Annotated in this window: 95 protein-coding genes and 16 pseudogenes (2 of these 111 cut by a window edge); 57 read left to right on the top strand and 54 right to left on the bottom strand. The window is 69.1% G+C overall.

Annotated elements, in window-relative coordinates; all coding sequences use genetic code 11:
• Nucleotides 1–164 carry the beginning of a hypothetical protein gene (locus ACIGXX_RS18580; protein ID WP_351172495.1) on the bottom strand. The gene continues 523 nt to the left of window position 1, outside the view, so 164 of the gene's 687 nt are visible here — the first part of the coding sequence; it begins with the start codon at nucleotides 162–164; its stop codon lies beyond the left edge, outside the window.
• Nucleotides 165–714: 550 nt separating this feature from the next.
• On the opposite strand from ACIGXX_RS18580, the gene ACIGXX_RS18575 reads away from it, so the two are divergent.
• Nucleotides 715–927, top strand: a complete 213-nt coding sequence (locus ACIGXX_RS18575; RefSeq protein ID WP_399976866.1) for a hypothetical protein — start codon at nucleotides 715–717, stop codon at nucleotides 925–927.
• 185 nt (nucleotides 928–1,112) lie between these two features.
• On the opposite strand, the gene ACIGXX_RS18570 is transcribed toward ACIGXX_RS18575, so the two are convergent.
• The gene (locus ACIGXX_RS18570; RefSeq protein WP_399976863.1) at nucleotides 1,113–1,508 is read right to left on the bottom strand and encodes a helix-turn-helix domain-containing protein; all 396 of its coding nucleotides are present in this window, start codon (nucleotides 1,506–1,508) and stop codon (nucleotides 1,113–1,115) included.
• A 718-nt stretch (nucleotides 1,509–2,226) separates the two neighbouring features.
• Between ACIGXX_RS18570 and ACIGXX_RS18565 the strand changes: the two genes are divergently transcribed.
• From ACIGXX_RS18565 to ACIGXX_RS18535, 7 genes are all read left to right on the top strand, one after another.
• Nucleotides 2,227–3,426 (top strand): ATP-binding protein, encoded by a 1,200-nt coding sequence (locus tag ACIGXX_RS18565; protein ID WP_383825636.1) that lies wholly within the window; start codon nucleotides 2,227–2,229, stop codon nucleotides 3,424–3,426.
• A complete protein-coding gene (locus ACIGXX_RS18560; RefSeq protein WP_160509868.1) occupies nucleotides 3,423–3,821 on the top strand; it encodes a roadblock/LC7 domain-containing protein in 399 nt (132 codons plus the stop codon). Before ACIGXX_RS18565 ends, ACIGXX_RS18560 begins: the two co-directional genes overlap by 4 nt.
• Entirely contained in the window at nucleotides 3,818–4,207 is a 390-nt protein-coding gene (locus tag ACIGXX_RS18555; RefSeq protein ID WP_351172502.1) for a DUF742 domain-containing protein, read from the top strand. Before ACIGXX_RS18560 ends, ACIGXX_RS18555 begins: the two co-directional genes overlap by 4 nt.
• Nucleotides 4,182–4,787, top strand: coding sequence for an ATP/GTP-binding protein (locus ACIGXX_RS18550; protein ID WP_351172505.1), 606 nt, complete (start codon nucleotides 4,182–4,184; stop codon nucleotides 4,785–4,787). The genes ACIGXX_RS18555 and ACIGXX_RS18550 overlap by 26 nt, the downstream gene beginning before the upstream one ends.
• Nucleotides 4,784–6,139, top strand: a complete 1,356-nt coding sequence (locus tag ACIGXX_RS18545) for a cytochrome P450 (RefSeq protein WP_383825631.1) — start codon at nucleotides 4,784–4,786, stop codon at nucleotides 6,137–6,139. Before ACIGXX_RS18550 ends, ACIGXX_RS18545 begins: the two co-directional genes overlap by 4 nt.
• Before the next feature lie 348 nt (nucleotides 6,140–6,487).
• Nucleotides 6,488–7,744: a tryptophan dimethylallyltransferase family protein gene (locus tag ACIGXX_RS18540; RefSeq protein WP_399976856.1), complete on the top strand. Its 1,257-nt coding sequence runs from the start codon at nucleotides 6,488–6,490 to the stop codon at nucleotides 7,742–7,744.
• The gene (locus ACIGXX_RS18535) at nucleotides 7,717–9,090 is read left to right on the top strand and encodes a tryptophanase (protein WP_351172514.1); all 1,374 of its coding nucleotides are present in this window, start codon (nucleotides 7,717–7,719) and stop codon (nucleotides 9,088–9,090) included. The genes ACIGXX_RS18540 and ACIGXX_RS18535 overlap by 28 nt, the downstream gene beginning before the upstream one ends.
• A gap of 109 nt (nucleotides 9,091–9,199) precedes the next feature.
• On the opposite strand, the gene ACIGXX_RS18530 is transcribed toward ACIGXX_RS18535, so the two are convergent.
• Nucleotides 9,200–9,733: a hypothetical protein gene (locus ACIGXX_RS18530; RefSeq protein WP_399976852.1), complete on the bottom strand. Its 534-nt coding sequence runs from the start codon at nucleotides 9,731–9,733 to the stop codon at nucleotides 9,200–9,202.
• A gap of 491 nt (nucleotides 9,734–10,224) precedes the next feature.
• Nucleotides 10,225–11,127: a LysR family transcriptional regulator gene (locus tag ACIGXX_RS18525; protein WP_399976849.1), complete on the bottom strand. Its 903-nt coding sequence runs from the start codon at nucleotides 11,125–11,127 to the stop codon at nucleotides 10,225–10,227.
• Between the two features lie 188 nt (nucleotides 11,128–11,315).
• On the opposite strand from ACIGXX_RS18525, the gene ACIGXX_RS18520 reads away from it, so the two are divergent.
• A complete protein-coding gene (locus ACIGXX_RS18520) occupies nucleotides 11,316–11,618 on the top strand; it encodes a DUF1330 domain-containing protein (RefSeq protein ID WP_351172568.1) in 303 nt (100 codons plus the stop codon).
• A 1,137-nt stretch (nucleotides 11,619–12,755) separates the two neighbouring features.
• Here the strand turns inward: ACIGXX_RS18520 and ACIGXX_RS18515 are convergent.
• Together ACIGXX_RS18515 and ACIGXX_RS18510 are read right to left on the bottom strand one after the other, a co-directional pair.
• Nucleotides 12,756–13,268, bottom strand: coding sequence for a hypothetical protein (locus ACIGXX_RS18515; protein ID WP_399976845.1), 513 nt, complete (start codon nucleotides 13,266–13,268; stop codon nucleotides 12,756–12,758).
• Nucleotides 13,269–13,657: 389 nt separating this feature from the next.
• Nucleotides 13,658–14,569 carry a LysR substrate-binding domain-containing protein gene (locus ACIGXX_RS18510; RefSeq protein WP_351172573.1) on the bottom strand — a complete coding sequence of 304 codons (912 nt, stop codon included), beginning with the start codon at nucleotides 14,567–14,569 and terminating at the stop codon, nucleotides 13,658–13,660.
• A gap of 181 nt (nucleotides 14,570–14,750) precedes the next feature.
• On the opposite strand from ACIGXX_RS18510, the gene ACIGXX_RS18505 reads away from it, so the two are divergent.
• From ACIGXX_RS18505 to ACIGXX_RS18485, 5 genes are all read left to right on the top strand, one after another.
• Nucleotides 14,751–15,383: an NADPH-dependent F420 reductase gene (locus ACIGXX_RS18505; RefSeq protein ID WP_399976841.1), complete on the top strand. Its 633-nt coding sequence runs from the start codon at nucleotides 14,751–14,753 to the stop codon at nucleotides 15,381–15,383.
• 90 nt (nucleotides 15,384–15,473) lie between these two features.
• Entirely contained in the window at nucleotides 15,474–16,409 is a 936-nt protein-coding gene (locus tag ACIGXX_RS18500) for an SDR family oxidoreductase (protein WP_399976838.1), read from the top strand.
• 703 nt (nucleotides 16,410–17,112) lie between these two features.
• On the top strand, nucleotides 17,113–17,565 hold the full coding sequence (locus tag ACIGXX_RS18495) for an SH3 domain-containing protein (RefSeq protein WP_351172582.1): 453 nt from the start codon (nucleotides 17,113–17,115) through the stop codon (nucleotides 17,563–17,565).
• 375 nt (nucleotides 17,566–17,940) lie between these two features.
• Entirely contained in the window at nucleotides 17,941–18,960 is a 1,020-nt protein-coding gene (locus tag ACIGXX_RS18490) for a teichoic acid biosynthesis protein C (protein ID WP_399976834.1), read from the top strand.
• A gap of 611 nt (nucleotides 18,961–19,571) precedes the next feature.
• Complete coding sequence (locus tag ACIGXX_RS18485; RefSeq protein WP_399976831.1) at nucleotides 19,572–20,621, top strand: transposase; 1,050 nt, start codon at nucleotides 19,572–19,574, stop codon at nucleotides 20,619–20,621.
• Nucleotides 20,622–20,656: 35 nt separating this feature from the next.
• On the opposite strand, the gene ACIGXX_RS18480 is transcribed toward ACIGXX_RS18485, so the two are convergent.
• Nucleotides 20,657–22,432 carry an alkyl sulfatase dimerization domain-containing protein gene (locus tag ACIGXX_RS18480; RefSeq protein ID WP_399976828.1) on the bottom strand — a complete coding sequence of 592 codons (1,776 nt, stop codon included), beginning with the start codon at nucleotides 22,430–22,432 and terminating at the stop codon, nucleotides 20,657–20,659.
• Between the two features lie 397 nt (nucleotides 22,433–22,829).
• On the opposite strand from ACIGXX_RS18480, the gene ACIGXX_RS18475 reads away from it, so the two are divergent.
• Nucleotides 22,830–23,588, top strand: coding sequence for a hypothetical protein (locus tag ACIGXX_RS18475; RefSeq protein ID WP_399976926.1), 759 nt, complete (start codon nucleotides 22,830–22,832; stop codon nucleotides 23,586–23,588).
• A gap of 120 nt (nucleotides 23,589–23,708) precedes the next feature.
• On the opposite strand, the gene ACIGXX_RS18470 is transcribed toward ACIGXX_RS18475, so the two are convergent.
• Nucleotides 23,709–24,236, bottom strand: coding sequence for a hypothetical protein (locus tag ACIGXX_RS18470; RefSeq protein WP_399976825.1), 528 nt, complete (start codon nucleotides 24,234–24,236; stop codon nucleotides 23,709–23,711).
• 659 nt (nucleotides 24,237–24,895) lie between these two features.
• Here ACIGXX_RS18470 and ACIGXX_RS18465 point away from each other — a divergent pair.
• From ACIGXX_RS18465 to ACIGXX_RS18455, 3 genes are all read left to right on the top strand, one after another.
• Nucleotides 24,896–25,276: a hypothetical protein gene (locus tag ACIGXX_RS18465; RefSeq protein WP_351172605.1), complete on the top strand. Its 381-nt coding sequence runs from the start codon at nucleotides 24,896–24,898 to the stop codon at nucleotides 25,274–25,276.
• 686 nt (nucleotides 25,277–25,962) lie between these two features.
• Nucleotides 25,963–26,154, top strand: coding sequence for a DUF4236 domain-containing protein (locus tag ACIGXX_RS18460; RefSeq protein ID WP_190086019.1), 192 nt, complete (start codon nucleotides 25,963–25,965; stop codon nucleotides 26,152–26,154).
• 551 nt (nucleotides 26,155–26,705) lie between these two features.
• Nucleotides 26,706–28,223, top strand: a complete 1,518-nt coding sequence (locus ACIGXX_RS18455; RefSeq protein ID WP_399976821.1) for an FG-GAP repeat protein — start codon at nucleotides 26,706–26,708, stop codon at nucleotides 28,221–28,223.
• A gap of 471 nt (nucleotides 28,224–28,694) precedes the next feature.
• Here ACIGXX_RS18455 and ACIGXX_RS18450 read toward each other — a convergent pair whose 3' ends face one another.
• Nucleotides 28,695–28,901 carry a DUF1737 domain-containing protein gene (locus tag ACIGXX_RS18450; protein ID WP_366465100.1) on the bottom strand — a complete coding sequence of 69 codons (207 nt, stop codon included), beginning with the start codon at nucleotides 28,899–28,901 and terminating at the stop codon, nucleotides 28,695–28,697.
• A 521-nt stretch (nucleotides 28,902–29,422) separates the two neighbouring features.
• On the opposite strand from ACIGXX_RS18450, the gene ACIGXX_RS18445 reads away from it, so the two are divergent.
• Nucleotides 29,423–29,866 carry a DUF6233 domain-containing protein gene (locus ACIGXX_RS18445; protein WP_399976818.1) on the top strand — a complete coding sequence of 148 codons (444 nt, stop codon included), beginning with the start codon at nucleotides 29,423–29,425 and terminating at the stop codon, nucleotides 29,864–29,866.
• Between the two features lie 255 nt (nucleotides 29,867–30,121).
• Here the strand turns inward: ACIGXX_RS18445 and ACIGXX_RS18440 are convergent.
• Nucleotides 30,122–30,196 (bottom strand): annotated as a pseudogene (locus tag ACIGXX_RS18440) (ATPase); the annotation flags it as partial.
• A gap of 74 nt (nucleotides 30,197–30,270) precedes the next feature.
• Here ACIGXX_RS18440 and ACIGXX_RS18435 point away from each other — a divergent pair.
• Nucleotides 30,271–30,474 (top strand): response regulator transcription factor, encoded by a 204-nt coding sequence (locus tag ACIGXX_RS18435; RefSeq protein WP_399976815.1) that lies wholly within the window; start codon nucleotides 30,271–30,273, stop codon nucleotides 30,472–30,474.
• Between the two features lie 44 nt (nucleotides 30,475–30,518).
• Here the strand turns inward: ACIGXX_RS18435 and ACIGXX_RS18430 are convergent, their stop codons facing one another.
• The 7 genes and pseudogenes from ACIGXX_RS18430 to ACIGXX_RS18400 all read right to left on the bottom strand — a co-directional run bounded on the left by ACIGXX_RS18430 (nucleotide 30,519) and on the right by ACIGXX_RS18400 (nucleotide 39,844).
• Nucleotides 30,519–31,526: a hypothetical protein gene (locus ACIGXX_RS18430; protein WP_399976812.1), complete on the bottom strand. Its 1,008-nt coding sequence runs from the start codon at nucleotides 31,524–31,526 to the stop codon at nucleotides 30,519–30,521.
• A complete protein-coding gene (locus ACIGXX_RS18425; protein WP_399976809.1) occupies nucleotides 31,523–33,163 on the bottom strand; it encodes a hypothetical protein in 1,641 nt (546 codons plus the stop codon). The genes ACIGXX_RS18430 and ACIGXX_RS18425 overlap by 4 nt, the downstream gene beginning before the upstream one ends.
• Nucleotides 33,163–36,192, bottom strand: a complete 3,030-nt coding sequence (locus tag ACIGXX_RS18420) for a hypothetical protein (protein WP_399976807.1) — start codon at nucleotides 36,190–36,192, stop codon at nucleotides 33,163–33,165. Before ACIGXX_RS18420 ends, ACIGXX_RS18425 begins: the two co-directional genes overlap by 1 nt.
• Before the next feature lie 357 nt (nucleotides 36,193–36,549).
• A pseudogene (locus tag ACIGXX_RS18415) lies at nucleotides 36,550–36,828 on the bottom strand (molybdopterin-dependent oxidoreductase); the annotation flags it as partial.
• A 307-nt stretch (nucleotides 36,829–37,135) separates the two neighbouring features.
• On the bottom strand, nucleotides 37,136–37,474 hold the full coding sequence (locus ACIGXX_RS18410; protein ID WP_399976804.1) for a hypothetical protein: 339 nt from the start codon (nucleotides 37,472–37,474) through the stop codon (nucleotides 37,136–37,138).
• Nucleotides 37,475–37,708: 234 nt separating this feature from the next.
• Nucleotides 37,709–38,608, bottom strand: coding sequence for an RNA polymerase sigma-70 factor (locus ACIGXX_RS18405; protein WP_399976801.1), 900 nt, complete (start codon nucleotides 38,606–38,608; stop codon nucleotides 37,709–37,711).
• A 33-nt stretch (nucleotides 38,609–38,641) separates the two neighbouring features.
• A complete protein-coding gene (locus ACIGXX_RS18400; RefSeq protein WP_399976798.1) occupies nucleotides 38,642–39,844 on the bottom strand; it encodes an NAD(P)/FAD-dependent oxidoreductase in 1,203 nt (400 codons plus the stop codon).
• Nucleotides 39,845–40,155: 311 nt separating this feature from the next.
• Between ACIGXX_RS18400 and ACIGXX_RS18395 the strand changes: the two genes are divergently transcribed.
• Both ACIGXX_RS18395 and ACIGXX_RS18390 read left to right on the top strand, forming a co-directional pair.
• Complete coding sequence (locus tag ACIGXX_RS18395) at nucleotides 40,156–41,643, top strand: M4 family metallopeptidase (RefSeq protein WP_399976795.1); 1,488 nt, start codon at nucleotides 40,156–40,158, stop codon at nucleotides 41,641–41,643.
• A gap of 86 nt (nucleotides 41,644–41,729) precedes the next feature.
• Complete coding sequence (locus ACIGXX_RS18390; RefSeq protein ID WP_399976792.1) at nucleotides 41,730–41,876, top strand: hypothetical protein; 147 nt, start codon at nucleotides 41,730–41,732, stop codon at nucleotides 41,874–41,876.
• A 110-nt stretch (nucleotides 41,877–41,986) separates the two neighbouring features.
• Here ACIGXX_RS18390 and ACIGXX_RS18385 read toward each other — a convergent pair.
• Nucleotides 41,987–42,085, bottom strand: a pseudogene (locus ACIGXX_RS18385) (fic family toxin-antitoxin system, toxin component); the annotation flags it as partial.
• A 244-nt stretch (nucleotides 42,086–42,329) separates the two neighbouring features.
• Between ACIGXX_RS18385 and ACIGXX_RS18380 the strand changes: the two are divergent.
• Nucleotides 42,330–43,784 carry a multicopper oxidase family protein gene (locus tag ACIGXX_RS18380; RefSeq protein ID WP_399976789.1) on the top strand — a complete coding sequence of 485 codons (1,455 nt, stop codon included), beginning with the start codon at nucleotides 42,330–42,332 and terminating at the stop codon, nucleotides 43,782–43,784.
• A 663-nt stretch (nucleotides 43,785–44,447) separates the two neighbouring features.
• Here the strand turns inward: ACIGXX_RS18380 and ACIGXX_RS18375 are convergent.
• The 4 genes and pseudogenes from ACIGXX_RS18375 to ACIGXX_RS18360 form a co-directional block, all read right to left on the bottom strand.
• On the bottom strand, nucleotides 44,448–45,359 hold the full coding sequence (locus ACIGXX_RS18375; protein ID WP_399976786.1) for a GNAT family N-acetyltransferase: 912 nt from the start codon (nucleotides 45,357–45,359) through the stop codon (nucleotides 44,448–44,450).
• 255 nt (nucleotides 45,360–45,614) lie between these two features.
• Nucleotides 45,615–46,153, bottom strand: a pseudogene (locus tag ACIGXX_RS18370) (GNAT family N-acetyltransferase).
• Nucleotides 46,150–46,728: pseudogene (locus tag ACIGXX_RS18365) on the bottom strand (hypothetical protein); the annotation flags it as partial. The pseudogenes ACIGXX_RS18370 and ACIGXX_RS18365, both read right to left, overlap by 4 nt.
• Before the next feature lie 60 nt (nucleotides 46,729–46,788).
• Complete coding sequence (locus tag ACIGXX_RS18360; RefSeq protein ID WP_399976783.1) at nucleotides 46,789–47,718, bottom strand: LysR family transcriptional regulator; 930 nt, start codon at nucleotides 47,716–47,718, stop codon at nucleotides 46,789–46,791.
• A gap of 114 nt (nucleotides 47,719–47,832) precedes the next feature.
• On the opposite strand from ACIGXX_RS18360, the gene ACIGXX_RS18355 reads away from it, so the two are divergent.
• Both ACIGXX_RS18355 and ACIGXX_RS18350 read left to right on the top strand, forming a co-directional pair.
• Nucleotides 47,833–48,360, top strand: coding sequence for a DapH/DapD/GlmU-related protein (locus tag ACIGXX_RS18355; protein WP_351173040.1), 528 nt, complete (start codon nucleotides 47,833–47,835; stop codon nucleotides 48,358–48,360).
• 89 nt (nucleotides 48,361–48,449) lie between these two features.
• Nucleotides 48,450–48,662: pseudogene (locus ACIGXX_RS18350) on the top strand (transposase); the annotation flags it as partial.
• Nucleotides 48,663–48,729: 67 nt separating this feature from the next.
• Here the strand turns inward: ACIGXX_RS18350 and ACIGXX_RS18345 are convergent.
• The 3 genes from ACIGXX_RS18345 to ACIGXX_RS18335 all read right to left on the bottom strand — a co-directional run bounded on the left by ACIGXX_RS18345 (nucleotide 48,730) and on the right by ACIGXX_RS18335 (nucleotide 50,994).
• Nucleotides 48,730–49,491, bottom strand: a complete 762-nt coding sequence (locus tag ACIGXX_RS18345) for a DUF6193 family natural product biosynthesis protein (protein ID WP_399976780.1) — start codon at nucleotides 49,489–49,491, stop codon at nucleotides 48,730–48,732.
• Nucleotides 49,492–49,824: 333 nt separating this feature from the next.
• Nucleotides 49,825–50,562, bottom strand: a complete 738-nt coding sequence (locus ACIGXX_RS18340) for a dienelactone hydrolase family protein (RefSeq protein ID WP_351172892.1) — start codon at nucleotides 50,560–50,562, stop codon at nucleotides 49,825–49,827.
• Between the two features lie 216 nt (nucleotides 50,563–50,778).
• Entirely contained in the window at nucleotides 50,779–50,994 is a 216-nt protein-coding gene (locus tag ACIGXX_RS18335) for a hypothetical protein (protein ID WP_399976776.1), read from the bottom strand.
• A gap of 241 nt (nucleotides 50,995–51,235) precedes the next feature.
• On the opposite strand from ACIGXX_RS18335, the gene ACIGXX_RS18330 reads away from it, so the two are divergent.
• The 4 genes and pseudogenes from ACIGXX_RS18330 (at nucleotide 51,236) to ACIGXX_RS18315 (ending at nucleotide 54,139) form a co-directional block, all read left to right on the top strand.
• Nucleotides 51,236–51,607 (top strand): hypothetical protein, encoded by a 372-nt coding sequence (locus ACIGXX_RS18330; RefSeq protein WP_351172898.1) that lies wholly within the window; start codon nucleotides 51,236–51,238, stop codon nucleotides 51,605–51,607.
• A gap of 389 nt (nucleotides 51,608–51,996) precedes the next feature.
• Nucleotides 51,997–52,863, top strand: a complete 867-nt coding sequence (locus tag ACIGXX_RS18325; RefSeq protein ID WP_399976772.1) for a GNAT family N-acetyltransferase — start codon at nucleotides 51,997–51,999, stop codon at nucleotides 52,861–52,863.
• Between the two features lie 102 nt (nucleotides 52,864–52,965).
• Nucleotides 52,966–53,229, top strand: a pseudogene (locus ACIGXX_RS18320) (transposase); the annotation flags it as partial.
• A gap of 310 nt (nucleotides 53,230–53,539) precedes the next feature.
• Nucleotides 53,540–54,139 carry a GPP34 family phosphoprotein gene (locus ACIGXX_RS18315; protein WP_361470278.1) on the top strand — a complete coding sequence of 200 codons (600 nt, stop codon included), beginning with the start codon at nucleotides 53,540–53,542 and terminating at the stop codon, nucleotides 54,137–54,139.
• Between the two features lie 444 nt (nucleotides 54,140–54,583).
• On the opposite strand, the gene ACIGXX_RS18310 is transcribed toward ACIGXX_RS18315, so the two are convergent.
• The 3 genes from ACIGXX_RS18310 to ACIGXX_RS18300 form a co-directional block, all read right to left on the bottom strand.
• A complete protein-coding gene (locus ACIGXX_RS18310) occupies nucleotides 54,584–56,080 on the bottom strand; it encodes a HEAT repeat domain-containing protein (RefSeq protein WP_399976768.1) in 1,497 nt (498 codons plus the stop codon).
• A 319-nt stretch (nucleotides 56,081–56,399) separates the two neighbouring features.
• Nucleotides 56,400–57,062: a response regulator transcription factor gene (locus ACIGXX_RS18305; protein ID WP_361470282.1), complete on the bottom strand. Its 663-nt coding sequence runs from the start codon at nucleotides 57,060–57,062 to the stop codon at nucleotides 56,400–56,402.
• Entirely contained in the window at nucleotides 57,037–58,209 is a 1,173-nt protein-coding gene (locus ACIGXX_RS18300; protein ID WP_361470284.1) for a histidine kinase, read from the bottom strand. The genes ACIGXX_RS18305 and ACIGXX_RS18300 overlap by 26 nt, the downstream gene beginning before the upstream one ends.
• A gap of 175 nt (nucleotides 58,210–58,384) precedes the next feature.
• Between ACIGXX_RS18300 and ACIGXX_RS18295 the strand changes: the two genes are divergently transcribed.
• Nucleotides 58,385–60,664, top strand: coding sequence for an MMPL family transporter (locus tag ACIGXX_RS18295; RefSeq protein WP_399976763.1), 2,280 nt, complete (start codon nucleotides 58,385–58,387; stop codon nucleotides 60,662–60,664).
• 39 nt (nucleotides 60,665–60,703) lie between these two features.
• Here ACIGXX_RS18295 and ACIGXX_RS18290 read toward each other — a convergent pair.
• Nucleotides 60,704–61,234, bottom strand: a pseudogene (locus ACIGXX_RS18290) (transposase); the annotation flags it as partial.
• Nucleotides 61,235–61,565: 331 nt separating this feature from the next.
• On the opposite strand from ACIGXX_RS18290, the gene ACIGXX_RS18285 reads away from it, so the two are divergent.
• Complete coding sequence (locus ACIGXX_RS18285; protein ID WP_351172919.1) at nucleotides 61,566–61,985, top strand: FKBP-type peptidyl-prolyl cis-trans isomerase; 420 nt, start codon at nucleotides 61,566–61,568, stop codon at nucleotides 61,983–61,985.
• Nucleotides 61,986–62,539: 554 nt separating this feature from the next.
• Nucleotides 62,540–63,277: a D-Ala-D-Ala carboxypeptidase family metallohydrolase gene (locus ACIGXX_RS18280; protein WP_351172925.1), complete on the top strand. Its 738-nt coding sequence runs from the start codon at nucleotides 62,540–62,542 to the stop codon at nucleotides 63,275–63,277.
• 339 nt (nucleotides 63,278–63,616) lie between these two features.
• On the opposite strand, the gene ACIGXX_RS18275 is transcribed toward ACIGXX_RS18280, so the two are convergent.
• Complete coding sequence (locus ACIGXX_RS18275) at nucleotides 63,617–64,501, bottom strand: haloalkane dehalogenase (RefSeq protein WP_351172928.1); 885 nt, start codon at nucleotides 64,499–64,501, stop codon at nucleotides 63,617–63,619.
• Between the two features lie 86 nt (nucleotides 64,502–64,587).
• Between ACIGXX_RS18275 and ACIGXX_RS18270 the strand changes: the two genes are divergently transcribed.
• Complete coding sequence (locus ACIGXX_RS18270) at nucleotides 64,588–65,070, top strand: MarR family winged helix-turn-helix transcriptional regulator (protein ID WP_399976758.1); 483 nt, start codon at nucleotides 64,588–64,590, stop codon at nucleotides 65,068–65,070.
• Nucleotides 65,071–65,183: 113 nt separating this feature from the next.
• The gene (locus tag ACIGXX_RS18265) at nucleotides 65,184–66,593 is read left to right on the top strand and encodes a tetratricopeptide repeat protein (RefSeq protein ID WP_399976755.1); all 1,410 of its coding nucleotides are present in this window, start codon (nucleotides 65,184–65,186) and stop codon (nucleotides 66,591–66,593) included.
• A 282-nt stretch (nucleotides 66,594–66,875) separates the two neighbouring features.
• Here ACIGXX_RS18265 and ACIGXX_RS18260 read toward each other — a convergent pair whose 3' ends face one another.
• Complete coding sequence (locus ACIGXX_RS18260; RefSeq protein WP_351172941.1) at nucleotides 66,876–67,286, bottom strand: hypothetical protein; 411 nt, start codon at nucleotides 67,284–67,286, stop codon at nucleotides 66,876–66,878.
• A 695-nt stretch (nucleotides 67,287–67,981) separates the two neighbouring features.
• On the opposite strand from ACIGXX_RS18260, the gene ACIGXX_RS18255 reads away from it, so the two are divergent.
• The 3 genes from ACIGXX_RS18255 to ACIGXX_RS18245 all read left to right on the top strand — a co-directional run bounded on the left by ACIGXX_RS18255 (nucleotide 67,982) and on the right by ACIGXX_RS18245 (nucleotide 69,908).
• Nucleotides 67,982–68,371 (top strand): ATP-binding protein, encoded by a 390-nt coding sequence (locus ACIGXX_RS18255; protein ID WP_399976752.1) that lies wholly within the window; start codon nucleotides 67,982–67,984, stop codon nucleotides 68,369–68,371.
• A gap of 155 nt (nucleotides 68,372–68,526) precedes the next feature.
• Nucleotides 68,527–69,393 carry a SigB/SigF/SigG family RNA polymerase sigma factor gene (locus tag ACIGXX_RS18250; RefSeq protein ID WP_383825668.1) on the top strand — a complete coding sequence of 289 codons (867 nt, stop codon included), beginning with the start codon at nucleotides 68,527–68,529 and terminating at the stop codon, nucleotides 69,391–69,393.
• A 110-nt stretch (nucleotides 69,394–69,503) separates the two neighbouring features.
• Complete coding sequence (locus ACIGXX_RS18245; RefSeq protein ID WP_351172950.1) at nucleotides 69,504–69,908, top strand: STAS domain-containing protein; 405 nt, start codon at nucleotides 69,504–69,506, stop codon at nucleotides 69,906–69,908.
• Between the two features lie 137 nt (nucleotides 69,909–70,045).
• Here ACIGXX_RS18245 and ACIGXX_RS18240 read toward each other — a convergent pair whose 3' ends face one another.
• Entirely contained in the window at nucleotides 70,046–70,615 is a 570-nt protein-coding gene (locus ACIGXX_RS18240; RefSeq protein ID WP_399976749.1) for an immunity 49 family protein, read from the bottom strand.
• A 2-nt stretch (nucleotides 70,616–70,617) separates the two neighbouring features.
• Here ACIGXX_RS18240 and ACIGXX_RS18235 point away from each other — a divergent pair.
• Nucleotides 70,618–70,782 (top strand): annotated as a pseudogene (locus ACIGXX_RS18235) (4-oxalocrotonate tautomerase); the annotation flags it as partial.
• Nucleotides 70,775–71,113: pseudogene (locus ACIGXX_RS18230) on the top strand (alcohol dehydrogenase catalytic domain-containing protein); the annotation flags it as partial. The pseudogenes ACIGXX_RS18235 and ACIGXX_RS18230, both read left to right, overlap by 8 nt.
• A gap of 213 nt (nucleotides 71,114–71,326) precedes the next feature.
• Here the strand turns inward: ACIGXX_RS18230 and ACIGXX_RS18225 are convergent.
• A pseudogene (locus ACIGXX_RS18225) lies at nucleotides 71,327–72,168 on the bottom strand (IS5 family transposase).
• Nucleotides 72,169–72,454: 286 nt separating this feature from the next.
• Between ACIGXX_RS18225 and ACIGXX_RS18220 the strand changes: the two are divergent.
• Nucleotides 72,455–73,090, top strand: a complete 636-nt coding sequence (locus tag ACIGXX_RS18220) for a DUF1877 family protein (RefSeq protein ID WP_399976746.1) — start codon at nucleotides 72,455–72,457, stop codon at nucleotides 73,088–73,090.
• A 321-nt stretch (nucleotides 73,091–73,411) separates the two neighbouring features.
• Nucleotides 73,412–73,723, top strand: coding sequence for a hypothetical protein (locus tag ACIGXX_RS18215; RefSeq protein WP_399976743.1), 312 nt, complete (start codon nucleotides 73,412–73,414; stop codon nucleotides 73,721–73,723).
• A gap of 17 nt (nucleotides 73,724–73,740) precedes the next feature.
• Here the strand turns inward: ACIGXX_RS18215 and ACIGXX_RS18210 are convergent, their stop codons facing one another.
• Nucleotides 73,741–74,013: a hypothetical protein gene (locus tag ACIGXX_RS18210; protein ID WP_399976740.1), complete on the bottom strand. Its 273-nt coding sequence runs from the start codon at nucleotides 74,011–74,013 to the stop codon at nucleotides 73,741–73,743.
• Between the two features lie 44 nt (nucleotides 74,014–74,057).
• Here ACIGXX_RS18210 and ACIGXX_RS18205 point away from each other — a divergent pair, with 44 nt between their 5' ends.
• Entirely contained in the window at nucleotides 74,058–74,444 is a 387-nt protein-coding gene (locus ACIGXX_RS18205; protein ID WP_399976737.1) for a hypothetical protein, read from the top strand.
• Here the strand turns inward: ACIGXX_RS18205 and ACIGXX_RS18200 are convergent.
• The 3 genes and pseudogenes from ACIGXX_RS18200 to tap all read right to left on the bottom strand — a co-directional run.
• Nucleotides 74,419–74,541 (bottom strand): annotated as a pseudogene (locus tag ACIGXX_RS18200) (XRE family transcriptional regulator); the annotation flags it as partial. The gene ACIGXX_RS18205 and the pseudogene ACIGXX_RS18200 overlap by 26 nt on opposite strands.
• A 3-nt stretch (nucleotides 74,542–74,544) precedes the next feature.
• Complete coding sequence (locus ACIGXX_RS18195; protein ID WP_399976734.1) at nucleotides 74,545–74,784, bottom strand: hypothetical protein; 240 nt, start codon at nucleotides 74,782–74,784, stop codon at nucleotides 74,545–74,547.
• 3 nt (nucleotides 74,785–74,787) lie between these two features.
• Nucleotides 74,788–76,347, bottom strand: a complete 1,560-nt coding sequence (gene tap / locus ACIGXX_RS18190) for a telomere-associated protein Tap (protein ID WP_399976731.1) — start codon at nucleotides 76,345–76,347, stop codon at nucleotides 74,788–74,790.
• Between the two features lie 40 nt (nucleotides 76,348–76,387).
• On the opposite strand from tap, the pseudogene ACIGXX_RS18185 reads away from it, so the two are divergent.
• Both ACIGXX_RS18185 and ACIGXX_RS18180 read left to right on the top strand, forming a co-directional pair.
• Nucleotides 76,388–76,549: pseudogene (locus ACIGXX_RS18185) on the top strand (hypothetical protein); the annotation flags it as partial.
• A 147-nt stretch (nucleotides 76,550–76,696) separates the two neighbouring features.
• Entirely contained in the window at nucleotides 76,697–77,323 is a 627-nt protein-coding gene (locus tag ACIGXX_RS18180) for a class I SAM-dependent DNA methyltransferase (RefSeq protein ID WP_399976728.1), read from the top strand.
• Between the two features lie 94 nt (nucleotides 77,324–77,417).
• On the opposite strand, the gene ACIGXX_RS18175 is transcribed toward ACIGXX_RS18180, so the two are convergent.
• The 3 genes from ACIGXX_RS18175 to ACIGXX_RS18165 all read right to left on the bottom strand — a co-directional run bounded on the left by ACIGXX_RS18175 (nucleotide 77,418) and on the right by ACIGXX_RS18165 (nucleotide 79,063).
• Complete coding sequence (locus ACIGXX_RS18175) at nucleotides 77,418–77,924, bottom strand: DUF6262 family protein (RefSeq protein WP_399976725.1); 507 nt, start codon at nucleotides 77,922–77,924, stop codon at nucleotides 77,418–77,420.
• A gap of 8 nt (nucleotides 77,925–77,932) precedes the next feature.
• Nucleotides 77,933–78,133, bottom strand: coding sequence for a hypothetical protein (locus ACIGXX_RS18170; RefSeq protein ID WP_399976722.1), 201 nt, complete (start codon nucleotides 78,131–78,133; stop codon nucleotides 77,933–77,935).
• Between the two features lie 195 nt (nucleotides 78,134–78,328).
• Nucleotides 78,329–79,063 carry a tyrosine-type recombinase/integrase gene (locus ACIGXX_RS18165; protein WP_399976921.1) on the bottom strand — a complete coding sequence of 245 codons (735 nt, stop codon included), beginning with the start codon at nucleotides 79,061–79,063 and terminating at the stop codon, nucleotides 78,329–78,331.
• Between the two features lie 873 nt (nucleotides 79,064–79,936).
• On the opposite strand from ACIGXX_RS18165, the pseudogene ACIGXX_RS18160 reads away from it, so the two are divergent.
• Together ACIGXX_RS18160 and ACIGXX_RS18155 are read left to right on the top strand one after the other, a co-directional pair.
• Nucleotides 79,937–80,968: pseudogene (locus ACIGXX_RS18160) on the top strand (DNA polymerase III subunit alpha); the annotation flags it as partial.
• A gap of 2 nt (nucleotides 80,969–80,970) precedes the next feature.
• Nucleotides 80,971–81,995 (top strand): annotated as a pseudogene (locus ACIGXX_RS18155) (DNA polymerase thumb domain-containing protein).
• A gap of 37 nt (nucleotides 81,996–82,032) precedes the next feature.
• Here the strand turns inward: ACIGXX_RS18155 and ACIGXX_RS18150 are convergent.
• Both ACIGXX_RS18150 and ACIGXX_RS18145 read right to left on the bottom strand, forming a co-directional pair.
• Complete coding sequence (locus ACIGXX_RS18150; protein WP_399976719.1) at nucleotides 82,033–82,302, bottom strand: hypothetical protein; 270 nt, start codon at nucleotides 82,300–82,302, stop codon at nucleotides 82,033–82,035.
• A gap of 220 nt (nucleotides 82,303–82,522) precedes the next feature.
• Entirely contained in the window at nucleotides 82,523–83,674 is a 1,152-nt protein-coding gene (locus ACIGXX_RS18145) for a HEAT repeat domain-containing protein (protein WP_399976716.1), read from the bottom strand.
• 443 nt (nucleotides 83,675–84,117) lie between these two features.
• Here ACIGXX_RS18145 and ACIGXX_RS18140 point away from each other — a divergent pair.
• A pseudogene (locus tag ACIGXX_RS18140) lies at nucleotides 84,118–85,568 on the top strand (NF041680 family putative transposase).
• On the opposite strand, the gene ACIGXX_RS18135 reads toward ACIGXX_RS18140, so the two are convergent.
• A complete protein-coding gene (locus ACIGXX_RS18135) occupies nucleotides 85,543–87,039 on the bottom strand; it encodes a M28 family peptidase (protein ID WP_399976713.1) in 1,497 nt (498 codons plus the stop codon). The pseudogene ACIGXX_RS18140 and the gene ACIGXX_RS18135 overlap by 26 nt on opposite strands.
• Before the next feature lie 426 nt (nucleotides 87,040–87,465).
• Here ACIGXX_RS18135 and ACIGXX_RS18130 point away from each other — a divergent pair, with 426 nt between their 5' ends.
• The gene (locus ACIGXX_RS18130; RefSeq protein WP_399976918.1) at nucleotides 87,466–88,593 is read left to right on the top strand and encodes an AI-2E family transporter; all 1,128 of its coding nucleotides are present in this window, start codon (nucleotides 87,466–87,468) and stop codon (nucleotides 88,591–88,593) included.
• 554 nt (nucleotides 88,594–89,147) lie between these two features.
• Here ACIGXX_RS18130 and ACIGXX_RS18125 read toward each other — a convergent pair.
• Entirely contained in the window at nucleotides 89,148–89,741 is a 594-nt protein-coding gene (locus tag ACIGXX_RS18125; protein ID WP_351172955.1) for a TetR/AcrR family transcriptional regulator, read from the bottom strand.
• Nucleotides 89,742–89,832: 91 nt separating this feature from the next.
• Here ACIGXX_RS18125 and ACIGXX_RS18120 point away from each other — a divergent pair, with 91 nt between their 5' ends.
• Complete coding sequence (locus tag ACIGXX_RS18120; RefSeq protein ID WP_399976710.1) at nucleotides 89,833–90,558, top strand: alpha/beta fold hydrolase; 726 nt, start codon at nucleotides 89,833–89,835, stop codon at nucleotides 90,556–90,558.
• 427 nt (nucleotides 90,559–90,985) lie between these two features.
• Here the strand turns inward: ACIGXX_RS18120 and ACIGXX_RS18115 are convergent, their stop codons facing one another.
• Both ACIGXX_RS18115 and ACIGXX_RS18110 read right to left on the bottom strand, forming a co-directional pair.
• A complete protein-coding gene (locus tag ACIGXX_RS18115) occupies nucleotides 90,986–91,342 on the bottom strand; it encodes a MerR family transcriptional regulator (RefSeq protein WP_351172961.1) in 357 nt (118 codons plus the stop codon).
• 182 nt (nucleotides 91,343–91,524) lie between these two features.
• The gene (locus tag ACIGXX_RS18110; protein ID WP_399976707.1) at nucleotides 91,525–91,677 is read right to left on the bottom strand and encodes a hypothetical protein; all 153 of its coding nucleotides are present in this window, start codon (nucleotides 91,675–91,677) and stop codon (nucleotides 91,525–91,527) included.
• A 123-nt stretch (nucleotides 91,678–91,800) separates the two neighbouring features.
• Here ACIGXX_RS18110 and ACIGXX_RS18105 point away from each other — a divergent pair, with 123 nt between their 5' ends.
• The 5 genes from ACIGXX_RS18105 to ACIGXX_RS18085 all read left to right on the top strand — a co-directional run bounded on the left by ACIGXX_RS18105 (nucleotide 91,801) and on the right by ACIGXX_RS18085 (nucleotide 96,162).
• Nucleotides 91,801–92,706 (top strand): NADP-dependent oxidoreductase, encoded by a 906-nt coding sequence (locus ACIGXX_RS18105; protein ID WP_351172967.1) that lies wholly within the window; start codon nucleotides 91,801–91,803, stop codon nucleotides 92,704–92,706.
• Nucleotides 92,707–93,167: 461 nt separating this feature from the next.
• A complete protein-coding gene (locus tag ACIGXX_RS18100; protein WP_399976704.1) occupies nucleotides 93,168–94,169 on the top strand; it encodes an ArsR/SmtB family transcription factor in 1,002 nt (333 codons plus the stop codon).
• A gap of 205 nt (nucleotides 94,170–94,374) precedes the next feature.
• Nucleotides 94,375–94,806 carry a hypothetical protein gene (locus tag ACIGXX_RS18095; RefSeq protein ID WP_351172973.1) on the top strand — a complete coding sequence of 144 codons (432 nt, stop codon included), beginning with the start codon at nucleotides 94,375–94,377 and terminating at the stop codon, nucleotides 94,804–94,806.
• Between the two features lie 334 nt (nucleotides 94,807–95,140).
• Nucleotides 95,141–95,542: a hypothetical protein gene (locus ACIGXX_RS18090; RefSeq protein ID WP_399976701.1), complete on the top strand. Its 402-nt coding sequence runs from the start codon at nucleotides 95,141–95,143 to the stop codon at nucleotides 95,540–95,542.
• A 116-nt stretch (nucleotides 95,543–95,658) separates the two neighbouring features.
• Nucleotides 95,659–96,162, top strand: a complete 504-nt coding sequence (locus ACIGXX_RS18085) for a hypothetical protein (protein WP_399976698.1) — start codon at nucleotides 95,659–95,661, stop codon at nucleotides 96,160–96,162.
• Between the two features lie 248 nt (nucleotides 96,163–96,410).
• On the opposite strand, the gene ACIGXX_RS18080 is transcribed toward ACIGXX_RS18085, so the two are convergent.
• On the bottom strand, nucleotides 96,411–97,358 hold the full coding sequence (locus tag ACIGXX_RS18080; RefSeq protein WP_351172982.1) for a LysR family transcriptional regulator: 948 nt from the start codon (nucleotides 97,356–97,358) through the stop codon (nucleotides 96,411–96,413).
• Nucleotides 97,359–97,457: 99 nt separating this feature from the next.
• Here ACIGXX_RS18080 and pcaD point away from each other — a divergent pair, with 99 nt between their 5' ends.
• Nucleotides 97,458–98,264 carry a 3-oxoadipate enol-lactonase gene (gene pcaD / locus ACIGXX_RS18075; RefSeq protein ID WP_399976695.1) on the top strand — a complete coding sequence of 269 codons (807 nt, stop codon included), beginning with the start codon at nucleotides 97,458–97,460 and terminating at the stop codon, nucleotides 98,262–98,264.
• A 193-nt stretch (nucleotides 98,265–98,457) separates the two neighbouring features.
• On the opposite strand, the gene ACIGXX_RS18070 is transcribed toward pcaD, so the two are convergent.
• The gene (locus tag ACIGXX_RS18070) at nucleotides 98,458–98,778 is read right to left on the bottom strand and encodes an L-rhamnose mutarotase (RefSeq protein ID WP_399976692.1); all 321 of its coding nucleotides are present in this window, start codon (nucleotides 98,776–98,778) and stop codon (nucleotides 98,458–98,460) included.
• A gap of 410 nt (nucleotides 98,779–99,188) precedes the next feature.
• Between ACIGXX_RS18070 and ACIGXX_RS18065 the strand changes: the two genes are divergently transcribed.
• Nucleotides 99,189–107,597 (top strand): type I polyketide synthase, encoded by an 8,409-nt coding sequence (locus ACIGXX_RS18065; RefSeq protein WP_399976915.1) that lies wholly within the window; start codon nucleotides 99,189–99,191, stop codon nucleotides 107,595–107,597.
• 244 nt (nucleotides 107,598–107,841) lie between these two features.
• On the opposite strand, the gene ACIGXX_RS18060 is transcribed toward ACIGXX_RS18065, so the two are convergent.
• Both ACIGXX_RS18060 and ACIGXX_RS18055 read right to left on the bottom strand, forming a co-directional pair.
• Nucleotides 107,842–108,447 carry a dihydrofolate reductase family protein gene (locus ACIGXX_RS18060; protein ID WP_399976690.1) on the bottom strand — a complete coding sequence of 202 codons (606 nt, stop codon included), beginning with the start codon at nucleotides 108,445–108,447 and terminating at the stop codon, nucleotides 107,842–107,844.
• 85 nt (nucleotides 108,448–108,532) lie between these two features.
• Entirely contained in the window at nucleotides 108,533–108,724 is a 192-nt protein-coding gene (locus tag ACIGXX_RS18055) for a hypothetical protein (protein WP_399976688.1), read from the bottom strand.
• Between the two features lie 157 nt (nucleotides 108,725–108,881).
• Between ACIGXX_RS18055 and ACIGXX_RS18050 the strand changes: the two genes are divergently transcribed.
• Nucleotides 108,882–109,445: a dihydrofolate reductase family protein gene (locus ACIGXX_RS18050; protein WP_351172994.1), complete on the top strand. Its 564-nt coding sequence runs from the start codon at nucleotides 108,882–108,884 to the stop codon at nucleotides 109,443–109,445.
• 193 nt (nucleotides 109,446–109,638) lie between these two features.
• Here ACIGXX_RS18050 and ACIGXX_RS18045 read toward each other — a convergent pair whose 3' ends face one another.
• The 4 genes from ACIGXX_RS18045 to ACIGXX_RS18030 form a co-directional block, all read right to left on the bottom strand.
• A complete protein-coding gene (locus ACIGXX_RS18045; RefSeq protein ID WP_383825505.1) occupies nucleotides 109,639–109,752 on the bottom strand; it encodes a transposase in 114 nt (37 codons plus the stop codon).
• A gap of 101 nt (nucleotides 109,753–109,853) precedes the next feature.
• Nucleotides 109,854–110,858 (bottom strand): NADP-dependent oxidoreductase, encoded by a 1,005-nt coding sequence (locus tag ACIGXX_RS18040; RefSeq protein WP_351172997.1) that lies wholly within the window; start codon nucleotides 110,856–110,858, stop codon nucleotides 109,854–109,856.
• Nucleotides 110,859–110,964: 106 nt separating this feature from the next.
• Nucleotides 110,965–112,020 (bottom strand): aldo/keto reductase, encoded by a 1,056-nt coding sequence (locus ACIGXX_RS18035; RefSeq protein ID WP_351172999.1) that lies wholly within the window; start codon nucleotides 112,018–112,020, stop codon nucleotides 110,965–110,967.
• A 56-nt stretch (nucleotides 112,021–112,076) separates the two neighbouring features.
• Nucleotides 112,077–112,375, bottom strand: partial view of an SDR family oxidoreductase gene (locus ACIGXX_RS18030; protein WP_383825502.1) — the final stretch only. 394 nt of this gene lie beyond the right edge of the window; only the last 299 of its 693 coding nucleotides appear in the window; the start codon falls outside the window, past its right edge; the stop codon is at nucleotides 112,077–112,079.

Genomic DNA, 112,375 nt, shown 5'->3' with positions numbered 1-112,375 from the left:
GGGATGCCGCCGGGCGGAAGTTCGCGCTCCACGTGCGCCAGGGCATGGGGCTGCACTCCCGGACCCGCGATGTGGACGGGATGCAGAGGCGGCACCAGGAGCCCGGTGGCTTGCGCGCTCCTGCGGGGTCGCGGGGTGTCGTACATGGTGAGACTGACGGTCATGCGCCCTGCTTCCCATCGGTGGTACGGCCGGGTGAAATCGGCGGCCTCCGGGCGGCGGCGTGAGCGGTGGTGTCCAGCGCCGCTGGATGCGGCCCGGGGCTCCGCTCAGCAGTCACGTCGCGCCTGGAATTTCAACAGGACTGTAGTTCATCCTCGGAGGACGCCTGACGTGGTAGAGCTGCGACCACCTCCCCTGCCGGCATGTGGCCTGCCCCCCTCGGCCGCAGTGACTTTGCCCGTCGTCAGCTTGAGCCCTCGCGGCCCGCAGACGGCTGAGGCGTCCCAGACAGCCTCATCCACCACATTCCGTCGGCATGATCGATCACGATCCGCCTGTCTGTCTGTCTGTCTGTCTGTCTGTCGATCAGCATCGAGGAATCGACAAGGCACGCCTGCGCCGTGGGTTCCCCCAGCGTGACGGCGGGGGTCTCAACGTCGTTGGACGTTGCGACCCCGAGCCAGGCCCCCGGAAGTGTCGTAACCGTCCCCGGTGCCACGCTGCACCGGGGACGGACCTGATCGAGCCCAACGCCAAGGCTGCCACCACCCAGTGCAAGAGATACTCGGGGCCAACCACACGCAGGACCGGGCGCAAGAAGGCAACGAGTACCCGTTCGCCTCCACCCGGAAAGCCTTCCGCCGGGCACGAACACGATTGATCGACAACGGTGACTTCGATTTCTGCTGGCGCCATCACACCGCGCGTGAGCACCAGCGTCTCTATCCGGCGCCCGATCAGCAGGAGTACGGTCTCACGGCTTGATCACACGCTCGGTTACGTCCCGGACTTGAACAACTACCGGTGCAGATCCGGGTCATGTGAGTGGGCGCCAGGGTTCCCAGCGCACACGCCGTGTCGGGGCAGTCCCGGGGCATCGCACCGCTTGACTGACCGCTCGCGCGGGTGACACGAACGCCCTTTACGGCATGGCGGGGAGCACCGACTCGCTACGAAGACCACGAACACTCTGTGACCTTTGAGATGTCTTCGGTCTGGCGATGCCACCACTGGGCGATGTCGTCTTCGCCCAGAGCGAGATGGTGGAGGTAGAGGCAGTAGGCCGCGGCAGGTTGGCCGGCGCCAGCATTCCGATGCGTGTAGAAGGGGCCGTCCCTCGGCAACGGGCTCGCCCCTGACCGTCTGGCAGCGCCGCGCAACGCCTCAATGCCCTGCTCGCGCCAGGCCCGCCGCCAGCCCTCCACCGAACGAAGGCTGACCCGCAACTCTTTGGAAATGACCGCGTTCTTTACACCCCGGCCAAACCCCTCCCCCGCGAGCATCCGTATCCGCTCCCGGGCAACCCGCTGGCCTGGCCCGAGCCCACCACCCTGCGCATACCGCATCACTGCGACATACCGCAGGGATCAAACACCGTCACCCTCCACGACAACCCACCGGAAAGATCAGTAAGAAAATTCGATATGCGGGGGTTGCTCCACAAAGAGGGCGAACCGCCCTCCGCCCTTGTCGGCCGTGCCTGATCCCGCTCCTCGGACAGTTCATCTGACGGCGCGGGTTCCGCAATCCGGATCCGCCGGCGGGCAGTAAATCCCAGGCCCACGAGGGCGTCAAGGTCGGCCAGGGCGTGGTGACTTGATGCCCCGATGCGCGAACGCCTGCGTCGACGCCTCGCCCTACCCCAGCCGCGGCCAAATTAGCCATCTTGCGCTGAGCGGACGCCTCCCGTCCGTGCTTCGCCTTGCCGGCCCGTGTTCCGGTGCGGGCATCCGGTCACAAGGTGAGGGCTCTCTGCGCTGCGGAAACTCGGACAGCGCACTGCTGGGCGACTCAGTGCGCGGTCGGCTGCTGTGAGTCTCCACGTCGCGCTCACATCTTCTCCACTGACCTAAGCATGGCTTTTTCGCCAACGTGGCCACGGCGTGGCGTACTTGACAAAGTGTCATGATCGTTTGGTGTTACGATCTCGGGCACATGCCACGTGGACTTCATCCTCGGCTTGGCTACAGCCAGGGGGCTCTCCGGGTGGTGAAGGCTGCCCACGTCGAGAGTCCGCATGGATAGATTCCGAGAGCTGGACTCCAGCCGCTCAAAGAGAGTCACATGACAATTTTGCAGGATCCGACGGTCTGGGCGCTTGCTGCCGGCGTCCCTGTCGCCACCATGGTGGTCGTTCGCCAGCGAAAAACGAGTGAGTCGTTGCGCCGTCAGAAGCGGGGACTCGAAAGCGATCTGACCGAACTGCAGGGCAGCCACGCTGACCTCCAATCCACCATCGCAGAGCTCCGCAGAGGCTATGACGAGGTGGTCCGACAGGCAAAGGAAGAGGCGGAGAACGCCACCAATACCGTACTGAAGTCTGCGATGCAGACCCTTCAGGGCCTCGCGGCGGAACAGCAGCGGGCCATCTCCGGGCTGCAGAAGAAGTACGGCGATTCGGCCGTGCTGCGAGATCTGCTGGACGTCGACCACATGAACTCGCAGTTCAACCGGCGTGCACAGTCCATTGCCGTGCTCTGCGGCGGGTGGCTCGGCCGACAGCGGGATGCGGCATCCATCTACGACGTGATCCGCGCAGCTCAGGGCCGTATCCGGCACTACCAGCGCATCGACATCGCCTCGCGGGTGGACATCGCGGTGACCAGCCGCGCCGTCGAGCCGGTCGCGCTGACGGTGGCCGAACTGCTCGACAACGCCACCAGCTATTCGGCGCCGTCCTCCATGGTCGACGTCGAAGTGCGGACGGTGCCCAAGGGCATGTGCATCGTGATCGACGATGCAGGCGTCGGGATGAGCGAGGAAGAGAAGACGGCCGCCACAGCTCTGCTGTCCAGTGGGTCCGCGGTGAGCGTCTCCGAACTCGGCAATCCTCCCGCGTTCGGTTTCGCGGTGATCGGTGCGCTGTGTGCGCGCTTCGGGTTCACGGTCACCATCGACAGCACTTCTCCCTACGGCGGCGTCCGAGCGGTGGTGATGGTGCCGAAGGAGTTGCTGACCGACATGCCGGAACCCGCGAGGCCCGCCACAACGCAAGGACCCAACGCGGGCACAGGGGAAAGCGGTTCGGCTCCCGCGACGACAGCGGGCGACCTGCCCCGGCGACAGAACAAGCGCCGCGCCATGGCACTCGTACCGGACAACCAGCCCGATGAAGCGACTGCGCCGCCGGCCCGGTCGGCGGAGGCACGGGTGGCGGCCATGGGCGCATTTCAGCGCGGCACTCTCAGCGGCCGAAGTGCGGGGGTACCGGCCGCCGAACGCGACACTCCTGCCGATACACACGAAGGATTCGATGCCCCGTGAGCGACGACCTGTCCTGGATGCTCGAGGACGCGCTGGCGATTCCCCATGCCCTGCACGCGGTCCTGATCTCTGCTGACGGCCTGCAGATGTCCCGCACCGCGGAGATCGGCCGGGACGACGCCGACAAGGTGGCCGCCGCCGTGAGCGGACTGCAGTCGCTCAGCCGGTCCGTCGGATTCTTCTGTGGTGACGACGGCACGACCTGGCGCCAGACGCTCATCGAGTTCGACGGTGGCTGGGTGTTCCTGAATGCCGCAGGAGGTGGCTCCTACCTCGCCGTGGCAGCGTCCGCCGAGGTCGACATGGGAGACATCACGTATCGGATGCAGCAACTGGTCAGCCGACTGGGCAAGGCCATGTCGACCGGCCGCCGCACCGACACGGTCACCTCATGACGGATCCGGACCGTCCCGAGCCCGAGCTCGTGTCCGAGGCCGGAGAATTAGTCCGGCCCTATGTCATCACCCGTGGGCGTGACCTGCTCGACGAGGGCGCGTTCGCCCTCATCACTCTCGTCACGTCATCCACCGACGATCAGCAGCGTCCCCAGCGGCTCTCGCCCGAGGAGCAGCAGATCCTGGAGATGTGCTCCAGCGGCTACCTCTCGGTCGCTGAGATCGCCGCTCACTCTCAGCTGCCTCTGGGTGTCGTCAAGGTGCTGCTCAGTTCCCTCGCCGAGGGGGGCTATCTGGTCACCCGTGCGCCGGTGCCCTCGGCTCGTCTCGCCAACAAGGCCTTGCTTCAGGAGGTGCTCGATGGTCTCAAGGCTCTCTCTGTCTGAGAACGCCTACGTGCGCGACGGTGCACAGCAGACTGCGGTGAAAATCCTGGTCGTCGGGCACTTCGCCGTCGGTAAGACCACTCTGATCGGCTCGCTCTCCGAGATCGCGCCGCTGTCCACCGAGGAGCAGATGACGAGCCTCTCGGAGAGAGTCGACGACCTCAAGGGAGTGCAGGGGAAGACCACGACTACGGTCGCCCTGGACTTCGGTCGCCTGACCCTCAGCGAGCGCATCGTGCTGTATCTGTTCGGGTCACCGGGCCAGCAGCGGTTCGTCAATCTGTGGGACGACATGGCCCGCGGAGCGCTGGGCGCCCTGGTCCTGGTGGACCCCGAGCGACTGGCCGACAGTTTCGAGGTCATGGATCTGGTCGAGAGCTACGGCCTCGACTTCGCCGTGGCCCTCAACCAGTTCGACGGCAGCGCGGTACACACCCCCGAAGCAGTCCGGGAGGCGCTCGACCTGCTGCCCGACACCCCGGTCGTCACCATCGACGCGCGCGACAAAGCGTCGTCCGTCAACGCCCTGATCACCATGGTCCGCTATCTGCAAGAGCGCGCCGCTCTGGAGCACGCATGACAACCCCTCCCGTACCTCCGCCCGGCTGCCCCGCACACGGCAGTGGGCAGCGCATATCCCTTGACACCCCGGAGTTCGCCGCCAACCCGCACGCGTACTACCGTTACATGCACCAGCTCGGCCCCACGGCGCCGGTCACCATCGCGCCCGGCGTGGAGGCGACCCTGGTGACCGACTACAACGCGGCTCTTGGGCTGTTGCAGGATCCCACTATCTTCCGCAAGGACGCGCGCCGCTGGCGTGCGCTGAACGAGGGCCTCATCCGCCCCGACAGCCCGGTCCTGCCGTTGCTGGCCTACCGGCCGAACTGCATGTTCACCGACGGCGCCGAGCACGTGCGACTGCGGCAGGCCATCACCGAGAGCTTCGCCCGCGTCAGCAACAGCCGGCTGAGCCACATCGTCAACCAGGCCGCCCAGTTCCTCATCAACCAGTTCAGCGCTCGCGGCAGTGCCGACCTTCTCAGGGATTACGCGCAACAGCTTCCCCTGTACGTCTTCAACGAACTCTTCGGCTGCCCGGCGGAGATCGGCGACCGGGTCCTGTTCGGCATCTCCGGCATGTTCGACGGCGTCAATGCCGAGCAGGCCAGCCAGGTCCTGCTCCAGGCGGTGGGCGAGCTGGTGGCACTCAAGCGCGTCCATCCCGGGAAGGACATCACGTCCTACCTGATGCAGCACCCGGCACAGCTGACCGACGAGGAACTGGCGCACACGCTGGTGCTGCTCCTCGGCGCGGGCGGCGAACCGGAAGGCAACCTCATCGGCAACGCCTTCTACACGATGCTGACCGTTGAGGAGTACGCGCGCAACGGGCAGTTCGACAAGGCCCTCGATGACACCCTGTGGCGCAACGCGCCCATGTCCAACTACGCGCCGCACTACCCGGTCTCCGACACGGACGTGGCCGGCGACAAGGTCCGCGCCGGTGAGCTGGTCCTGGTGTCCTTCGGTGCCGCCAATACGGCGCTCGCGGACCAGGGGGCCGACACCCGCGGTCACCTGGCCTGGAGCGCAGGCCCGCACGCCTGCCCGTCCAAGGAACCGGCCAGGCTCATCGCCCTGACCGGCTTGGAGGCTCTGTTCAACGCGCTGCCGGACGTTGAACTGGCGGTCCCCGCGGAGAGTCTCGCCTGGCGGCCCGGCCCCTTCAACCGAGCTCTGGCCAGCCTGCCCGTCCGCTTCGGTGCGGTCACCCCGCGCCCCGCGGCCGCGCCGGAGCCGACGGCCGCGTCCCCTGGCCACCAGGCGCACCCTCCCCTGGCGCCCACGCCCGCGCCCACGGAGCCACAGGCCGCCACCGGCAAGCCGGCGCGCTGGAGCAGCTTCGTGAGGTGGCTGACCGGCCAGTAGCCGATGCACCCCCTGTGATGCAGGCGACACGGGCAGTTGTTGTAGCCTGCATGAAAGATCAACTGCTGGGGTAGGACAGCGCGGAGTGTCTGGAGTGACACGAGATGAAGGAGAGGCAGTGAACCTCGCAACCTCCGCGCCCCGTTCCGCAGGCAACCGGCCGGGCCAGCGGCGCACCATATCCAGCAGCAGGAACTCGTCCGGGTACGACGACCCCGAAAAGGCGCAGGGCCGAATACCCGCGGCTTACGACGGATCGGCCCTGGTCTCCCGCCTCGTTGGCGCAGCACGTCCCCGTACCTCCGCGCCGTGCAGAGGCTTGTTGCGCCGTGCCGTGCGAGGAACGCGATGATGTCCCTGCCGGAGGCGGGCATACCGGCAGACGAACCCGGTCTGGCCACGCTCGGCGATCACGTGCTGGGTCAACTACAGCGCCTGGGCGCCACGGTGGGCCTGAGCGAGGCGGACACCGCGCTGTACGGGCAGGTCCTGCTCGACTCCCTCGCGGACTCCGTCCGGCGACCGTTGTCTCTGCCCCCGGCATCGCCCAGCTTCCTCTCCGACGACCACACCCCCGTCGAGTTCTCCCTGGCCTGCACGTCGGACGCCGCCCCGGCACTGCGGGTGCTCGTGGAGCCCGGATGGACCCACGCGGACATGGGAGACAGCGGCCGCGCCGGACTCGAGGCCATCCACGCGATGGCCGCCCGCTGGAACTTTTCCACCCATCAACTCGACGCCCTGCAGGACTTGTTCCTCCCCGCTGCGGCCGAGGGGCCGCTGTCACTGTGGTACGCGCTCGATCTGCGCGCGGGAGGGGTCCCCGGCGTCAAGGTCTATCTGAACCCCTCCGCCGCCGGACCCGAGCACGCTGCACACACCGTGCAAGAGGCGTTACGCCGACTTGGCTACGACAAGGCCTTCGCGCAGCTTCCCCCCGCGGCGGGCTATCCGTTCCTCGCACTGGACCTGGGCTCCTGGGAGTCACCTCGCGTCAAGGTCTACGTGCAGCACCCGCGTATGTCGGCCGACGACGCCTGCGCGCTCGGCCATGCCTCCGGGGTCGCAGCGGCAGACATCCGCCACTTCTTCCACGCGGCCGCCGGACCCCTCCCGCCATCCGGGCAGCAAGGGGACGGTACGCCGCGCCTGCTGCGGCGGTCAGCGCTCACCTGCCATTCCTTCACCGAAGGCGACAGCGACCCCAGCGGCTTCACGCTCCACATCCCCGTCCGTGACTACGTGCGCGACGACGAGGAGGCCCTCGACCGGGCAACCGCCCTGCTGACCCGGTTCGGCATGGACCCCACGGTCCTGCGCCGGAGCCTGCGCGCGCTCACACAGCGACAGCTCACCGACGGTGTGGGGCTGATCGCCTACCTCGCTCTCGTGTACGAGCGAAACCGGCAGCCCCGCATCACGGCCTATCTGTCCTCTGAGGCCTATCTGACCAGGGCGCCGACAGAGCAGTACGCGCAAGTCGGCCTGTTAGCTGCACAACGCACCCAGAGTGCTCTGAACTCCGGTCGCACGGCCGCCGGTCATGCCATCCCGCACACCGCACCAAAGGAAGTCTCGTGGAACCGTATCGCATCAAAGTTGTAGAACCGATCGCGTTCACCACCCGAGCGGAGCGCGAGGCCGCGCTGAAGCGGGTCGCCTACAACCCCTTCGATCTGCGTGCCGACGAGGTCACCATCGACCTGCTGAGCGACTCGGGGACCGGTGCCATCTCCGCGGACCAGCTCGCCGCGGGCATGCACGGCGACGAGTCCTACGCCGGCAGCCGCAGCTACTACCGGTGGCACGAGGTCGTCTCCGAACTCACCGGATATCCCCATATCCTGCCGACACACCAGGGCCGCGCCGCCGAGCGCATCCTGTTCTCCGCCCTGCTCAAGCCCGGCACGAGCGTGCTGTCCAACACCCATTTCGACACCACCCGCGCCAACGTCGAACTGACCGGCTGCCAGGCCTACGACTTGCCCTGCGCCGAGGCGAAGGACCTCGACAGCGATTACCCGTTCAAGGGCAACATCGACCTGATCGCCCTTGAGCAGGCGTTGGAGAACGCGCATCAAGCGCCCGTGGCGGCCGTGCTGATGACCATCACCAACAATGGTGGCGGTGGCCAGCCGGTCAGCATGGAGAACCTGTACCGGACCGCCGAACTGTGCCGCCGCCACGACGTCCCCCTGATCCTGGATGCCGCGCGTTTCGCGGAGAACGCCTGGCTGGTGATCCAGCGCGAGCCCGGCTATGCCAACCGCACCCCCCGGCAGGTCGCCGAGGAAGCCTTCCGCCTTGCGGACGGCTGCGTCATGAGCGCGAAGAAGGACGGCATCGTCCACATCGGCGGCTTCATCGGTCTCAAGGACCCTGAACTCGCCGAGAGGTGCGCGGGCCTGCTCATCGCCACCGAGGGCTTCACCACCTACGGCGGCCTGGCCGGCCGTGACCTCGACATGATGGCCCGCGGACTTGTGGAAGTCACCGAATCGGCCTACCTCGCCGAACGCGCCGACATAGCCGCCTACCTCGCCGCGCGCATCCGCGAGGCCGGAGTCGACATCGTGGAGCCGGCAGGCCTGCACGCCCTTTACGTCAACGCCGGGCGGCTGTTGCCCCACATCCCCCCGCACCAGTACCCGGGCACCGCACTGGTCTGTGAGCTCTACCTACGCGGAGGCATCCGCTCGGCGGAGCTGGGCAGCCTGTACCTCGGGGAAGAGGACGAACAAGGCAACTCCATCAAGACCGCACCTTATGAACTCGTGCGGCTGGCACTCCCCCGTCGGGTCTACACCCGCAGCCACTACGACCATGTCGCCGCCACCCTGGCCGACATAGCCAAGAACCCCGAATCGGTGCACGGCTACCGCATCGTGGGTCAGTCTCCGATCCTTCGCCATTTCAGCATCAAGCTGGAGCCCGTGCAGTCCGGCGGCTGATCTCTACTCGACACGTCCGTCGCGCAAGAGTGGGGCCGGCAGCGCCGGCTCCCACTTCTTGAGCTCGACTCTGTCGGGGATCTTGGAGTTTCCCGGTGCGGCAGCATGGTCAACGGGCATGCTCGGGACCCCTACCCATGGACCAGCAAGCTGTCCGAAGCCGCCCGGCTGCTGGATGAAGGTTGTGGGTGCCGAATATTACGTCGGTGCAGTTCAACACCAGCGGGCCGAAGTCGACCGTGCCGCTGAACGGCAGCGCGTAGCCCGCCTGCACCGAACCGCCGCCTTCCACGTAGATGAAGTCGCCCCGGTCCGGCACGGCGCCCGTCTCGTCGGAGCCGACCTTCATGCCGATGAACTTGGAGCCGGTCAGCGGCCAGTCCTCGTAGCGGACGACCTGACTGCCCTGGTAAACGGGTTTCAGGGGTGCGGTCGCGCCGAACGGGGTGGCGGTCACCCGCATCGCCCGCAGCTCGCGCAGCGCCGACGGTGCCGTGGCGTCGGCCCGCCGCCACGCGTCGAAGAGACCGTCGCGCAACCGGGGATCGAGCCCGGCCAGCAGGTGCGGGCCGAGGTCGGCGCCGGGCGCGAAGACCTGCGCGGGGTCGCGGGCCAGATGGCGGGCGTTGAGCGGCGGCCGCACGGGGGCCTTGCGCAGGGCGGGCAGCAGCGCGCCGAGCGCCGCGAGGGCCGGTTGGGCCGGTCCGGGGCCGCCGTCGCCCGGGTCCTCCTCGTGTTGCGGCGGTTCCAGCGCACGGGCCTGCTCGCTCCCGCCGGTCGAGTCCTTCCGCGAGCCGGGCGAACCAGTCCGCCACCTCTTGGTGACCGCGCGCCAGTTCCTGTGCCTCGTGGGACGCCGTTGACGGCGGGCGTTCCCGCCGGTTACCCGTGCTTGTCCGGTTCGGCGCCGGCGAAGGCGCGGTATCCGCCGAGGTCCCGGGCTGGGCGAGGACGTCGCCGCGGTGTACGGCTCGGACCGGCCCCGGGGCCATCATCGGATGCTGATCCGCCGGCGTAGCGAGGTCGTGTCGGACATGCAGCAAGGCCGCCGTCGTCATCACCGCGAAGTCCGCCGGGGGGCAAGGTCTTCGGCCTGGCCACCGCGGGCGCCCGTCTCGCCTGGCCTCTTGCGCGTCAGTCCGGCAGCCAGTTCAGCTCGTGCGCCAGGGTTTTGGCGGCGGCACGGATGCGGCGGTGCAGCGGCGACTGCTCGCGTGGCAGGACCAGGTGGATCGTCAGGCTGGGCGCGCCTCGCAGCGGTCGCCAGGTGAGACCGGCCGGTAGTGCCGTGGCCGCGGCTTCTCCGGCCGGGGCGAGGGTGACCCCGTCGCGCAGGTCGCGCTGAGACATGTCGAAAGAGACTGCGGGCGTGTGGAATCGGGGGCGTGGTCGGGTGTCTTGGAACAGTGCGGACAGCTGATCGTGGATCACGGGGTTGGCCGCACGGTCCGGGAGTCGCAGCGGGTACGCGGCCGCGTCGGCGATCTCGATCTGCGGGTGTTCGGCCAGCGGATGGTGCTGCGCCAGCTGGACCCCGATGCGCGCACGGCGCAGCAGGGATCGGCGCACGCCGCGGCCCGGCTGTTCACCGCGAGTGATCCCGGCATCGATGCGGCCGTCGGCGACCGCGGGGGAGATCTCCGGTGTCGCCATCGGGACCGCGCCGACCTCGAGTCCGGGACTGCCGCGCATCAGCCGGTCCACCAGGGCCGGTGCCGTCTGGGCCCCGGCACTGAGGCTGTATCCGATGCGCAGCGTGCCCAGTTCACCGGCCGCCGCGCTGCGGGCGGTGTCCCATGCCCGGTCCAGCGCCGCCAGCGCGGGCGGCGCGGACTCCGCCAAAGCCGCACCGGCTGGGGTCAGTTGGACGCTACGCGTGTTGCGGACCAGCAGGGCCGTACCGAGTTGCGTCTCCAATCGGCGTATCCGGGCGCTGAGTGCGGGCTGTGCGATACCGATCCGTGCGGCCGCGCGGGTGAAGTTCAACTCCTGCGCCAGCACCAGGAAGTACCGCAGGCTCACCGTATCCGGCGCCACGTGCCCTCCCCGCCGATTGATAACGATCCGTTCTGAGCCTATCCCGTACCGGTCTTTCCCTCGGCCGCATATCAAGCCCTAGCCTGCGCATACGACGATCCAACTGACCGCGGTGCCTGCCGCCGGGAGCGGCCGGTCTGAGTGTCAATTCGACGTCGGACGCGTCCGGCCGAACACAGGAGGTTTCCATGGCTAAGGGCTACTGGGTCAGTGTCTATCCCGCCATTTCCACTGAGAGGCTGACTGCCTACGACCAGCTGGCCGGCCCGGCTGTCCAGGCGGGGGGCGGGCGCGTCCTGTCCCTCCTCCCGTCCCGTGGCGGTCGAGTCGTCGCCCACGAGGCCGGAATCACGCAACGCGTCGTTCTGATCGAGTTCGACAGCTTTGAACAGGCCGTCGCGGCATACGAGAGCGAGGCATACCAGAAGGCGCTGGTGGCGCTCCCCGACGGCGTCGAGCGCGACTTCCGCATCATCGAAGGCATCGACTGACCGCCGGCCCAGCCATCGCCGGGCATCCGTAAGCCGGCCGACCCGCACACGGGGCTGCAGCCCGAGCACCTGGCGGTCGTTCGGGCATGGGTTGCAACCCATGCCCGAGCAAAGATCCCTTGACGCAGCCTGACAACACCGCCCGCGCTCACGTCGCGTGTAACCCACGGCGGGTTGTCTCGAAAGCTATCCTGCCCGCCGCCCGGGAGCGGCTGCCCCGAGCGGCCCGCCCTGAAGCAGCCCGCTCCCCCGCCCCTGCCTTTTCTCTCCCGGCAGGCGCCGGGAGGACGGGAGGAAGGCGCGGGGGCGCACGGTTGGGGCTGCGGGAGGAAGCCCCCCAACGAGGTCGTGCCAGCCTGGCCCTTCGGGGCGGGTCTCACGCGACTCTGCGTCACAGCATGATGGAAGCTCTAAAACTACTGATCGCGCCCTACCTAGTGTGGTCAAGGGATCTGGAACAGCTCTTGACACCCCAACGGGTACGCCCCGCGGCCGTGGAATTCTCCGGAGGCGTCGGGGGCATGCCCGTCGTGTGGAGGGGGCGGGAGCAGGGTCGGTGCCACTGTTGGGCCGGGTGCCAGGGTTCGGGCGCTGAAGGCAGCTTGCTGAACGCCAGGAGGGAGACCCGGTCCGTTCGGGACGTCGTGTCCTTACCGGTCTGGCCCGTGTCTGGCCGCCTCGTCGTGGCCCTCACCGCCGTCCACGCGCTGCCCGGCAAGGAGATCCAGACGCTGCACAGCTCCGACCTGGGTCTCTCCCGGGCACACTCGAAGTCCGGCGCGGACTCGGCGGCACACCCTCTACCTGGAGGAGCTCACCCACCAGCTCGCCGCCAACTGGACGGCCTACCGCCACCACCGCTGGCCGGCCTCGTCCAACGCCCACCTGCTGGTCAGCCAGAAGACCGCAGGACCCCGACCACCCGGACGTCAGCATCGGCACCCTGCGCGGAGCCCTCCCCAGAGGGCTGACACTGAGCGGCCTGCGGCAAGACCGCATCCTCAACGAAGCAGCCCAAAGCGCCGTCCCGCTCCGACTGATGCGGCTCTTTGGCATCACGGAGCAGACCGCCATGCACTACGTCACCGCCGCCCACCCTGAACGAACCGCCAAGCTGCCCCGGTGACCGAGCCCAGATCAGGCGTCCTGGGAGCTATCGGTACTGTCCTTGGACTCGGCCATCACTCTGCCGCCGACGAAAGCGACGCCAAGGGCGACTGCGGCAGTGGCGCCGACCAAGACCTTTTTGAGCGCCCCGTCCAGGAACTGCTTGCTCTCGCTGTCCTTTTGGAACTGCATCCTTGCGGTTCCCTGGATCTGCTCGATCAGAAACTTCTTCTCTTCCCAGCTCAGGTCGCTTTTGTTGAGTTCGCCCCTGAGAATGTCCCTGACCTCCTGGCAGGCCCGGTGCACATGCTCCTGGCTTTGGTTGTTGGCCGAGAGCGTGGACTCGTGCGCTCTCTCGATCGCACTTACAGCGTCCTTGGCGAAGTCCTTGAACGCGGGGAACTGCTCAACGATCTTGAGAGCCACCTCGGTGTCCATGTTGGGCATCATGGCTGCGAACCTGACCATCTTGTCTTTGGAGAGGTTCCTCCAGGACTCGATCCCAAGCGCCTTCATGATCTGAGCTTCGTTCTTGTACTTCATGCCACGAATCCCCCTTGACTTCCGCCGGGCAGCCGCGGGAACCAAGGCCCACAGACGCCGCCAACCGCACCAGACCCCCCTGGGCTGATCTGCCTGCAATCTAACGCGAGTTAGCCCCGAACCCATGCGTCTCCTGGAGCAGGGCCACGAGTATGCAGAAGCCCTGCTCATCGTCCTCGGAGCGCCGGTTCCGCGGGCTGGCTGCAACCGGGCCGTCTGGCTCCGGGAGGCCCTGGTCGCGGCCGGTGCTCGCAACGTACGCCACTCCGGTGCTCACCGCTTCCCCAGACAATTGACGCGTGTTGCCGCTCTGCGACCAGCCGCAACAGCACCACTCCGTCAGGCCATTTCACTCTTCAGCGCATGATGAACGGGGTCAGTCGAACTGCTCAAGCGCGCCTTGCGACGGCTTCGCCTCCAAGCTGCCACATCTCATAGTTCCCGCACTCTGCCGTGATCTCGGCCGTCGACCGAGCCGCGGTGACGAAGTCATCCACTACCGGCGAGGTGTGCGATGTCGCCACCGCGAGGCACACCTGGTCGGGCGCCAGTTCCGGGATGGGCACATAGACGACGTCTGGATGCGTGTAGAACACGGACGCCGAACGGGCCAGGAAAGAGATGCCCCGCCCGGCCGCGACATGCTCGAGCGTCTCGTCCACCCCGCGCACCGGGTAACCGGCATCAGGGTGCGGGCGCTTGGTGGGCTGCGTGCTCGGGGCACCGTGCCAGACCAGCGGTTCACCGGCCAGGTCGGCCTCCGTGACCTCCTCCTTGCCGGCAAGGCGGTGCCCGGCGGGCAGTACCGCCACCCGGGGCTCGGCGTACAGCGGGGTGACGCGCAGGCCGGCCTCGTCGATGGGCAGCCGCACATAGCCGACGTCGATGCGCCCGTCGAGCAGCATCGCAGCCTGGTCGTCCCCTTCGATCCGCTGCACGTCCACGACCACGTCCGGGTGCCGGTCCTCGAACGCCCGCGCCGCCGGGATGACGGGGATGCCGGCCCGGAAACCGACCATCAGCCGCCGCTTGCCGCCGGCGGCCGCGGACACCCGGCGGCGGACCGCGTGGGTCGAGGCGAGCAACGGGCCGGCGTCGGCCAGCAGTTGCCGGCCCGCGTCCGTCAGCTCCACGCCGTGGCGATCCCTGGTGAACAGTGACGCTCCGAGATCCTGCTCGAGCGCGCGGATCTGCCGGCTGAGCACCGGCTGCGCGATATGGAGCTCATCAGCGGCGCGGCCGAAATGCAGCCGGTCGGCCACGGCGACGAAATAACGCAGTTTGCGCAGATCCAGATCCATGGCATCTCCCGGCCCGGTGATGCCTTCAGGGTATCACCACCGCTTAAAGAGGTCTTGGACACCGACTCATCCCCAATGGCAGCCTCAAAGCAGGCGCTTGAGGGTGCCGAAGTGAATTCGACCCAACAATTCGACAGTAGAAGTTGGCAGCAGGGCCCAGGCCCGGAGAGCAGGAACACCGATGAGCAGCATCAGCATTATCGGACTGGGAAACATGGCCCGTGCTTTGGCCGGCCGGGCGCTCGCCGGCGGTAACGCCGTCGAGATCATCGGCCGCGACCCGGCCAAGGCCAAGGAGTTGGCCGCCACGCTCGGCGGCGCCACGGTCGGGGCGGCCGGGGCCGCCCCGGCCGGGGACATCGTGATCCTCGCCGCGCCGTACGCCGGCGCGACGGCGGTGGTGAGGGAGTACGGGGACGCACTGCGCGGCAAGGTCATCGTCGACGTCACCAACCCCGTGGCCCCCGACCTGCGGGGCTTCGTCGTCCCCGACGGCAGTTCCGGCGCACAGGAGATAGCCAAGGCGGCTCCCGATGACGCGCATGTCGTCAAGGCGTTCAACACGGTGTTCTCCCACGTTCTGGCGGCCGGCCCCGCCAAGGGCCGCCCTCTGGACGTGTTCATCGCCGGTGACGACGCGCAGGCGAAGGCACGCGTGTCGGCGTTCGTCGAGAGCCTGGGGCTGCGCCCCTGGGATACCGGGGATCTGTCCATGGCGCGGGCACTGGAGAACGTCGGCCTGCTGGAGTTGGGCCTCATGAACCACTCCGTCAAGCACACCGATTTCTCCCTCGGAATCACCCTTCTCGGCTGAGCGCACCCCTGCCACCACCTTTCGTGCCGCATTGCGTCAGTTCATTTACGGCACGAAAAATTCTGCACCTACTCTCATAAGGACAGTTGGATGCGCGTATTCGTCGCTGGCGGGACCGGCCATTCCGGTTCGTACATCATTCCCGAGCTCATCGCCGCCGGGCACGAGGTCACCGGCCTGGCCCGGTCGGACGCTTCCGCGGCGGCCCTGTCCGCGCTCGGCGCGAAGGTACGTCGGGGCGATCTCCAGGATCTCGACGGGCTCAAGGAGGCAGCCGCGGACTCCGACGGCGTCATCCACGTTGCCCACAGGCAGGATCTGCTGCCCTCCGGCGGGATGGACGCCGTGGCCGCCGCGGAGCTCCCGATCGTGCTCGCGTACGGCGAAGCACTCGCGGGAACCGGAAAGCCGCTGGTCACGGCGGGAAGCATGGGCTCGCCCGGGAACCTGGAGCGGCCTGCCACCGAGGAGGACCCGGCCCTTCCCGCCGGCGAGGAGTACAAGGGCACCTTGCGGGTCCGCAACGTCGTGGAAAGGGCCGTTGTCGACCTCGCCGAGCAGGGGGTGCGGTCTTCGGTCGTGCGGATCGCCAACATCGCGCACAGTACGACCGATCGTGCCGGCTTCCTCCCCACGCTGATCGCGCTCGCGGAGGAAAAGGGCTTCGTCGGCTACCACGGCGACGGCGCAAACCTGTGGAACGCCGTGCACATCCGCGATGCCGCCACCTTGTTCCGCCTGGCGATGGAGAAGGGGCAGGCCGGCACATACTGGCACGCGGTCGAGGACGGCGGCACCCCGTTCCGCGACATCGCCGAAGCCATCGCCGGACGCCTGGGCCTGCCCGCCGTGAGCATTCCCGACGATGCCCTGATGACGCCGGGGTATTTCGGGTTCCTCACGAATATCGTCACGCAGAGCTACCCGGCATCCAACCTCATCACCCGCCGGACCCTCGGCTGGGAACCCGCCCGGCCCGGCCTGCTCGCCGATCTGGACAACGGCCATTACTTCCCCGCCGGCTGACAGCGGGAACCTGGATCGCAGCGAGCCCGGCAACCGGCAAGTCCGGCTCTTGTGAAAGACGTTGAGACTATGACGACTGTGGGGAACTGGGGCCGCGGCCGTGTCCACGGCGACGAGTGAAAAGGCCGCGGCGGCCGGTGACATTGTCGTGGTCACGGTGCCGGTCAGCGCCTTCCCTCACCTGGAGCGAGCTGCTTCTGCGGCAGCACGCGACGCCCGCCCGCCTAGTGGGCGGCGCATCCCGTCCCGTGGGGAGTGCAGGCCCGGCTGTTCAAGGCCGGTCTGACGCCGCGTCTGACTCATCTGGCCCCGAAGGCCGGGTGCGGCCGCCGGCGCCTCGCCCGGCAGATCCCACCCTGTGCAGTTCACGGCCCGGCAAAATCGCTCCGGCATTGTGCTGATTGGGTGCGTGTCCCGGTACGGACAACTGGACATTTAGGGCGCCGAGCCTACGGTTTCCTCCAGCGCAGAGCTTCCGGTTCTCTTCGAGGGGTCCGGAGCCGTCACGAGGAGAAGAGACGAAATGATGGTTCGCAGAGCAGTGACCGGGTGCGCGTCGGTGGCGCTGGCATCGGTAGCGATGGCGGGCTTCGCACAGGCGGATGCTCAGCCGGCGCCGGCATCTGGTGCATCGCAAGCGGCGCCGAGGGTCACGCTCACCCCGGCTACGGCCAAGCAGAAGAGTGCGGTCACGGTGAAGGTCGTGGGCGCCCCGAAGACGTGCCGTTCGGTACAGGCCAGGTCCGATGCCTTCGTCAGGACGGTGGCGCTGGCGAAGAAGGGCAACCCGCCGGTGTACTGGGGCCGGGCAGGGGTGAAGGCGAAGGCCGCCCCTGGCTTCCACCAGGTCACGGTGGGGGGTGTCGGCTGCGGCAAGTGGGTGGCAAAGGCCAGGCTCACTATTCTTGCGCCGCCCAAGCCGGCGCTGATCAAGGGCACCGTCACCTCGAAGACCGGGCTCAACGTACGCAAGCAGCCGACCTCCGGCTCGGCGGTCACCGGGGCCTACCGCAGTCGGCAGACCATCGACCTGATCTGCAAGAAGGCCGGGCAGCCGGTCGGCGGCAACCGCACCTGGTACCAGGTCAAGACGCCCAAGGGCTGGGTCAGCGCCCGCTACGTCAAGGCCCACGGCACGGTGCCCACCTGCAAGTGACCTCGGGTGGCTGAGCCCCAGCACGCCGCGGCTCAGCCACCGCGCGGCCGGACGCGTCAGCGCGTCCCCTCGACCGCTTTTCAGTGGAGTGTCGTTCCTCTCGGGGATGGCTGAGCGGAAAAGACGCAGGTTCAGGACGGCTTATTCGAGGACAACCACGCCCCATCACCCCTTAACAACCCTCTCCATTCCATAAATTGACAACGCCCCACGCCACCCTCCCGGCCGCGACGCCGAGTCCGTACAGCGCCGCCGTAGGAATGAACTTCTCCAGCCGTGCGGCATGGGAAGGCAAGGGCAGGTGACCGCCCGGTGTTCGGATTGACCTCTCCGATCGTCGGGTGATGACAAGCGGACAACGGACAGGTGGCAGGTATGACGGAGACAGGTCGAGTCCGCTATCCCACCCGGAGGTCTGTGCTGGGCCTCGGGGCGGCGGGCGCGGGGGTGGCCCTGATCGGCGGGCAGGCGTTCGCGGCGGTGGGCGCGGTGCCGCAGCGGCAGGCAGAGCTGAGATGGTCGGAGCCGGGCAAGGTCTGGTTGCGGGGCGTCAGGCTGCGCCACAGCACCGTGCTGCAGTCCTTCGCCTTCGACGAGCGCAACCGGCAGATCTACGCGCTCCAGGTGATCCCGTCCGGCAGACGGCTTCCGGGCGAGTCCCGCACGTACTCGCACGATGAGCGCGTACGCAACGGCGATTTGTGTCTCAACAGGCTCGCCATGGACGGCACGCGGCTGGACCATATGTACCTGAAGGGCTTCGGGCATGGCACCACCGTCGCTGTCGAGCGAGCGCCGTCAGGCGGGACGGCGCTGTGGACGGAGTGGGATGCCCAACCGTCCTCCGGCTACGGGCGCGGAGTGTGCCGGTTTCGCTACACGGCGGGCAAGGTGCTCACCGGCAACAGCGCGGGCCTGGACACCTTCCGGCCCCAGCCCGGCAGCATCAACAACAACGCTGCTCTCGACACGGCCCACGGGCGCCTGCTACTGCGCTACCGAAGGTCTCGCCTGCCCCGCTACGCGGTCTACGACCTCGCCCGGTTCGCCGCCCGTGACTTCCGCCCGCTCGCCGACTTCCCGCAGCCCGGTGCGGAAAGCGGTCTTCCCTTCCAGGGCATGGCCCTCCACGGCGCCTACGCCTACCAGCTCCTGGGCAGCGCGTACGGCCCGGACAATCCACGGGAGGGGGGCGGCAACACCCGGCTGTTCCGCATCGGTATGCCGGACGGCCGGTACGTGAGCGAGAAGCTCGACCGGACGGACCCGGAACTCGGCAGGCGCGAGCCCGAGGGGCTTGCCGTCAGGACGGGCCGCAACGGCGGGCTGTACATGGGCTTCGCCCACGGACCGGCCGGGGGCCGCAGACTCTCCCTGTACCGCAAGACCCTCTGAGTCTTCCCCGGCCGGCTTCCGCCCCTGCTGCCGATCCCGCGGTGTCGCTCCCAGCTTCTTGGGGAGGGGCAGACAAGCCCACGAAGCTCCTGACGGACATGTGTGATCTTGGTCGAGAATCCGTCTGCCAGGAGCTCCGCTGCGCGGGAGTGCCCAACTCGCGGTCAACACCGTGAGGGTGGAAGCGCGTTCGAGGGATGGCCCGGTGGAAGCTGGCCATCGACCCCAGCGAAGAAGCCGCCCTCGCCGAAAACGCCACCCGCTGGCCCGACACACTAATCACCGTGAAGCTCGCACGGTAACCAGACCCGCTCAGACCGGCACGGCGGTCTGAGCGGAACGTGGCGGTGACGAAGAGGGGCGGAGTCGATTGTCATAGTGCTCAGAAGAATCGGCGATGAGCAGCTTGCCGCCTTGCTACCCGCGTTGCGGGCATGAGCTCGGCAAGAGCCTGCCCCTGCACCTGGGCCTTGTCACACAACGTGCCCAATTCCCCGTCACCTGGCACGTCACTTGCAGCTGTCGCCCCAAAGTAAGTGGCGATTCACAGCCACCATCTGAGTCCGGTCGATCACTGCATACATCACGCCGCAGTCAGCCATCATTCCGCCATGGAACCGGAGGCGAACCGCAAGCTGGCATGGGCCGCTGGGGCCGCGGGAGCGGTCGTCTTCACCGCCGCGCTCTTGTGGGGGCCCTGGATCCTCGAGAACCACCGGATCCGCGACAAGGACGGAAGCCTCGCACCTTCCGCCGGGATCATCATCACCGGGCTTCGCACTGCGCTCATCGCCGTTGCCGGCGGCATCATCGCCAGCCTCAGCCTTTGGTACACCCACAAGAAACACAAGCTCGACCAGCAGCAGTTCGACGCCAATCTCAAACAGTTTCAGGAACAGTTTCAGCAGTCGCAGGAGCAGTTCAGGCTGGTCCAGCAACAATTCATACATACGCAGAAGCAGTTCGAGTACGAGCAGGCGAAGGACCGTCAGGCGTCCGAGCAGGCAAGCCGGACGCGCATCACGGGAGGCTTTGTAACAGCCGTCGAGCTGCTGGGCCAACCAAACCTCGCGGCGCGGCTCGGCGCTCTGTACAACCTCCAGCGCATCGCCAAAGAGTCACCCGAGGACCGAGCCGGCGTTCTGGGCGTTCTCGTCGACATGCGCGGCATGCCGCTGAAGGTCATGGTCGCCCCGGCCACCAACCGCGACGACCACCCCGCCCGAGGCCTCCTCTTCCGCCTGCGCCTTGCGCACCCGGAAGTGACCGTCGCCTGGGCTGACTCCGCCTACGGCGGCGAACTCGTCCGCTGGTCGAAATCCTTCCTCGGCATCACCCTCCATACCGTCCCTCGGCCCAAGGACCAGGACGGCTTCGCCGTCCTCGCGAAGCGGTGGAGGGGCGAGCGAGCGATCAGCTGGATCATGCGGGCGCGCCGCAACTGCCGAGACGACGAACGGCTCATCTCCCATAGCGAAGCCCACCTCACCTGGACCATGATCACCCTCATGGTCCGCCGCCTCACCCGCCCGCCCCGGCCACCCCGCACGGATCCCCACCCCGCCGAACGGCCTGATGCCGTCTTCGAGCCCAGGCCAATCCGCATCCGCGCCCAACGACAGCCGCACAGCATTCGCCTCGCCTCTACCGCCCTCGTCTGACCGGCCCCGGCGCTGGGGCAATCAGACGCAGCTGCTCAGCGGTCGGAGAGGCGGATGGGGGTGGGGTCGGGTGCGTCGAAGCAGGCGAAGAATGACTCGACGTCGTCGAGGGTGCCGGTGGTGACGGCGGCGTGCCCGTCCGCGGCAGCCTTGGCGAAGGCACCGTACAGATCGCGGAAGGTCATGGCCATGACGACCGGTTTGGTGACCTCGATGACGGTGTCGGCGTCTGCGGGGATGGTGTCGGCGGCTTCCAGAACGCCGCGTCGTACGTGCAGGGCCATCTCCTGGCCGCTGTCGGTCAGCCGCACGCCCAGGATGCGCAGCGCGTTGCCCGAACGCTGCGGGTCGATGCGCATCCGCAGGGCTTCGAGCAGGGCGGTGGCGGGCATCGCGGCGACCTGGTCGGGGGCGTTGAGGTTGAGTTTGCGGGAGTAGTCGATGGAGCCGTCGAGTTCCCGTGCGGCGGTCAGGTAGTAGTTGCGCCAGTTGCTGTTGGGGGTGGTGTAGCCGATCTGGCGCAGGGACTCGGATTTGACCTGGCGGGCCTCGGTGTCGGAGGTGTCGACGCGGACGAGGTGGCGGGTGAGTTCGGCGGCCCACTGGTGGTCACCTCCCTCTGCCGCCTTGCGGGCCAGGCCCAGGACGGTGTCGCGGCCGCCGATGAGGTCGATGTAGCGGCGCGAGGACTCCACGGGGTGCAGGGGGTTGAGGGTGGTGGGGTCGGAGTCGAACCAGCCGTACTCGCCGACGTAGATCTGGCGCACCGAGTGCGGGACACCGCCGTAGAAGTCACCCAGCCACTCGCTCTCGGCCAGGTGGGCGGGGAGTTTTACCTCGGCGGCCAGGTCGTCGGGCAGGTGGCCCTGGTTCATGTGGCGCATGGTCTGGTCGTAGACGAAGGAGATCGCGTCCCGGTAGTCGCGCAGTACCTTGGCGACCTCCTCGCGGCCGGCGACGGGGCGGCCGTGGGAGGGGATCATGAAGTCGGCGGGCAGCGGGCGCAGGTACTTGTCGATGGACTTGAACCACTGCTGGGGGTCGCGGTAGCGGGAGCCGCGGATGGTGTGCAGGTTGGGGAACGATTCGCCCTGGATGACCTCGGCGGACTGCAGGACCCCCTGGTCGGGGAACCAGGTGATGATCTCGTCGATGGCCTCGCTCGGCGCCCAGGAGTGCACCATGCGCACCCCGGCCACGGTGTGCTCCAGGGTGTCGTCGATCAGCACGGTCGGGGCGATCAGGGAGAGGGTCTGCATGACGAAGTCCGGGCCGAGGCCGCCGTTGACGCGTCCCTCCGGGCCGGTCTCCAGCAAGGTGCCCAGTGAGTACTCGACCCGGGCGGCCAGCAGCGGGCCGGTGGCGGAGCCGGCCAGGACGTTGGCCATGAAGTCGCGGTGCGCGATGATCTGGCACTCGCCCGCGTCGACCTGCTCCTGGGAGACGAACGCCTTGACGCCGGCGTAGTGGTCGGTGTGCCAGTGCGAGTACACGATCGCTTTGACGGGCAGGTCGGAGATTTTACGGATCTCCTCCAGCTGACGCTCGCCCTTCTCCACATCCTCCGGCGGATCGATAAGGATCAGCCCGTCGTCGCCGACGACCAGGGTCAGCGCGGACAGGGCGTAGCCGAAGATCTGGTAGATGCGCTTGCCGACGATCTCGAACACACCCGGATCCATCGTCCGCGAGTGATCGCTCATCGCACGCGGCACCGTCGGCGCGTACTCGGTGTAGGCGGCGTTCTCTCCACTCGGGGTGAACGAGATGCCCACGTCGGCACCCAGCCAGTACTTCCCGCTCGTACCCATGCACGCTCCTCGACCGACCCGACAACGACACAGCGAGCTGTCACCCCACGGCAACTCTGCTCACGCCATCGTCGATCAGTGCCCTCACACCTGCTCGCCCGATTGCGCCAGATGAACGGCAAGAGGCAACCCGAGGAGACCGGGCCAGCACGTGTCTTGCCCCAGTACTTCCTACGAATCCGCCACGAACTGCAATCACATAGCGTGACTGACTTCGAGTTTTGGCACAGCTACTTATTCGGCTCTGTCGCTGATCTTGTGACCCGTCCCCGGGCGAGTGTGCGTCGGTGGGGATTCGGGCGGTTGTCATGCTGATGGCGCCTTGGGGCCCGACCCGGTAGGTTAGCGATCTTCGGGTGGTTCACACGCCCGGAGTCCCCGAAGGCGAACGCCCATGATGAACCTCGATCAGTCCCGCGCACGACTACGCCTCGACGCCGCGCTGGACGGTCTGGCCACCACTTTCCGCGGGATGACCGCCCACCCCGACGAGCACAACTGCGAGTGTCACTGGGGCAGCCGGGAAGACCTCGCGCAGCTCAAGGTGCCGGACAGGGAGCTGGACCACGATCTCCTGCAGCGCACATGGCAGGCCATCGACTGGAGCGACCACGCATCTGTACTGCGCCGCATCCTGCCCCAGTTCGCGACGACCCTCGTCAGCGGCCTCATCGAGCCTCACTTCGGCCCGGACCGGGCCGGGCTTTCGTTCGCTCTCGGTCACTGGCAGCAGTGGCCGGCCGAGCAGGCCGCGGCGGTCAGGGAGTTCCTGGGCGCCTGGTGGGCGCACACGCTCACCGATCCGGATCCGGCCGTACCCGCGTACGACGTCCTCATACTGAGCGCGGAGGCGTCTGCCACGCTGAGCCCGTGGCTCAGCCTCTGGGAAGCTCAGAGTGGCCCCGTGGCCGACCAGCACCTTGCCGAAGCGGCGGCGCACTGGGAATACGACCTACTCGGTGACCAACTTCCCTGGGACGCTTGGGAGAGCGAGGAGAAGATGCGTGCGGAGCTGACTGCCTGGCTTGTCCGCCATGCTCCAGCCCGGCTCCGTGCCCACGGGGTATCCGAGGAACTTCTTCACCGGATACGGCTGCTCGGCGTCACCGGTCTCGATCGCTGGCAGGACCCGCACTGGCCCGGCCACCGCTACTGACCCCACCGAACCGCGCGGTGCTCCCTGTCCACGTACCGAGGCACGTACGCCCGAGCACGCCGCGTCACAAGGTCAGCGCCAGACCCGAAACCCTTGATCGTCGACACAAGGTACGGCGGATTAGGTCTCGGTGTTCAGTGCTGTGCGTGCGGCGGTCTGGAAGTTCTTGTCCAGCTGACGCTTTGCTCTGGCGGCCGCCAGAAATCGCTCGTTGAACTCTTCGAGGTGCTCGCGTCTGGATGCGCCGGCGGCTTCGTACCAGGCCAAGCCGATCATGTCCCAGTCGTACATGGCCTGCCGGAACACGTCCGCGGCGTCGGCTACGGGTCGGGGCCCCACGACAGATACAGCGGCTGCAGCGCTGCTGAACTCGGTCCATGCATCGTGCGCTCGGACGAAGCCGGCTTGCCGCTCGTCCGGGGCGCTGCCGTCGTCGCCGAGGAGGTCGGACATCTTCCACAATGCCGCCGAGAGCTGCTTCGCGGTGCTGAGGTAGGTGCTGTAGGCGTCCCTCCGGGCCTCGTCTCGCCAGCGTGCGTGTTCGGCGCGCTGTTGGCGAGACTGGCTCAGCACCGTGAGCCATCCGCCACTCACCCCTCCCAGCGCCCCGATGAACGTCCCTAAGACCGTCGCCGTGCTCCCGTCCATGACAGCGGATTAGAACGCAAGCGGAGATCGAGCGCCAGTACGCGTGGTTCGCTACGTGGGCCCTTACGAATCACCCAAGTACATCCAGCACGAGGGCGATCCGGGCGCACGCCGAGAGCACGCACCAGACGCTGCGGCCTGATCCGCAAAGATCAGAGAGACACTCCTAGCCGTGAAGGGCGGCGAGACCGTGCAGTTCTTCCGCTACTGCCTCCGGCCCATACGCCATCAAAGGCCGTAGCGCACTTGTCTCTCGCGCGCTATGCCACATACCGTCCAAGGGCGTGAGGAAAGGGATCACGGCAGAACCACGGCTGTCGACCACAGCGTCGAGTTGCGGAGAGCGCCCGGGCCGACGCAGCGTTCGCCGCCGCCGTCCAGCCGCTCGCTCGTCTCCTCATCGACCCGGGCCGGCCGGAGATGACTTCACTGCTCGACCAGCCGCTTCACAGGCCTTGCCAAGCCGTGTTCACCCTGCACTACGCCGCCTCAACCGCAGGTCGAAAGTGCCTCACTGGCGGGTACGGTTGACGCCAAGTCGCCGTAGATCGCCGGAGTTTGACGGTGTGGAGGCGCTGGCTTGATCTTGTCTCGGACACGATGAAAGAGTGTTCTTGTAGGTTGCATCCCGCATGTTTTCGCAGACAGGAACGTTTGTCATGAGCACTCTCAGTCTCGCCGGAAAGTCGTCCGTCGCCCTCGCACTGGCCTGCGCGGCCACGCTGTTGATGCCGGCCACTCCGGCCAGCGCCTCGGACTGGGACCGGAACTGTTACAGCATCTCCGCCCCCTACAAGGGCATCAGCGAGATCATCGGCAAGGCCGGCAAGACCCGCAGCGGCTGCACGGACGCCACGATATCCCTGCAGCGTCACCGCTGGTACGGCTGGGAGGAGATGGACTGGACCCCGCTGGAAAGCGGCACCAAGTTGGCGTACTGGAACTGCACGGGTTCTGGCACCTACACCTACAAGACGGTCGTGGGCGTCGACTCCAACCTCGCCTCCTACGAAAGCGCCGAACGCCGCCTGACCTGCTGAAGAGGCAGGCGCGATGGATTTCCGCGAGACGGCCGGTGGCGGTGCGTGGTGACTCAGGGCGCGGCCGGCCGCGGACCTGGAGATCCCCGACAGCGGCGCCACCTGCCGCACCGCGCGGCACGCCCCGCCGGGGCGCCACCGATACCACCCCGCGTGCAGGTCCTCGCCGGGCCATCGGTTGTCCGGGCGGATCCCGGTGCAGGGGCGGCCTGAGCATTGCCCATCGCCTCTGCACTGTCGCCCGGGCCCGTACGGCGAAGGCAGAACACGTCGCCGCCGGGACACCAGAAGACGACCTGTCCTCCCCCAGCCGGCCCCACGGTGGCACGCACTGCGGCGGCCGGCACAGCGGCCTCGCGGACCCCATGCCCCGCGTCCCGATCTGAGGTCACCCGCTTCAGCCTGCTCAAGGGGGACTCGGTGACCCCGGCCTCGGCGCCTGCCGGGCACACCGGGCACAGCATCTGGACCGGCCCATGTCATCACCAGGCCGCGGGACGGCGGGTTTCGTCATGGGGGTGAGCTTTACCGGTCTCCCCCAGCCCCAGCAGCCACGCCCCTCCCAACCGGTCCCCCGTGCTTGGGATTTACCCTCAGCGATCACCTGGGGGCATGGGAAGGGGGACGCCGCGCACGTGAGGGGCGGCCCTGTCCGGGTACTCGGACAGGGACATCAGGAGGACTTTATGCCGCTCACGTTCCGCAAGAGCTTCCGGATACTTCCCGGCGTACAGCTCAACATCAACAAGCGCTCGTGGTCCCTCACCACAGGCGGCCGCCACGGCCCCCGCCGCACCCACAGCAGCACCGGCCGCCGCACCACCTCCATGGACCTGCCGGGCCCGTTCGGCTGGCGCCGCACAACGAAGCGACGGTAAAGCGAAGCGACGGTAAGAGGACAGCAGGAAGAGAACCTCTGAGCCGGCTCCGGGGCCCGCCCGGAAAGTCTGCTCCCGCGACGCACTGCGCTGCGCCCTGCTGCGGCCGCCCACACCCAAGCGCTCGGCCCGGAATCCCCGGCCGAGCGCTTACGGGCTCTGCCACGAACTGTTGATCATGAGACTGCCGGCCCGTCTGCACGCAAGTGTGGGTAGGGGAATCCGTCAGTGGCGGCCATGGACCGTCTCCGACCAACTGTGGCCGCTGACCGGTCCGTTGCTGCCGAAGCCAGGCCCGAAGAGGGCGGACGGCAGACCGCGGGCGTTGGCCCGGTAGGCGGCGTGGTGCCACGTCGCGCCCTGACCTCCGCCGCAATGTTGTGGCTTGTCCGGACGAAGACTCAATCTCCTTCCAGAGGATCAACGTCCTGACGCCGGCGAGTCGGCCCCAGGCCGCCCAGAGGCCGCAGAGATGGAACGTCCGTACAACCATCGGGACCCCCAAAAGGTCAACTCGTCGGCCCAGCCGCACGTTGACCAAGGGAAGTCGTATGCCGCGCGCCAGTCGCACCGCCCGCCTCACCATGCCCCTGCTCGCCGCGTCCCTGCTCGCCGGCGGCGGTCTGTCGGCCCTCACCCTCGGACAGGGCAGTGCCGAGGCCGCCGCCGGCACGGGCCGCGCGGACGCGGCGGCCAAGCCCTCAAACGACTTCAACGGCGACGGGTACGCCGACCTCGTCGTCGGCGCCCCCGGCGGCACGGTCTCCGGCAAGGCCGAGGCCGGGTACGTGGCGGTGACGTACGGGGCGAAAAACGGACTCGACCCCGCCCGCAAGAAGGTCGTCAGCCGCTCCACGAGCGGGGTGCCCGGGGCGGCCACAGCCAAGGAGTCCTTCGGCAGCACGTTCACCAAGGGCGACCTGGACCACGACGGTTACGCGGACCTGGTCATCGGCGTCGGTGGCAGGTACGCCGACGCGGGCTCGGTGATTCTGTGGGGCTCCCCCTCCGGCCTGACCGGCGCCACCAAGATCACCACCTACGGCCGGACGCCGACGGCCGGGGACTTCGACGGTGACGGCACGAGCGACCTCGCCCTGTTCGCCGGGGTGCCCTACCACGGCGACGACCCGGTCCCCCAGCAGGCCCGCCTGTGGAAGGGCCCCATCGCGCGCACCGGCACCCCGGCCAAGACCCTCGACTTCATGGACGCCTCGCAGTGGGACCACGACAGCGAACAGCGCCCCGACCCCACCTGCGCCGACCGGGAGTGCGAGGACGGCCCCAGAAGCCTGGCGGGCCCGGTCGTCCCCAACGCCGTCGGTGACCTCAACGGCGACGGGTACGCCGACATGGCCATGGACCGCTACTCCGGTGACGGCGAGTGGGGCAGCGGCGTCCTGTACGGCTCGCCCACCGGCTTCACCCGCGGCCGCACGCACGGCTCGTCCGGCGCGATGGCCATCGGCGACATCAACGGCGACGGCTACGAAGACCTGGTGACCGGCGACGCCGACTACCAGCTCGACGGCGACTACAACTCCAGGGCCTACGTCTCCTACGGTTCGCCCGACGGCCTCAAGGAGGCGAGGCAGAAACTCGACCAGAACATGCCGGGGGTGCCGGGCGTCGAGGAAGAGGGGGACCTCTTCGGCACGTCGGTGGCCGTCGGCGATGTGACGGGCGACGGATACGCCGATGTGGCGGTGGGTGTCGTGGGCGAGGACGTTGGCACCGTCACCGACGCGGGAGCGGTCGTCCTGCTACGGGGCGGCGCCGACGGCGTCACCGGCGCCGGGGCCCAGGCCTTCCACCAGGACACGGCGGGCACCCCGGGCGTCGCGGAGAACAACGACTCGTTCGGGCAAGCGACAGCGCTGCTCGACGTCACCGGTGACGGCCACGCCGACCTCGCCGCTTCCTCCGTGTCGGAAAACGCGCAGGCGGGTGCCCTGTGGTCGCTGCGCGGCGCCGCCACAGGCCTGACGGCCACCGGTTCCCTCGCCTTCGGGCCCAAGGACGTCGGGGCCCCGCACACCGCGGCGCGGTTCGGCAGCACACTGCGCTGACCACCCGCCCGCGCAGCCGGCCGCCCGGTCCGAGCCCCACCCCCTGTGAGGTTCAGAACGGACGGACCAGCCTCCAGGCGCCGGGCGCACGGTCCCCTGCCTGCCGTGCCGCTCCCCCAGCGCGAAGGCGCCGTCCCTGTTGCCCGCGACCACGCCCAGACCGATACGGTCACCGCCCCGCGCCGCGCAGTGCCCGACGGCATCGCCGCGAGGGGGACAAAGACTCACGGGCCACCAGGGCACGGCCGGCGGGTCCGGGGCGTGGCGGGCGCGTGAATGCGTACGCAGGCGAACTGCCCCGCCCCCACCGGATACGCCGTCAGGGATACTGCAGATCAGCACCCCGCGGAAATCCCCCTGCTCGCTCCGCGCAGAGCAACGGCCGCTGCATGGTCGGCCAAAGAGCCGGGTGAAGCCACCTCACCAGAGGTGGCGCACCACTACCCGGGCTGGGACTGGGACGACGCTTGGCTACCGCTGTGTGCCAGATCCCCCCGACCGGTGCGGCCAGACCAGCGCCTGGGCGACGATGACGCTCTCACCGTTGAAGGTTACGGCCGGCCCTGCGTGCAATTCATAGCCCAGGTCCATCGCTTCGCTCACACGCATACAGAACCGGGCGTCGTCCGGGCCGGTTATGACGCGGTAGAGGGGCAGTCCATCAGGTGGTGTGCTCATGAGGAGAAGAATCCCAGACGCACCCACCCCCCGAGCCTGCGGGCCAGCAGACACCCACCCAAAGCAGCTGGCAACAGCCCACCCAAACAACGGATCAAGGGCACCCTGCACTGAAGCGACCACGGAATCGGGCCCGGGGGCCTGGAGGCCTGGGGCCTGGAGGCCTGGGGGTCGGATGCTTGCGCGCCACGGCCCAGGACTCCACCCGGCCGGCGCCCCTTTCGCATCGCCCAAGGTGTTCTACGCCGCCGTGGCGGGTGCTGGCACCGGCAGATACGGCCGGAGCCGACTTCGGTGACCCGTGACGAAGCCACCGGAACCCGCGGCCCATCACCGCTGCGCGGTCGGCCCTGCCACGAGGGGACACTCCTTCTTCCGGACACCTCCGTGTGAGCCTGTGCCCCCCGCCCCCCCGGCTGCAGGGCGGGCGGATGCTGTGGCGCGCGCTGGGCAGCTTCCGAAGCTCGCGGGAGGCAGTTCGGTGCGAAGCAGTGGCCCCGAGGTCGCATCGTGCGGCAGCCGTGCGAAGTGCACAGGATCCGCCGCCCGACCTGCCCCGGCTCCGCACCCTGCGGACGGGGCACGCCATGTGGGTCGACCGGCTCGACGAGGCGATCGAGGCCGCGGAACGCCGCGAGGCCGAGCGGGTCCGCGGCGAGCAGGCCCGCCCCGCGCTGTACGTGCATGCGGGGCACTGCGACATGACGCCGAAGCCGCCGCGAGCGAAGGGGATCACCGTGGATCAGGCGCGCCGCGCCCTGCACGAGCGGGTCGACCCGTGCCCGCACTGCCGACCGGACACCGAGCTCGGCATGCTGGAGTGGTCAGACCAGCGGCACCTCAGGCGGATTGGGATCGTCCTCCGGGTAGACGCCATAAATGTACTTGTAGTGCTCGCGACGCTCGTCCTCTTCGCCGTCATCGGTGTCAGGGCGGTCGAGCAGCCACTCAATGAACTCGAATAAGCCCATGGGTGCTCCCGTGATGAGTGCTCCTGCATCCAGCGTTGCACCGACCGGGCCAGGCGCCTACGGCCGCGCCAACTTTGTCGGCTTCCGTGGCACCATCTCCTCGTTGGCGTCCACTTCTTCCGGATCTTGTGGACCGTCGGAGGGCCTGCTCGCTGATCCTGCTGTGCATGAAGTCGGCTTGCGGCTGAGCGCCCGCTCGCACGACACAACCCTTGAATGACATCCTTGGATTTCCTCGCTGCTCAGCGCTCAGCCAGCGGCCTGTTGCTCGGCGCGGGCGCGGGTGGTGGCGAGGCGGTAGGAGTCCGTGCCGGTCTCGATGATGTTGCGCGGTGCCGTACGCACGGCGCCGCGAGGGCGAGCTAACGGGGTGCGGGCTGGTGCGCCGGGCGGTGGGCGTGGATCCGGCCGCGTCGGCGGCGGCGGTGCTCACGCCGCAGGAGCGCGCGGTGTCCCGGCTCGCCGCGACGGGGCTGACGAACCGGGAGATCGCGCGCGAGCTGCTGCTGAGCGCGAAGACGATTGAGCATCATCTGGGCCGCGTGTACGCGAAGTTGAGCATCCGCTCGCGGGCGGCGCTCGCCGCGACGCTCGGCGCGTAGGCGGGGCGCGTGACCGTTCGGGGCCGCCGGCCCGGGTGGCCGGGTTAAGGGCGCCGGGTCTGTGACGGATGCGCCCACCCCGTCCGCTGCCACCTCGGGTCCGCGAGCCAGGTCTCCAGAACTCTGAGGATCTTGGTGGAGTTGAGGGCCACGGTCACAGCCAGGTACGGCTTCTTGTTCTTGTCCAGAGCAGGCCTGGCGGAGAACTGCTTGGTGTCGGCCCGTAGGCCCACCCGGTCGAAGGGGCCCGCGGTGTCCCTCATCATGACGAGGTCCGCCACCGGTGTGGACCGGAAGGTCTCGACTCCGGTCTTGGGGTCCATCTCCCAGTACGTGATCACCGATCCGGGGACGGTTCCGGCCTTCAGGATCCGGTTGTACAGCTCGGTGATCTGTTCCTTGAGGTCCCTGCGGCCGGTCACCTCGGACTTGAACTCGTGGCAGGCCGGCAGCTTGCGTCCGTCGCCGTTCCCGTAGAGGCGGCCGTGGTCGAAGTACTTCCGTCCCTTCTCCTGGTGCGGTTCTTTGATCCACACGTCGCGCACCTCGGTCACGGTGGTGAAGGGCTTGGCCACCTTGACCGTCTGTCCGCGGCTGTCGGTGAAGTCGGCCTTGCCGCCCGTCACCGAGGTGTTGGCCAGGCGCAGCAGCGCGTGGTCGGCGAAGCCGAGGACGACACGGACCTCCTTCAGATCGGGGAAGGCGATCTCCAGGTACTCGCCGAGCAGGGCACTCGCCGTGACCTTCTCGTCGCCCAGGAGGGCCAGGGCCCGCTGGAGCTGGCGGTCGAAGTGGTCGAAGCCGCCGCGGCCCAGCTCCCATTCGGCCGAGACGTGCCGGGCGACCGCCTCGCGCAGCGCCGCGGTGCGCTGCGGGTTGCGGCGCCAGGCCGGCTCGATGCGCCGCCCCTTCACACCGCCCGCCACGTCTGGCTTCTTGGGGACGCTCACCTGGGCGTCGTGCAGGACCTCCGCCACCGCCAGCTTGCTCACGATCATCGGCGAGTAGGCGCGGGGGCGGCCCGAACCAGTCTTCGTACCCAGGGTGCTCACGGCGTCTCGGCCCTTTCCGGAACCGGTGCGGGCCCGAACAGTGTCTCCAGGTCGCCGAGGGTGTCGTCGGCCTCCAGAGCGGCGGCCAGGATCTTGAAGCGGGCAAGGCCGATCCGGAACAGCACGGTGAGCAGCCCCTCACCGAGGCCGCGGCGCAGCGCCTCGCTGCGGGCCACCAGGGCGCCGACCTCGCGCAGCGCGCCGGGGTCGTCGCGGCCGAGGCGGAACAGGCGGGCGCGGGCCTGGGCCTCCACCGTGCCCGCCGTGGCCAGGGTGCCCAGGATCTCGTGCAGCAGGAGCATCACGATGCCGAGGAGGAAGGCGGCGTGGCCCAGCAGGCCGAGGCCCGCCGCGAGGGCCAGCGGGGCGCCGGGCACCAGGGCGCCGAGCGCGAGCAGCGACAGGGCGGCCGCTACCCGGGCCAGCACGTCCCAGAACGCCGCCCAGGCCGCCCGGTCCCTGGCCTGTTCCTTCAGCCGGGCGTCGAGACCTGCCCGGTAGCGGCGCAGCACGATGCGGTCCCAGGGGCCGGCCCGGTCGTCCCGTACCGCGAAGTCGGCGAGCAGGTAGGGATTGGCGAGGACGCCGAGCTCCTCGCTGCCCTTGGCCAGGACGATGTCGAGGGTGCGCGCCTCGACGTGGGTGATGCCCCGGTCGGCGCGCTCGTCGGTACGGGGAGCCTCGAAGGTGATCCATTCCGTGTCCGGGGCACGGTGTTCCGCTGCGTGGGTCAGCCGGTCGAGTTCGGCGATGAGCCCGTCCAGGCGCACCGAGATCTGAGCGGCCACGGTGTACGGAAGGTGCGGGTCCTTCGGGCTGGTGCGCAGCGTGTCGGGCAGGTCGTCGAGAACCAGCAGCGCGGCCGGACACGCCGCGTGAACCTCTCTCAACGCGCCATGCATGACGTCGAGTTCCGCCTCCTGGGCGTCCGCGTACATCTGGTACCACAGGGCGGCGCCGCTGCCGGGGACGCGGGTCCTGGGCGGGTCCTTCCGGTCGCGGTCGGCCATCTTCTCGCCGAGTCGCCGGGCCTCGTCGAGCGCGACGAGATAGGTGTGGCCGTGTTCGAGGACGGCGTCCTGGGTCGCCTTCCGCACGAACCGGATGCCCATCGTCCGCCAGCCCTCGTACGGTGGCCGGAAGTCGGCCTTGTGGCCGACAAGCGTGCGACGTGCGTCCGCCCAGGCCGTCTTGGCGTACGCGGTGGCGCGCCGTTCGACGCGGACCAGGGCCTGCCCGATCATCAGCTCCAGGACGCGACGGGTGAGCCGGTGGAACCGCACCAGCCCGTCCGGCAGGCCCAGTTCCCTCATCCGCGGCTCGACCAGCTCCACGGCGTCCCAGCCGAGGTTCGCGTAGGCGGTGGCCAGGTCGTCGAGGTGGTCGGCGCCGAAACGCACGAGGAAGGGCCGCTGCCTGCCGAGGTGTTCGACCGTCGGGTCGGCCGTCGGGTCGGCCGTCGTGGTCAGGAACAGCGCCTGCGCGACGGTGTGCGGGGCGAGCACGTGCCGGCGCCACCAGGCGTCGAGCGCGCCTAGTTCGGGCTCCTCCTCGGGCGTCGCCGGGAGGTCGGTGACGGGCACGGCGGGCGGCCCCGCGCCCGCTGCGGCGCGCGCCGTGATCATGACGTTCTGCATCAGCCGGTCCCCGTCTCCCGCGGCTCTCGTTCGCGTTCCGCGCGCTCCGCCTCAACATCGGGCAGGCCGTCCGCGCTTCCGTGCAGGTACACCAGCGTCGTGGGCACGGTGAAGGTCCACGGCTTGCCGTCCGGGGCGCCGCCGAGCCGGTCGTCGGTCTGTTTGCGCAGTTCCTCGTGGAGTGGCAGGAACAGCGGATCGCCGATGACGGGGGCCGGGCCGCCGGTCCACGCCTCGCGGGTGGCCAGGTAGTGCAGCGCCGCCTCCTCGTAGGCGGGGGTGACGGCGACCAGGACCCGGGCCATGCCCGCCCGCAGGAACGCGGTGAAGTCCGGGTCGGCGTCGTCGCCCTGGTTCATCAGCTCGACCCAGCGCGGCAGTTCGGCCCAGAAGTACGGGTAGCAGAGGTACGAGATGTGGTGCCACTCGAAGGCCTGCTCCAGGAACTGGACGATGGTGCCCTTGTCGCGCGCCGCGCCGATGTCGATCGCGGGGACGACGACGCCCTGGTCGCGCTCGTGCGTGAACCGGGCCCGCGCGGGCGGCTTGCCGCCGGGCTGCTCGGGCAGGGCGAAGCGGGTCCACTCCATGTCGGTGGTGCGGGTAAGCATGGCGTCGATCTGGAGCAGGTCGTCCGCGTCGTCGGAGTCGAACTCCTTGGTGATCAGCGTCAGGCAGTGCTTCTTCAGCTCCTCGTCCATGACGAGCCGGTTCGCCTCGCTCGAACCGCCCCGCAGGACGTCGCGAACGGTGAGCGCCTTGAGCTGGTCGAGTTCCTCCTGGTACTGGGTGAGGGCCGCCTCGTACTCCTGGGTGCGCCGCTGGTTGAGGGCGTCGACGCGTTTGCGTTCGGCGCTGAAGACGACGTCGCGCACCTTGTGCTGCCAGTCGAGCAGGGCGTCGGCGCGGAGGTGCAGCGTGGCCGAGACGAACAGCCCGTAGCTCTGCACCCAGCGGAAGGCGAGGCCGAGCGTGACGGTGTCGGAGTGCAGCGGCAGCGGGCCGCCCTGCGGGGCCGGTGGGGTCTTCTCGTAGTGGGCAGGGAAGTACCAGACGTCGGTTCCGCCACCCTCCTGGTTGTAGCACTGCACTCCATTGACGGTGACGCGCAGCAGCCGGCCGCCCTGGTCCTCGAAGTCGACGCTTCCGTCAAGGCGCAGTTCCGTCAGCTGGTACATGGCGGCGTCGTCGATGCGGCACTGGTAGGTCTTGCCGTGCCACAGGTGCTCGCGCTGGATGTCCTTCTCGGCGAGATAGCCGTCGCTGCCCTCGTTCACGAGGATCGGCACCTGGCGCCACTCGGTGGGGAACGTGAAGCCGGACAGGTCGTGATCGCGGCGCAGTTCGCGGAACTTCGCCTCGTCGATGTCGCCCGGCGCGAAGTCGATCCGGGGCTTTTCGAGGACGGGCGGCACCGGCGGCTCGGGCAGGACGAGTCCGTCGGTGTGGGAGCGCAGCTTCGACTCGGCCCAGAACGCGGCCGGTTCGGGCACCAGGAACTCGAACATGAGGCGCTTGCCGTACGTGTAGACCTGCGCCGTGTACTCCTTGTCGACCCAGCGGTAGATCCCGGAGACGTGCCCCTCGCCCCTGATGTTGCTGAACTCCTGCCGGTTCTTCTCCTCCGTCTCCCACTGCCGCGTGGAGGAGCGCTGGGACGTGGTCTGGGTCGTGACCCGGTCCACCGCCTTGTCGACGATCTCGCGCGCGAAGTTGTGCGCCGCCTTCTGGGTGGCGTCGGAGGAGCGGTTGTACGAGAATCCGCCGCCGAGCGAGGCGACGACGGTGCCGCCGTTGTAGCTGACGCTGGCGTTGGCGGTGACGCCGAGGGCCGTCTTGACGACCTGTTCCGCTTCCTGTTTCACCTCGTGGCGGGTGGTCGACTGGGTGTCCCGCGTGTGTTCCTCGGTGCTGGTGTCGCCGAAGGAGTAGGTCTCCTCGTTCTTCTCCAGGCGCCGGTGGTCGCGCAGTTTGCGTTCGCCGAGCATCACGTTGTGGATGTGGGAGATCTCGCCGGGGACGTAGGCGGTCAGCCACTGCCGTACGACCTTCAGGTCGCCGACGCCGATCGGTTTCACATCGTTGAAGGGGCGGGTGTAGCGGAAGAGCTGGGCGAAGACCGGGTGGACGACCGGTGCGGCCTCGAGGTAGGCGGTGAGGTCGTCGCGGGTGGCCACGAGCGGCAGCCCGGGGACCGCCGTGGCACCGGTCCAGCCGCGCAGTCCGGGGTGGAAGGCGGCGAGGGCGGTGAGCAGCGCCTTCTCCCCCGCGCCGGGCGCCGTGCCGCCGCGCACCGCCGCGTAGATCCCGTCGATGACGAGGGCCTCGGCCAGGTGCAGGACGCGCAGTCCGTCGATGATGTGCTCCAGGTTGACCGTGACCCTGCGGCGCATCATGTACAGCAGGTAGAGGGCGTCGAACAGGGCGCGGCGGGCCGTGCGGTACGGCTCGCTGTGGGCGCCGTCCTTCGTCAGGACGAGGCTCTTGAGTCCGCCGGCCGGGGCGCCGAGCGCGGTCTCGATCCGCTGGGCGAACCGGGCGGGGTCCCATTTCCGGGTGTCCGCCCCTTCCTCCCGCGCGACGGTGGCCGCGCGGTGCAGTACAGCGAGCAGCGGATGGTTGCCGGGGACGTCCTCGGGGCGGTCGGGCAGCAGGACGTACTGGTCGCCGTCCTTGACGTAGGTGCGCCGGTCGAGCTGCTCGAAGGGCAGCACCTTCGTGCCGCCGTCGCCGCATGTCCCGTACCGGGGCAGGTTCTTGACGAGTTCGTGCAGCAGGTCGGCGATGCGGGTGGCCATCGTGTCGTCGTCGCCGGCCGGGTCGCAGAAGACCCGGCGGAAGACGACCCTGCCCGGCTCGGATTTGCTCGTCGGCGTGTGCAGGTCCTCGGGCTCGAAGGCGACGACGCCCTGGTCCTTGAAGACGATCGCCTCGTCGTGGACGTGGCGGCGGCGCCGCACGGCCACGTCGACGGACTCGGGAGCCCGCACCACCATGAAGTCGAACAGGGGTTCCTGGTCCAGGGCCATGACACACCTCACCGGTCGCGCGGACGGACTGCGCAGGACATTAGGAGGGGGCCGGGGCCGCTCGCATCGGGAGGCGTATAGGGGATTCCCCTGGCCGCCTCGGACCCGCGGGCGATCAGAGCAGTCCGCACTCCTCCTCCGCTCCGGAACACCAGTGGGACCGCGTCCGCGATCGACCGCGAATCGGCTGGGAGGAGAGGCGCTGACACACCGGCCCGGGGGTAGGGGCGCCGACCGGGGCGGACGGCGTACGGCGATGATCGGCGGGGTGGCCGGGCTCACCGCCGCGCACATCCTGAGCCGCGCGCGTCACGCCACGCTGGACGAGGCCGAGGAACCGCTCGGCGGCCACGCCCACACCCTGACGGCGCCGGACGGCTCGGCCCACCGGGTCGACCCCGGCGACCATGACCTGCCGGCCCGGGGCCGGCCGAACGGCTTCGGGGTGTCGATCCGGGACTGCGTCTTGATGGGCGCGCGGCGCGCCCGGCCGCCGTAGCGGCCGGGGACGACCATGCGGAGGGGGAAGCCGTGCTCGAACGGCAGGGGTCGCCCGTTCATGCCGACCGGAAGCAGCGCGTCCCGGCCGTCCATCACGTCGTCGACGGGCGTGCCGAAGGGCATCCCGTCCAGCGATAGCGAGCGCGACACCCGGTGCCCGAGACCTCTAGCACTCCGAAGCAAGGCATGCGGGTGGAGCACCGGACAGGTCGGCAGGCGCCGAGCGTAGTGGCCGGAGCGGCAGCCGATCCGGGGCAGGGAATCGAGGCAAGGGGACGTTGCGGGCTCGGCCGCGCCCGGCCGCGCTGTCAGCGGACGTGAACACCATTTCGAGATAAGGGCATCGCCATCTGCCAAGGCAACATGCCCAGATCGGGCCCCTGCGGGAAATCCCTGTGTGGGGCCCCGATTGCATGTCTTCCCACAGCCGCCCGCTGGGACACTACTTCCACGCGACGGCCACCACGGCCGCGGCCGCGCTGTACGCCCCAACAGCGTAGAAGGCCCACGGCCGCTTGTTGCGCATGCCGATCAGCGCGGTCACTGCCACCAAGACATCCAGGGCCAGCTTCACTGCCATCTTCGCGCCAACTACCGGTACGTCCAGGGATATTCGGGTCCAGACGAGTCCCGCGCCGGTGACCAGCTGGACGACCGCGCTGCTCACCATGTACCCGCTGGCCACCGGGTCCTTCCCTCTCAGTTGGAAGAAGACTCCGCCCATCAGCGCGGCGAACCCGAAGAGGTGGAAGACAAGGAACACATACCGCAGGATCTCCATGCCGGTGATCTTTCTCTAGAGTCAGAACGCGTTGCTGCTTCTTTGCACAGGACCTCGGCCACGCCCACATCAACTTGCCGACCGCTACCGCTACCGCCGTGGCCGGCGGTCTCCCCCGAACGGCCATCGAGTCACTCACCGCCCTTTGACGGACGCTGTGGTTTCAGGCGAGGTGAACCGTAGGAGGTCCAGTGCTGCGCCTGATGTTCAAGTCGCCGGCATGCCATGGGGCTTTCATCGCAGGGTGAGCAGGGTCTCGGATGCGATGCGGGACAGCTTCTCCGGGTTGCGGACGACGTACAGGCCGGTGATGCGGCCCGCCTCTACGTGGGCCGCGATGATGCTGTCCAGCTCACCGTCCAGGTGGAGCGACAGCGCCGGGCTGCCGTTGACCATGGTGGGCAAGAACGAGATCGGGATCGTGTTCTTGCCGAGTCCGCCGACGAGTAGGCGGGCCACCTTGTCGGCGCCGGCGATCGGCCGCAGCGCAGCGTGCTTCACGCCGCCGCCGTCGCCCATATAGACGACGTCAGGCGCGAGCACGTCGAGCAACCCCTGCAGGTCCCCACCTTCCAGTGCCCGCACGAACGAATCCACAGCCGCCCGCGTCTGGCGCTGGGACACCACGGCGCGTGGGCGCCGGGCGTCCACGTGCCGGCGGGCACGGTGTGCGATCTGGCGGACGGCTGCCGGGGTCTTGTCGACTGCCGCCGCGATCTCGTCGTAGTCGACGTCGAATACCTCGCGCAGTACGAAGACGGCCCGCTCGGTCGGTGACAACGTCTCCAGGACCAGCATCACCGCCATCGACACGCTCTCGGCGAGTTCGACGTCCTCGGCCACGTCCGGCGTGGTCAGCAGCGGCTCCGGCAGCCAAGGGCCCACGTAGGACTCCTTGCGCCGCGACATCGTGCGCAGCCGGTTGAGCGCCTGCCGGGTCGTGATCCGGACGAGGTACGCGCGCTGGTCACGCACCTGCTCGAGGTCGACCGCCACCCACCGCAGCCAGGTCTCCTGCAGGACGTCCTCGGCATCGGCCGCCGAACCGAGCATCTCGTAGGCGACGGTGAACAGCAGGCTGCGGTGGTCGACGAAGGTCTCGGTCGCCCGGTCGACAGTGTGATCATCACTCATGTCTGGATCATCTCTCCCCCGGCCGCATCGGACCTAGCAAATCCGTTCACTGGCCGGTGCCTCGGCGCGTGCGGCCTCCAGCGCCTCGCGGCGTCCTGCGCCTCCCTTCATGCGGTGCAGCTTGTACCCGCCGGGCTTGTGCGCCTCTTCCGCCAGATGCCTCACGATGCCCTTGCACACGCCTTCCTTCATTTTCGCGCCGAGGCGACCGTCGATGTGCAACCACACCGCGACGTCGGACCTGTTGCCGAACTGGAAGATGCCCGTGCGCCGGCCCAGGCTGATGCACTGCGCTCCGAACGACTGGTTGAGGGTCTCGGGCTGTTCCCCCGCCAACCGGCTGAGCACCGTGTCAGCGGCCCGCGCGCCCAGCGGCATCGCCGTCTGACAGCTCATCCGCAACGGCAGACCCGACGGCGCCGCCGAGTCTCCGGCCGCGACAATGCGGTCGTCATCCACGCTCGTCAACGTCTCGTCCGTGAGCAGGCGGCCCTGCACGTCGGTACTCAGCCCACTGCGGGAGGCCAGGTCCGGCACGCCGAAGCCTGCGGTCCAGATGGTCAGTGCGCTGGGCAGCTCCCGACCGTCAGCGAGTCGCACCGCGTCACGCGTCACCGCCGTCACCTTTGCGTCGGGGCCTTGCACCACCTTCACCCCGAGCGCCGCCAGCCGCCCGGCCACCGACCGCCTCCCCCGCCGATGCAAGTACGGACCGAGCACCCCACCGCAGACCAAGGTCACGCTGCGGCCCTGCTCCGCCAGCTCAGCGGCGGTCTCGATGCCTGTCGGACCGGCTCCGACGACCGTCACCGCGGCCGATGCGGGCGTGGCATCGAGGACCGGCAGCAACCGCTGCGCCTCCTCCAGAGCGGCGATCGGGTAGGCGAACTCGGCTGCCCCAGGAACCTGCGGGTCGGCGCTCCCGCTGCCCACCGCATAGACCAGGTACTCGTAGCTGACCGCACCACCGCTCGCCAGTTCCACACCGCGCCCGGCCGCGTCAATCCGCGTCACGCTGTCGACCACCAGCCGCACTTCCTCCGCCAGGACCTCCTGGAAGTCGACGACAGCGGCGTCGGTCCCGCCCACCATCTGGTGGAGCCGGACCCGGTGGACGAAGGTGGGGCGCGGGTTGATCAGCGTCACCCGCACGCCGTCACGCTGCGTCAGGCGATTGGCTGCCATGACGCCGGCGTATCCGCCGCCCAGCACAACCACATCGATGTTCTCCACCATGATGATGTCTCCCTCGTTTCGAGCGGGTCGACCTCAAGACACCACCGGCGCGCCCCCTGTGACAGCATGTGATCCAGTTCACTTTTCCAGCGGGGCCTGCGGACGGCCTTCGTCCCAACTCCCGTGCCACTGGGCACTGTCCGCGATCCGTGCGGCGTGGGCTTCTCGCCGTCTTGCTCGTGATCCTCAAGCTCTGATCCCGCACACCTACGCATCACGTCCCGAGCGGCCCGGAAGGGTGCGGGAGGGTGCGGGAGAAATACGTCCGGAGGGCGATTGCCGGAGCCAGCGGCGCCCCGGATCCTGCGGGGATGGACAGTGCTCTACTGGCAGCGGTCATCGGTACGGTGGGCGGTGGCCTGGCCACCGGTGGCGCGGCGTGGCTCCGGGCGCGGGCCCATCTGCGTACGGCGGCCCGGTTGATCTATGCGGAGCTGACGCGCGACAGCGCAGCTGTGGCGTACTTCTGTCGAACCAGGCACTGGGCGGAGCCGACGCTGTCGCGGACGGCGTGGGACGGCCACGGTGCGGTGCTGGCGCGGCGGCGTGACGGGCGATCGTTCGAGACGGTGCACCGCGGATACGAGGCGCTGGAACTGGTGCCGTACATCGCGGACGACACGCTGGCGGCCGAGACCCGTGAGCGGTGGCTGGCTGAGGAAGCCCGGCGGGTCGCCGCCGCCATCGAGGAGATCGGTGCGATCGCGCAGGTATCCAAAGACCAGGTCCAGGCGTGGACACGCCGCCTCGAAGGTGGGCGCCTCACGGACAGCCGCACTGTGCCGATGCTGGTCTCCGGCGTCGTCTCTCTGCCGTTGCTGGAGCGGCTGACCGGGGATATGGCCATGGACCTGGTCTACGAAGGGCCCGGCGTGGTCCTGCGAGACGGCGCGCTGGAGATCCTTCCGGGCGTCGAGAAGGTCGCCCAGCACATTGTTTTCGATGCCGCAGGCGGCGAGTCCCACCACCGCCTGCGAGCTGCTCGCTACACCGGGCAACCGCCCACCGGCGACGCCGCGGTGGACGAGGCGTACGACGGCCTTGTCGCCGCCTCTACGTTCATGGCGGAGGTTCTCGGCCGGGACTCGATCACGGTGTCGAACTTGCCGCTGGCGGCCGTCGTGCACCACGACAGGCGCTACAACAACGCCTACTGGAACGGGGAGTATCTCGTCCTCGGGGACGGCGACGAGGAGATTTTCAGCCGCTTCACCCAGTGCCCTGAGGTGATTGCGAGCGAGGTCTGGCCGGGAGTTCCGGAGGTATCGGCGATCTCCTTCGGCGGAGAGAGCGGAGCCCTCAATATCTCCATCCGCGATGTCTTCGCCTCGCTGACCAAACAATACGCACGTGGGCAGAGTGTGGACGAAGCCGACTGGGTAGTGGGTGCCGGGCTGCTCGCGCCCTCACTCCACGGCGTCGGTCTTCGTTCGCTCAAGGCGCCAGGCACGGCATACGACAACGATGTACTGGGCCGGGACCCCCAGCCGGACCACATGCGGAACTATGTCCACACCGAGCGCGACAACGGCGGTGTCCACCTCAATGGCGGCATTCCAAATCGAGCCTTCTATCTCGTTGCCGCAGCCCTGGGCGGCAACGCCTGGGAGCGTGCCGGCCGCATCTGGTGGGACGCGCTCACCTCGGGCGAAGTCGGCGAGCTCCCCCTCTTCGCCGACTGGGCCCGCCTCACCACCAGGGCCGCCATCGCCCGCTACAGCGAGGGCAGCGAAGAACACCGCGCCACCCTCGCCGCCTGGGACGCTGTGGGCGTGCCCATCGGCATCGACGGTGCCTGACGGGCGGCAGTGCAGGAATCGAAGTGCCCCAGCGCCCGAAGTTGACGGACGGGTTCGTACCGAAGTTCGCAGTGGAGCTGGATGTAATGATCATGCAGGCCGGAAGTGTCGTTGACCTCGAACTGCCGGGCAAAGTCCAGCGTGAAGACGGGCGGGCCATCGAAGGCGTGGGTCCCGTACTGGCAGAGCAGGCCATCTGCGTCGGGTGTGTTCACGGTGTCGAAGCGTTGTGAGCCGAAGCGCACGAACCTCAGCCACACCTCGTCCAAGGCCAGTTCGGCGAGAGGTTGTTGTCCAGGGCTCAGTTCATGCCGAAGTCGCTCCTGGGCCTGCTCTATGGGCAGGCGGCCGCGACGGCGAGGTTCGAGCGCTCTAGCCAGCGGCAGCGGCCCAGGACGTGCACCAGCGCTGCGGCGCGCGCGTAGGGGTCGTCGTGGACGGGTGGCAGACGGGTAGGCGGCGGGATACCGATGCAGTTCTTCTTCTCTCCGTCGTTTCCAGCACCGGCGCACATCAACTTGGCCGTCGAAGCGGCGTACTTCACCGCTCCCCTCTCGTCTGGGAGGACCCCGTCATCGGCTGCACCGTCGCTCTAGCAAGCGCCGAGCGCACTCCGGGTGAATGCGGTGTACAGAAACGCATGGGGAGACAGGCGGCGGCTTCGGCGGCCGGGCGGAGGAGACACGGTGCTGACGCGCAGACAGATATTCAAGGCGGGAGCTGCCACGGGACTTGTGGTGGCCGGATCCGGCGCCGCGCTGGCTGTCAATACGACGGGGACGGCGTCCAAGGCGGTCGCGGCCGAGCCGATGTTCCGTGTGCCGCTGCGGGTGCCCCGCGCGCTGCGCCCGGCCCGTACCAAGGGCCGTCCCATCGCCGGGTTCACGGAGTACGACTACTACCGGCTGGCGACGCGCGAGGTGGAGACCACCATCCTGCCCGGGACCACCACCAAGATGCGCACCTTCAACGGGGAGCTGACCCCCGTCATCCGGGCCACCCGGGGGCGCCCGGTGGTCATTCAGCAGGTCAACGAGCTGGATGTGCCGTTCTCCATGCACCTGCACGGCGGACACGTGCCGGCCCGGTACGACGGCCACCCCCACGACGAGAACGCGCCGGGCATGAGCCGGGCGTTCATCTACCCCAATACGCAGCAGGCGTCGACGATGTGGATCCACGACCACTCGCACGAGGCGCACGCAGAGAACATCTACCGGGGTGTCGCCGCCGGCTATGTGCTGACCGACGAGTTCGAGGAGCGGCTCCCGCTTCCCAAGGGCCGGTACGACGTCCCGCTGTATCTGCGGGACGCCAAGTTCGCGGCCGACGGAACACTCGTCTACGACCTGGAAGACTTCAGGGACCGGCCGACCATCCTGGTGAACGGCACCCCGCGCCCGTTCTTCAAGGTGGCGGCCCGCAAGTACCGGTTCCGGCTGACCAACACCGCCAACGAGCGTGCCTTCCTGCTCCAGTTGGGGGAGGAAGGCCACGAGATGACGCACATCTCCTCCGACGGCGGTCTGCTGCCGGCCCCGGTACCGACCAAAGCGGTGGAGATCTGGCCGGCCGAGCGCCAGGAGGTCGTGATCGACTTCTCTCGCTTCCCGGTCGGCTCGAAGATCGTGTTGCGCAACCTGATCGCCTTTCCCGGCGAGCCCCCCGAGATCATGCGGTTCGACGTGGTGCGCGACGCCGAGGACCCGAGCCAGGTTCCCGATGTGCTGCGTCCCGCCCCTGACTTGGGCAAGGCCACCGTGGAGCGCAACTTCGTCATGTCCTTCGACCCGGCCTCGGGTCACCACCTGATCAACAACAAGCATTTCGACGTCAACCGGGTGGATCTGAGGCCCAAGATCGGTGACACGGAGATCTGGACGATCGAGAACACGGACACCAGGTTCGGCATCCCGCATTCCCTCCATACGCACCTTGAGCATTTCCTGGTGGTGGACCGGGACGGTCAGGCGCCCGGGCCGAGCGAGGCCGGGCTGAAGGACACCATCACGGTGATGCCGGGCAAGAAGGCCCGAGTGAAGATCAAGTTCACCGACTACACCGGCAGGTTCATGTACCACTGTCACCTGATGGGTCACCTGACCATGGGCATGATGGGGCAGATGGAAGTGAAGAACTGACATGGCGGGGCGAACATCCTGATCAGGATCGACCGGTCGGCCCGGCCTGGGGCGCCACGTACGGGCGGCGCTGGGGCAGCAGGCGGAAGGGGCAGGCGCGAGCGCCCGCCCCTTCGGGTAGTGACCCCAGCGCCTCGAATCTCGGTGGGGGCGGACGGACCGTTGCTGCCTTGCTTGTGAACGCGTCCCCATCGTCGACGCCGGGTGATCAGGCCGGAGAAGGGGCCCACCCCGCCGGGAGCGTAAACGAGGAGTGCGATCGGACCGTCGTACTCCCGAGCCGTGGCCCGCATCGCAGCAACGTCTGTCGGGCTCGGCCCGGATGGTGCGGGATGGCTGTACCCCTCGCCGGCGTAGCCGGAGCTGGTTCGACGTCCCGGTGGTCGGAACGGCGCCAGGAACAGCCGGGAGACACCCCGCAGCAGCGCACCACGACACAGACGGCGTAGAACTGCGACAACAGGACCTCCGGGGCAGACGAATTGGCTTCGCAACCCTCGTGCTGCACCGGAGGTCCTGCCTTCATGCGCCCAACCAGCCGAAATCACCTGCCCAGGCAACCTGTTCGACCAGAACCGCCCTCACGATCGACAGGACTACGGCTGCCGTGCGGGTTCGCCAGTGATGGCCCACGACAGCCACTGCTGGTGTCAGCCGGTGATGTCAGCGGGCACTGGAGGTGGTCCGGGCAACGGGGTGGAAGTTGATGCGTTCGCGCACCACGGGGAAACCGGCCTTGGTGAAGTTCGCGGCCATCGGGAAGTTGCCCCGGTCCGTGGCACCGGTGACGGCCTCCGCGCCCTGGTTCACCAGGAAGTGGGTGCACTCGGCGAGGAGGTCGTAGGCGTAACCATGGCCGCGGTGCTCCGGCAGGACGCCGATGAACCCGACGGTCGGTCCGGAGGGGTTGTGCGCCGGGATGTGGATGCCGGCCATTTCGCCTTCCGGGGTGCGGGCGAGCTGCCACCATTCCCGCGGGGAGGGGCACCAGTGGAAGAATTCCAGTTCTTGCCGCGCGGCCTGGTCGAGGCCGCCCTCCTCGATGGCCTTCAGCGCGTGGGCGTCCAGCGTGGCCGCGTGGATGCGGCGCAGCGCGTCGAAGAAGACCGAGTCGTCGGGCTCGGGGCCGAAGACGAGGCGACCGGGTCGCTCCGGCAGCCCGAGTTCCGGGGTCCAGCGGTACAGGAAGCGTTCCACCAGGAGTTCGTAGCCTGCGGCCCGGGCGGCGGCGAAGCGAGTCTCGGCGGCCGCGGCCAGGGCGGGGTGCTCGCGCCAGTCGCCGGGCAGGTTGAGCTCGAGTTCGACCCGCCACGGGGCGGAGCGCAGGAGTTCGGCCCCCGCCTCGACCTCGCCCTCGGCGACGTCGAACCAGTTGAGGTTGATGGGTTCCTCGTCATCGGGACCGCCCCACCAGGCGCCGCGGGCGACGACGACGCCGTCGCGCAGGGCCACCCGCTTCCAGTGGGGACGATGCGTGGTCCGCTGGTGCGCGGCACGGGCGTTCAACGGGTCGGGGTGTGCGTCGAACAGATGGGCGTCGCTCTCGTCGAGCGCGCGGATGACCGTATCGGTCATGGGTTCCTCCGGGATGCGTACGGCAGAGCGCTCCCGGTCGGATCAGAGGTGCCACACCGGGCTAACGGGGAGGGAGCGCTGGATGGTTGAGAAATGCACGGCACTCGCCTCCTTCCGTTCGTCTCACGCGGCGTGGTCCGGAGTCATACGGTACCTGAACACCGGTGGGTCCGTCCTGCGAATAACCAGGCGTATGTGGAGATCCCGCGCGCGCTCCGACGTCGACGTCCTGACGACACTGCGCCGTGCGCTCAACTAGCGAGCGGGACAGATCATCACCGTGAAAACCGGTGAGGCCGCTGACGGCTGGCTCTGCCCGATGTCCTCGTATCCCCACGACCGGTGCAGCGCGTGAACCTTGCCGTCACCGGCCGCCTTGCTGACCATGAGCGTCACGTAAGGCTCGTCACGGCTGGCGAGCAGGGCGTCGTGGATGCGCCGCGCGTTCCCCGTGCCCCGCCATGCCAGGCTCACCCCGATATCTTTCAACGCCACGGCCCGACGCTCGGTGTACTCCGCCGCCGGCGCCGGACTGATGCGCTGCCAGTCCCGGTCGCCGTGCTCGATGGTGTTGCCGTAGGCCTAGCCGACCGGCTGGCCCTCCGCATAGGCGAGGGCGGCCACGAAGCCGGGCTCGGTGCCTTGCCCCGGTCCAGGCTCTCACCGGACACGGTGGCCGCGTAGTTGGGCAGGTGTAGCAGCGGGGCACGCACCTCGGCGTACACGTCGAGCAGGTCGCCGCGGGCGGCCTCGAGCGCGGTGAACGTGCGGAGGTCGATGGGGGCCGTGGTCATATCGCGGCTCTCCAAGCGGCAGTGCGCTCGGTCCAGGTGGGCGCGGTGGAGCTGGCCGGCGCGGTGGCGCGCAGTGCAGTCCCGAACTCCTGCAGCATCCTCGATACACGCGCATGGTGGGTAGCCGCGTCCTTCGGCACCGACATCGCGGTGACCGTGGCGGCGTCGGCATCTGCCTGGGCTAGCTGGGCGTGGGCGAGGCGGCTGGCGGTGATCGCCCGGGAGCGGTCGCCCGGGAGCGGAGCATGTAGGGCCGCAGAGCGGCCAGGCATCGGTGCGCATGATATTCGGCGGTGGGTAGTCACCGAGCGAAAGGTGGGCCGAGAGCGCGCCAGGGAGTGCAGGTCGGCTTCGTCGTAGAAGGCGAGCAGCCACACGGGGCGGTAGGCGCCCGGGTCGGCGTGGTCCATGGCGTCGTGGGCCCGGTCGTACGCCCGGCGCAGGCCGTTGCGGTCCTGGGCGACGCCCTAGATGGCCATCTGCCGGGCCACGCCGAGGGAGGCGAACAGAGGTTCGCGGCGTGTGATGTACAGACCGCGGGCGGCGTCGTTGGCGGCGAAGGCGTCGGCGAGTCTTGGCCGTCGTCCGGCTGGGCGAGCATCCGGCGCCCTTGGATGGGCAATTCGGTCGTCTGGTCAGCGGTCTACCCAGTCCGGCACCCACACGTCGTGCGGGGTTCGCGGGCCCGCAGTGCGCAGATACTCGCGTAGCGCGGTCAGCACGGGGTGCTGGTCTCCGTCGCGGAACAGCAGCACGTGCGGGTAGACCGGAGTCGGCTCGTGCAACGGGATGCGCCGCAGGTCGTGGGTCTGGGGCCACAGGTACCGGTCTCCGCTGCCCACGAGGGTGGCCAGCGAACCCGAGTCGGCCAGTGCGTCCATCAGGGCCTCGTCACCGAAGTTGGGGCCGAGCGCGTCGATGCTCAGGCCGAAGCGCTCGGACAGCGCCTGGTAGAACGCCGCCCACTCGGTGCCCGGCCTGATCCCTGGAATCCAGATCCGGTGGCCGGCCAGGTCCGCAGGACGGACCCAGGGCGCCCCGGCCAGCGAATGGCCGGGGCCGACCAGGAGCTCCAGGGGTGCGTCCAGGAGCCGTTCGGTGCTGATCCCGGCCGGGATCTGGTCTGCCGGCAGAGCACGGAAGGACGCGTCGACGGTCCCTTCGAGCACCGCCTGGGCGGCCTGGGTGGCGTTCTCCTCGCTCAGCGTGACCGCGTCCAGGTCCGTCTCGGGGTGGGCGCGGTAGAACCGGTACACAGCCTGGGCTGGGGAGATGCGCCGGTTAAGGACATCGACGCGCAAGGGACGGCTGCCGGGGCGCACGGCCTGCTCGGCCTGCTCGATGGCCGCCAGGACCTTCTTGGCGTGCGGCAGGAAGACCTGCCCGTCCAGGCTCAGCCGGGAGCCTCGGGAGGTCCGCACCAGGAGCGTGACCTCGATGTGTCTCTCCAGGGCCGCGACCCGCTTGGAGACCGCCTGCTGGCTGATCCCCAGTTCGTCGGCCGCAGCCTGGAACTGGCCGGTCTCGGCGACGGCCACGAACGTCCGCAGCCCTTCAACATCCACGCTTCCACCCTACTTCCACAACTACAGGTTGTGTCTGGTGTGGTGCAGGGTTGTTTGATCGAGTGTCCTGCGCGGTGGTGGGATCAGCGCATGTCTACCCGTACAGAGCAGGTCATGTATGTCCAGACACCCGAGTTCGCGCGTCATGCGGAACGAATCGTGGAGGTGACCGATGCGACGTCTCGACTGAACGTACTTCCGTTCAGCGACAGCGAAGGGCGTCAGGAACTACTTTCCGTTGTGTTCGGCGGGCCGCTGCCGGAGTCGGTGATGATCTACCCGCCGTTCTTCACCGAGTGCGGGCTGCACACGACGTTCGGGGAGAACGTCTTCGTCAACCAGGGATGCACCTTCATGGACAAGGGAGGCATCCGTATCGGCAACGGTGTCATGATCGCGCCGAAGGTCAGCCTCATCACCGGAGGCCATCCACTGCCCCTGGCCGAGCGCCGCGAGTACCTCTCCTTCGCCCCGATCGTCATCGAGGACGACGTCTGGATCGGGACGGCTGTCGTGATCACGCAGGGAGTGACCATCGGTGCCGGGGCGGTGGTCGCTGCCGGTGCGGTGGTCACTCGTGATGTTCCTGCCGGCACCGTGGTCGCGGGGGTGCCCGCCCGGGTGATCAAGACGATCGGCTGAGCCGGGCCGCCGCGCTGCCGAGCCGGGTGCACTGCACCTCTGCGGTCTGATCCTGATGCCTCGTCACGTCCGGCTGACCGGCTGACCAGCTAACCGACCGGTGGGACCGCATTCGGCTGCTGCTGCCCTCCAGTGCCGGTCGTCGTGGCAGGTCGTGGGCCGATCACCGCCGCATTGCGGAGGCGATCGTCCACCGGTGCCGCACCGGTCTTCCCTGGCGCGACCTCCCAGCCAGGTTGGGATCTTGGGAGACCGTGTGGGCCCGCCACCGCCGCTGGGCCGCCGACGGGACTACAGAACGCCACGGCCTCCCGGGGGGCCACCGACGAGATGGCGGCGAACCGGGCGGCGAAATCCGTCGATCGTAGGTCAGGCGGTGCTCTCGCGCTTCGGCCAACCTCCCTCGATGGCCGGGCCGCTGCCTGCGGGAATGTTCGCCGCCACCAGCGCTGCGGCCTCGCTGGCGCTGAGGCGGGCACCGAGCACACGTGACGGTGTCTGCGCAGATCCCTCTGCAACCACGTTCCACAGCCCGTCTATCGTCGGAATCACGCGCGGAAGCTCGTTGTGGAACGGATCAGCGGTGCTGCTGAGCAGGCTGAACTGGCCGTGCGACGGCCACGGGAAGAAGGCGCGCAGGGCCGGCTGCGTATAAAGCGCCTCGGCAAGTTCGGTGTCGCCCAGCCTGATCACTTGCGAGCGTTCCAAGGTCAGTCGCCAGGCGGTCGCCACGACCCTTCCAGGCGGTGCCGCCTTCAGCGGGTCATCCGCGAGGAGCGTCCACTCGCGGCGCAGCTGACCGATCGATGCGCCCTCACACCATTCGTGCAGGATGGCGGCCACCACCGCGAGGCTATCGGTGCTGCCGAAGGCACCCCAGAGCCATCCGGAGTCCGCGGAGATCTCGATGCGGAACTCGCGTTCGTCGTCGTTGGTCGCGTATACCGCGAACCGCACCTTCCCCCGAACACGGCATGCGGCTACCGCTGGGGCGAACCCCTCAACGGGTTCCATGGGGCCGACAGCGTGCCCGTGGCGAGCCGCTTCGCGAGCCAACGCTTCTCCCAAGCCACCCGGCTCAGCCAACTCTGGATAGAGGTCGGTCGGCACTTCGCTTGAACGTTCCTTCATGCGCATACGGTAGGTCGTGGGGTGGAGGTGTGACCTCTCCGAAGCCCGGGAGCAAGCGCACTGCGTCACGGGATCGGCGGCCCTCCTGAGGTGTTGCTGAAACTCATCGACACGCTCATGACCCGCAGACTCACCCGACCCGCCGTCCAGCCAACGCATCCCTACCCCGATCTGCCGAACCCGTCCACGCTGCTTGAGGCGTCACAGGTCCGACGGGAGCGGCATCGCGATGGACGCGACGATGCCGTCCATCGCGTCGTTCAGGACCGCCTCGCGCTCGGCCGGATCAGTGCAGGACGCCGACCAAGCCGGGGGCCGGGATGTTCGCCTGGGTCATGCCCCCAGGTCCTCCGTCACGGGCAGGCACTCGGCGAGCAGGTCGACGACGTCGCGCCAGGCTCGCTGCGCGTGCTGCGGGTGGTAGCCCACGCCGGGGACCGTGGGGTGGTCGACCGGCGGGTGGTGGAAGGCGTGCAAGGCGCCGCCGTAGACCGCCAGTCGCCAGTCGACGCCCGCGGCCTGCATCTCGGCGGTGAACGCCTTCCGTTGCGCGGGCGGCATGATCGGGTCTTCCGACCCGACCCCGGCCCACACCGGGCAGCGAATGCGCGCCGCCTCGCCCGGTCGGCCCGTGGTCAGTGCGTTGACTGTGCCGATCGCGCGCAGGTTGACGCCGTCGCGCCCGAGTTCCAGCCCGATGGCGCCCCCGGTGCCGTAGCCGACGGCGGCGATCCGGTCGGGGTCGGTCCGCGGTTCGGTACGCAACACGTCGAGCGCTGCATGGCCGATGTTCCGCATCCGGTCGGGATCAGCGAGCAGTGGCATGCAACGGGCCAGCATCTCCTCGGGGTCGCTCAAGTAGCGCCCGCCGTGAAGGTCGAAGGCCAGCGCTATGTATCCCAGCTCGGCGAGAGCATCGGCCCGGCGGCGCTCGACGTCGCTGAGCCCTGTGCCCTCCGGTCCGAGCAGCACCGCGGGCCGGCGGTCGACACCGGCCGGGAGCGCGAGGTGCCCGATCATCGTCAGACCGTCGGCCGGGTACTCGACCGTACGCGTCGTAATCGTCTTCATGAGACTGGACTGTAGTGATCGTCGAGTTCGGTCCGGCCGCTGTTCTGCCGCTGGCAGAGCAGCGCGGGCGTCTCCCTGAAAAACGGCGAGGGCTTACAAGAACCGTCACTTAGAGCCGTCTCCGGCGCCACGGTGGGCGGCGCGATGCCGGTACTGAGCCTGCCCAGAGGACGAAGTCTGCAGAGCCGGCGGCTGCGGCGAGGTAACGCGGGCGCCTCATTCGAGGACGGCGAACAGGTCGTCAAGCCCCGTCTCGGCGGACGTCCGGCGGGCTGCCGCGGCCTTGGCGGCGCTCAGTTCCGTACTGACCACACGCCCCCTCCCCGTGTCACGCACCGCGGCGGCGCCATGGAGCGCGGAGACACCGAAGGACGTGCCGAACGTGACGACGGTGGCGGGGCGGGGCGGGGCGGGGCGGGCTGCCCGAGTCAAGTTGCAGTGGGGGCGCGGGACCCTGGGGTCACGCCGCCCGGACCCGTCTGCTGGTCGCCTCGTCCTGCTCGGCATGCCGGTACTTCCGGTCAAGGGCGGAGGCGACGCAGAGGACCTCGAGGCTGTTGGTGGGCGCCATGAACCTAAGCTGGACGCATTTCACCGACCGCCTCGTCGAGGCGTTCCTGCACCGCGCTGACGTAGCCGACGCAGGGGAAGACGCAGGGGAAAAGGGGAGCAGATGACTCTGAAGGCAGGCCAGCGTGTGGTGCTGGCAGCGGACACCCGGCTGTCCGATTCGGCCGAGGTGTCGGGGGTCGTCGTCGGGTTCCTGACCCTGGCGGCGGGCATCGGCGGGACCGTCGAGCAGGTGATCGGCCAGCAGGACGAGAGCGACGACGTGCGCGAGTACGAGCGGCTCAAGTCGCTGCTCGACTCCTTCGGGCGCGAGATGCCCACGGAGAGCAGAAGACAGCTCGAGGACAAGGTCGGCTCCCTGGAACCCGCGTGGACCGCCTTCCAGGAACGGGCGCCTCGTGTGAGCGTGCGGGTCCGCTTCGACAACGGGTTCATCCTCGACGGGGCCGACGAGGACGTCTTCGTCCCTGCCTGAGGGCGCCCCCCCGGGTCAGGCCGGTGGCCGGCGGTGGTGCTCGTACCAGCGGGCCCACAGTTCGGCTGGGGCGCGGCGAAGGCGTGGGGGCGGAGGGGCACCGCTCGGCCCGGGTGAGCGGGAGGACTGGCATGAGGTCCGACTGCCCGCCGGCCTCCAGGTGCCCAGGGGCGCGCCACCGGGTATATCCGCGCGCCCGACGCGAACCGTGCAGGGGCCGAGGGGGACGCCGTCCTGTACTGGCTCGCCCATTACCTTCCGTGTAAGGCCTGAAGTGGGTTCGTGGCCGCCTCCGGAGCCGGTATGGCTCCTTGGGCGTGTCCTGTCGATCTGGCTGGCTGAGTAAAACCAGGTGCGGCCGGTCGCCGCGACGGTGTGAGATGCGGGCCATGACGATCGTTTTGAACGAGCCGGGTGTTGACGGGTTGACCGGGGCCGTGGATGCCCTCCGGGAATGGCAGGACGACCGTACGCCGCTGCAACTCCATCCGGGAGACCTCGGCTGGGCCTGGGCGCTGGGTGCAGAGAAGCTGGCCGCGGAGGTCCGTACCTGGAGCGTGGACGGGCGGATCGTTGCCGTCGGATTCCTGGACGGCCCTGATGTGCTGCGCCTGACGACCGCGCCGGATCTGCGACAGGACGGTGAGCTGGCGCGCCAGCTGCTGGCGGACCTCGATGATCCGGAGCGCGGGGTCCTGCCGCCCGGGAAGGTCGGCCTGGAACTCCCCAACGGCGCCCTGCTCCGCGAGGTCCTCTTGGAGGCGGGCTGGATTCTGGACGAGCCGTGGACGCCGCTGCGCCGCGACCTCACCGAGCCGGTGAAGGACTCCGGCCTGCGCGTCGAGGTGGTCGGTCCGGAGACGGCGGGGGTGCGGACCGCAGTGCACCGCTCGGCATTCGGCGGCCAGAAGTTCACCGAGGAGGTCTGGCACGTCCTCGCGGCCGGGCCGGTCTATGCCGACGCCCGCTGTCTGATCGGCTACGACGACCAGGACAACGCGGTGGCCGCGGCGACGGTCTGGTCGGCCGGGCCCGGCAAGCCCGGTCTGCTGGAGCCGATGGGCGTGCACGCCGACCATCGCGGTCACGGCTACGGGACGGCGATCAGCGTCGCCGCTGCGGCGGCGCTGCGTGAAATGGGTGCGTCAAGCGCACTCGTCAGCGCAGAGAGCTCGAACACTGCCGCCGTCGCCACCTACAAGGCGGCGGGATACCAGCCGTCGTCCGAACGGCTGGACGTCAGCCGAGCCGCCTGAAAATGATCAGGCGGCGGTGTCGGACAGGCCGCGTCGCTGACCCTGGCTGGGCCCGAACGCCCTTTGAGGACATGGGGTAGGGCGGGGTTCGATGCTGGTCGGATCATTCGTCGTGGTGAATTGACCGGTGCGGCCTGGGCGCGGATCATGCCGCTGTTGCCGCGCTCCAATGGGCGTCGTGGGCGGTGGCGGGATCACCGCCAGGTCATCGACGAGCTCTTGTGGAAGGTACGCACGGGTGCGCCGTGGCGGGATCTGCCGGAGCGGTATGGGCCGCGGAAGACCTGCCATGAGCGGCTGTGCCGGTGGACGGCAGATGGGACCTGGGATCGGAGCCTCACGCAGGTCCTGGCGGCAGCGGATAATCGCTGATGGAAGTGTGTCCGCCATGCGGCAGGACACGTGCGGAGACGCCACGCACCTGATGACCCCGTCCTCGTCGACCGTTCGCAGCCGCTTGAGGGACAGGCGGACGAAGCGGATCGGCCATCCCAGCATGGCCAGGACCCGCCGTCCTGACCTCGCCGCGGAAACTTCCGCCGCCTTGCCAAAAGCCTCTGCCCCTCCCGGGCGGGGCGATACTGAGGTGGCAGTTGCCCCGCCGCTGGACCGTCCGCGGACGCGGGCCCGGTCGGCGGGGACGCACCCCGGTCGATGTCTCCGAGGGGAGCCGTTCATGACCACGGCAAAAGACCTGTTCATCGTCGCCATGGACCTGAAGCATTCCGTGGGACAGGGCGACCTGTCCCTGGCACTGGCGGGAGCCGAGCTGATCGATCTCATCGGTGCGGGGGCGGTCGCCGTGGACGGCGACCGCATCGTGCCGGGTGAACAGCCGACCCTGGACGACCGGTTGATGGGCGAGGCCGCGGCAGGGCTCACTCGGCAGGCGCCCTTTGAGCAGATCGAGGACTGGCTGTGGCGTCGGGGCCGAGACCTCTCGGCCGCGTACCAGGCCGCCCTGGAGGAGAACGGTGAGCTGAAGCCGCAGCGCAGCGGCCGACTGCCCTTCGGCTCGGAACGCTTGGAACCGGTCGACACACCCGCCAGCCGCCGTGCAGCCGACCGCTGGAAAGAGAAGGAACCAGTCCTGGCCGCCCTCGCCTCGGCCGCGGGCATCGACGACGATCGATCCGACGAGGAGCCCGGCCTCGATGACGAGGCGGTGACGACCGTTCTGGCCGCCGTCCACGACGCGGTGATGGAACTGGAGGCCGTACGCCAGAGGCGGACCATCGAGAACGCCGCCTTCGCCAACCTCTGGCGCGGACCGTGAGCCGAACCCGCCTTCCGGGGCGCGGTCGAGTCCGAACGGCGACGGCGCCGCGATCGCACGACCGTCGGGCGGGCGCCTACAGCGTGTCCGTGGTCCAGTTCCGGTCAGGGTCGCGCGGCCTGCACCTGGAAACTGGGGGTGTGCCCCGGCGAACTCCGCATTCGACCGCGTGGCGCCGCTCTCGGTAGTCGATCTTGTCGAACGTCGGCGGTCGGCCGCCGCTCCCACCAGGTCTTCGACCTCGTCGACCGGGGTCTCGTGCACCCACTCCCCCACCGGAACGACTCGATCAGCACGCAGGCCAAGTGCCGTGGTTGGAGCGGCCCCTGGCCTGGCGCTGTGGCCGGCGCTGGACGAGCCCGCGCCCGAGACCGTGCCGAGCTGGGCGGTTGCGGAGTGAGAGGTGGGGGTGTCGCCGGTATTGCCGCCGTCACCCCTGCCTCGTCAGTTGTTCCGGCCCGCGTCCAGGGCACGCAGCGCTTTGGCCGCCGCCTCGCGCACGTAGTCGAATGGGTCCAAGTCCAGGGCCGTGAGCCGCTCGCGCAGCCGTTCCTGGCCCGGGGGGAGCGTGCCCCCCTCCTCCACCCAGTGGGCGACCCCCTCCGCGGCGGCCTGGCGCACCCACGCATGTTCGTCGTCCAAGTGCCGTACGAAGAGCGGCAGATCGTGCGGGGTGTCGGCGTCCGTCGCATTGTGCGGGTCCAGGAGCGACAGCACTTCGGCTCGGACATAGGCGGAGGTGGTCCGGTCCACCAGTTCCCGCAGGCCAGGCAGGGCTTCCACCAGGCCCTTGAGGACTCTTGCTGCCACCCCGGCCAGGGCGGGGTCGACGCCGAGACGGGCCACCAGCGCCCGGGCGACGGCCGCGCGTTCCCACGGCCGGAACCCGGTGGACGCCATGGCGTCCAGGCCGCGCAGCGCACCTTCGTACACCTCGGACGCGGGATGCTCCAGTAGAGGGAGCAGCAGCCACACGGCGTCCCATCTCCCCACCTCGCCGTAGGCCGTTGCTGCTGCCGCAAGCGTGCTGGCGGCCGTGGTCGGGTCGGTGAGGACAGCCCGGAGGAGCTTCGTGGCGGCCTTGCCGCCGACGGCCCCCAGGGCGCCGGCGGCCTGCGGCCCGGCTCGCTCGTCGCTCAGCCAGCGCGAGGCCGGGCCCAGCAGCCGTTCATCACCCGATCGCCTGAGCCAGAACAGCAGTCGTGACACCATCTCCGGGGCCGGCTCCGCCTCCAGGGCAGCGAACAGCGCGTCCTGCGCCTCTGGGCGGTCCACGCGCGTCAATCGGAAGGCCACGGCGGAGCGCACCTCGGCAGAAGGGTCGCCCGTCAGATCTCTCAGGAGTGACAGCAGCAGCCGGTCGACGTGCTGGTCCGGCAGCATCCACAGGGCGCGCACGCGGGCGGCTTCCTCACCCCACTGGGCCGTACGGACCAGTTCCGCCTCCACGTCCGGGTCCTTCTCGCGCTCGTGGACGATGTGCCACGCCAGACCCCAGATGCCATGTGCCGGATCGCCCAGCAGCCGGACGAGCGCGGGGACATCACCGGGCACGCCCAGCTCCCGCAGACCCTCCAAGGCGTTGATCCGCAGGTGATGGTCCGGATCGCTGAGCAGTCGCCCATAGGCGTCCACGACCTCGCGATCGCGCAGCCCCAGCCGGAGAGAGGCCAGAGAGGCCTTCCTGCGCACCCACGGATCGTCGTCGTCCATCAGCGCGGGCAGGGTCTTTGCCCCGGCCGCAACAACCCCCAGCCTGCCCAGGCCCACCGCCGCGCCTTCTCGCACCTCGGGCGCGGGGTCGGCGGCTGCCCGGACGAGCACCGCGGCGTGCTCGGTGTCGCCGAGTTTGCCCAGCCCCTTCGCCGCTGCCGCCCGTCGCCAGGTGTCGCCCGTCTCCAGTTCCCTCAGGAAGAAGGCAATCTGATGCTCTGTCGTCATGTGCACCCCGGGAAGTAAGACTGCCGAAGCGGGGGGAGGTTGCCCCGAGACGGACGCCTATGTCATTCGTCCAGGCCGCGTATTGAGTCGTGATCATCGGGTGGTCCTGGTGAGGTCTTTGATCCAGATCATCGAGGCGTGCAGGTGGAGACTGGCGATGTAGCTGTCGGGAGTCCTGTCGTATCGGGTGTCTCACCGTCCCGGCTCCGGCCTCCTGGTACGTCACGCTCTGGGGCGGGTGAGGCACGTGGAGCCGACGCGAGCCGACCGTTGCACTGATGTCCGGGCGGGGGCTCATGGGACATGGCCCGGCCCCGGCTCAGGTTCCGGGGAGGATACGGCGCGTTTCGTAGGCCCACATCGCGATCTCGACCCGGTTGCGGGCGCCGAGTTTGGCCATCAGGCTGGCCAGATGCGTCTTCACCGTGCTGAGGCTGATGTGCAGTGCATCGGCGATCTCGGTGTTGGTCAGCCCGCGGGCGACGGCGAGGAGCACCTGCTCCTCGCGGGCGGTGACGGGGGAGACCGGCTGGGCCGCGGGTCGGCCGGCCGGCAGGTCCGCGAATGTCTGGAGCAGACGGACGGTGACGCTGGGCGCGATGAGCGCCTCACCGTCGGACGCCGACCGTACGGCCTGCGCCAGAAGGTCCGGTCCCGTGTCCTTGAGGAGAAATCCGCGGGCGCCGGCACGCAGTGAGCCGTAGACGTACTCGTCGAGGTCGAACGTGGTGATGACGACCACGGCCAGCGGGTCGGCGACGCCCGGGCCGGCGATCAGCCGGGTGGCCTCGAGCCCGTCGAGTACGGGCATGCGGATGTCGAACAGGCAGACGTCGGGGCGTAGTTCGCGGGCCTGACGTACCGCTTCCTGCCCGTCGGCGGCCTCGCCGACCACCTCGATGCCGGGCTGGGCGTTCAGCATGATCCGCAACCCGGTGCGGATGATCGTCTGGTCGTCAGCGACGAGGACGCGAATGGACACCGCTCTCGTTCCTCGCTCTCGGCAGTTCGGCGTCGACATGCCAGCCCCGGTCGGTACCCGGGCCGGCTCGTAGTGTGCCGCCGAGCAGCGTCGCGCGCTCGCGCAGTCCGGTAAGTCCGTATCCGTCGCGACCCCGGCCGGTGCGCCGGCCGTTGTCGCGCACGCTCACCCGTACCGTGTGCCGTTCCGCGGCGACCCGTACGATGACCTCGGTCGCGTCGACCGCATGGCGCAGCGCGTTGGTCACCGACTCCTGCACGATGCGGTAGACGGCCGCGTCCACGGCCGGGGGCAGCGCGTCCAGTTCGCCGTCGAGCCCCAGGTCGACCCTGAGGCGACCACCCGGGGTGCGCACCAGGCGCTCCAGATCAGCGACTCCGGCAGGCGGCGCCAGCTCGGCGCCGACCCCGCGGTCGCGCAGCGCGGCGACCATGGCGCGCATTTCCTCCAGCGTGCGCGCCCCTTCCTCCTCGACCCCCTCCAGCGCCTCGACGGCGGCGGACGGGTCGATGCCCGCAAGCACCCGGCCCGCCTGGGCGATGATCACCATGGCCGACACGTGGTGGGCCACCGTGTCGTGCAGTTCCCGGGCGAGTTGTTCGCGCTCGCGGGAGCGCACCTGCTCCACCTGCCGCTCGCGAGCGGTCACACGGAACCGCACGGCAGCCCCGACCACGCCGGGCAGCAGCAGGAAGACGAAGCCCAGGACATTTTCGACGACCGGGGTCTCGTCCGTGACGGAACACAGCGCGCCGGCCGCGAGGATCACCGCGCCGCCCAGCACGATCTCGCGTCCCGATCCCCACCGGGGCAGCGCGTACACCAGCACGAGCACGACCGCGCCGGTGTACAGGCCGACGGGCTCGCGCGGCGCGGCGACGAGCGAGGCCATCTGAAGCAGGATCACCGAGCCGAACGCCAGCGTCACCATCGCCAGCGGGCGGGTCCGGCGCCACAGGGGCAGCAGGCACAGCCATACGGCGAACACCACCGCCACCGGCCGCCACACGACGTTCTCGCGCAGGGTGACCTCCAGCGCCACACCGGCAAGACCCGCGGCGAGCAGCGCCCAGTCCCGCCGCACCCGGGCGGGCGCCTCGGGCGGCCGGGGTTCGGTCCACAGTGTTCGCAGGTCGTCTCGGAGCACGGTTCTCAGCCTAGGGACCGCGGCGTACCGCGCATCGGCCGAAAGGACGGGTCGTCACTCCGACTTGGGGCCGACGGATCCGCGGCCCGCGGGCCGATGCCGCACAGCGCCGTGGCGACGAGCCTCGGCATCGGCGGCCGTACAAGGACGGCCGACGAGGTGGTTGGAGGACCCGATGCTCTCGAAAGCCCTGTTGCGCCTGGGCGCAAGCGCCGCCCGCCATCCCTGGCGGGTGATCGCAGCATGGCTGATCGCCGCCACGCTCGCCGTCCTCGCCGCCGTCGCCTTCGGCGGGCGGACCGCGGACTCGATGACCGCTCCGGGACTGGACTCTCAACGGGCCGCGGAACTGATCGAGCGGGCAGGCACCGGCCAGGAGGGGATGACCGCCCAAGTGGTCGTCACCCCCCTCGACGACGGTGCGACGTTCTTCGACCACGGCAGCGCGCGTACCGCTCTCACGCGGCTGCAGGCCGAGGTGAAGCGGCTGCCGCACGTGCTCGGCACGAGCGACCCGGCGGGGGCGCTCGACGCGGGCGGGGACACCGCCGTGCGCGGCGGCCTCGTTTCGGCCGACGGGCGGATCGCGGTCGTCCGGGTGCAGTACCCCGACCAGAGCCGGCTGTCGGCCGAAGACCTCGACGCCCTCGTCGATCTCGGCGACCGGCTGCGCGCCGAACTGCCCCTGCGCATCGAGATGGGCGGGAACCTCTTCTACGCCTTCTCCAACGCCGACGGCGGCGTGAGCGAGCTGATCGGCCTCCTCGCCGCGGCCGCGATCCTGTTCCTGGCGTTCGGTTCGCTCGTCGCCGCCGCGCTGCCGATCGGCATGGCGGTCTTCGGGCTGACCGTCGGGGTCGCCACGATGACGGTACTGGCGGGGGTGACAGAGGTCCCCACCTTCGCACCGGTCCTGGGCAGCATGGTCGGGCTCGGAGTGGGCATCGACTACGCGCTGTTCGTGCTCGCCAGGCACCGGGAGTACCTCGCGCGCGGGCTCGATCCCCGCGAGGCGGCGGGGCGAGCGGTGGCCACGGCGGGGAGGCCCGTGGTCTTCGCCGGCGGCACCGTCGTCGTATCGATCCTCGGCCTGGCGGTCGCGAACGTGCCGTTCATGACGGTGGGCGGGTTCGCCGTCTCGATCGTCGTCCTGATCATGGTGCTCGCGTCGGTGACGCTGCTGCCGGCCTTCCTCGGCGCCGCCGGCCCACGCCTGGCCCGGGTCGGCCGGATCGGCCGGGCTCTGCGGACCAGGAAGCCGGGCCGACTCGCACGGCGGCGGGACCCGGCGGCAGGCGCCGCCCACGCCGCCGGGTGGCGTCGCTGGATCGGGCACGTCAGCCGGCACCCGGTGCCGTACGCGGTCGGCGCGGCGGGGCTGCTGCTGACCGCGACGCTGCCCGTGCTCGGCCTGCGCGTCGGCCTGCCGGACGACGGCTCACTGCCCCACAGCCGTACCGAGCGCCGGGCCTACGACCTCGTCGCCGAGGGGTTCGGCCCGGGTACCAACGGTCCCCTCGTCATCGCCGCGGACCCCACCGGTGATCCGGGAGTGCTGGACCGACTCGTCGGGGCGGTCGCGACGGATCGGGGCATCGCATCCGTCGGGCCGACGCACATCGATCGGGCCACCGGCATCGCGACCCTCGTGGTGTTCCCGACCACCAGCCCTCAGGACAAGGCCACGGCCGACACCATCGCCCGGCTGCGCACCGACGTGCTGCCCACGGCGATCGGGCACGGCCCGGCCAGGGCCCACGTCGGTGGCGCCGCCGCGAGCCTGTCCGATGTGGGCCAACGCACCAGCCAACGCCTGCCGGTGTTCGTCGCCGCCGTGCTGGCGATGTCGTTCCTGCTGCTGATGCTGGTCTTCCGCTCGATACTCGTACCGCTCAAGGCGGTACTGCTGAATCTGCTGAGCATCGGCGCGGCCTGCGGCATCATGGTCGCGGTCTTCCAGTGGGGCTGGGGAGGCGCACTCATCGGGCTGGAATCGACGGTTCCGATCGTGTCGTTCATCCCGATGTTCCTCTTCGCCATCCTGTTCGGCCTGTCGATGGACTACGAGGTGTTCCTCCTCTCCCGCGTACGCGAGGAGTACCTGCGCACCGGCGACAACGGCACGGCGATCGTCGAGGGCATCTCGCGCACCGCCCGGATCATCACCTCGGCCGCCCTCATCATGGTGGCGGTCTTCCTGTCCTTCGCCGTCGCCGAGGACCCCTCCACCAAAATGTTCGGGCTCGGCCTGGCCACCGCGATCTTCATCGACGCCACGGTCGTACGCATGGTGCTGGTACCGGCGACCATGACACTCCTCGGCCGGACCAACTGGTGGCTGCCGAAGTGGCTGGACCGGATGCTTCCCCGCGGCCCGGTCGGCACCGACGACACCGACGAAACCGACGCCGAATCCACGGGTGAGGCCCCGCGTCCACGGCTGGTCGACCGTTGACTCAACTCCTGCCCGCCCTTGGCGTCCGGCACCTCAGCGCCCGCCTCTGGAACGTCCGAGGAGGGCAGCCTTCAGCCGGAGTTTCCGCCGACGCCGCATGCGTCGTCGCTCTTCCAGCGCGGGATCACTTTCGGTCTCTTGCCCGTTTTGCTCTTCGAGGCCGCCCCCTTTGACCCGGCCTTCTTCTCCTCGGCCGCGGCTATCTCCAGGGCGGCGAGGACGTCCTCGTCAAGGTGCATCCCGGCCGCGTCGTGGTGGGCTCTGGCGGTGGTGGAGTCGATGCTGACCAGGGAGAGGTCCACCTCACCCCGCTTCGCGGCTTCCGTGATCAGGCCCTCCAGCAAGGCCTCGAAGACGCCGGCGTCCCGCCATTGCCGGAGGCGGTTGTGGACGGTCGCCCAGACGCCCGAACTCCGTCGGCATCTCCCGCCACTGCCCGCCCGTCTTGAACCGCCAGATCACGCCCTCGAACTGCTGCCGCAGTCGCTCGGGGTACGGGCCGTACTCGCCGATCGGCAGGTACGGATCGATGAACTCCCAATCCGGAGCGGTCAGTTGCACCCGCGTCACGCAAGACCGTCTATCGGACCGGACCGTGCCACGAAGGCACATCCCGCAAATTGATTCTGGCCTGGCCCATATAGCCAGGACTCGGTGCCGGTCCCGGTGATCGCTCCGTTGCAGGTGAGGCGATCAGCGATGCCGCGCAGAGCCGTGAATCAGCTGTTCGTGGGACGGGGGGCCAGTCGGTTCCGCCATGGACCTCGACTGTGATCAGGAGTGGGCACCATCCGCGTCGGTGGTGTCGATATTGCCGGTAGCGTGATCGTCTGACGCATGGAATGTCCATGCGGTCGGCCGGCCCGCGAGAGGGACTCCGGTGGCGAACGATGGGACCATGATGAGCGAACTGACGAAGCCCACAATCGAGGTTCCGGCGGGTGACGCGCCCACCGAGCTGACGACCCGGGACCTCGTGGTGGGAGACGGACCCGAGGCTCAGCCGGGCAGGGTCATCCGAGTTCACTACGTAGGAGTCACCTTCGCGTCCGGAAGGGAGTTCGACTCCTCCTGGGAGGAGGACCGGCCGTTCAAGTTCGCCGTGGGCGGTGGCAGGGCCATCAAGGGCTGGGACCGGGGAGTGCGGGGAATGAAGGTGGGCGGCCGGCGCGAGATCATCGTTCCGCCGCGTCTCGGTTACGGCAGGCAGTCGCCCTCTGCGTTGATCCCGGCCGGCTCGACACTGATCTTCGTCGTGGACCTGCTCTCGGTCGTGGACGGGACCGCCGCAGCGCGGCCCGGCTCGACCGGCTCGGCCTGAACCTGGCGCCCTTGGCGCTCCTAGCGTTCTTGGCGTTCTTGTTCTTGGCGTTCTTGGCGTGCCGGTGTGAGCAACCCCGGTCATCCGCTCGGGGCCCCCTTCGAGCTGAAGACGCTGTCGGTCGAGCGGGCAAAGGCGCAGGGGCGCTGGATGCCGGCGCCTCTGCGCCTGTTTCACGGCTGCCCGTACCTCACCGTCGCCGTGCGGGGCGCAACCTTGGCGGCCCCGCCGGCCCACGAGCAGCCCGGTGCGGGGGCCGGGTGTGGGAGGGGGCGTGTGGCGGCAACCAGCCGGGCTGACGGCTTCACGGCGTACGCGGTGATGTTCCGGTGAGGAAGTCGCCGTGCTGACGCAGTGCTTTCTCGGCGCTGCCGGCGCGAGTGAAACGGTCGCGGTGAGCACGCTCGATCTAGTGCTCCGCCATCCAGACCATCGATCGCCAATGGTTCGACAAATGACGGCCGTTCACATCCCGTTGACGTGCGCCGCCCATCCCGCCAGGCTCGCCATGCACGTGCGTACCTCCCCTCCCCCGCTTCTCATGGAGTGCCCTGATGATCAGACGCACCGCACGACTCGCCCTCTCAGTTGTCATGCTCATTGCCGCCACCTTGGGTGGCCTCGTGGCGTCCACGGGAACCGCTCAGGCCGACGGCTGCTACACGTGGTCGCGCACCCTGTCCCAAGGGGCCTCGGGTGCCGACGTAACGCACTTGCAGATACGGGTGGCAGGCCACGCCGGAAGCGGCGGCGCGCTCGCGATCGACGGTGCCTACGGGCCGGCGACCACTGCCGCGGTCAAGCGCTTCCAGACGGCTTACGGACTGGCCGCCGACGGCGTTGCCGGCCCGGCGACCTTCAGCAAGATCTACGCCCTGCAGGACAACGACTGCACACCGATCCACTTCACCTACGCCGAACTCAACACCTGCAACTCCACCTGGGCGGGAGGCGCGGTGAGCGCAAGCACCGCGAAAGCCAACGCGCTGCGCACCATGTGGAAACTCGAGGCTCTGCGACACGCCCTGGGCGACCAGCCCCTTCGCGTGACCAGCGGCTTCCGCTCGCATGCCTGCAACGACGCGGTCGGCGGAGCAGCCGGCAGCCGCCACCTGTACGGCGATGCGGCCGACCTCGGCGCGGGCCCTCACTCGCTGTGCCGCCTCGCCCAGCAGGCCCGCAATCACGGCTTCAACGGAATCCTCGGCCCCGGCTACCCGGGCCACAGCGACCACACCCACCTCGATCACCGCGCAAGCCGCTTCTGGTCGGCATCGGCCTGCGGCATCTGAACGCACCGGCGGGCACCCCTGCCCCACCCAGAGGGCACTTTCGAGTCAACTCTGGGCAGGATCGGCCCCGTTCTCTGACATGGGCGAAAACCCAGCCGCCGGATGCGCGAGAGGCGCGCTGAGGCGTGCCCACCACTGGGGCAAAGCAGGCCCACGACCGCAGGAAATCATTCGCACCCCGGCGCCGCTTATCTTCGTCACCGAGCACGGCTCGGGCTCGGGCCCGGGCCCGGGCCCGGCGACGAAGGTAGGCGGCGGCTAGCGGCACTCCGCCCGCCTCCGCCTGGCTCCACGGCCGGACGCCAACTCGCAGGCGCGGACGCCGGCTCGCAGACGGCATCAGCGCGCTGCGCCCGCATCCCGGTCGCCGGTCAGGGCCTGCCGCCGCGCCCAAGCGCCGATCGCGTCGGCGATGGCCTGGGGCTGGTCCTCGGGTGCGTGGTGACCGGCGGGCCCACAGTGCTGGGTCTCCAGCGCGGCGATGTTCGCCGCACACCAATCGGCCATGTCCTTGCCGATCAGCAAGGTGGGCGAGGAGTCGAAGGTGAGCAGCAGTTTGGGGACCTCCTCGCTGCTCGCGAGCCATGTGCCGTACTGGTCGACCCGTTCGGCAACGTCGCTCGGCTCCCCGTCCAGCGGCAGCGAGCGTGCCCATTGCAGCACCGGGCGACGGCTCTCCCGCGTCGGGTACGGCGCCCGGTAAGACCTCATGTCCTCCTCGCTCACCGGATTCAGCACCCCGCCGGTGAAGGCTGACTCCAGGAAGACGTTCTCGTCCAGCGCCAGCGCCTCGCCCTGTGGCCCGCGCATGGCCTGGGCGCGCGAGCGCGGTCCTTCGCCCAGTTCGCTCCAGGACATCGGCCGCACGATGGTCTCGAAGAAGGCTATGCCGCGGACTCGGTCGGAATGGCGGGTCGCCCAGTCGAAGGCGAGTGCTCCGCCCCAGTCGTGACCGACGAGCACCACCTCCTCCAGACCCAGCCGGTCGAACCAGCTGTCCAGATAGCGGGCGTGATCGGCGAATCGGTACGGCACGTCGGGCTTGCCGGAGCGGCCCATGCCGATCAGATCGGGGGCGAGCAGGCGGGCGGGAAGGTCCACTGCGGGCAGCACCTTGCGCCACAGGTGGGATGAGCCGGGGTTGCCGTGCAGAAAGACGAAGGGAGTGCCGTGGCCGACCTCCTCGTAGTACAGCGTCGAGTCCAGCACGTTCGTCTGTGGCATGACCATCCCCAAGTCGTTGGTGGCACTAACGCTATTGGCGTCGACGGTAGTTTGTTAGTGGGACTAACGCAACGTACGATGGGCCCATGAATAACGGCACGGCCGACGCGACGAGCTCGAGCGGCGGGCAGGCCTCTGCCGCACGGCTGCGGAATCTGGTGACCCGGCTCCTGTCGCTGGCCGCGATCCAGTCGGATCGCCTGGTGAACGAGGAGCTGGCGCGCGCGGATGCCCGCAAGTGGCATTACGCGGTACTCGCCACCCTGGAGGAGTTCGGATCCGCCAGCCAGGCGGAACTGAGCCGCCGAACGCGGATCCACCGCAGTGACGTTGTCGCGGTGGTCAACGAGCTGGCCGGCCGGGGGCTGGTGGAACGCTCACCCGACCCTGCCGATCGCCGGCGGAACATCGTCACCCTCACCGAACAGGGCCACCGACACCTACTGAGGCTGGACCGACTGCTGACCGATGCGGATGACGAGGTGCTGGCGCCCCTGACTCGGCCGGAGCGCGAGCAGTTGGCCCGCCTTCTCTCTGCTCTTGTGGATCACCACGGCAAGAGCATGTGAGCAAGGCGCGTACCGTCGGGCGTCGAGCTCCGACTCGGGGAAGCACATCGAGAGATGCCACCCCGCAGGGGCACGACTTCACGGGGGCTGCACCGCCTCTAGGACCGCCCGACATGGCCATGAACACGACCTGGGGTCCAGGGCCCACCCACCCGGCCCGCGAAGCGCAGCAGGCCGGAAGCAGCATCCCCGCCAAGCGGCCGGGCGGATGGGGAGCTCGCGGCTACCGTCCCGACTGGGAACTCAACTGGCGGGCGGCCACCGACACCTTCCACCCGGCCGGCCTGGCCCGGCCCCTGCTCCAGCTGGCCGCCCTGCTCGACGGCAACGGCATCCCCCAGGACGTGCTGACCGGCGGACCAGCCCGCGCACACCTCGCCTCACACCGCGCCGCCACCAGCCCCACCGCGGAACGGACCCCCGTCTCCCGCCCCGATGCGGTACGCGCGCTACGCGCCCTGTACCGGCTCAACCTCATCGACCACACCCCGGAGACCCCCCACCAAGCCGTCCGCGTCCACCAGCTCATCCAGCGGGCCGTCCGCGACACCCTCACCCCCGACCAGCACCACCAGTACGCCCGCACCGCCGCCGACGTCCTCCAGACCGCCTGGCCCGCCGTCGAACGCGACACCGTCCTCGCTCAGGCCCTGCGCGCCAACACCCAAGCCCTCATCCGCATCACCGAGGGCACCTTGTGCCGGCCAGACGCCCATGAGGTGCTGTATCTCCTCGGTGAGAGCCTCGGCGGCAGCGGTCAGGTCGGCGCTGCCGCCACCTACTTCCAGCACCTGGTGGACACGGTCACCTCCAACCTGGGCGCCGACCACCCCAAGACGCTCACTGCCCGGGGCCAGCTCGCCCACTGGCAGGGATTTGCCGGGGATGCGGCGGGGGCGGCCGAGGCCGTCGCCGATCGGTTGCCCGACCGGGTACGGGTACTCGGTCCCGACCACCCCGACACACTCGCCCCGCGCAGAGAACTCGCCCGCTGGCGAGGTGTGGATGGCGATGCGGAGAAGGCGGCAACGATTCTCGCCAATCTGCTGCCCGACTGCCTGCGGGTACTCGGCCCGGACGACATCAACACGCTCATCACGCGCCGGCTGCTCGCCCGATTTCAGAGGGACGCCGGAGATGCGGCCGGCGCGGCCGGCGCACTTGCGGAACTACTGCCCGACTGCCTGCGGGTGCTCGGTCCGGATCACAACGACACCATCATCACGCGCCGAGAGATGGCCCTGACACTCGGGGCAACTGGGAATGCCAGAAGTGCAGTCGCAGCGTTTGCCGATCTTCCACCCGACTGCCGCAGGGCGCTTGGCGCAGATCACTACGAGACCCTCATCGTCCGCCAGGAACTGGCCAACTGGCAGGGCGTGGCGGGGGACGCGGCGGGGGACGCGAAGGCTTACACCGAGCTGGCGCCGCACCTGGCGCGGGTGCTAGGTGACGACCACCCCGACACCTTCGCCACCCGCCGCAGCCTGGCCCACTGGCGAGCACGAGGGAATCAGCCATGAGCAGTTCGGGGGCCATCAGCGGATCACGAAGGAACTGGCCGTAGAGAACGAGTTGCAGCCCGCGTGCACAGCGGCAGGAATGCCGTCTCCCAGCGTCTTCCCAAGCCACTGAATGCAGGGATGCGACCGGGCGATCAATCGAAGCGCTGACTACGGACTGCTCCGCTTCCCTAGTTCCCGTCACGGCTCTCCACGTATTCTTTCGCGCGGTCATTCCAGTAATGCTTTCGCCAGAGGTCGAATTCCTCTCGAGAGATTCCGGATGGAGAGAGGAGCCAGTCCCTACGGGCCCCTTGGGCCGTCCCCGGCTTGCACGGCGGCTGCCGCCTCCAGCAGGAGCCAGCCGTCGATCTCCACCACCCGCCGCTCCGCCGGCTGCCACCCACGGTCCAGCGCCACGTCGAGCAACGCCCGGACGGCGCCCGGCTCATGCAGGTTCAGGTCTGCGCCTTGAGTGAGGCCCACGTCCCCGGACCCGAACGGGGCACCGCCCGGGACATACCGGCCGGGCCCGTCGGCAAAGACAATGCGCAACGGGCCGCCGGTGCCGGCCGGCTGCGGGGACAGGGTGAGAATCTGGCGGCAGTCCACGGCCCGGCCGTCGTGGTCCCTTTGGTGACGGTGGCGCAGCGTCCACATGTACACGCGCCCGTCGGCGACCAGTTGGCGGGGTTTCTTCGAATGGCGAGGCACGCAGCCGAGGGTATGCGGCCTGGTTCGAGAACAACGGTTGGGTAGCGGACTCGGCCAGGCTCAGCGCACGCCGTAGGAGCACGCGGGTTCCTGCCACGTGAGCGGGCGTGCCTCCGATGGCACCCCCGCTGACTTGGGAGTGCTGTGCGGAGGAGTGTGGGTGCGCCGCTGGGCGGACATGCCCTGCCGGCGACGGCCGGGACGCGAGGGACCGAGGCTCTCCCTGAATCGGTCCTCGCGCGAGGTGCCCTTCGGGCAGCAGAGGCTGAGCGTCTTGGATCTGCCCGGTCTCGCGCCGACGAGGACCTCGGCGGCCCCGAAGACCTGGCTGCGCAACGCGTCGGTCACCGGCTGCGCAACGTCGCCAGGCAGGCGATGAACGGAGTGGCCCATCGTTCCGACGGGTTTCCCGTTCGCCAACTCGGCGGGCTGAAGCAGCACATCAACATTGTGCGGGGAGTGCGTCGGATCGATACCGATGCGTTCTCGAGTGCCGTACGCGGAAGGCAGAACACAGCAGAGAAGATCAGTATTGGCAGTGTGTCCCTGGTGGCGTCTTCCCGCTCGGTAACCTTGGCACTCATCGGGCTGGTGGAAGAAGTGTCGTATGCGGCGGGTCGGGCAGACGGAATAGAGCGACAGTGCACTTCCCGATTGACGTTCTCAGAATGATGCAGAGAGGGGCTGAGGTCTTCATGACCACGTACGCGGCACCCGAGATCCAGGAGATGGCGTGCCACGACGCGCGCGCCGAGGTCAGGGCAGTCCTGGCCCCCGCCTGCCGGGCCATGCCTTCGGACCAGGCCAGGCATTTTCGTGATGATGCCCTGCTGGTGGCCAGCGAGTTGGCGTCCAACGCGATCCTGCACGGCGGCGGGCTCACCCGGTTCCATGCCCGCATCGAGAATGGATCCTTGTTGGTACAGGTGAGCGACCGCAGCACGACGCCGCCTCACCTCGTTCGCCCCAACCCCGGACTGCCCGGCGGCTTCGGCTGGATGATCACTCAGCGCCTCGCCTCGTACGTCTCCGTTGACATCCAGCCCGGCGGTAAGACCGTCACCGTCGCCCTGGCTCTGCCGTAACGCCGCCGTTCACTCGTCTCCGGACACGTGAACGTCACCGGACACCCAAAATAATCACTCGGTCTTGTCGCATGCATGACTGTCTCCTTGCCGGGTACTCGGGCCAGCACCGTTAGCGGCAGGCAAGCTCGGAACTACCAGAGGCGGGGCGCATGATGACCGTGACGACGCAGGAGACGACCACGACCACGGCCGCTCAGGCTCGGGAGGAACTCGTCGAGCGTGCTTACGCCGACCCCTCTTCCATAGCGCCGAAGGATGCTCGGGAGATCGGCAAGAGGTTCTTCCACCGGCTGACCCAGCTGGAGGAGGGCACGCACGAGTACCAGTACGTGCGCAACTGCCTGATAGAGATGAACCTCTCCCTCGTGCAGTACGCCGCCTCACGGTTCCGCCACCGCGGCCAGGAGGAGATGGAGGACATCGTTCAGGTCGGCACGATCGGCCTGATCAAGGCGATCGACCGCTTCGAGCTGACCCGCGAGGTCGAGTTCGCCACCTTCGCCGTCCCCTACATCACGGGGGAGATCAAGCGGTTCTTCCGCGACACCAGCTGGGCCGTGCACGTGCCGCGGCGCCTGCAGGAAGCCCGTATCGAACTGTCCAAGGCCAGCGAAGAACTGCGCACCCGCCTGGGCCGCAACCCCTCCACGGCCGAGCTGGCGGAGTTGATGCAGCTGGAGCCGGCCGAGGTCGCCCAGGCCCAGATGGCGTCCAACGGCTACAACGCCTCTTCTCTGGACGCCGCGGTGACCAACGGAAGCGACGAATCCGACACCGCGCTGGCCGATTTCATCGGCTTCGAAGAGGACTCCTACGAGCTCATCGACAACTTCAACTCCCTGGCTCCGCTCATTGCCGACCTGGACGATCGTGAGCGCACGCTGATCCACCTGCGGTTCGTCGAGGAGCAGACCCAGGCACAGATCGGTGAAGCACTGGGTGTCTCGCAGATGCACGTCTCCCGGCTGATCACCCGCGTCGTGGCCAAGCTCCGCACCGGCCTGATGACCACCAACTAGGCCCGGCGGCACAGCTCGCCGCGTTCTCCTCAGCTGCCCCCACCCTGTGGTCCCGTGCGGACCGGAGGGTGGGGTGCGTTCGGGGCACGCCATGTGTAAGGGTGCTGTGCATGACATCAGGCAGCGGGAACGTGCGTCTTGACCAGCAGGAACGTGTGGCGGTGATCACTCCGTTCGGTGACGTGGACCTGGAGCATCTCGCCGACGTCACCGTGAGCTTCGCGCAGGTACTGTCCGACCCGTCGACGGACGCGACGCTGATCGATTTGTCGGAAGTGACCTTCGCCGACAGCACCTTCCTCAACCAGCTCCTCCACACCTTCTCCGACCACACTGCCGCAGCCAGGCCGCTCGTCTTTACCGGTCCCCTGCAGTCGGCAGTGCAACGACTGCTGCACATCACCGGAACCGACATGATCCTTCCCCTTGCCGACACCGCACTCGAGGGGCTGCAGCGACTTCGCGCAGCCGACCCGTCCGCGGCGAGGGGCCAAGAGCCTTCCGCCGGCATCTGACGGCCGTCGGGACAAGCAGCACAGACATCGATCGCACCGTGCCGCTCAGCTGTCGATCGCACATGCCGTAGCGCAGCATGCGCAGCTCGAGTTCCAACCTTCGACTGGCAGGCCGACAGGGCGGTGAGCGCACTGGTTCAGCCACTGACCGAAGGCGCGCCTTCGGAGGCCCTCAGCATGGCCTGTGGCAGGTAGGCCGAGTGGACGCGCAAGTCCCAGCCATGCACTTGGACTGCCTGTGCGGCCAGGGCGACGGTCTTGTGCGGCAGGAGGCTTCGGGGCGGAGCATCGGATGGTGTGCTCTCCCGGTGCTGGACAAGCCGGTGCTCCAGGGCTTGCTCGAAGGCCGACTGGTCATCCTCCAGGAGTACGCACAGCAGACGCTGATCCGGCGTCAGCGATTCGAGCGCATTCAGCTGCCGCTGTGCGTCGGCGCGCTCGCCGACAGTCGGCCTGCACAGCGTTACCGACGGCCAGCGGCGGGGAAGATGGCCCTCAGCCTGGGTGAGGTAGCCGCACAGGGCGTCCATCTCCGCCAGCTCGCCTGGATCCGACTTCGATTCCAGCTTCGAGTGCGGCACACCGCTGCGGATGTCAGGCGCGATGTCGCCGCGCAGCAGCAGCCCGATGGCCAAGTCCCGTTCCCGGATCATGCCGCTGCTCACAGCCAACGTGAAGGCGTCCAGCCAGGTCCTCGCGGTGGCCACCTGCGACGAAGACGGTCCTGGCCGCGGCCGGCCTCTCCCCCGACGACGCACTGCGGGTGTGGGTCCTCGTACATGAGCAGCCGGACGGCACCTGGGGCGCGGGCGGCTCCGTCATCCGCCACGCCGATCTCGTCGTCCTGGCGAAGGGGCAGCAGGCCGATGCGTGAACTGCCCTACGTCGCCCGGAACTCGGTCGAATGGCGCGAGGCCCCCGACCCCCAACTCCGGTCCGCCGGGCAGGCGATCGTCGCCCCGGTGGCCGCGCCCTCCTGCGACGTCGACACGGCGATCCTGGCCGGACACGGCTTCATCGACCCGCCGTTCGCCCTCGGCCACGAGTGCGTCGCCCGCGTCACCGACATCGGCGACGCCGTGACCACCGTGGCGCCCGGCGACCTGGTGGTCGTGCCCTGGTCCATCAACTGCGGCAGCTGCGACCACTGCCGCATCGGACTGACCGCCCACTGCACCACGGTCCCCCGCATCCATGTACTGGGCGATGAGGCGCCGTACCTGCGCCTCCCTCTGCCGGTCAGGAGCGGGCCAGTCTTGAGGACAACGCTGAACTGAGCCGGCGGCCGGAAGACCGGGCGGTCGGGCGGTCGGGCGGTCGGGCCGCCGAGAACTCCGTCGGATCACTCTTCGCCGACTGCGATGTCAGAGATATGACTGACTGAGCGTTTCGCCCTGCGGGGTGTGTTTGATCCCGGGTCAGGTGCCGCGCCAGTTGGGGGTGGCTTCGCCGGTGAGGCGGCGGGTCATGAGGTCGATCATCGCGAGTTGGATCATGGCTTCGGAGCGGTGCGGATAGGTTTCGTAGTCGCGGGCGAGTCGGCGGTGGTGCATGAGCCACCCGATGCTGCGCTCGATCGTCCAGCGTCTGGGGATGATGGTGAACCCCTTGACGCCCGGCGGGCGTTGGACGGGGTGAACGTCGATGCCCAGGCGGGCGCCGTGGTTGATGGCGGTGGTGCGGTAGCCGGCGTCCACCCATGCCTTGCGTATGTGCGGATGGGTGGCGGCGATGCGGGTGAGCAGGGTGACGCCGGCCGCGGTGTCGGAGACGCTCGCGGCGGTGACCAGCACGGTCAGCGGCAGGCCCAGGGTGTCGCAGCCGAGGTGGCGTTTGCGGCCGATGATCCGCTTTCCCGCGTCGGTGCCCTGGCCGGCCAGGTGCACGTTGGCGGAGGTCTTGATGGTCTGGGAGTCCAGCACGCAGGCGGACAGTTCGCCGTTGTGTCCTTCGGCCTCGCGGACCAGGTGCCGCAGCAGGCCGGTGAGCTGGGCGAAGATGCCGTCCTTCTGCCAGCAGGCGAAGTAGTGGTAGGTCGTGGGCCAGGGCGGGAAGTCGTGGGGCAGGTAGCGCCAGGGGACGCCGGTGCGGTCCACGTACAGGATCGCGTTCATCAGTGAGCGCAGGTCGTGTTCGGGCGGGCGGCCGATGTCCAGGCCGCGGCCGCGGCGCTCGGCGCGCGCCAGGCGGTGAGCACCGGCTCGATCAGCTGCCAGCGGTCCTCGGAGAGGTCGCTGGGGTAGCCGCTGTTGGCGGTCATGTTTCAGATGTACTGCGAGGTGGCCGCCCCGACCAGTGGCCAAAGGCCAACGAGCGGGCCCTGGTTGGGATCAGACAGGAGACATTGGGATCAAACAGTCCTCTGGCGCCTCGCAGCGAACTGGTGGCCCGCCTCTCACTTCAGTGCCCCCTGCCAGCCCTCTCGAATCATCGTGTAACGACATCAGACAGGGCGAAACGCTCAGTGAGCTTGAGGTTTAACCTCTCGTGGGCTGCTAGGTGCGCATGGCGCATTGGTACAGCCAAGTGGCGCATAGGCTGGCGGGGTGGGTTTCTGGATGACGCTCTCGCGGCACGAAGCGGTACAGGTTCAAGCGCTGTTGAACCACCCCGAGGGGGCGCAGGCAGGTCGCGAGAGGCTGCGGGGAGCTTGGAACCAGGGAGGACTGTGTGCGTTCTTGAACGAGGGAGACGTCCTGCGCGAGCCTCAGGAGAACGTGCCGACGCTGGATTTCATCGAGCAGAACGACGACATCAAGCGCAACTGGGATGGACTACATGTGCTACTGACCGGCTGCGCGGACCATGATGAGGTCGAGCACAACGAGCCCTGCGGATGGGCGCCGGCGCGTGATGTGGTGATGGGCGGTCTGGCACTCGCAGAGGTGGGCAGCACCGAGCGGCCGCTCGACATTCCCCTGCTGCTGACGCCTGCCGAGGTGCGCGCGGTGCACAGCTTCCTGTGCGACATCGACGCCTCAAGGCTGGTCCGCGAGCGCGCCAGGTTGGTGGAGAATGCCGGCGTATATTCCTTTCACATGAACGTCGGATTGCCCGATGGCAGCAGCAGGGTAATGAGTATGGTCGAAGACGGCTCCCTGGCCGAGAGCCTGGAAGGCGTGCGCGGGTTCTACGCTCGCGCCGCAGCGTCCGGAAACGCCGTCATCAAGGAAATCGCCTGAAGAGCAGTGCCGCCGCAGTCGGTCCCATCAGGAGTCTGGCGGGTCCTACCCGCTGCTCGCTGTCGCCACCCGCTCTGTTACTCAAGACTCGTATCCACAAGGTGACCCGGGGCGCGCAGGTTATGAAACTCCGGCGTGACGCCCGGCCGTCACGCCGATGTTCTGGAACCCCGGCGAGCATTCGCGCTTGCGGCGCGGCCACGCTGTTGACGGGGAAGGGCGCCCAGGACCAGATCACCAAGGTGCAGCTCAGAGGTTAAAACTCAAGGTGAGAGACTGTCTCTGAACCTCCGTGTGATCCAGTTCGGATAGGGTCCCGGCATGTCAACTGAGGATCGCCACGATCTCACCGCCTTCTGCACTGCGGCGCAGACCGGATACGTACTACAGGTCATACGTGACGGTGATGCCCAGCCGGTCGCCGAGAAGGAACTGTTCGGCTGGCCGGATTGGCCGGAGTTCCCGCCTGCCGCTGCCCATGCGGCGGGGTGCGAGCTGGTCATGCTCGGCTACATGATCTGGCCTGACACGGTCACGCCCGACTCGTTGATCGGGTGGCGCCGTGTCCCGGGCAAGCAAGCGTGGTCGGCGACGATCGGAAGCTTTCAAGAACTCCAGAAGCACGGGTACTGAGGTTCAAAGACGGCTTGTCAGCACGTCCGCTCCTTCTCGACGTTGAAGTCGACGACGTACCACCGCTTCCCGATGGTCCGCGCCGTGTGGGTCAACGTGTAGCGGCGCACTTGATTGGGGCTGGTGACGACCTTGCCGTGCTTGACCGCATCCCACTTGCTGGTGTCGAGGCATTCCTTGATCGAGGCCTTGTGCGGGCTGCTCTCGACATCAACGGCCTGGGCCTTTGCCGTGCTTGTCGGCTTGCCGGTGAACTTGATCGCGGCCTGGCGGTAGTTGATCTCGTACACGCGTAGCCCCCCGGCTCTGCAAAGGGCTGGTCTACGCTCACCGCGTGGGCCTGTGCATGGAACTCCTGATCGTCGACTGCGCGTACATAGAAGCGACGCCGGCCGACCTGCGAGCCGACCTGGTGGAGACCGCTGCGTTCGGCAGTGGCGACGTCGGGGAGGCCCGACGGCCGGAGGGATGGTCCTGGCCTGAGGCCCACGGCGGCAGCCCCTGGTACGCGCGCTACGAGTTCCGTAACACGCTCACCTCGTACAAGCCGCACTTCTGGGCCGGTGAACGCTGGGACAAGACGCGAGGGTTCGTCCAGCCCGGACTCCGCACGGTACTCGACGAGTTCAGTGCCCCATTGTTCTGGGGCGAGTACAACTGGGAGTTCGCGGACCCTCCATTCACCCCTGCCGTTCGGCCTTCGCGCTGCCCAGCTGTTTGAGCAGGTAGCCGATCTGGGCCTTCAGCGTTTTCGGCGGCTGTCGTGTGAATGACTCCCGGTCGGCCCGCTCGATGGCGTCCTCGATCTCTCCGGCCACGGTTCAACTCCCTTCGGGTGTGGGGTCCTGGCCGTCAGGGTCAACGAGCCGGAGCCAGGTTTCGCTCGTCTCTCGCAGGTCATGGCGCCACAGCTCGAACCGCGGCGAGGTGCGGTGGGCCCGCAGGGAGAGCTGCAGTGCCTCCATACGCGCCTCCAGGCGGTCCAGGGTCCGCTTCAGCTCGGCCCCGGCCTCCAGCGACGGTGTGCCGCTTGGGGCGGATCCGCCGGTGTCGGTGGTCACGGCCTACTCGCCTGCGTCCAGGACGGCGTCGCCGCCCTTGATGTGCCGGGCCGGGTTAAGGCCCTTTTCCATCAGGTCGACCGCCCACAGCATCGACTGGACGCCCTCCAGCTTCGCCAGGCCCGGCGTGGGTCCGAGGCGGAACCCGCCGGGCTGCGGCTTGCCGCTGGCGGCGTACGGCAGGAAGTCCAGCGGGCTCTCACCCGGCGACGGGTAGACGACGCAGTCGGAGAGCACAGCGAGCGGGTACAGCCCGGTCATCTTCACCATGTTGTTGAGCTTGCGGTGCATGTTGACCCGGGCCTTGGAGATGACGGCGGCGCGGATGTCGGGGCGCCAGGTCGGCCGCTGAAGGGCCGGCCACGTCTCGCCTTCCTTGTAGGACTTGCCCTGCGGGCGCTCGCGGAGCTTGCCGACGCCACCCTTCACCGTGGCCTTGATGGCGGAGAGGACGGCGGCCATCGCCGGGTCGATCTGCTTGTGCTGCTCCATCGCCGCGAGGAACTGCCGGTCGTCCAGGTCCCGGGTGACGCCGAGGTCGGCGAGGGTGTCGACATACGCCGTCTTGAGCCGGTCGTGCCACGGGGCAAGGTAGGCGCCGGTCTCGCGGCGCAGGTACGCCTCGATCGGGTGGACGTCGTGGCCGAGCTCCTGGGCGTAGGCCAGGGTGTGGGTCTGGTACCAGGCCGGGCCCGTCGGACGGGTGCCGTCCGGGGTGAACGGCGAGGGCAGGCGCGGGTCCAGCTCGATGTGGGAGAGGTCGACCAGCCAGCTCCCGGGGATCTTCGGGTTGAACGTCGGGGCGTGGAAGTGGTCCGGGGCGGAGAGGCCGACGACCAGGCGGGCCGCGGCGGCGAGGAAGGCGGTGTTGAGGTCCAGGCCGACCGCGAAGGGCAGCGTGCATTCCTCATCGGACAGCGTGTCCACCGAGCGCACCCACTGGTACGCCTCTTCGTTGAGGAACCCGCCGCTCCAGCCGGAGTTCACGACGACGGGGTGTTCGGCGGTGGCCTCCGGGGGCGCCGGGTCCATCGGCTCGGTGCCCAGCGAGCCGGAGTTGTAGCCGGAGACCCAGTTCCCGGTCTGCGGGTCCTGTACGGCCTTCGTGGGCGGGCGCAGGGTCGTCATCAGCTCCAGTCCGGAGACGGCTGTCGATCCGCGCGGGGTGATGACGCGCGTGGCGTAGACCGCAAGGACGCGGGCGACGTCGGCCGGCTCCATCTCCGTGACGCCCGGCCAGGACCGTTCATCGAGGGCGTCCCAGGACAGGATCGCCAGCTGCACACACTGGCGCTCGCGGCCCTGGGCCTTGCGGTAGATGCGCGCCCACGGGCCGAACCCGCGCTGTGTGAGCTTCCACTTCGCCTTCGCTACCTGCTTGACCACGGGGTGGTCCTCGGGCAGGCGCAGCGAGCGGCGTTGTTCGTGGCCTTCGAGGCGCTCCGGGAGCCCGAGCTTCACCGCGGCGGCCGCGGTGAGCGCGATCAGCGGGTCGCTGTCCTTGCCGTTGCGGTGCAGCTTCGCGGCGCCGAGGCCGGACTCGTTGAGGGTCCACTCCACCATGTCCACCACCGTGGCCGCCGGGCAGTCCAGCACGATGCCGTCCGAGGGGCTGGACGGCCTGGTACGCGGCTATGCGATGCACCCGTGCGGCGTGATCCTCTCCAACGCCTCATTGCTGGACCGGCTGCCGGTGCAGCCCACCCCCGGCGGTGCGTATCCGATGGTGCAGGCTGACAAGGAGGACGTGGCTTCTCTGGGGGTCGATGCTGTTGCCGTGGGTTCTGTCTCACGTTGATGCTGCTCAGCGACCTAGTAGGTGAGTTTATGCATCACAACACCTGTGGTGCTAGGGCCGGTTCGTGACCGTGTGACAGGCAGCCAGTTGTGTGCCGGTGTTAGCTTCTCTCCCGTGGGATACCAGGACGAGACCAGGGCGGCCTATGACGGGGTCGTCGAGCTGTATGCATCGTTGTTTGCCAATCGGTTGGAGACGCAGCCGTTCTCACGGAACATGATCGGCTCCTTCGCCGAACTGGTGCGTGAGAACGGGAACTTGCGGGCAGCCGACGTCGGGTGCGGGCCGGGACATCTGACGGCCATGTTGCACGACCTTGGACTGGACGCTTTCGGGCTCGACCTCTCCCCGGTCATGGTCGACCACGCCCGCCGGGCCCATCCGGCGCTGCGGTTCGACGAGGCGAAGATGGAGGCGCTGCCCGTCGAGGACGGCTCGCTCGGTGGCCTGCTGGCCCACTACTCGATGATTCATACCCCGCCTGGGGAACTGCCTGCGGTGATCGCCGAGCAGGTGCGTGTCCTGGCACCAGGGGGCCTGCTCCTGGTCTCGTTCTTCGCGACTGACGGGTCGGGGCCGGTCCGCTTTGACCACAAGGTGACGCCCGCCTATAGCTGGCCGGTGGACCGGTTTGCCGAGTTGCTGGCGGGTGCCGGGCTCGTCCCGTTCGCTCGGCTGGTCCACGACCCGGCCTCCGAGCGGGGCTTCCTCGATGCCCACTTGCTGGCCCGCCACCCCTAGAGACTGTCCCGTGAGCGGTTCTCGGCGGCCTTTGGCCGCCGAGAACCGGCGTGGGGTGACCTGAGCGATCAGATCGGACCGTGGCCAGTCGTGATCAAGGCCGGTGGTTCAGGGTCCGGGTCAACTCCCGATTGGCCGCTCGAGCAGCTTCCAGCTCCTCGGTCCGCTCGTCGAGTTCGCCTTGCTTGGCGGCGACCTCCTGCTCGAGGAGGGCGATGCGACGCTGGAGGTGGTCGATGTCGATGGGTGCGCCAAGACCGGATTCGGCCCAGATGGCATCGCCGAGCTGGGAAGAAAGGCGGCTCTCCAGCTGGCGGACCCGTGCCGCGAGACGCTTGTTGCGTTCGAGTGCGTTTGTGAGGTCGGTTTGCAGCGAAGTCCGACTGACCGCTGCTGTTCGGCCCTCCTCAACAGGGGTGTTGGCGGCGGCGTGGACGCGTTCGAGTAGGTCGGGGTGGCGATAGAGGAAGGTGCGGTCAACCCGAGCGGTTCTGGCGAGGCCGGAGACGGTGATGTCCCCGCCGTTCTTGGCGGCGGCGTCGATGGCTTTCAGGACGCGTTCGCGGCGGCGGGCCGAGTCGGCGCGCTTGCCGTCGATCATGGGGTTGGTCATCCTGCGGGCCTTTCGGGGCGGAGGTCCTGGGGTGGGCTGACGCGGGGCAGGCCGAGTGAGACGACGCGGCGGGTGCGGCGGACCGTGGCGACGGCTTCCTTGATCTGGATGCAGTCCTCCTCGGTGAGGTCCTCAAGGTCTTCACGGACGCGTTTGACCAGGCGGCGGACCCGGGCGATCTCCTCGTCGGAAGGCATGGCCTCCGCCTTGGCCCACGAATCAGCGGCGAAGGCGGCGAGTCGCTCGCGACCGCGCAAGAGGTCGGCGAGATATGCCTCCAGGTCAGGGAGGTAGGAGACGTCAGTGCGGAAGTGATCGCAGCCGACGCAGCGGAAGCGGACGGGGCAGTCGTGCCCGCCGGCCTGGACGTTGGTGGGTTCGGTGCAGAGCCCCTAGGGGACCTGGACCTCGCCGATGGCCCGGCGGGCGTGCTCGGAATCGAGGAGGGCCTGTGCCTTGCGCCAGACGCGATTGCCGTTGCGGTCGAACTGCATCGCGGTGACCCGCTCGACAGCTTCTCGCTTGCGGGCCTCGCCGACCCGGTAGTACTGCTGAGTAGTCGACAGCTGACGATGGTCCATGAGGGCCTGCAGGGCGTCAGGGGCGACGCCGGCGTCAGCGTGGCGCTGAGCGTAGGTGTGCCGGTAGGCGTAGGGGAAGATCTTCGCCTTGTCGAACGGCAGCATCTTGGTGATCTGGTGGCCCGCGACGGTGACCCTCGTTGGGACGAGGAATTCGGGCAACGATTCCACCCAGGTCCGGTGGCGGGCCGACAGCCAGTCGGCGTTGACCGGCTTGGTGCCTGTCGTGTTGGTCAAGACGGTCGGCAGCAGCTTGAGCGAGCTCGTGGGGGTGTCGGGAAACCGTGCTCGCACTCGTTCCTGCTGGGCGATGATCAGGGCGCCGGTCTCCCCGCCGATCGGCAGACGTCGGGCATTCCGGGCGGACTTGTGATTGTCATAGATCAGTGTGAGCTTGCCGTCCTCGTCTCGTTCCAGGCAGTCGTAGGGCAGCTTGCAGATCTCCGCAGGCCGACGTCCGGTGTCCATGAGCAGTTCAGTGGCGGTGCGGATCTCGGGACTGCTCATGGATTCGAGGCGGTCGAAGTGCTGACAGAGCTGGGTCATCACCTCGTCCGGCAGGTCGCGGCCGGCCTCGTCGTCCTCGGGGTCGTCGGGGACGTCCTCGTGCCGCAGGGCAAAGGTCTCGCAGAGTCCGTGCAACGGCTGATCGGCCCTGGTCAGGCCGAGGGTCCGCATCCGGCCCAGGATCCGCCTGACGTAACGGATCACGCTCACGTGCTTGTGAGCACCGAACTCGCCCCGTTGTTTGAGGAACAGCAGGCGGTTGAGGAAGATGCTCACGTCGTCGCGGGAAACAGCACGGATGACGTCTCCGTGATCCGGCCGGTTCAGGCGCAGACTCTCCGAGAGCAGGGTGATGGCGTTGAGGTGTGACTGGACGGTCGTGCGGGCGTTGGAGCCGCGTCGCTGCGGGATGTCGTCCAGCGCCCAGCATTTCGCGGCTTCGTTCAGCCACGGTTGACTGATCTTGTCGAAGTAGAACTGCCCGTCCAGGCCGAAGGCGTAGCCGGACCAGATGTTCTTGTGCCGCTCGGTCTCCGGGGTCAGGCCGAAGCGTCCAAGGTGCTTCAGGATGCCGGTGGCGATGCTTCTGACGTGGTAATTCAGCTGGTCCAGATCGAGCTCGGTGAGCGTGGCAACCTGCTGTGAGCGGGCCTTGTCGCAAAACGACCGCAGGAGGTAGTCCTTCTGCATCACTCCCTCGTCAACGCGTTCCTGAAGGCCGTAGAGGATCTCGTTCACCACCCGGTTGGGCAGGCCCCGGAGGCTGATCACTGCGTTCTGGGAGATCGCATTCTGGGTCTTTCGCCAGTGCTCCTCGTCGATCGGTCCCCCTTTGCGGATGTGGGCCGAACGACGCTGGGCGTGAGGTTGGCAGAGACCGGTCGGGCTCTGCCGCTGTCGGTAACACGCTGCGACTTCACACGGCACGGCGTTCTCGTACTGCCGGTCGATGTTTCCCGTTCGCTGCCCGAGCACCGCGTCGAGGCCACCAGTTCCGGGTCTGGGTGGGGGGTGCGGCTGGCGCTGTCCACGGTCAAGGGCATGAGTGAGGCCGAGTCTGCGCGGATCGCCGCAGCCCAGCCCTACGGCAGCCTGCAGGACTTCTGGCAGCGGGCCAGACCCTCGCTGCCGATCGCCGAGCGCCTCATCCAGATCGGTGCCCTGGACGCGGTGAAGGTCGAGCTCACGCGGCGGGATCTGCTGCTGCAGGCCACCGAACTGCACCGCCACGCCCGCAATCGGACCACCGCCAGCGGGCAGCTCGCCCTGGGCGGCGACCTGGTGACGGCCGAGCCCAGCGGCCTGCGGGAACTGTCCAGCCGTGAGCGGATGAGCGCGGAACTCGAAGTCCTCTCCATCGACGTCTCCCGGCACCTGATGGAGCACCACCACCGGCTGCTGCGCGAGCTCGGCGCCACTGATGCGACGCATCTTCAGCGCCTGCACCCGGGCCAGAAGGTTCTGGTCGCCGGTGTGCGCGCCTCCACCCAGACCCCGCCCATCCCCTCCGGTAAGCGCGTCATCTTCGTGACCCTGGAAGACGGAGCCGGGCTCGTCGACCTTGCGTTCTTCGAGGACTCCCACGAGGCCTGCGCCCACACCATCTTCCATTCCGGGCTGCTGCTGGTGCGCGGCACGGTGGAGGCGCGCGGCCCGCGCCGCACCGTCGTCGGCAAGATGGTCTGGGACTTGGACGCCGTGGCGGCCACGCGCCGCGATCACGGCCCGCAGGCCGCCCTCGACCTGCTCGGCCAGCCCACGCTCGCGCCCACCCCGGCCCAGCCCTCCGCCCCCGTAGGTGCGGCAGAGGGGAAGCAGGGCCGGGTGCTGCAGGACGGCACAGCAGGATCGACTCTGCACGCATGGGCTGACCTCCAGCCGGCCGGCAGCCGCTCCGCTGACCTGCGGCGCCTTGGCCACCGGTCCCCCGGCTCGGCAGGCTGACCATGTCCAGCTCCCCGGCCCCACGCCCCCGTACGGCGCCCTGCATCGCCCGGGTTCGCTTCCACCTGCCTGACGATGGACCGGGTTCCCTGTTCGAGCAGCTGCTGACTTTGATGGAGGGGATCACTCCGAGGCTGAGGGCGCTGGCGCCCGACAGCGTCGAGCTGGACCTCACCGGTGCGCTGGGTTACTTCCAGCGCGATGCGGAGGGCCTGGCCCAGCTGGTGAGGCTGCGGGCGCTGGCGCTGTATGGCATCAACAGCACGGCGGGCGTGGCGTCCAACGCCATGCTCGCGGCGATGGCGGCGGCCGCCACTCCGCGGGGGCAGATCACCGTGGTCGGCTCCGATCCCTATGCGATCGCCGCGTTCCTGCGGCCCCGGCCGGTCACCGCCCTGCCGGGGGTGGGGTCCTCAACCGCGCGCCAGCTGAACCGGGTTGGCCTGACTACGATCGGCGAGCTCGCCGACGCTCCGCTGCTGACCGTGCAGCGTCTGCTCGGCATGGAGATGGGCCGCACCCTGCACCAGCGTGCCCACGGCATCGACCACCGGCCCTTCATCCCGCAGGCCCCCACCCGCACCGCAGGCTGTGAGCATCGCTTCGACCGCGACGAACTCGACCCCGACCAGCATCGGCGTGCCCTGCTCGCGCTGGCCGAACAGCTTGGCGCCCGGCTGCGCGGTGAGCAGCAGGCCTGCCGCGTCCTCACCTTGACCGTCCGCTATGCCGACGGCTCCACCACCGCCCGCCGGACGACCTTGCCCGAGGCCACCAGCCACAGCCGCGCCCTCGCTCGCGGCGCCTATGGCTTGTATGAAGCGCATGGCCTGCAGCGGGCCCGCGTCCGAAATCTGTCCCTGCGCGCCGAACTCACCCCCGCCAGGACGCCCACCACCAGCTCAGCCTCGACACCAGCGACGACAAGGCCCGACAGATCGAGGCGGCCGCTGACAAGGCGCGCACCCGCTTCGGGCCCGGCGCGGTCACACCCGCCATCCTCGCCGCCCCCCAGCCTCCCGCCTGATACGAAAATACCTCGTTGGCAAACATCGACTGGCGGCTCAGGCCGCTTCGACGGGTTGGAGGCTGACCTGGTAGCCGAGCTGGTTGAGCTGGCTGACCAGCCGGCGGGTGGCGCGGGTCTTGCCGGTGCGTTCGAGGAAGTAGTCGCCGCCGAGGTCGGCGTGGGGGACGTCGTGGGTGAGCATGTGCCAGATGGCGATGAGGATCGAGTGCTCCAGGGCGACGACCGCCCGGCGTTTGCCGCGGCGGGCGACCAGGCGTCGGTAGCGGGCCGCTAGGTAGGTGTTCTTGGTGCGGGCATCAGCCATGGCGCCTTGGCCGAGGGCCGCCTTCAGCCAGGGATCACCGTGCCGGGTCCGTCCGGTGGGCTGGCGGCGGCACCGTGGAATGCGCAGGCCGCGTACGCACGGGACCTGCGGATGTACTGCAGCTTCCTGTGGTCGGCCCGGGCGGATGCGGGTGGCGGGTGGCGACGGCCGAAGACCGTGCGGCGTACGAGTGGTGGCGTCGACGGGACGAGCGTCGAGCTCAGGTCGATGCGGTCCGCGCGCGAATGCGGTGCGCGGTCCGCAGTCCCTGCTTGGCCGCGGTTGCCACGAGGCTGCCGAGGGTGGTTCTGGTGAGGTCGTGGGCGGCGAGGCGTTCCAGTGCTGGCAGGGCCCGGTGGTCGGCGGTGGAGCCGAGCGCGCGACAGGCCAGTGCTCGAAGGTCCGGGTCGGGATCAGTGGTGAGGGCGATCAGGTCGTCCACCACCGGCGGGCCGAAGGCAGCGATCGCTGAGGCGAGATGACTGGCCTTCGGGTTCCGGCGTTCCATCATGGCCTGCCAGAGCACAGCCAGTGCCCGGTCGCCGCCGATTTGGCCGAGCGCCAGGGCAGCCCTGCTGCGTACCCGGTTGGTCTCGTCGTACAGCCGGGCTGTCAGGGCGGGCACGGCGGCGTATTCCTCGAAGAGGCCGAGCGCCTCGCAGGCACCCTCGCGGACCATGGGATCGGGATGTTCCAGCAGGGCGATGATCAGCGGAACGGCCCGGCGGAAGCCGAGCTCGGCACAGGCGAGCGCCGACCACCGCACCCCGCGGTGCCCGGTGTCGGCGAGCGCACGCAGTAGGCCCGGTTCGACGCTCGCGTCGCCGAACAGGGCGATCCGGTTGAGTGCCTTGGTCCAGACGGTGACATCCTGCGTCCGGTGGTCGGAGGCGACCTCGGACAGAGCCGCCCGGGCCTGCGGATGGCCGAGCTCGGCCCACTCCAGCAGGGCGTCGATCGCCCGCAGCCGGATCGTGCGGTTCCTGCTCAACTCGGCGGCGTGGACGGTGACGAGGGATGTCGGCCCGTCCGGCGGGTGGCCGAGTGCGTCCCCGACCGGGCCGACGAGCGGTGGTTCGAGCTCGCCCAACCACAGGGCCAGTGGGCCGATCCGGGTGCCGACGTCCGTGTCGTATCGGCCGTCGCCCCGCAGGTTCGTGGCCAGCTTGGCGACCGTACGGAACAGCAGCCATGCGCGGTCCGATGGGGAATCAGAGAGGGCGTCGAGTCGGCCGGAGATCGCCGCGGTGACGGCGTTCGGCGGGCGACCAGTGGCCTTGAGGACCGCCTCCGCCCAGGCGAGTGGCTCGCCCTGACGCTCGTAGAGCTGGCGACCCCACAGGCGGAGGATGGCATCACGATCGTCGGTCATCCGAGGATCGTTCCAGCGGGGAACACCGACAGCCAACGGGTTTTCCTCGCTGTCGGAGGGAAGGCCGTTCTGGAGACGGTGTCCTGGGGATGGGACATCGCCGGAGACGACTCGACCGGGTTCACGATCAAATCCAGCCCGCTTGGCGAGCGCGCAAACCAGTATTTCGGGCCGGACTTGATGAACGATCAGGCACCCCTGACCACTCTCGTCGCAGATCTCTGCCATCGAGCCCGCGAGCCGCGGTCCTTCAACACGTAGGACTTGACAGAGAACGGATGGCGGCCGGTGTAGCCGATCCTGCCCTCGAGTCCCTCTGCTTGTTCCTTAACCTCCACCCGGACGAATCGTCACTCTTTGGAGTGATTGCAGGGTGCGGGGCGGCCTTCCCGCCATCCTGAACTCTGCTACTGCATACGGGGGTTCAGCAGAAAGGCCGTGGGGTGAGTGTGTTGCCGCAGCTTGACGGGCGGGAGGCGCTCGCGGAACTGTCCCGCTTCCGGACGGCCTTCTACGGATGCTTGTCCGCGCGGGCTGACGCGTTCTTCGAGCTGACCGACGCGCTGTTATGTGCGGACAGCCCGACGCGGACGCCGGTGGAGTTGTCGCTGCTCGCTGAGCACCAGCGCGGATACGGCTCGCTGTACGGCGCCCTGGACCATGGCCAGCTTGGCGCGAACGACCTGCGTGACCTGCTGGTATCCCTGCCGCTTCCGCGGTTCGACGGGCGGATCGTGCTCACCGTCGACGTCTCACCGTGGCTGCGCTCGGACGCCGCCTGCTCGCCGGATCGGCTGTTCTGCCTGGTCCACGGCCGCAACGGCCGCTCATCGGATCATGTGGTGCCGGGCTGGCCGTACTCGTTCGTCGCCGCGCTCACCCCGGACCGCACCTCGTGGACGCAGGTCCTGGACGCGGTCCGGCTTGGGCCGACCGACGACGCTGCAGCCGTCACCGCCGATCAAGTGCGGGCCGTGGTTGAGCGCCTGGCCACGGCCGGTCAGTGGCAGCACGGCGACCGGAACATCCTGGTCGTGATGGACGCGGGCTACGACGTGATGCGGCTGGCTTGGGTACTGCGCGATCTGCCGGTCGAGTTGGTCAGGCGGCTGCGTTCGGACCGTCTCCTGCGACGGCCCGCGCCCTCGCTCAAGGAGTACGCCCAGTCCTATCCCCAGGGCGGGCGGCCGCCCCGGCATGGCAAGGAGTTCAGCCTGGCCAGGCCCACCTCCTGGCCCGAGCCGTCCGTGATCACGGTGAACGACACAGCCCGCTACGGCAAGGCCGAGGCAGGGGCCTGGGACCGGCTCCACCCCAAGCTGCAGCAGCGGTCCGCGTGGATCGACCACGACGACGAACTCCCCGTCGTCGAGGGCACGTTGATCCGGCTCAACGTCGATCACCTGCCCGGCGACCGGGACGCGCCGCCGATCTGGCTGTGGTCCTCGACCACCGGCGCAACCGCCGACGACGTCGACTTCGTCTGGTCGTGCTACCTGCGCAGATTCGACCTGGAGCACACCTTTCGCCTGTTCAAGCAGTCCCTCGGCTGGACGCGGCCACGGCTTCGTGCCCCGCAAGCGGCGGACCGCTGGACCTGGATCGTGATCGCCGCGCACACCCAACTCCGGCTCGCCGCACCACTCGCCACCGACCGGCGCAAGCCCAGGAGAAGACCACCAAGCCCGGCACCGCCCTCACGCCGACCCGCGTCCGGCGCGGGTTCCGGTACATCCGCCCCCACCTCGCACACCCGGCCCGTGGGCCGAAACCCAGCCGCCCTGGCCCCGGGCGCCCACCCGGCTCCAGAAACCGACAGCCCGTCACCCGTTACGACGTCGGTAAAACCGTCAGACGCCCCGCGAACCTCACCGAACGTGACGAAAGAGGTTAAGGAACAAGCTCAGGTCCTGCGCGTACGTGCCCACCGCCTTCGCGATGACGTCGATGTTCACATCGAATGCCGTGCGGTCGATATTGGTGATGTCGTCGCCCTTGGCGTGGTAGTTCGGGTCGTAGGGCTGACCGGCCTTGCCGCCCGCCTTCAGCGCCTGCTCTTCGGTCTTGAGCCCCTCGGCGCCGGTGTAGGTGCCACCGGCCGGGATGCCGGCCCCGATGAACGGGCCGTAATCGGAGCGGCCGTCGAAGTCGGTGCCCCAGTGCGGCACCTTCTTCTTATCCAGGAAACCGTTGATCAGCTTCTCAATCTGGGCGGAACCGGCCGGGCCAGCGCCCGCGCCCGTCTTGTCGGAGTCGTCGCCGTCGTAGACAAGTTCGGCCGCGTTGGGCGAGGCGATCATGTCGAAGTTCAGGTAGAGCTTGATGTTCTTCTTCTGCTCGGCGCTCAGGGAGTTCACGTAGTGGTCCGAGCCGAGCAGGCCCAGCTCCTCGGCCGACCACCAGCCGAAACGTACCTTGTGGGCGAGATTCGTGCCGCCCTTGGTCTCCTTGGCGAGCTTCTCGGCGACCTCGATGAGGCCGGCCGAGCCGGAGCCGTTGTCGTTGATGCCCGGCCCCTCGGGTACGGAGTCCAGGTGCGCGCCGAGCGCCACCACGCGGTCGGCGCGGCCACCGCGGGTCTCCGCGACGACGTTCCGGGTCTTGTGCGAGACGGCCTCGGTGGCAACGTCCAGGGACAGCTTCACCTTGCCTTCGGTGACCTGCCGGGCCAGCTTCTCGCCCTCCGTCTTGGTAATGCCGACTGAGGGAATGTGCGCGTTCTGCGGACTCTGCAGGCCCCCCTTGACGGGCTGGTCGCCGGAGTGGTTGTACAGCACTAGGCCTACGGCGCCCGCCTTGGCCGCGGCAGCCTCCTTCTCGGCGTAGGTGCAGGAGCCCCGCTTCACCAGCGCAATCTTTCCGGTGAAGGTGTCCGAGGTGTAGTCGTCGGCCTCGCAGCCCGGGCTGTCGTCGACGCGGGCAGCGGCGACCGGTGCCGTCAGGCCGCCCTCGGGCGTGGACTTGCTGAAGTCAAACGCCAGGGCGTTCAGCTTGCGCGCCTCCGGCGAAAGGACGCTCGCGCCCTCCCGCAGCGTCCGCGACGTGTAGAACGTGAAGTCCTGGTACGCGACCTTGTAACCGGCCTTCTTCAGCCTGTCGTGCACGTACGCGGCGGAGGCCTTGTGGCCCGGCGTGCCCGCGGCGCGGTTGCCGCTGTGAGCGTCGGCTATCTGCTGGAGTTTCTCCAGATGGCGGTAGGCGCTCTTACCGGTGGACTTCTTCACCAGCTTCTCGGCCAGTCGCTGAGCCCTATCGGCCTGCGCCGTCCGGGACCCCTCGGGCCGGGCGACGTTCTGCGCGCCCGCAGGGGACGCTGCGGCGAACAGGACGGGGGCGGCGGCGACGGAGAGCAGAGCGACCGTCATACGGCTGCGAAATGTGCGCAACGGAGTTCCTTCCTTGTGGAATTGCTGAGAGGCACCGGGCCCACCGGCATGCGGTGAAGGGACCATAACCGGATGAATTCTCAGATCAGACGATTTCGCCGGGTCCGCAGCCACACCTTTACGCAGTTGTCACGGACCGCAACATTCGTGAATCGGGGCGGAACTCAGTACTAAAGAATGACCGCTTGACGATTCGCCGGCTGCCCCGCCGCTTCGCCTCACGGGACCACGACGTCCTCGACCGGGCGCCGCGAGTCAGGACACGGACAACGCCAGGAGCAGGCATCCAGACGCAAGACCGGAAGGGCACGACGAGGCAGAGTGGGGCGCGCGATGGCCAAGACCGAGGGTTCGCCCGGAGCCGAGGTTAAGGAACACGCTCTGAGTATCAATAGGGTGTCCCCCATGCCGTCACCCCTGCCAGACACGCTGAGTTCCGCAAAAACCGCCGCCGCGCTCCGCCGATCGGCACGGGTCTCCGTCGAGTTGCTCCTCGTTCTTGTGGCCGCCGCGGCGGCCCTGTGGGTACTCGGTCGGATGTGGTCGGTCGTCTGGCCGGTCATAGTGGGCCTCTTGCTCACCACACTGACCTGGCCCTTCGCCCACTTCCTGCGCCGGCGCGGATGGCCTCCTGCCCTGGCCGCCTCGGTGGTGACCGTGCTGTTCCTGCTGGTCGCTGCGGGCGTCGTAGCGCTCATCGCGGTGCCGGTGGCGTCCCAGTCCGGCGAACTGTCCGACGGCGTGACCGAAGGCATCGAGAAACTGCGCGAGTGGGCCGCCGGGCCGCCCCTGAACATCGACGACGCCCAGATCTCGGACGGAGTCGACTCGGCGACCGCCCGAATCAAGGACAGCGTCGGCAGCATGGTGACCACTCTCTTCACGGGAGTGAGCACCGTGTTGAACGGTGTGGTCACTGCGGTCCTGGCGCTCTTCCTCATGTTCTTCTTCCTCAAGGACGGTCCGCGGTTCCTTCCCTGGCTCACCCGCCAGCTCCCCGGGCGGCTCGCCCATGACGTCCCGATCGTGGCGACGCGCAGCTGGGACACTCTGGGCGCGTTCGTACGTTCCCAGGCCTTCGTCGGCCTGCTCGACGCGGTCTTCATCGGTCTGGGCCTGTGGATCGTGGGTGTGCCCCTCGTGCTCCCGCTGGCGGTGCTGACCTTCGTATCCGCGTTCGTGCCGATCGTGGGTGCCCTGTTCGCCGGCTTGGTAGCGGTGCTCATCGCGCTGGTGTCCAACGGTCTGACAGACGCGTTGATCGTGCTGGCGATCATCGTCGCGGTGCAGCAACTCGAGGGCAACGTGTTCCAGCCGATCATCCAAAGCCGCGGGCTGGGTCTGCATGCGTCGGTGGTCCTGCTGGCGGTCACTTTGGGAGCGAGCCTGGCCGGCATCGTGGGCAGCCTGCTCGCGGTACCGGCGGCCGCCCTGATCGCGGTGGTCTGGAACTATCTGCGCGAGCAGCTCAGCGACCCGCCACAGGACCCGGAGACCGACGACGCGCACCCGGATGCGCCGCTCTCGTCGTAACGGTCGGTAGGTTCGAGTCCAGCAGAGAGGTGCTCGCCGAGCGGGCTGGCTGGCTGGCTGGCTGGCTGGCTGGCTGGCTGGCTGGCTGCGCCGGGGTGTCCGTCACCTGGGGCAAACACCGTTCGATCGGGGCCGAGTTCGATTCGATACGACCCCGATGGTCCAAGGTGTGCTGGAGCGATCCAGGAGTCGCCCCGCTCGGCGGCCGCACCCCCCTCGTCCACGATTCAACGGGCCGGAAGGCCCCGGGCGGCGAGACAGATCATGGAGCGGCACGCCCGCATCGCCGGTACCGGCCGGACGACGACCGCATGAGTCGGCCTACCGACCTGTGTGGCCGTGTCGCCCAGCGCTCTCGGCTCACCAGGGTCGTATCCACCCGTGACCTCGCGGCACCGGCACGATCTGCACGTCTCAGCGCCACGTCTGCTGCGGCTTCCACCCGGCACCAGCCGTGAGGTTCCGACACTCGATCGCCGAGCTTGGCAACAACGTGGACGTGCACGGCCCGGACTCACGGGAGACCGGGCCGTGCACGGTCCCCGGAAGTGGCGTCATTCGATGGTGCGCAACCCCGTGACGAGCAGGGCGACCATGTGGCGTGCGTCGTAACGGTGGTGCGTGCCCGCGCTCGCGCAAAGCCCTCCGATGCCCCGCATGAGCTCCTGGGCGTCCTGCCCGGGGCGGATCTCGCCCGATTCGCCCGCGGCGGCGAGCAGCTGAGTGCACACCGGCACCAGCCGCTCGACGAAGTAGTCGTGCAGCGGATCGAAGCAGGGGTCGTCGGACTGCAGTACGGCGGCGAGTCCCTGCTTGGTGACCACGAAGTCGACGAAGAGGTCGATCCAGCGCTCCAACGCGGCGTACGCGGTCGCGCTGTCCGCGAGCAGCGCGGGGCCGGCTTGCGCGAGCGCCTCGACCTGGTGCCGGTAGACGGCGACGATCAGATCCGCGCGGGTGGGAAAGTGACGGTAGATCGTCGCTGTCCCGACGCCGGCCTCGGCAGCGATGTCGCGGATCGGCGCCTCCACCCCTGATCTGACGAAGACCGTGGCGGCCGCGTCGAGGAGCGCCTCTTCGTTGCGTCGTGCGTCCGCCCGTTTGGCCCGGACTGCCGGCTGTGCGCCCCGACGGCTGTTGTCGCTCACCGCGCCTCCTCCATCAGCGAACTTGTTAACCGGGACAGTGTCCCATATTGTAAGTGGGACAGTGTCCCGTTTCAGTGAGGGTGGACGATCGATGGCGACATATCTGTTGGTGCACGGTGCTTGGCACAGCGGGGAGTGCTGGGAGCGGGTGGCCCCGCTGCTCGCCGCGGGCGGGCACCGGGTGGTCACGCCCACGCTGACCGGCTACGGCGACACGGTGCACCTGGCCGGTCCGGAGGTCGGTCTCGACACGCACATCGACGACATCGCCAAGGTGATCGTCGAGGAGGACCTCACTGAAGTCGTCCTGGTGGGCCACAGTTATGCGGGACTCGTCGTCTCGGGCGTGGCCAATCAGCTCCCGGAACGCATCGCGTGTCTGGTGTATCTGGACGCCATGTTCCCCGCGGACGGGGAGAGCGCGGCCGATGTGCTCCCGGTGACGCAGCAGTTGATCGACCAGGCGTTGGCGTCCGAGAGCGGCTGGCGGCTCCCACCGCCTCCGGAGATGCCGCCGCCCGCGGGCCTGTTCGGGGTCACTGACCCGGCGGATCTCGTCTGGCTGCGCGGGATGTTGTCGGATCAGCCGGTGCGCTGCCTCCAGCAGAGTGTTCGCCTCGACAACCCGGCCATGGGCGCGATCCCGCAGGCGCACATACACTGCACCGCCGGTGGGCCTGCGGGCTTCACCCGGCGGCCTGTCCCTGCGACACAGCCCAACGGAACCCCGTCCCTGGTGTGGGAGTTGGCGACCGGCCACGACTGCATGATCACCGAGCCGACCCGGCTCGCGGAACTGCTGCTCAAGCTCGGCTGACCCAGCCCGTTCCACCGCCCTAAAGGCGCGCGGGACGCGTCACTGATGAGCCCTCAGGCCCTCACCAGGCTGGCACGGATCTCTGGTGAAACAGCCGACCGAAGTCCGCCTTCGGTGCGGACACAAAGTCCGTGGATACGACCAGGCCGACGACGACGCTCTGGATGATCCGCAGGGCGCCGGGACCTTGCCATCCGCTCGTGGACGTTGTCCGGCCGGAGAGGTTGCGGCTGACCGGTCCTGCGGTGTGCCGTCACCGTGGTCAGCCGCGGCCTGCCCTGCCCACCGCTGCCCCGGCGTGCGTCCGGGGCGGCGAGAGCGACGAACGCTGTTTCGACGGCCTCCGGATACGCCTGGGACTCCCCGTGGCCGACCAGGGCCCGGTAGATCCGGAGAGGCCGGGGCCCCACCCCTCGCGACGGTTTGATCAGTCCTGCGCCACGTTCGCCGCGGCCACATTCTCGATCACGTGGCCGAGTTTGGTCTTGGCCCGGGTCAGGTCCTGGATGCGTGCGGCGATGCGGTCGCGTTCGACGATGAGCTGATCGAGCATGGCGGGGGTCGCGACGCCGGTGCTCACGCACGGCAGGAGTTCGACGACGGTACGACTGGAGAGGCCGGCCGCGAAGAGGTCCTGGATGAGCTGGACCCGCTCCAGGGCTTCGTCGGGATAGTCACGCTGCCCACCGGACGTCCGCGCCGATTCCAGGAGCCGCTGTTCCTCGTAGTAGCGCAGGGCCCGCACGCTGACCCCTGACCGCCTGGCAAGCTGTCCGATGCGCATGACGCAGGTCGCTCCCTTCCCGCTCGTACCTCACATGAACGTCAGGTTCAGGCTAGCGGTACCGGCTCCGGAGGCAGCCCTGGGGGCCGACCGCACCGTTGCCGACGCCGAGATTGATCATGACCCGGCGCCCGGTGGCGAACCCGAGGACGTTCACCCCGTTCACGTCCACACGACAGTCCTCACGTCGTGCCGGGAGCTCCGAGCCCGCCCGAGGGCACATGGGTGTCGACCGTGACGGTCGGACTGAGCCCTCGTACGTCACGGGCGGCGTGATCCCTCGAAGTGGCGCAGGCCCCCACGCTCACCCCCGCCCGCTCGACAACATCACCCATCCGTGCCTGCCCTCCTCCGGCGGGGCGGCAGTTGCGGCTTGCACCTCACGTCAACGTCAGGTTCTAGAGTGACGAACACCGGATGAACACGTCATTCCGGCCCGTCAAAGTAAGGCGACCACTATGCGCGCAGCCCGGTTCCACGAATACGGCGGAGCAGAGAGCCTGGTGATCGAGCAGGCCCCCGACCCGCACCCCGGAGTTGGTGAGATCCGTGTCCGCGTCGCGGCGGCCAGTGTCAATCCCATCGACTGGAAGCTGCGCGCCGGAGCCCTGCAGCAGCTGATTCCCCTGGAGCTACCCGCCATTCCCGGGCGCGACGCCGCCGGGGTGGTCGACGAGATCGGTGACGGAGTGCAGGGGGTGAGCATCGGCGACCGCGTCTTCGGGCTGGGCGGCGTCACCGGCGCAACCGCGGAGCTGGTCATCCTCTCGGCCTGGGCCCACTCCCCCGACACGTGGAACGACGAGCAGGCCGCGGGCGCCGGTCTCGCGTCCGTGACCGCGATGCGCGGCCTGAACGCGCTCGGCTCCCTCGCGGGGCGCACCCTTCTCGTCGAGGGCGCCGCCGGTGGCGTGGGCAGCGCGGCGGTCGAGATCGCGGTAGCGCAAGGTGCCACGGTGATCGGGACAGCCAGCGAACGCAACCACGAGTTCCTCACCGCACTCGGCGCCGTTCCCACCACCTACGGCCCCGGCCTCGCGCAGCGTCTGGCCGCTCTCGCCCCGCGCGGAGTCGACACAGCGCTCGACACCGCGGCCTCCGGATCGCTGGACGACCTCGTCGCGATCACAGGGGACCCGAAGCGCGTCGCGACGGTCGCCGACCACGCGGGCGGGCAGCGCCTGGGCACGCACGTGGTCAACGCGGAGAACGATTCCAGCCTCCTGGCCGCGGCCGCGGAACTGGGCCGGCAGGGCCGCTACACACCCCGTATCGAACAGACCTACCCCCTGAAGCAGAGCGCCGACGCCCACGCGCACGCCGAGCGTGGGCGCACCCGAGGAAAGATCGTGGTCTGCGTCTGAGCAGCCCGATCCGTATCTGAACAGGCCCACAAGGTAGGTACCTCGCAACGTGCGGGCCTGCGTGCCCTCGACCGGTACCGGCGAGCGGGCGGTCCGGAGCGGGCCAGTCTCTACGGCGCCTCGTCAAGCAGACCTCCCCCGCTCTCACGGTTACGGGTGTGCCACGTGGACGGCCGTTTCCACGCGGCAGACCCGTAACCGTGCTCCTGATCACGCAGGTGTGCTGGTGAATCCGTGAAGCTCGCCCGGCCGCAGCTCAGGTGCCGGCCAAATGGAACTGCGTCCGCCCCTCCACCTGTCATCACCAGGTACCCGTATGCCCGCCCGCAGACCGTGATCCGCGCTGTGGTCAGACCCGTCCGACGAAGCCGCCTCCGCCTTAACTCCGGATCAGCGGAGGGGGGTTGGGACATACTGGGGGTGCGCTCACGCGCTCAACTTCGACGGCAGGGGGCCGGCCGGTGTTACGCATTCACTTCACGGCCGAAGACCTCACCCGGACCCGGGTGGCCGCAACGATCGGCGTCGCAGCGGAGGTCTACTACAGCCTGGAACTATTGAGGGAGCACCGGGAGTTTCCCCACCTCCGCTCGTGGCGGGCGGCGGTCGCGGGCCGGATGGGAGCCGACACGCGCCCCCTGACCTCTCTGGTTCCGGTGCGTGGTCCCGGGCTCGATCTGCTGGCCCTGATGGGTGACGCGCCCTCGGTGGACCACGCCGTGGACAACCTGCTGCACGCCCCGGTGTCCCGGCTACGGCGCGAGCTCGAGGAGCTCGACTTCCACCCCCGGCACCTGCCATGGGCCAGACGGGTGTCCGAGGGCGACCGTGACGCGCGGCAGCAGCTCGCCGATGCCGTACGCGCCTGCCATCGGCTGACCGTGGAGCCCTACTGGCACCGAGGGCGGTCCGACCTGGTCGCACTGACCACCCGCTGCGCGAACCTGATGCTGGAGGGAGGCATCGATCTGCTGCTGCGTTCGATCTGCCCACCGCTGGTCCGCTGGCGTCCACCGGTGCTCGAAGCTCACTACCCGCGCCGAGTCGAAGTGCGCCTCCAGGGACGGGGGTTGGTCATCACGCCCACGGTCTTCTCCAAGCACCCGGTGAGTCTTCTGTGGGACCCGCTCGATCCCGCCCAGCCTCCCCGACTGACCGTGCCGGCTCTGCGCCGGTCGCTGACCGGCAACGAACCGGCAGAAGGCGAGGGCTCCGCCGTGCGGAACCTGGAGTCTTTGCTCGGCCGCACGCGAGCCGCCGCCCTGCACGTGACGGTGGAAGGCTGCACGACGAGCGAACTGGCCCGCCGCCTCAACGTCACGGCCGCAGCGGCCAGTCAGCACGCGAGAGTGCTGCGGAACACGAACCTCATCACCACGAGCCGCCGAGGCGGTTCCGTCCTGCATTTCATCACTCCCCTCGGGTTGGCCCTGCTGGGGGCCGGTGCCCTGACGGAACTGTGAGACCAGCGGGGCCGTGGCGTCAGATGAGTGGGCGCGGCGCCACCCTGCACCCGGGTGCCACCAACTACGGGTGCCAGGCGCGCAGGGCGCCGCGCCTGCCGTCTCCCGCCCCCTCCCTTTAAGCCGTGACTTAAGAGGTAGGCCACAGGCGGCCGACCCGCCCAGGATGTGAAGCCGCAACCGGCTCACCCCACCTGGAGATCGCATGAAGACTCATCTCGCCGCCGCCTTCGGTTCCGCCGTGCTCACCGCGGGCACCTTGCTGGGCGCCCCCGCCGCCGGCGCCCAGACCTCCGCCAGCCTGCCCACCGCCTTCACCGTCCCCGTCGGGAACACATGGACGAAGGGAACGGTCACCTGGTACAACCGGTCGGTCGAAGTGACGGGGTCGCACAAGTCGGTGAGCACGGCCGGTGAGGCATACTGCCGGCGCACCTGGGCGTACACCTACGACGCCCACGACAACAAAATCGGTTCGGCCGGTTCCGCCTCTTCCGACACGGCGTGCGGCAACACCAAGAGCTACCGCTTCACCGTGCCGGCCGACGTCGTCGGAGGAGCCACGTTCGTACGCGTCTGCCTCGACGACGGCCGTCTCAAGGACCTGCTCTGCAGTCTCCCCCTCCAGCGGCGCTGACCCACCGCACCGCGACTGCTCGGCGCCCCCGAGGGCCTGAACGGAGGTCCGAGCAAAAATAGGGGACCAGGGCCGCGACCAGGCCGTGCGGGGTCTGCCCGGTGACAGGCAAGATCGGACAGGCCCCCGCTCTGGCCCCGACACACCTTTCGGCATCCGGGCCAACGCCCACCCCGATCTCGTTGATCTCGTCGATACCTCCGGCGACGCCACCGGAAAGGTCTCGGTTCCCGCCCTGCGCCTCCAGATCCCGCACACCTCACGCACGAAGGCTGCAACCTGGTCTGCGCCCAGGCGGGCAGAACGAACCGGCTCATCCCATCCTGGAGATCGCATGAAGACTCCTCTCGCCGCCGCCCTCGGTTCTCTCATGCTGGCCGCGGGCACCTTGCTTGGCGCTCCTGCCGCCGACGCGCAGACCGCCGCCTATCCGACCACCCCTTTCGACGTCGCATTCGGTGCCAGCTACCTCCGCGGCACCCTGACTTGGTACGACCGATCGGTCGCTGCCGATGGAACACTCCGGGCCGCCGGCTGCCACAGGGCGTGGTTCGGCGTCTACGGTGCCTCCGGCGAGGAGCTCGGCGTCTGGAGCACCGGCACCAAGTGCAACGGGACGTATCCGTTCAAGAGCCAAATCCCTGCGAATGCGCCCGGCGGGGCCGCGTACGTCAGAGTCTGTCTGGACGACGTGAACGCGCATTCCAGCAAGTGCGTACGGTACAACCGGCCCTGATCCATCCTTCGGATAGGCTGCGCCCTCCACACAGGTGAGGGAGTGATGCCGGGATGCCTCGTCAAGGCTATGGGTCGTCGCTCGCGATAGCCGAGCGGGGATGGCGGGGACGGCTGGTGCCTGTCCCCCACCCGGCCAAGGAGCCCGCCTTCCTGACGATCCGTTCGGGCGGACCGTTCAGTTGGTTCTCCGTAACCGGGGCCATCGACACGCCCGAACTCCATTCCCGGGACGCTCAGGTGGGGCTCTCCACCTACGGTTCCAAGCCCTTGCCGTTCATCGTCCCCGCCGAGTACACCCATGTAGAGGTGCGGCGGAATTCCGGCGGTGTCGCCCGCTGGTACCTGGACACGCTGCCACAGACGCAGATCGGCTCACTCGCCTTCACCGGCGAAACCGCGGGGACCGGCCCCACGCTGCTGCGCTGGTCGGGCCCACGCCGCACCTTCACCTACACACTGGACGGCAACGAGAACCACAGCGGACTCATGGTGAGCGACGCCCAGTGCCGTTACATGTCCGCGGATCGTGAGGGGACTCTGCGGGGGCGCCTCACCATGCCGGCCGCCGGCTACGTCATGGTGCGCTCGGACGGGCCCTGGGCTCTGCGCTCCGCCTGAGGCTCCCTGTGCCCCAAAAGGATCCGGCGCGCTGGGTGCCGGCCTCCTGGCCAAGGCGGTCTCGACGAGCAACCAGCAGGCGCATGACGCGTCAGATGGAACGCTCGGTGAGTGCACATCACTCCGTCGCGGTGCGGCGGGCGTAGGCGCGGGCGGCGCGGACGCGGTCGCCACAGCGGGTGGAGTACCGCTGGCGGCGGTCGTGCGTCAGCGCAGGGAGCGGTCGCAGAGCGCGGAAGCGCAGGCGGTCAAGCGGGCGGCGCCGGTGCCTTCTTCGGTCTGGGTACACGGCCCAGCGCCGGGCGTAGGACCGGTGCATGGCGCTCCAAGAAGTCCCACAGCTGGTCGGCGACCGGCCCGTGCGGCCGGTCGCGTCGCCGCGCTGCCGAGAGTTCCTCGACCACACCGGGGAAGTGCCGTCCGGCGATGGAGAGCAGTCTTCCGTCACGCAACTCGGTCTCGATCATGAACCGGGGCACGTGTCCCCACGCCATGCCATGCAAGATCAGCTCCTTCTTCATGAGGTGGTCCGGCACGGAGCTCCGGAGCGCGCCTTCGACCAGGAAATGGCCTTGCTCGGACGGGTGCCGCGCCGAATCCCGGACCACGCATTGGGTGAAGGCCTGCATCCGCTGCGGGGTGATGTCGTCGTCCGGGGCGAAGGGCAAAAACCCGGGCGCCACGACGGGCACCAGCGCGACGCTGCCGAGATCGATCCACTCCATCCGCACGTCGCTTTTGGGGACGCGGTGCACGATGAGGTCGGCTTCGTCCTCCAACAGCCGCTCCCAGGGGCCGGTGACCGTCTCGAACTGCAGGTGCAGTCGTGTCTGTGGGCACTGCGCGAAGAAGCGGCTGAGCAACTCCAACACCGGTGGAAGGGGGCACAGGTCCCCGAGCACCACGCGCAGTTCGGCTTCCTCACCCATCGCCAACTGCGCGGCGTAGGTCTGCAGTTCCTCGGCCTCGTGCAGCAGGAAGCGCACCTTGCGGTGGAAGGCGTGCCCCGCCTCGGTGAGCTGGACCCGATAACCCGAGCGATCCAGCAGGTCCAGACCCAGCTGGCGCTCCAGCTTGGCGACGGCCGCGAATACGGAAGGGTGCGAGCGGTGCAGCCGCTCGGCGGCGGCCTGGAAACCGCCGTCGAGCACAACGGCGTTGAAGCACTGCAACTCGTGGAGCGTGAAGTTCGACATTGTTCAAACAGCCTACAGAGCTCTTTCGATCTTTTTAATAGAACTCTGCAAGGAGCGTTCCTAGGCTGTGTGCATAGCCGCTAGATCACTGGAGCTGACATGACTTCTCAGACCCGTACTGCCATCACCACCGGGGATGGCGTGCGCATCGCCTACCGCTTCGACGGCGACGAGGACAAGCCGGTGTTGCTGCTCTCGAACTCCATCGGGACCGACCTGCACATGTGGGACGGCCAAGTGTCGGCTCTGACCGAGCACTTCCGGCTGCTGCGCTACGACGCGCGCGGCCACGGCGCCTCCGATGTCCCAAGGGGCGCGTATTCCCTGGACCGCCTGGGGCGCGACGTGGTGGAGCTGCTGGATGCCCTGGGCCTGCAGCGGGTGCACGTGCTGGGCCTGTCTCTGGGCGGAATCGTCGCGCAGTGGCTGGGGATCCACGTTCCGGAGCGCCTCGACCGCCTGGTGCTCTCCAACACCGCTGCCTACCTCGGCCCGGCGAATCAGTGGGATCGGCCGATCGCCGAACTGCTGGAAGCCCCCGACATGCAGGTCACCGCGGAGATGTTCCTGCACAACTGGTTCCCGGCCCACATGCTGGAAGCTGACGACGAGGTCGTCGAGGGCTTCCGCCGCACTCTGCTCGCCACGCAGCGCGAGGGCGTGGCCGGGAGCTGGGCCGCGGTGCGCGACTACGACCTGCGCCGCACGGCCACACTCATCCACAACCCGACACTGGTCATCGCGGGCGAGCACGACACCGTGACGTCCGCCGACCACGGGAAGGAGCTCGCCGCGACCGTCCCCGGCGCGCGGTTCGTCGTCCTGCCCACGGTGCACATGGCGAACGTCGAAGGGCAGGCGGAGTTCCTGGGTGCTGTGCTGGCGTTCCTCACAGAACAGTCTTGACGCCACTGCCTCGTGCCTGCGCATGCCCCCCTGGACAGGATCACCGCATGGGGCGCTCGAGGCCGAGGGACAACCGACCCGCCACAGACGCCCGCTGCCTGCGCCACCTCCTCTGCCTGCGCCACCTCCTCTGTCTGCGCCACCTTCTCGATCGCGAGCGAGGGCGATCGATGCCCCTGCCCCCTCGTACCGCTCAGGCCAGGTGGAAGACCTCGGTCAGAGGCCGCATCGCCGCGTCGGGTGCCTGCCCGTCCAACTCCTCGAAGAAATCGGCCATCTGGGCCTGCCAGCGGGCGTTCACCTCGGTGGCGTCCATGGCGGCGCGGGCCTCTTCGAAGTTGTCCGTCTCCAGGTAGCCGACAAGAAGGCCGTCCGCACGCAAGAAGAGCGAGTAGTTGCGCCAGCCGGCGGCGGTCAGTGCCTCGCGCATCTCCACCCATATGTTCTCGTGGCGTGCTCGGTACTCGACGACACGGTCGGCCTTGACCTTGAGCAGAAAACAGACGCGCTGCATGCTTATCTCCCTTTACGGACAGTGCAGTTGCCGCCGCCGTGCATGAGGTGAACGGCGCTCCGGCCTCCGTGCGTACAGATCAGGACTTGAAGCCGTCGGCGTGATGCTGCTCGCGGCCTCTGCCGACGACACGATGGCACGACGGCCAAGGACCTGCTCCGACTCGTTCACGGCGGGAGATGCCAAGTGAGCCGCGGGCCGGGGAGGGAACGCGGCTGGTGCGACCGGGTGGGAGGCGCGCTGGCCCCAACCGGTGCTCAGGTCTGTGGGCAATGATCACCCCGTGCGGCAGGTCCGCTTCGTCGCGGGTCGCGTCGGGCGCCGCTCCCCCGGCTCGGCGCACCGGTCGTCTATCGTGATCAGGGCAACTCCCTTACCCAGAGGAAGCGTTCATCCTGGTGACAGCGCACATGGCCGCCCTCCACCCCCTGCCTGATCTGCTCCGGGAGCAGGCCCGGCGCTTCGGTACCAAGACCGCCTTCGAGGACGGCCGTTGCCGTGTGACCTACGGGGAGCTGGAACGGCGTACCGGTCGGCTGGCTGGACATCTGGTCAGCCTCGGTCTGCGGCATGGGCAACGAGCGGCGGTCCTCTTGGGCAGTCGGGTGGAGGCTGTCGAGAGCGTCCTTGCCATCACCAGGGCGGGCGCTGTCGGTGTGCCGATGGACCCGCGGAGCACCACCGGCGAGTTGGCACATCTACTGGACGACAGCGGGGCCCGGTTTCTCTTCACCGACCGGTCCTGCCTGGGGCAGATACGGCCATTGCTGCGGTCGCGCCCCGGGCTGAGTGTGGTGCTCGTCGAGGATGCCGGGGCACCAGACGGATCGCCGGCAGCGTCAGCGGCAACGGAGGCGAGTGATGGCTCGGCCGGCGAAGCGAGCATGCTCCGTTACGCGACCCTGGCCGTCACCGAGCCGCCTGTACCGGCTCCGGACGATCTCGGGCTCGACGAGGTGGCCTGGCTCCTGTACACCTCCGGATCGACCGGCCTGCCCAAGGGGGTGCTGTCCACCCAGCGCCAACGGCTGTCGTCGGTGGCTGCCGGTTTCGTCGACGCCCTCGGCCTGTCGGCGGACGACCGCCTGCTGTGGCCCCTCCCCCTCCACCACGCCATGGGGCAACTCCTGTGCGTCCTTGGGGTGACCTCCACGGGAGCGTCCGCCAAGCTCCTTCCGCGGTTCTCCGTGACGGACGTGCTGGGTGAACTGCGCCGGACCGAAGATCCGTTCACGCTGCTGGCCGGTGTACCGGCGACGTACCGCAAGCTCGTTGACGCCGTATGGGACGGGGGCCTTGGGGCGCCCGCCCTGCGTGCCTGCGTCAGCGGGGGTGCGACCGCTCCGCCCGCCTTCCAGCGGACCTTCGAGGAGGTCTGCCGGGTTCCGTTCCTCGATCACTACGGAAGCACTGAGGCGGGCCCGGTCACCATGACAGCACCGGGTGCCGCCCAAGTGGCCGGCTCCTGCGGCCGTGTGCTGCCCGGCATACGGGCGCGCATCGGCGACGGCCGCGACATCGAAGCCCCGCAAGAAGGCGACGACGAGGGCGAGTTGTGGGTCTGCGGACCCGGTGTCATGACCGGGTACCACCAGCGGCCCGACGACACCGCCGAGGTCCTGCGCGACGGGTGGTACCGCACCGGTGACCTGGCCCGGATCAGCGCCGACGGTGAGCTCACCCTCACGGGCCGGGTCAGCGAGCTGATCATCAGAGGCGGGGAGAACATCCACCCTTCCGAGGTGGAGGCGGTGCTGCTGGCTCTGCCGGGAATCCAGGACGCCGCCGTGGCCGGCCTCTCGGACGACGTACTCGGTGAGATCCCGGCCGCTTACCTGGTCCCGGTGAACTCCGGTGTCCTGGACCGGAGAGAGATCCTCACCGCCTGCCGGGAACACCTCTCACCGTTCAAGGTGCCCGCCGCCCTCTACGAGGTGGCATCGATCCCTCGTACGGCCTCGGGCAAGGTGAAGCGGTACACGCTCGCAGAAATGTCCGCGCGCCCTCTGCCTGCCCATGCCCTCACACCGCACGAGGTGGAGACGGTGGACCTGATGGCTCTGGTGCGGGCCGAGGTCGCCGTCGTGCTCGGCTGCGCCGTGGACGAGGTGGAGCAGGGCACCGCCTTCCGTGACCTGGGTCTTGACTCATTGACGTCGACGATGCTGTGCGAGCGCCTGTCGACGGCGACCGGGCTCGCCCTCTCCGAGGCTGCGCCCTTCGACTTCCCCACCGCGGCCGAACTCGCCGCACATCTGCGGGCGCGGCTCACCAGTGAGACGGCGCCTGTCACGCCCAGCCGTCCGCCAGGGGCCGGGACGGACGAGGACCCCGTGGTCATCATCGGCATGGCCTGCCGTTTCCCCGGCGGCGTACAGAACCCCGAGGACCTGTGGCGGCTGGTCGAGGACGGCATCGACGCCATCACCCCCTTCCCCGCCGACCGGGGGTGGGACGTGAACGGGCTGTACGACCCCGATCCCGGGCAGCCGGGCCGTACGTACGTACGCGAGGGAGGCTTCCTGTCCGGCGTGGACCGCTTCGATCCGGCCTTCTTCGGGATCTCGCCCCGCGAGGCCCTGGCCATGGATCCGCAGCACCGACTCCTGCTCGAAGTCGCCTGGGAAGCCTTCGAACACGCGGGCATCGATCCCGGCACCGTACGCGCCACCCCCACTGGTGTGTACGCCGGACTCATGTACAGCGACTACGCCAGTCGTCTCGCCCGCACGCCGGAACGCGTGGAGGGCTACCTCGGCATCGGCAACGCAGGCAGCGTCGCCTCCGGCCGGATCGCCTACACCCTGGGCCTGGAAGGGCCGGCGGTCACCGTGGACACGGCGTGCTCGTCGTCACTGGTGGCCCTGCACCTGGCAGCCCAGGCCCTGCGCGGAGGCGAGTGCTCGCTGGCGCTCGCCGGAGGCGCCACCGTGATGTCGGCGCCCCACTCCTTCGTCGAGTTCAGCAGGCAGCGCGCACTCGCCCCCGACGGCCGCTGCAAGGCGTTCGGGGCGGCGGCGGACGGCACCGGATGGGCCGAAGGCGCGGGAATGCTGCTCATCACCCGGCTCTCGGAGGCCCGGCGCGCCGGCTACCGGGTTCTGGCCGTGGTGCGCGGTTCCGCGGTGAACCAGGACGGCGCGAGCAACGGCCTGACCGCGCCGCACGGACCGGCGCAGCAACGGGTGATCCGCCAGGCTCTGGCGGACGCCCGCCTTGAACCCGCGGACATCGACGCGGTGGAGGCGCATGGCACGGGCACGCGGCTCGGTGACGTGATCGAGGCGGAGGCTTTCCTGGAAGTCTACGGACGGGCCGGAACCCGTGAACACCCGCTGATGCTGGGCTCGGTCAAGTCCAACATCGGGCATACGCAGGCGGCGGCTGGCATGGCCGCTGTGATGAAGACGGTTCAGGCGATGGCGCACGGTGTACTACCGCGTACGCTCCACGCCGAGCAGCCGAATCCCGGCGTGGACTGGTCATCGGGCGCGGTGTCGCTGCTCACGCGTCCGCAGCTCTGGCCGCCGACCGGGCGGCCCCGGCGGGCTGGTGTGTCGTCCTTTGGCATCAGCGGGACCAACGCGCATGTGGTGCTCGAGCAGGCGCCCGTGAAGGAGTCGGGCGCCGGTGCCCCGGGCCGGCCGGACAGCGGAACCGCGGCCCCTGAGGTGATCGCCCGGCCGGTCCCGGTGGAGGCCGTGTCGTTCCCGGTGTCGGCACGCAGCGCCCCGGCGCTGCGGGCGCAGGCTAGGCGACTCCACGCCCACGTGGCCGAGCGTCCCGGAACGGACCTGCTGGACCTCGGTTTCTCCCTGGCCACGACCCGGGCCCATTTCGAGCATCGCGCGGTGCTGGTCGCCGGTGACCGCGAGGAACTGCTCGCCTCGCTCGCAGCGTTGGCGGAAGGCCGCCGTCGGCCGGGCCTGAGCACGAGCGGCCCCCGCCCGGCGGGCCCGGTCGTCTTCATGTTCACCGGGCAAGGCAGCCAGCGGACCGGCATGGGCCGGGAGCTGTATGAGGCCCACCCCGTCTACGCCCGTTCCTTCGACGAGACATGCGCCCTGCTGGACCCGCTTCTGCCAAAGCCGCTACGGGACGTGGTGTTCGCCACCGCCACCGATACCGATACCGATACCGATACCGCCGAGGGTGGCGGCGCTGACGACGGCTCGCCGGCGGGCAGGTCCGGCGGGCTCAGCGGGCTTCTGCACACGACGCGCTTCGCGCAGCCCGCACTGTTCGCTCTGGAAGTCTCCCTGTTCCGGCTGCTGGAGTCCTGGGGCGTACGCCCCGACCTGGTGGCAGGGCACTCCGTCGGCGAACTGGCGGCGGCCCATGTCGCCGGGGTGCTGTCCCTCGCGGACGCCTGCACCCTGGTCGCGGCACGAGGCCGGCTCATGGACGCCCTGCCCCCCGGCGGGGCGATGGCCTCGGTACAGGCCGACGAAAGCGAGGTCACCGCCTACCTGGCAGACCGAGCGGACCCTGCCCGAGGGGTGGACGGTGCCCAGGGACTGGACATCGCAGCCGTCAACGGTCGCTCCGTGGTCGTCTCCGGAGACGAAGCCGCAGTGCGGGAGGCCATCGCGCACTGGCGCGCACAGGGGCGCGAGAGCAGCAGGTTGCGGGTGAGCCACGCCTTCCACTCGACGCACATGGAACCCATGCTCGATGCCTTCGGCCTGGTCGCACAGGGCATCACCTACTCCCCTCCGACCCTGCCCCTCGTCACCGCGGTGGCGGGCCGGCCCGCGACCACCGAGGAGATCTGCTCGCCGCGGTACTGGGTGGACCACGTACGCCGACCGGTCCGGTTCGCCGACTCGGTGCGGTACCTGCGGGAGCAGGGGGCCACGCACTTCGTGGAACTCGGCCCGGACAGCGTCCTCACGGGCCTGGCACGCGACTGCCTCGCCGGTCGCCCGGTGGCCACGGCCGACGCGGCCTGGCCGGCCCGGGCCACGACATCCGGTGGCGGTACGGACTGCCCCGCGCCCCTCACCGTCCCGACGCTGCGCGGCCCGTGGCCTGAGGCAGCGGCGCTGTCCGCCACGGTTGCCGCACTCCACGCCCACGGTGTGGACGTGGACTGGCACGCGGTCTTCGCCGGGCGCGGCGCACGGCCCACAGCACTGCCCACCTACGCGTTCCAGCGTGAGCGGTACTGGTTGGAGGCCGACGCGGCTGCATCGCCGACGGAGGCCGACTCCTCGGCGTCCGCGGCGCAGCCCGGCCTCGCGTCCCACCCCTTCCTGCGCGCGGTGACGTCGACGGCGGACGACGACGGCCTGCTGCTGACCGGTCGGCTGTCCCTGCGTGACCAGCCCTGGCTCGCCGACCACGCGGTGCTGGACACGGTGCTGCTGCCGGCGACGGCCTTCGTCGACATGGCGATCCACGCCGGGGACCAGGCGGGTGCTTCCACACTGGAGGAACTGACGCTGACGGCACCGCTCGTGCTGTCCACCGACGAGCCGGTCGAGCTCCAGGTGAAGGTGGCGCGAGCGGACGGGGACGGGCGCCGAGCGGTGGCCTTCCACGCACGGACGCACGCTCCCGGTCACCACGACCGTCCTTGGACCCGCCACGCCTCCGCAGTCCTGGCCCCCGCGGACTTCGGCCTTCCGCAGCAGCGGACCTCGGCGGACACGCCCTCCCCCTGGCCCCCGGCGGGCGCCGTACCGCTTGCGCTCGGCACCGAGGCGGGTATCGGCCTGTACGAGGGGCTTGCGCACAGCGGGCTGCGCTACGGGCCGGCCTTCCAGGGCCTGCGAGCGGCTTGGCGCCTGGGTGACGACCTGCTCGCCGAAGTGGAACTCCCGGAGCCTGAACACGCAAACGCCGACCTGTTCACGTTGCACCCCGCGCTGCTGGACTCGGCCCTGCACACCCTGGCGCTGGATCAGGCCCTTGCGGGCGGCGAAGACGGGAGCGAAACCGGGGCAGTGCTGTCGCTCCCGTTCGCCTGGAGCGGTGTACGGCTGCACGCGTCCGGCGCCCGCACCCTGCGGGTGCGGGTGTTCCGGGCGGAAGGGACAAGTGTCCGCCTGGAGCTGACCGACGGCGCCGGAGCCCCTGTGGCCACGGTGCGCTCGCTCGCCCTGCGGCCGTTCGCCCTGGAGCAGTTGCGCGGCGTGCGCGCGCACAGTGACAGTTTGTTCCGCCTTGAGTGGACCCCTCTGCCGGGTTCCAGTGCCTCGCTGCCCGCAGGGCCGCCTCCGTGGGGGCTCCTCGGCGAGCCGCTCCCACAACTGCGCGCAGCATTGGCTCAGTTGGGCATCCGGACGGTGGTCTACCAGGACCCTGCCTCGGCGGCAGTCGACGCACCGGCCGTTGTGATCGCATGTCCCACGCCCACCGGGGTGGACGAACCGGACCGCGCGTTGGCCGCACGCCGGGCAGCCGGCTGGGCGTTGCGGCTCGTACAGGACTGGCTCGCCGAGGGCCGGCTCGCCAACTCACGTCTTGCCGTCCTCACTCCGGGCGTCGTCACCCTCGGAGCCGATCCGGACGCGAGCATCGGCAATGCCGATGCCGCTCTCGTGCACGCACCAGTGTGGGGGCTGCTCCGCTCGGCGCAGACCGAGAACCCGGGCCGCTTGTCGCTGATCGGCATCGACGACCATGCCGCGTCCGCAGCCGCCTCGGCCCGAGCCCTGACGAGCTCCGAGCCGCAAGTGGCCGTACGTCACGGGGTCGCGTACGTACCGAGACTGGTCCGAGCAACCGAAGCGGCGACGGCCACGGCCGCGACGACGACGGCCGATGGCGCACCACGTCGGCTGCACCCGGACGGCACCGTCCTGGTCACCGGGGCCACGGGCTCCCTGGGCACGGCGTTCGCCCGTCACCTCGTGGTCGCACACGGCGTACGTCACCTGCTGCTCGTGGGACGGCGCGGAGCAGACGCGCCCGGTGCCGCCGCACTCCGCGCGGAACTCACCGAACTGGGCGCGGAGGTCACCCTGGCGGCCTGCGACGTCGCCGACCGCACGGCGCTCGCCGCCCTGCTCGCGAGCGTGCCGCAGGCACACCCCCTGACCGGAGTGGTGCACACCGCGGGGATATTGGACGACGGTGTGGTACCCGCACTCACCCAGGAACGGCTTGACCGCGTACTGCGGCCGAAGGTGGACGCGGGCCTCGCCCTTCACGACTTGACCCGGAACAGCGACCTGGCGGTGTTCGCCCTGTTCTCGTCGGTGGCCGGGGTGTTCGGCTCCGGCGGCCAGAGCAACTACGCGGCGGCGAACTCGTTCCTGGACGCACTGGCACAGCACCGGAGGATGCTCGGACTGCCCGGCACGTCTCTGGCCTGGGGGCCGTGGCAGCAGAGCGGCGGGATGACGGCCGGGCTCCGGGGCGCGGACCTGCGCCGGATCGCCCGTTCCGGTTTCCTCCCGCTGCGGACCGAGGAGGGCCTTTCGCTCTTCGACGCCGCCATCGAAGGGCAGGAAGCCGTTGTGGTGGCCGCGCGTCTCGACCCGGCGGCCGCGGCGGCATCCGGGGAACCTGGGGCACCGCTCTCACGTCTACCGGGCCGAGGGTTCGTACGGAGGGCCTCCGCATCGCCTACGGGGTCCGGCACCGGAGGCGAGGACTCCCTGCGCCGGCGGCTGGCCGCCGCTCCCGCGGCCGAACGCGGCGCGCTGCTCCTGTCGCAGGTGCGAGCGGAAGCCGCCCTGGCACTCGGACATGGCTCGGGGGATTTCGCGGTCGAGGCGGATCGCGCGCTGGCCGAGCTGGGCCTCGACTCACTGGCCGCGGTCGAGTTGCGCAACCGGCTCGCGGCGCTGACGGGACTCGCTTTGCCCGCCACGCTCCTGTTCGACTACCCGTCGCCGCGCGGGGTCGCCGCCCACTTGGCAGAGCTCTGGTCCCTGAACGCCCCTGAAGCCATCGACGCATCGGCCGCACCCCAGCGGCAGGATGAGAATGGCGCGACGCGAGGCGCTTCGGCCCCGAAGGGCACGGACGCCGACTCCTTGTCCGCGCTCTTCCGTACGGCGTGCGCCCGGGGCAAGGCGTGGGACGGGATGGCCCTCCTGACGATCGCGGCACGTCTGCGTGAGGTGTTCGAGGACGCCTCAGCTCTGGGCTCGCCACCCTCGGCCGTCACCCTTGCGACCGGAGGCTCCGAGGCCCGTCTGATCTGTTTCCCCGCCCTCAGCGCACTGTCGGGGCCGCACGAGTACACCCGGTTGGGGACGTCCCTCCAGCGCCTGCGCCCGGTTTCGGTCCTGCCCAACCCGGGCTTTCTGCCGGGGGAACTGCTGCCCGCCGCACTGGACGCCTTCGTGGGGGCACAGGCCTCCGCCGTGCGCGCGTGCGCGGGAGACGAGCCGTGCGTCCTGCTGGGGCGGTCGGCCGGCGGATGGGTGGCACACGCGGTCGCCGAGAGGCTTGAGAGCACGGGCCTGATTCCGTCCGCCGTCGTCCTGATCGACACCTACCCCTGCGAGGAAAACGGCTCCGTCGGCCTCGGTGGCGACGGACCCGCGCTCTCGGCGATGACCGCGGGCATGCTGGAGAACTCCGCGCAGTTCGCCTCGGCCGAGACCGACCGGCTCACTGCGATGGCCGGCTACCTGGAGCTCTACGCCGGTTGGAAGCCGACCGCCCTGTCGGCCCCCACCCTCTTCGTCCGGGCCGGCGACCGCCTGCCCGGCATCGGCGCAGCCGATCCATGGAGCCTGCCGCACGTCGAGATCACCGTGCCCGGCGACCACTTCACTGTTCTGGAGGATCATTCCCGCACGACCGCTCTGGCCATCCACACCTGGCTCTCCGAGCACCTCGGAATGGACGCCTCCTGAGGCGGGTCTCTCCGCGCCACGGCGGGCAAGCCGGAGCGCAGCCGAGTCCCCGGCTTCCCCCACCGACGGCGGGTATGGGCAGCGGTGAACCTGCCCGTGGTTATGACGGTGCGGGGCGTGCGCGCTCGGACCCGACGGATCACACAAGGTCGGGCGGCATCAGCGCGGTGGCGTCAACGGTCCTCGGCTGCGGCAGAACCCGGACCCAGGTGCGGGCGCCGCGGAACTTCCGCGGCGCACGACACTAGTAACTGTCGTAGCTGGGCTTACCGTTCGGCCGGTAGACGCCGACGACGGTGCCGCCCTTCGTCGTCGAGACGCTGACCGGCTCCAGTGCGGTGGGGATCGCCCCTTCGGCGAACAGCCGCTTGCCGGTGCCGATGATCACCGGGTGAATGGTCAGTCGGTACTCGTCGATGAGGCCGTGCCGCATGAGGGTCTGGGCGAGGTCGCCGCTGCCGACGACGTTGATGTTGCCGCCGTCGGACGCCTTCAGCTTGCGTACGGCATCGGAGACGTCGCCCTCCAGCAGTGTGGAGTTCTGCCACTCGACGGACGTCAGGGTCCGGGACGCCACGTACTTGCGCATGCTGTTCATCCGATCGGTGAACGGGTCGCCGGGATCAGCAGTCGGCCAGTACGACGCGAAAATCTCGTACGTCTTGCGGCCGAGCAGCATCGCGTCCGAGCGCTCGTACCAGCCGGCGATGGCCGCCCCGACCTCGTCGTCATCCACTGGTTTCTGCCAGCCGCCGTGATGGAAGCCGCTCCCCGCGTCCTCGTCCGGACTGCCCGGCGCCTGCATGACGCCGTCGAGCGTCAGGAACGTGCAAAGGATGATCTTGCGCATGGTGTGCTCCCTTCCTCAAGGGGTGGACCGTACGACCGCCGCAAACTCATCGGCGCAACCTCCGCGGTGACTGGTGCAGCCGGGCTTACCCGTACGCGGCCGGGGCCGAGGCCGGGGTGACGGTCACGCCAACGGCGTCGGGGGCCCAGCCCATGTGCATCGTCCCGTGCATGGTCTTGTTGGCGTACTCGGCGGCCCACTCCTCGTGTGTCTGGACGATCGAGGTGAAGGGCGCCGCGCTGAGGTCGGGGCCGCCCGGTGTTGGCAGGGCCCACACATCCTCATGGCGGTGGGTCGGCGGGCCTTTGCCGACGCTGCGCGGCCGGCGCACCCGGCTGCCGACTGTTCGCGTGGTGCCACCGCAGATACGCTCGACTCCCTCTCGGCCGCACTATGACCCGGCCTCGGGCCTCCAAGATCCGTGGAGAAAACGCATGAATGATGTGGGCTTCGGCACCGGCAAAGTGGTCGTGAACCGGGCGATGTCGCTGGACGGCTTCATCGCCGGTCCTGGCCACGCGATGGACTGGATCGCCGAGTACCTGACCGCGGCCGAGGTCCCGGAGGTCATGGCGGCCACGGGCGCCATGCTCGTCGGCCGGGGCACCTACGAGGTCGCCAAGCGTATGGCCGGCCAGGAGGCCGCCTACGAGGGGGGAGCACAGTTCGTCCTCACGCACGAGCCTCCCGACGAGCCGGACCCTGCCGTCACCTTCCTCACCTGTGGACTTGAGGAAGCCGTTGCCACGGCACGCAGCGCCGCGGGCGGCAAGAACCTGGAGATCCTCGGTGCCGACGTGGCCGCCCAGTGCCTGCAGCGCGGGCTCGTCGACGAGATCCTGGTGTATGTCCTACCGGTGCTACTGGGCGACGGCGTCCGCTTCTCGCCCCCAAGCCTCGGCAGGATCGACCTGGAGCCTTTCAGCAACACCCAGTCGGGCGCCATCACGATGCTCCGCTTCCGTGTGCGGAAGCAGGCGCGACCCACCAACAGCTAGGGCCTCTCTGGGAGTGCGGAACCTGAGCTCTTGTCCGTTTCGTGATTGCGGTTGGGGAAGGATCGCTGGTCGCGGGCCGGGTGTGGTCCTCAGGCGCCGGGCCGGGTGAACAGGCCGGGTTCGGCTTCGGTATCGCTTCCGCTGCTCGGGCAGCTGCCAGCGGCGCAGGTCGTGAATGTCCTGGTCAGTGCCCTCATCGCAGGAGGTAGAAGTAGTACTTCACCGCTCCGGGCGGAGGCATGTCGTGCGGCAGGAACTCCCACTGCTCGTCGGTGACGTCGCTCGGGTACGGCTTGCGCATGCTCATGCCACAACCCAAGCGAACCCCGAACGCCCGACCGGCAACGATGCCCCAACATCACATCATCGAGCGATCACAAGCCGGAGGGAAGGTCACGTTCCGCACTCTCACGTCATCGAGACGACGACCTTGCCGGCCTTCGCCCGGCCCTTCTCGACGTACTCCATGGCCTGGAGGGTCTCGTCGAACGGGAAGACGCGGTCGACAATGGGGCGGATCTTCCCTGTGTCGACGAGGGAGGCGAGCTCACGGAGCTGGTCGCCGCTGGACTTCATGAACAGGAAGGAGTACGTGACGCCGAGCTTCTTGGCGCTGCGCCGCGTCTTGGCACTCAGGACGGTCGTGGCCGCGCGCATCACCGGGTTGAGGCCCAGCTCGCGGGCGACGTCCGCGTCGGGCGGGCCGGCCACGCTGATGGCCAGGCCGCCGGGCTTGAGGATACCGAAGGACTTGGCGAGGTTCTCGCCGCCGAGGGAGTCGAGTACGAAGTCGTAGCCCTCGAGCACCTCGGAGAAGTCCTGCGTGCGGTAGTCGATGACCTCGTCCGCGCCGAGCTCCTTCACCAGGTCGACCTTGGCGGTGCTTGCGGTGGAGGCCACGTGTGCGCCGAGCGCCTTGGCCAGCTGGACGGCGATGGAGCCGAGGCCCCCGGCGCCCGCGTGGATGAGAACCTTCTGGCCCGGCTGCACCTTGGCCCGCTCGACCAGGGCCTGCCAGGCGGTCAGCGCGACCAAGGGGAGGGAAGCGGCCTCGGTCATGGTGAGCGTGGCGGGCTTGGCCGCCAGGTCGTCCTGGTGGATGGCGAGGAGCTCGGCGAAGGTGCCGATGCGGTCCTTGTCGGGGCGGGCCCACACCTCGTCGCCCACCGCGAACCGGGTGACGGACGCGCCGACCTGGACGACCTCCCCGGCGAGGTCGTTGCCCAGGGCGAGCGGGAGCCGGTACGGCAGGATTGCCTTGAGGGAGCCGTCGCGGATCTTCATGTCCAGCGGGTTGACGCTCGCCGCGTGGATCCTGACCAGGACGTCGTCGGCGCCCACCTGCGGGTCGGGTATGTCCGCGGCGTGCATCCCGGTGGCGTCACCGTACTTCTCGACCATGAAGGCCTTCATCGACTTCTCCGTTCCTTTTCCCGCCCGGGCGGGGCCGGGTTCTGTCGCCGCCCCGGGTTTGTCCCCGAACGGAATAGATTGCGCTACTTTCCCTACCTGCACCGCTTCAGGCCACCGGCACCGCCGGGGCAAGGACGCGGCTCGTGTCGCCGCCCTGGAGCCGCCCCAGCGAGCCGGCGATCCCCTCGTGGGGCACGCCGAGCGGCACCGCACTGACCTCGGTCAGGCGGGTGTACTGCTCCTCGGTCAGCTGGACATCGAGGGCGCCGAGGTAGCTGTCGAGCTGGGCGAGGTTGCGCGGGCCGATGATCGGGACGAGCGTGGCCACGGAGCGGGCGGCGCGCTCGCGCACCCAGGCCACCGCCACCTGGGCGGGCGTCACGCCGGTCTCCTCGGAGATGGCCAGGACAGTGTCGACGACAGTGGTCTTCTGGTCGGTGCTCTCGGTGTGGATGACCATGCCCAGGTCACTCAGGCGCCCCTCGGCGGAGCTGCGGTACTTGCCGGTGAGCAGCCCGCCGCCGAGCGGGGACCACAGGGCGGCACCCAGGCCGAGGCTCTCGGCCATGGGCAGGAGTTCGCGGTCGGCGGTGCGTTCGACGAGGCTGTACTCGTGCTGGATACCCACGATCGGGGTCCAGTTCTTCAGGTCCGCGAGGGTTGCCGCGCGCGAGACACGCCAGGCGGGGAAGTTCGACAGCGCGGCATGGTGGATCTTGCCGGCGCTCACCAGGTCGTCGAGTCCGCGCAGGAGCTCTTCCATCGGGGTGAGCTCGTCGGGGAAGTGCACCCACAGCAGGTCGATGTAGTCGGTGCCCAGGCGCTTCAGGCTGGCCTCCACCGAGGCGACCATGCTCTTTCGACTGTTGCCGGTCTTGGAGATGTCCGGCTGCGGGGCAGCGCCGAAGGCGAACTTCGTGGCCAGGACGAAGTGCTCGCGGTCGGCGGAGATCAGCTTCCCGGCCAGCTCCTCCGACTCGCCGAACTGATAGCCGTCCGCGCTGTCGAGGAAGGTGCCGCCGGCCTCGGCGAACCGGTCGAAGATCCGGCGCGCCTCGTCCGGCTCGGCGCCGGCACCCCAGCCGGTGCCGAAGTTCGCGGTGCCGAGCGCGTACTCGGACACGCGCAGTCCGGTCCGGCGTCCAAAGGTCGTGTAACGCATGAAACGTCCTTGCATCAGGGGTGGGGAGGCGGGCGCGCCGGGGTGGAAGGCTGAGCTCAGCCCGCGTTCGGCTGGGGTGCCGCGGACAGGCTCTGCTTGACGTACCGGCTGGTCTCGTCGGCGAGGATCTCGGGCAGGCCGGTCTCGATGCCGTGCAGGGCCTGGGCCGCGACGTCGGCGGCGGCGACCTTCTGATCGGCAGGCACGCCGGCGGCCATGTCGGTGTCCATGTAACCGACGTGCAGTGCCGAGACGGTGATCCCGCGCGGTGCCAGCTCCTCACGGGTCGCGTCGCTCAGCGCCCAAGCGGCGGCCTTGGAGGCCGCGTAGGAGCCGAGTCCTGCCGGGTGGAACC

This window comes from Streptomyces sp. NPDC055243 (assembly GCF_044544025.1).
Taxonomy (GTDB): Bacteria; Actinomycetota; Actinomycetes; order Streptomycetales; family Streptomycetaceae; genus Streptomyces.
This window is presented reverse-complemented; position numbering and strand designations above follow the sequence as displayed.

Coding starts and splice junctions, on each gene's coding strand:
- ACIGXX_RS18570 (WP_399976863.1), bottom strand. CDS start 1,508: ATGCGGTATGCGCAGGGTGGTGGGCTCGGGCCAGGCCAGCGGGTTGCC.
- ACIGXX_RS18565 (WP_383825636.1), top strand. CDS start 2,227: ATGACAATTTTGCAGGATCCGACGGTCTGGGCGCTTGCTGCCGGCGTC.
- ACIGXX_RS18555 (WP_351172502.1), top strand. CDS start 3,818: ATGACGGATCCGGACCGTCCCGAGCCCGAGCTCGTGTCCGAGGCCGGA.
- ACIGXX_RS18550 (WP_351172505.1), top strand. CDS start 4,182: ATGGTCTCAAGGCTCTCTCTGTCTGAGAACGCCTACGTGCGCGACGGT.
- ACIGXX_RS18545 (WP_383825631.1), top strand. CDS start 4,784: ATGACAACCCCTCCCGTACCTCCGCCCGGCTGCCCCGCACACGGCAGT.
- ACIGXX_RS18540 (WP_399976856.1), top strand. CDS start 6,488: ATGATGTCCCTGCCGGAGGCGGGCATACCGGCAGACGAACCCGGTCTG.
- ACIGXX_RS18520 (WP_351172568.1), top strand. CDS start 11,316: ATGGCTAAGGGCTACTGGGTCAGTGTCTATCCCGCCATTTCCACTGAG.
- ACIGXX_RS18515 (WP_399976845.1), bottom strand. CDS start 13,268: ATGAAGTACAAGAACGAAGCTCAGATCATGAAGGCGCTTGGGATCGAG.
- ACIGXX_RS18510 (WP_351172573.1), bottom strand. CDS start 14,569: ATGGATCTGGATCTGCGCAAACTGCGTTATTTCGTCGCCGTGGCCGAC.
- ACIGXX_RS18505 (WP_399976841.1), top strand. CDS start 14,751: ATGAGCAGCATCAGCATTATCGGACTGGGAAACATGGCCCGTGCTTTG.
- ACIGXX_RS18500 (WP_399976838.1), top strand. CDS start 15,474: ATGCGCGTATTCGTCGCTGGCGGGACCGGCCATTCCGGTTCGTACATC.
- ACIGXX_RS18490 (WP_399976834.1), top strand. CDS start 17,941: ATGACGGAGACAGGTCGAGTCCGCTATCCCACCCGGAGGTCTGTGCTG.
- ACIGXX_RS18485 (WP_399976831.1), top strand. CDS start 19,572: ATGGAACCGGAGGCGAACCGCAAGCTGGCATGGGCCGCTGGGGCCGCG.
- ACIGXX_RS18480 (WP_399976828.1), bottom strand. CDS start 22,432: ATGGGTACGAGCGGGAAGTACTGGCTGGGTGCCGACGTGGGCATCTCG.
- ACIGXX_RS18475 (WP_399976926.1), top strand. CDS start 22,830: ATGAACCTCGATCAGTCCCGCGCACGACTACGCCTCGACGCCGCGCTG.
- ACIGXX_RS18470 (WP_399976825.1), bottom strand. CDS start 24,236: ATGGACGGGAGCACGGCGACGGTCTTAGGGACGTTCATCGGGGCGCTG.
- ACIGXX_RS18465 (WP_351172605.1), top strand. CDS start 24,896: ATGAGCACTCTCAGTCTCGCCGGAAAGTCGTCCGTCGCCCTCGCACTG.
- ACIGXX_RS18460 (WP_190086019.1), top strand. CDS start 25,963: ATGCCGCTCACGTTCCGCAAGAGCTTCCGGATACTTCCCGGCGTACAG.
- ACIGXX_RS18455 (WP_399976821.1), top strand. CDS start 26,706: ATGCCGCGCGCCAGTCGCACCGCCCGCCTCACCATGCCCCTGCTCGCC.
- ACIGXX_RS18450 (WP_366465100.1), bottom strand. CDS start 28,901: ATGAGCACACCACCTGATGGACTGCCCCTCTACCGCGTCATAACCGGC.
- ACIGXX_RS18425 (WP_399976809.1), bottom strand. CDS start 33,163: ATGCAGAACGTCATGATCACGGCGCGCGCCGCAGCGGGCGCGGGGCCG.
- ACIGXX_RS18420 (WP_399976807.1), bottom strand. CDS start 36,192: ATGGCCCTGGACCAGGAACCCCTGTTCGACTTCATGGTGGTGCGGGCT.
- ACIGXX_RS18410 (WP_399976804.1), bottom strand. CDS start 37,474: ATGGAGATCCTGCGGTATGTGTTCCTTGTCTTCCACCTCTTCGGGTTC.
- ACIGXX_RS18405 (WP_399976801.1), bottom strand. CDS start 38,608: ATGAGTGATGATCACACTGTCGACCGGGCGACCGAGACCTTCGTCGAC.
- ACIGXX_RS18400 (WP_399976798.1), bottom strand. CDS start 39,844: ATGGTGGAGAACATCGATGTGGTTGTGCTGGGCGGCGGATACGCCGGC.
- ACIGXX_RS18395 (WP_399976795.1), top strand. CDS start 40,156: ATGGACAGTGCTCTACTGGCAGCGGTCATCGGTACGGTGGGCGGTGGC.
- ACIGXX_RS18390 (WP_399976792.1), top strand. CDS start 41,730: ATGATCATGCAGGCCGGAAGTGTCGTTGACCTCGAACTGCCGGGCAAA.
- ACIGXX_RS18375 (WP_399976786.1), bottom strand. CDS start 45,359: ATGACCGATACGGTCATCCGCGCGCTCGACGAGAGCGACGCCCATCTG.
- ACIGXX_RS18355 (WP_351173040.1), top strand. CDS start 47,833: ATGTATGTCCAGACACCCGAGTTCGCGCGTCATGCGGAACGAATCGTG.
- ACIGXX_RS18345 (WP_399976780.1), bottom strand. CDS start 49,491: ATGAAGGAACGTTCAAGCGAAGTGCCGACCGACCTCTATCCAGAGTTG.
- ACIGXX_RS18340 (WP_351172892.1), bottom strand. CDS start 50,562: ATGAAGACGATTACGACGCGTACGGTCGAGTACCCGGCCGACGGTCTG.
- ACIGXX_RS18330 (WP_351172898.1), top strand. CDS start 51,236: ATGACTCTGAAGGCAGGCCAGCGTGTGGTGCTGGCAGCGGACACCCGG.
- ACIGXX_RS18325 (WP_399976772.1), top strand. CDS start 51,997: ATGACGATCGTTTTGAACGAGCCGGGTGTTGACGGGTTGACCGGGGCC.
- ACIGXX_RS18315 (WP_361470278.1), top strand. CDS start 53,540: ATGACCACGGCAAAAGACCTGTTCATCGTCGCCATGGACCTGAAGCAT.
- ACIGXX_RS18310 (WP_399976768.1), bottom strand. CDS start 56,080: ATGACGACAGAGCATCAGATTGCCTTCTTCCTGAGGGAACTGGAGACG.
- ACIGXX_RS18295 (WP_399976763.1), top strand. CDS start 58,385: ATGCTCTCGAAAGCCCTGTTGCGCCTGGGCGCAAGCGCCGCCCGCCAT.
- ACIGXX_RS18285 (WP_351172919.1), top strand. CDS start 61,566: ATGAGCGAACTGACGAAGCCCACAATCGAGGTTCCGGCGGGTGACGCG.
- ACIGXX_RS18280 (WP_351172925.1), top strand. CDS start 62,540: ATGATCAGACGCACCGCACGACTCGCCCTCTCAGTTGTCATGCTCATT.
- ACIGXX_RS18275 (WP_351172928.1), bottom strand. CDS start 64,501: ATGCCACAGACGAACGTGCTGGACTCGACGCTGTACTACGAGGAGGTC.
- ACIGXX_RS18270 (WP_399976758.1), top strand. CDS start 64,588: ATGAATAACGGCACGGCCGACGCGACGAGCTCGAGCGGCGGGCAGGCC.
- ACIGXX_RS18265 (WP_399976755.1), top strand. CDS start 65,184: ATGGCCATGAACACGACCTGGGGTCCAGGGCCCACCCACCCGGCCCGC.
- ACIGXX_RS18255 (WP_399976752.1), top strand. CDS start 67,982: ATGACCACGTACGCGGCACCCGAGATCCAGGAGATGGCGTGCCACGAC.
- ACIGXX_RS18250 (WP_383825668.1), top strand. CDS start 68,527: ATGACCGTGACGACGCAGGAGACGACCACGACCACGGCCGCTCAGGCT.
- ACIGXX_RS18245 (WP_351172950.1), top strand. CDS start 69,504: ATGACATCAGGCAGCGGGAACGTGCGTCTTGACCAGCAGGAACGTGTG.
- ACIGXX_RS18215 (WP_399976743.1), top strand. CDS start 73,412: ATGTCAACTGAGGATCGCCACGATCTCACCGCCTTCTGCACTGCGGCG.
- tap (WP_399976731.1), bottom strand. CDS start 76,347: ATGGTGGAGTGGACCCTCAACGAGTCCGGCCTCGGCGCCGCGAAGCTG.
- ACIGXX_RS18175 (WP_399976725.1), bottom strand. CDS start 77,924: ATGATCGACGGCAAGCGCGCCGACTCGGCCCGCCGCCGCGAACGCGTC.
- ACIGXX_RS18170 (WP_399976722.1), bottom strand. CDS start 78,133: ATGCCTTCCGACGAGGAGATCGCCCGGGTCCGCCGCCTGGTCAAACGC.
- ACIGXX_RS18165 (WP_399976921.1), bottom strand. CDS start 79,063: ATGACCCAGCTCTGTCAGCACTTCGACCGCCTCGAATCCATGAGCAGT.
- ACIGXX_RS18150 (WP_399976719.1), bottom strand. CDS start 82,302: ATGGCTGATGCCCGCACCAAGAACACCTACCTAGCGGCCCGCTACCGA.
- ACIGXX_RS18145 (WP_399976716.1), bottom strand. CDS start 83,674: ATGACCGACGATCGTGATGCCATCCTCCGCCTGTGGGGTCGCCAGCTC.
- ACIGXX_RS18135 (WP_399976713.1), bottom strand. CDS start 87,039: ATGACGGTCGCTCTGCTCTCCGTCGCCGCCGCCCCCGTCCTGTTCGCC.
- ACIGXX_RS18130 (WP_399976918.1), top strand. CDS start 87,466: ATGCCGTCACCCCTGCCAGACACGCTGAGTTCCGCAAAAACCGCCGCC.
- ACIGXX_RS18120 (WP_399976710.1), top strand. CDS start 89,833: ATGGCGACATATCTGTTGGTGCACGGTGCTTGGCACAGCGGGGAGTGC.
- ACIGXX_RS18115 (WP_351172961.1), bottom strand. CDS start 91,342: ATGCGCATCGGACAGCTTGCCAGGCGGTCAGGGGTCAGCGTGCGGGCC.
- ACIGXX_RS18110 (WP_399976707.1), bottom strand. CDS start 91,677: ATGGGTGATGTTGTCGAGCGGGCGGGGGTGAGCGTGGGGGCCTGCGCC.
- ACIGXX_RS18105 (WP_351172967.1), top strand. CDS start 91,801: ATGCGCGCAGCCCGGTTCCACGAATACGGCGGAGCAGAGAGCCTGGTG.
- ACIGXX_RS18095 (WP_351172973.1), top strand. CDS start 94,375: ATGAAGACTCATCTCGCCGCCGCCTTCGGTTCCGCCGTGCTCACCGCG.
- ACIGXX_RS18090 (WP_399976701.1), top strand. CDS start 95,141: ATGAAGACTCCTCTCGCCGCCGCCCTCGGTTCTCTCATGCTGGCCGCG.
- ACIGXX_RS18080 (WP_351172982.1), bottom strand. CDS start 97,358: ATGTCGAACTTCACGCTCCACGAGTTGCAGTGCTTCAACGCCGTTGTG.
- pcaD (WP_399976695.1), top strand. CDS start 97,458: ATGACTTCTCAGACCCGTACTGCCATCACCACCGGGGATGGCGTGCGC.
- ACIGXX_RS18070 (WP_399976692.1), bottom strand. CDS start 98,778: ATGCAGCGCGTCTGTTTTCTGCTCAAGGTCAAGGCCGACCGTGTCGTC.
- ACIGXX_RS18065 (WP_399976915.1), top strand. CDS start 99,189: ATGGCCGCCCTCCACCCCCTGCCTGATCTGCTCCGGGAGCAGGCCCGG.
- ACIGXX_RS18060 (WP_399976690.1), bottom strand. CDS start 108,447: ATGCGCAAGATCATCCTTTGCACGTTCCTGACGCTCGACGGCGTCATG.
- ACIGXX_RS18050 (WP_351172994.1), top strand. CDS start 108,882: ATGAATGATGTGGGCTTCGGCACCGGCAAAGTGGTCGTGAACCGGGCG.
- ACIGXX_RS18045 (WP_383825505.1), bottom strand. CDS start 109,752: ATGAGCATGCGCAAGCCGTACCCGAGCGACGTCACCGACGAGCAGTGG.
- ACIGXX_RS18040 (WP_351172997.1), bottom strand. CDS start 110,858: ATGAAGGCCTTCATGGTCGAGAAGTACGGTGACGCCACCGGGATGCAC.
- ACIGXX_RS18035 (WP_351172999.1), bottom strand. CDS start 112,020: ATGCGTTACACGACCTTTGGACGCCGGACCGGACTGCGCGTGTCCGAG.